The 107392-nt window shown below is 63.6% G+C and carries 124 protein-coding genes and 1 pseudogene (2 of these 125 only partly in view); 80 read left to right on the top strand and 45 right to left on the bottom strand.

All coding sequences use genetic code 11. The annotated features are described in order from the left end of the window. The 4 genes from P8R33_RS06595 to mgtE all read right to left on the bottom strand — a co-directional run. Positions 1-147 carry the 5' portion of a hypothetical protein gene (locus P8R33_RS06595; protein ID WP_278328198.1) on the bottom strand. The gene continues 96 nt to the left of window position 1, outside the view, so the window shows 147 of its 243 coding nt (coding positions 1-147); its start codon is at positions 145-147; its stop codon lies beyond the left edge, outside the window. A gap of 137 nt (positions 148-284) precedes the next feature. Then, complete coding sequence (locus P8R33_RS06600) at positions 285-419, bottom strand: Entericidin EcnA/B family protein (protein ID WP_278328199.1); 135 nt, start codon at positions 417-419, stop codon at positions 285-287. A 95-nt stretch (positions 420-514) separates the two neighbouring features. Further along, positions 515-904, bottom strand: a complete 390-nt coding sequence (locus tag P8R33_RS06605) for a DUF1489 family protein (RefSeq protein ID WP_278328200.1) — start codon at positions 902-904, stop codon at positions 515-517. Between the two features lie 30 nt (positions 905-934). Then, positions 935-2395, bottom strand: a complete 1461-nt coding sequence (gene mgtE / locus P8R33_RS06610; RefSeq protein ID WP_278328201.1) for a magnesium transporter — start codon at positions 2393-2395, stop codon at positions 935-937. Between the two features lie 94 nt (positions 2396-2489). Between mgtE and P8R33_RS06615 the strand changes: the two genes are divergently transcribed. The 3 genes from P8R33_RS06615 to miaB are packed head-to-tail and all read left to right on the top strand — an operon-like array spanning position 2490 to position 4704. Then, positions 2490-2951, top strand: a complete 462-nt coding sequence (locus tag P8R33_RS06615) for a peptidylprolyl isomerase (RefSeq protein WP_278328202.1) — start codon at positions 2490-2492, stop codon at positions 2949-2951. Beyond that, positions 2944-3312 carry a hypothetical protein gene (locus P8R33_RS06620; protein ID WP_278328203.1) on the top strand — a complete coding sequence of 123 codons (369 nt, stop codon included), beginning with the start codon at positions 2944-2946 and terminating at the stop codon, positions 3310-3312. Before P8R33_RS06615 ends, P8R33_RS06620 begins: the two co-directional genes overlap by 8 nt. Before the next feature lie 48 nt (positions 3313-3360). Beyond that, the gene (gene miaB, locus P8R33_RS06625; RefSeq protein ID WP_278328204.1) at positions 3361-4704 is read left to right on the top strand and encodes a tRNA (N6-isopentenyl adenosine(37)-C2)-methylthiotransferase MiaB; all 1344 of its coding nucleotides are present in this window, start codon (positions 3361-3363) and stop codon (positions 4702-4704) included. A gap of 15 nt (positions 4705-4719) precedes the next feature. On the opposite strand, the gene P8R33_RS06630 is transcribed toward miaB, so the two are convergent. Further along, a complete protein-coding gene (locus tag P8R33_RS06630) occupies positions 4720-5613 on the bottom strand; it encodes a hypothetical protein (RefSeq protein WP_278328205.1) in 894 nt (297 codons plus the stop codon). 198 nt (positions 5614-5811) lie between these two features. On the opposite strand from P8R33_RS06630, the gene P8R33_RS06635 reads away from it, so the two are divergent. From P8R33_RS06635 to P8R33_RS06655, 5 genes are all read left to right on the top strand, one after another. After that, a complete protein-coding gene (locus tag P8R33_RS06635; protein ID WP_278328206.1) occupies positions 5812-6855 on the top strand; it encodes a PhoH family protein in 1044 nt (347 codons plus the stop codon). Between the two features lie 64 nt (positions 6856-6919). Next, positions 6920-7348 carry a hypothetical protein gene (locus P8R33_RS06640; RefSeq protein ID WP_278328207.1) on the top strand — a complete coding sequence of 143 codons (429 nt, stop codon included), beginning with the start codon at positions 6920-6922 and terminating at the stop codon, positions 7346-7348. A gap of 203 nt (positions 7349-7551) precedes the next feature. Next, positions 7552-8040, top strand: a complete 489-nt coding sequence (ybeY, locus tag P8R33_RS06645; RefSeq protein WP_278328208.1) for an rRNA maturation RNase YbeY — start codon at positions 7552-7554, stop codon at positions 8038-8040. A gap of 21 nt (positions 8041-8061) precedes the next feature. Beyond that, complete coding sequence (locus P8R33_RS06650; protein ID WP_278328209.1) at positions 8062-8985, top strand: hemolysin family protein; 924 nt, start codon at positions 8062-8064, stop codon at positions 8983-8985. Between the two features lie 70 nt (positions 8986-9055). Beyond that, positions 9056-9940 carry a LysR substrate-binding domain-containing protein gene (locus P8R33_RS06655; protein ID WP_278328210.1) on the top strand — a complete coding sequence of 295 codons (885 nt, stop codon included), beginning with the start codon at positions 9056-9058 and terminating at the stop codon, positions 9938-9940. On the opposite strand, the gene P8R33_RS06660 is transcribed toward P8R33_RS06655, so the two are convergent. From P8R33_RS06660 to P8R33_RS06690, 7 genes are all read right to left on the bottom strand, one after another. Continuing rightward, positions 9937-10842, bottom strand: coding sequence for a lysophospholipid acyltransferase family protein (locus P8R33_RS06660; RefSeq protein WP_278328211.1), 906 nt, complete (start codon positions 10840-10842; stop codon positions 9937-9939). The two genes, P8R33_RS06655 and P8R33_RS06660, sit on opposite strands and share 4 nt — an antisense overlap. Continuing rightward, the gene (locus tag P8R33_RS06665) at positions 10814-11236 is read right to left on the bottom strand and encodes a Fur family transcriptional regulator (RefSeq protein WP_221587950.1); all 423 of its coding nucleotides are present in this window, start codon (positions 11234-11236) and stop codon (positions 10814-10816) included. Before P8R33_RS06665 ends, P8R33_RS06660 begins: the two co-directional genes overlap by 29 nt. A 73-nt stretch (positions 11237-11309) precedes the next feature. Continuing rightward, the gene (locus P8R33_RS06670) at positions 11310-11750 is read right to left on the bottom strand and encodes a Ros/MucR family transcriptional regulator (RefSeq protein WP_278328212.1); all 441 of its coding nucleotides are present in this window, start codon (positions 11748-11750) and stop codon (positions 11310-11312) included. 137 nt (positions 11751-11887) lie between these two features. Then, positions 11888-12340 carry a GNAT family N-acetyltransferase gene (locus P8R33_RS06675; RefSeq protein ID WP_278328213.1) on the bottom strand — a complete coding sequence of 151 codons (453 nt, stop codon included), beginning with the start codon at positions 12338-12340 and terminating at the stop codon, positions 11888-11890. Continuing rightward, positions 12337-12951, bottom strand: coding sequence for a tRNA (adenosine(37)-N6)-threonylcarbamoyltransferase complex dimerization subunit type 1 TsaB (tsaB, locus tag P8R33_RS06680; protein ID WP_278328214.1), 615 nt, complete (start codon positions 12949-12951; stop codon positions 12337-12339). The genes P8R33_RS06675 and tsaB overlap by 4 nt, the downstream gene beginning before the upstream one ends. 37 nt (positions 12952-12988) lie before the next feature. After that, a complete protein-coding gene (locus P8R33_RS06685; RefSeq protein WP_278328215.1) occupies positions 12989-13597 on the bottom strand; it encodes a malonic semialdehyde reductase in 609 nt (202 codons plus the stop codon). A gap of 22 nt (positions 13598-13619) precedes the next feature. Further along, positions 13620-14201, bottom strand: a complete 582-nt coding sequence (locus P8R33_RS06690; RefSeq protein ID WP_278328216.1) for a NifU family protein — start codon at positions 14199-14201, stop codon at positions 13620-13622. A gap of 97 nt (positions 14202-14298) precedes the next feature. Between P8R33_RS06690 and P8R33_RS06695 the strand changes: the two genes are divergently transcribed. From P8R33_RS06695 to P8R33_RS06740, 10 genes are all read left to right on the top strand, one after another. Further along, a complete protein-coding gene (locus tag P8R33_RS06695) occupies positions 14299-17238 on the top strand; it encodes a M16 family metallopeptidase (RefSeq protein ID WP_278328217.1) in 2940 nt (979 codons plus the stop codon). Positions 17239-17370: 132 nt separating this feature from the next. Continuing rightward, positions 17371-18744, top strand: coding sequence for a class II 3-deoxy-7-phosphoheptulonate synthase (locus P8R33_RS06700; RefSeq protein WP_278328218.1), 1374 nt, complete (start codon positions 17371-17373; stop codon positions 18742-18744). A 94-nt stretch (positions 18745-18838) separates the two neighbouring features. Next, positions 18839-19945: a GGDEF domain-containing protein gene (locus P8R33_RS06705; protein ID WP_278328219.1), complete on the top strand. Its 1107-nt coding sequence runs from the start codon at positions 18839-18841 to the stop codon at positions 19943-19945. Positions 19946-20057: 112 nt separating this feature from the next. Next, positions 20058-21308, top strand: coding sequence for an ergothioneine biosynthesis protein EgtB (gene egtB, locus P8R33_RS06710; protein ID WP_278328220.1), 1251 nt, complete (start codon positions 20058-20060; stop codon positions 21306-21308). After that, a complete protein-coding gene (egtD, locus tag P8R33_RS06715; protein ID WP_278328221.1) occupies positions 21308-22306 on the top strand; it encodes an L-histidine N(alpha)-methyltransferase in 999 nt (332 codons plus the stop codon). Before egtB ends, egtD begins: the two co-directional genes overlap by 1 nt. After that, a complete protein-coding gene (locus P8R33_RS06720) occupies positions 22306-23247 on the top strand; it encodes an NAD(P)/FAD-dependent oxidoreductase (protein WP_278328222.1) in 942 nt (313 codons plus the stop codon). Before egtD ends, P8R33_RS06720 begins: the two co-directional genes overlap by 1 nt. A gap of 45 nt (positions 23248-23292) precedes the next feature. Continuing rightward, positions 23293-23955, top strand: coding sequence for a retropepsin-like aspartic protease family protein (locus P8R33_RS06725; RefSeq protein ID WP_278328223.1), 663 nt, complete (start codon positions 23293-23295; stop codon positions 23953-23955). A 39-nt stretch (positions 23956-23994) separates the two neighbouring features. Continuing rightward, positions 23995-24741: a trehalose-phosphatase gene (otsB, locus tag P8R33_RS06730; RefSeq protein ID WP_278328224.1), complete on the top strand. Its 747-nt coding sequence runs from the start codon at positions 23995-23997 to the stop codon at positions 24739-24741. Then, positions 24738-26522: a glycoside hydrolase family 15 protein gene (locus P8R33_RS06735; RefSeq protein WP_278328225.1), complete on the top strand. Its 1785-nt coding sequence runs from the start codon at positions 24738-24740 to the stop codon at positions 26520-26522. The genes otsB and P8R33_RS06735 overlap by 4 nt, the downstream gene beginning before the upstream one ends. After that, on the top strand, positions 26504-27904 hold the full coding sequence (locus tag P8R33_RS06740) for an alpha,alpha-trehalose-phosphate synthase (UDP-forming) (protein WP_278328226.1): 1401 nt from the start codon (positions 26504-26506) through the stop codon (positions 27902-27904). Before P8R33_RS06735 ends, P8R33_RS06740 begins: the two co-directional genes overlap by 19 nt. A 9-nt stretch (positions 27905-27913) precedes the next feature. Here the strand turns inward: P8R33_RS06740 and P8R33_RS06745 are convergent, their stop codons facing one another. After that, positions 27914-28363: a response regulator gene (locus P8R33_RS06745; protein WP_278328227.1), complete on the bottom strand. Its 450-nt coding sequence runs from the start codon at positions 28361-28363 to the stop codon at positions 27914-27916. A 118-nt stretch (positions 28364-28481) separates the two neighbouring features. Between P8R33_RS06745 and P8R33_RS06750 the strand changes: the two genes are divergently transcribed. Together P8R33_RS06750 and trxB are read left to right on the top strand one after the other, a co-directional pair. After that, positions 28482-29261, top strand: a complete 780-nt coding sequence (locus tag P8R33_RS06750) for a tyrosine-protein phosphatase (protein WP_278328228.1) — start codon at positions 28482-28484, stop codon at positions 29259-29261. Between the two features lie 64 nt (positions 29262-29325). Then, on the top strand, positions 29326-30315 hold the full coding sequence (gene trxB, locus P8R33_RS06755) for a thioredoxin-disulfide reductase (protein ID WP_278328229.1): 990 nt from the start codon (positions 29326-29328) through the stop codon (positions 30313-30315). 90 nt (positions 30316-30405) lie between these two features. Here trxB and P8R33_RS06760 read toward each other — a convergent pair whose 3' ends face one another. Genes P8R33_RS06760 through P8R33_RS06770 form a run of 3 tightly spaced genes read right to left on the bottom strand, consistent with a single transcriptional unit; the run spans position 30406 to position 32315 of the window. Further along, positions 30406-30840 (bottom strand): MAPEG family protein, encoded by a 435-nt coding sequence (locus P8R33_RS06760; protein ID WP_278328231.1) that lies wholly within the window; start codon positions 30838-30840, stop codon positions 30406-30408. 10 nt (positions 30841-30850) lie between these two features. Beyond that, positions 30851-31303: an MAPEG family protein gene (locus tag P8R33_RS06765; protein WP_278328809.1), complete on the bottom strand. Its 453-nt coding sequence runs from the start codon at positions 31301-31303 to the stop codon at positions 30851-30853. Positions 31304-31352: 49 nt separating this feature from the next. Beyond that, on the bottom strand, positions 31353-32315 hold the full coding sequence (locus P8R33_RS06770) for a threonine ammonia-lyase (protein WP_278328232.1): 963 nt from the start codon (positions 32313-32315) through the stop codon (positions 31353-31355). A 64-nt stretch (positions 32316-32379) separates the two neighbouring features. Here P8R33_RS06770 and P8R33_RS06775 point away from each other — a divergent pair, with 64 nt between their 5' ends. From P8R33_RS06775 to P8R33_RS06790, 4 genes are all read left to right on the top strand, one after another. After that, positions 32380-33591 (top strand): saccharopine dehydrogenase family protein, encoded by a 1212-nt coding sequence (locus P8R33_RS06775; protein ID WP_278328233.1) that lies wholly within the window; start codon positions 32380-32382, stop codon positions 33589-33591. A gap of 6 nt (positions 33592-33597) precedes the next feature. Next, entirely contained in the window at positions 33598-34131 is a 534-nt protein-coding gene (locus P8R33_RS06780; protein WP_278328234.1) for an O-acetyl-ADP-ribose deacetylase, read from the top strand. A gap of 65 nt (positions 34132-34196) precedes the next feature. Beyond that, a complete protein-coding gene (locus P8R33_RS06785) occupies positions 34197-35081 on the top strand; it encodes a peptidyl-alpha-hydroxyglycine alpha-amidating lyase family protein (protein WP_278328235.1) in 885 nt (294 codons plus the stop codon). Next, complete coding sequence (locus tag P8R33_RS06790) at positions 35081-36259, top strand: carboxynorspermidine decarboxylase (protein ID WP_278328236.1); 1179 nt, start codon at positions 35081-35083, stop codon at positions 36257-36259. The genes P8R33_RS06785 and P8R33_RS06790 overlap by 1 nt, the downstream gene beginning before the upstream one ends. Here P8R33_RS06790 and P8R33_RS06795 read toward each other — a convergent pair whose 3' ends face one another. After that, a complete protein-coding gene (locus P8R33_RS06795; protein ID WP_278328237.1) occupies positions 36260-37216 on the bottom strand; it encodes a DUF3137 domain-containing protein in 957 nt (318 codons plus the stop codon). 67 nt (positions 37217-37283) lie between these two features. On the opposite strand from P8R33_RS06795, the gene P8R33_RS06800 reads away from it, so the two are divergent. Then, positions 37284-37859 (top strand): LemA family protein, encoded by a 576-nt coding sequence (locus P8R33_RS06800; RefSeq protein WP_278328238.1) that lies wholly within the window; start codon positions 37284-37286, stop codon positions 37857-37859. A 198-nt stretch (positions 37860-38057) separates the two neighbouring features. After that, positions 38058-39260, top strand: a complete 1203-nt coding sequence (locus tag P8R33_RS06805) for a type III PLP-dependent enzyme (protein WP_278328239.1) — start codon at positions 38058-38060, stop codon at positions 39258-39260. 4 nt (positions 39261-39264) lie between these two features. Here P8R33_RS06805 and P8R33_RS06810 read toward each other — a convergent pair whose 3' ends face one another. Next, positions 39265-40038, bottom strand: coding sequence for a hypothetical protein (locus tag P8R33_RS06810; protein ID WP_278328240.1), 774 nt, complete (start codon positions 40036-40038; stop codon positions 39265-39267). A gap of 138 nt (positions 40039-40176) precedes the next feature. Here P8R33_RS06810 and P8R33_RS06815 point away from each other — a divergent pair, with 138 nt between their 5' ends. Beyond that, positions 40177-40875: a glutathione S-transferase N-terminal domain-containing protein gene (locus P8R33_RS06815; protein ID WP_278328241.1), complete on the top strand. Its 699-nt coding sequence runs from the start codon at positions 40177-40179 to the stop codon at positions 40873-40875. After that, positions 40872-41486: a 2-hydroxychromene-2-carboxylate isomerase gene (locus P8R33_RS06820; RefSeq protein WP_278328242.1), complete on the top strand. Its 615-nt coding sequence runs from the start codon at positions 40872-40874 to the stop codon at positions 41484-41486. Before P8R33_RS06815 ends, P8R33_RS06820 begins: the two co-directional genes overlap by 4 nt. Here the strand turns inward: P8R33_RS06820 and P8R33_RS06825 are convergent. From P8R33_RS06825 to murI, 4 genes are all read right to left on the bottom strand, one after another. Further along, positions 41483-42178 carry a nitroreductase gene (locus P8R33_RS06825; RefSeq protein ID WP_278328243.1) on the bottom strand — a complete coding sequence of 232 codons (696 nt, stop codon included), beginning with the start codon at positions 42176-42178 and terminating at the stop codon, positions 41483-41485. The genes P8R33_RS06820 and P8R33_RS06825 overlap by 4 nt on opposite strands. A gap of 63 nt (positions 42179-42241) precedes the next feature. Next, positions 42242-43435 (bottom strand): cell wall hydrolase, encoded by a 1194-nt coding sequence (locus P8R33_RS06830; protein WP_278328244.1) that lies wholly within the window; start codon positions 43433-43435, stop codon positions 42242-42244. 46 nt (positions 43436-43481) lie between these two features. Continuing rightward, positions 43482-44702, bottom strand: coding sequence for a 5-aminolevulinate synthase (gene hemA / locus P8R33_RS06835; protein WP_278328810.1), 1221 nt, complete (start codon positions 44700-44702; stop codon positions 43482-43484). Positions 44703-44811: 109 nt separating this feature from the next. Further along, the gene (gene murI / locus P8R33_RS06840) at positions 44812-45606 is read right to left on the bottom strand and encodes a glutamate racemase (protein ID WP_278328811.1); all 795 of its coding nucleotides are present in this window, start codon (positions 45604-45606) and stop codon (positions 44812-44814) included. A gap of 118 nt (positions 45607-45724) precedes the next feature. On the opposite strand from murI, the gene plsY reads away from it, so the two are divergent. The 4 genes from plsY to P8R33_RS06860 all read left to right on the top strand — a co-directional run bounded on the left by plsY (position 45725) and on the right by P8R33_RS06860 (position 50747). Continuing rightward, complete coding sequence (gene plsY, locus P8R33_RS06845) at positions 45725-46330, top strand: glycerol-3-phosphate 1-O-acyltransferase PlsY (protein WP_278328245.1); 606 nt, start codon at positions 45725-45727, stop codon at positions 46328-46330. Beyond that, complete coding sequence (gene dprA / locus P8R33_RS06850) at positions 46327-47421, top strand: DNA-processing protein DprA (RefSeq protein ID WP_278328246.1); 1095 nt, start codon at positions 46327-46329, stop codon at positions 47419-47421. Before plsY ends, dprA begins: the two co-directional genes overlap by 4 nt. 561 nt (positions 47422-47982) lie before the next feature. Continuing rightward, positions 47983-50565: a type I DNA topoisomerase gene (gene topA / locus P8R33_RS06855; RefSeq protein ID WP_278328247.1), complete on the top strand. Its 2583-nt coding sequence runs from the start codon at positions 47983-47985 to the stop codon at positions 50563-50565. Continuing rightward, on the top strand, positions 50565-50747 hold the full coding sequence (locus P8R33_RS06860) for a hypothetical protein (protein WP_278322337.1): 183 nt from the start codon (positions 50565-50567) through the stop codon (positions 50745-50747). Before topA ends, P8R33_RS06860 begins: the two co-directional genes overlap by 1 nt. 102 nt (positions 50748-50849) lie before the next feature. Here P8R33_RS06860 and P8R33_RS06865 read toward each other — a convergent pair whose 3' ends face one another. The 4 genes from P8R33_RS06865 to lepB form a co-directional block, all read right to left on the bottom strand. Beyond that, entirely contained in the window at positions 50850-51026 is a 177-nt protein-coding gene (locus tag P8R33_RS06865) for a hypothetical protein (protein WP_278328248.1), read from the bottom strand. Between the two features lie 108 nt (positions 51027-51134). Continuing rightward, on the bottom strand, positions 51135-52031 hold the full coding sequence (gene era / locus P8R33_RS06870; RefSeq protein ID WP_278328249.1) for a GTPase Era: 897 nt from the start codon (positions 52029-52031) through the stop codon (positions 51135-51137). Between the two features lie 106 nt (positions 52032-52137). Then, entirely contained in the window at positions 52138-52812 is a 675-nt protein-coding gene (rnc, locus tag P8R33_RS06875) for a ribonuclease III (RefSeq protein ID WP_278328250.1), read from the bottom strand. Next, the gene (lepB, locus tag P8R33_RS06880) at positions 52809-53627 is read right to left on the bottom strand and encodes a signal peptidase I (RefSeq protein WP_278328251.1); all 819 of its coding nucleotides are present in this window, start codon (positions 53625-53627) and stop codon (positions 52809-52811) included. The genes rnc and lepB overlap by 4 nt, the downstream gene beginning before the upstream one ends. 70 nt (positions 53628-53697) lie before the next feature. Here lepB and pgi point away from each other — a divergent pair, with 70 nt between their 5' ends. The 3 genes from pgi to P8R33_RS06895 all read left to right on the top strand — a co-directional run bounded on the left by pgi (position 53698) and on the right by P8R33_RS06895 (position 56574). Further along, positions 53698-55254 (top strand): glucose-6-phosphate isomerase, encoded by a 1557-nt coding sequence (gene pgi, locus P8R33_RS06885; protein WP_278328252.1) that lies wholly within the window; start codon positions 53698-53700, stop codon positions 55252-55254. Positions 55255-55335: 81 nt separating this feature from the next. Continuing rightward, positions 55336-55527, top strand: a complete 192-nt coding sequence (locus P8R33_RS06890; RefSeq protein ID WP_278328253.1) for a hypothetical protein — start codon at positions 55336-55338, stop codon at positions 55525-55527. 63 nt (positions 55528-55590) lie between these two features. Next, entirely contained in the window at positions 55591-56574 is a 984-nt protein-coding gene (locus P8R33_RS06895) for a calcium/sodium antiporter (RefSeq protein WP_278328254.1), read from the top strand. A gap of 417 nt (positions 56575-56991) precedes the next feature. Here the strand turns inward: P8R33_RS06895 and P8R33_RS06900 are convergent, their stop codons facing one another. The 3 genes from P8R33_RS06900 to P8R33_RS06910 form a co-directional block, all read right to left on the bottom strand. Beyond that, a complete protein-coding gene (locus tag P8R33_RS06900; RefSeq protein WP_278328255.1) occupies positions 56992-57231 on the bottom strand; it encodes a DUF6894 family protein in 240 nt (79 codons plus the stop codon). Positions 57232-57294: 63 nt separating this feature from the next. Next, on the bottom strand, positions 57295-57696 hold the full coding sequence (locus P8R33_RS06905) for a Crp/Fnr family transcriptional regulator (protein ID WP_278328256.1): 402 nt from the start codon (positions 57694-57696) through the stop codon (positions 57295-57297). Between the two features lie 117 nt (positions 57697-57813). After that, complete coding sequence (locus tag P8R33_RS06910; RefSeq protein WP_278328257.1) at positions 57814-58008, bottom strand: cyclic nucleotide-binding domain-containing protein; 195 nt, start codon at positions 58006-58008, stop codon at positions 57814-57816. 306 nt (positions 58009-58314) lie between these two features. On the opposite strand from P8R33_RS06910, the gene P8R33_RS06915 reads away from it, so the two are divergent. Together P8R33_RS06915 and P8R33_RS06920 are read left to right on the top strand one after the other, a co-directional pair. Continuing rightward, entirely contained in the window at positions 58315-59694 is a 1380-nt protein-coding gene (locus P8R33_RS06915) for a DEAD/DEAH box helicase (protein WP_278328258.1), read from the top strand. A gap of 66 nt (positions 59695-59760) precedes the next feature. Further along, positions 59761-60447, top strand: a complete 687-nt coding sequence (locus P8R33_RS06920; protein ID WP_278328259.1) for a CDP-alcohol phosphatidyltransferase family protein — start codon at positions 59761-59763, stop codon at positions 60445-60447. A gap of 127 nt (positions 60448-60574) precedes the next feature. On the opposite strand, the gene P8R33_RS06925 is transcribed toward P8R33_RS06920, so the two are convergent. Beyond that, entirely contained in the window at positions 60575-61657 is a 1083-nt protein-coding gene (locus P8R33_RS06925) for a mechanosensitive ion channel family protein (protein WP_278328260.1), read from the bottom strand. Between the two features lie 178 nt (positions 61658-61835). Between P8R33_RS06925 and gorA the strand changes: the two genes are divergently transcribed. Further along, positions 61836-63200: a glutathione-disulfide reductase gene (gene gorA, locus P8R33_RS06930; protein ID WP_278328261.1), complete on the top strand. Its 1365-nt coding sequence runs from the start codon at positions 61836-61838 to the stop codon at positions 63198-63200. On the opposite strand, the gene P8R33_RS06935 is transcribed toward gorA, so the two are convergent. Beyond that, a complete protein-coding gene (locus tag P8R33_RS06935) occupies positions 63197-64306 on the bottom strand; it encodes an NAD(P)/FAD-dependent oxidoreductase (RefSeq protein ID WP_278328262.1) in 1110 nt (369 codons plus the stop codon). The two genes, gorA and P8R33_RS06935, sit on opposite strands and share 4 nt — an antisense overlap. A 151-nt stretch (positions 64307-64457) precedes the next feature. On the opposite strand from P8R33_RS06935, the gene P8R33_RS06940 reads away from it, so the two are divergent. The 5 genes from P8R33_RS06940 (at position 64458) to P8R33_RS06960 (ending at position 68318) form a co-directional block, all read left to right on the top strand. After that, positions 64458-65009, top strand: a complete 552-nt coding sequence (locus tag P8R33_RS06940) for a TspO/MBR family protein (RefSeq protein WP_278328263.1) — start codon at positions 64458-64460, stop codon at positions 65007-65009. A 204-nt stretch (positions 65010-65213) separates the two neighbouring features. Further along, positions 65214-65459, top strand: coding sequence for an accessory factor UbiK family protein (locus P8R33_RS06945; RefSeq protein WP_278328264.1), 246 nt, complete (start codon positions 65214-65216; stop codon positions 65457-65459). Between the two features lie 32 nt (positions 65460-65491). Further along, complete coding sequence (gene recO, locus P8R33_RS06950) at positions 65492-66091, top strand: DNA repair protein RecO (RefSeq protein WP_278328265.1); 600 nt, start codon at positions 65492-65494, stop codon at positions 66089-66091. Next, entirely contained in the window at positions 66088-67155 is a 1068-nt protein-coding gene (leuB, locus tag P8R33_RS06955) for a 3-isopropylmalate dehydrogenase (protein WP_278328266.1), read from the top strand. The genes recO and leuB overlap by 4 nt, the downstream gene beginning before the upstream one ends. Positions 67156-67187: 32 nt before the next feature. After that, positions 67188-68318 (top strand): glycosyltransferase family 2 protein, encoded by a 1131-nt coding sequence (locus P8R33_RS06960; RefSeq protein WP_278328267.1) that lies wholly within the window; start codon positions 67188-67190, stop codon positions 68316-68318. Between the two features lie 86 nt (positions 68319-68404). On the opposite strand, the gene P8R33_RS06965 is transcribed toward P8R33_RS06960, so the two are convergent. Together P8R33_RS06965 and P8R33_RS06970 are read right to left on the bottom strand one after the other, a co-directional pair. After that, positions 68405-69676, bottom strand: a complete 1272-nt coding sequence (locus P8R33_RS06965) for a phospholipid carrier-dependent glycosyltransferase (RefSeq protein ID WP_278328268.1) — start codon at positions 69674-69676, stop codon at positions 68405-68407. Between the two features lie 43 nt (positions 69677-69719). Beyond that, positions 69720-70106, bottom strand: coding sequence for a hypothetical protein (locus P8R33_RS06970; RefSeq protein ID WP_278328269.1), 387 nt, complete (start codon positions 70104-70106; stop codon positions 69720-69722). A gap of 90 nt (positions 70107-70196) precedes the next feature. Here P8R33_RS06970 and P8R33_RS06975 point away from each other — a divergent pair, with 90 nt between their 5' ends. Next, positions 70197-70721 (top strand): TetR/AcrR family transcriptional regulator, encoded by a 525-nt coding sequence (locus P8R33_RS06975; RefSeq protein WP_278328270.1) that lies wholly within the window; start codon positions 70197-70199, stop codon positions 70719-70721. Between the two features lie 40 nt (positions 70722-70761). Continuing rightward, complete coding sequence (metZ, locus tag P8R33_RS06980; RefSeq protein ID WP_278328271.1) at positions 70762-71967, top strand: O-succinylhomoserine sulfhydrylase; 1206 nt, start codon at positions 70762-70764, stop codon at positions 71965-71967. Here the strand turns inward: metZ and P8R33_RS06985 are convergent. The 3 genes from P8R33_RS06985 to P8R33_RS06995 form a co-directional block, all read right to left on the bottom strand. Continuing rightward, complete coding sequence (locus P8R33_RS06985; protein WP_278328272.1) at positions 71964-72380, bottom strand: DUF6628 family protein; 417 nt, start codon at positions 72378-72380, stop codon at positions 71964-71966. The two genes, metZ and P8R33_RS06985, sit on opposite strands and share 4 nt — an antisense overlap. A gap of 102 nt (positions 72381-72482) precedes the next feature. Next, the gene (locus tag P8R33_RS06990) at positions 72483-73157 is read right to left on the bottom strand and encodes a hypothetical protein (RefSeq protein WP_278328273.1); all 675 of its coding nucleotides are present in this window, start codon (positions 73155-73157) and stop codon (positions 72483-72485) included. A 98-nt stretch (positions 73158-73255) separates the two neighbouring features. Further along, positions 73256-73738 (bottom strand): MgtC/SapB family protein, encoded by a 483-nt coding sequence (locus P8R33_RS06995; protein WP_278328274.1) that lies wholly within the window; start codon positions 73736-73738, stop codon positions 73256-73258. A gap of 67 nt (positions 73739-73805) precedes the next feature. On the opposite strand from P8R33_RS06995, the gene P8R33_RS07000 reads away from it, so the two are divergent. Together P8R33_RS07000 and apaG are read left to right on the top strand one after the other, a co-directional pair. Then, positions 73806-74417 carry a 2-hydroxychromene-2-carboxylate isomerase gene (locus tag P8R33_RS07000; protein WP_278328275.1) on the top strand — a complete coding sequence of 204 codons (612 nt, stop codon included), beginning with the start codon at positions 73806-73808 and terminating at the stop codon, positions 74415-74417. Positions 74418-74717: 300 nt separating this feature from the next. Continuing rightward, complete coding sequence (apaG, locus tag P8R33_RS07005; protein ID WP_278328812.1) at positions 74718-75116, top strand: Co2+/Mg2+ efflux facilitator ApaG/CorD; 399 nt, start codon at positions 74718-74720, stop codon at positions 75114-75116. Positions 75117-75271: 155 nt separating this feature from the next. On the opposite strand, the gene P8R33_RS07010 is transcribed toward apaG, so the two are convergent. Together P8R33_RS07010 and P8R33_RS07015 are read right to left on the bottom strand one after the other, a co-directional pair. Next, the gene (locus tag P8R33_RS07010; RefSeq protein ID WP_278328276.1) at positions 75272-76750 is read right to left on the bottom strand and encodes a Ppx/GppA family phosphatase; all 1479 of its coding nucleotides are present in this window, start codon (positions 76748-76750) and stop codon (positions 75272-75274) included. Beyond that, positions 76747-78927 (bottom strand): RNA degradosome polyphosphate kinase, encoded by a 2181-nt coding sequence (locus tag P8R33_RS07015; RefSeq protein WP_278328277.1) that lies wholly within the window; start codon positions 78925-78927, stop codon positions 76747-76749. The genes P8R33_RS07010 and P8R33_RS07015 overlap by 4 nt, the downstream gene beginning before the upstream one ends. 96 nt (positions 78928-79023) lie before the next feature. Here P8R33_RS07015 and P8R33_RS07020 point away from each other — a divergent pair, with 96 nt between their 5' ends. Both P8R33_RS07020 and P8R33_RS07025 read left to right on the top strand, forming a co-directional pair. After that, positions 79024-79809, top strand: a complete 786-nt coding sequence (locus P8R33_RS07020; protein WP_278328278.1) for a LysR family transcriptional regulator — start codon at positions 79024-79026, stop codon at positions 79807-79809. A 114-nt stretch (positions 79810-79923) separates the two neighbouring features. Then, a complete protein-coding gene (locus P8R33_RS07025; protein ID WP_278328279.1) occupies positions 79924-80448 on the top strand; it encodes a GNAT family N-acetyltransferase in 525 nt (174 codons plus the stop codon). Here the strand turns inward: P8R33_RS07025 and P8R33_RS07030 are convergent. The 7 genes from P8R33_RS07030 to P8R33_RS07060 form a co-directional block, all read right to left on the bottom strand. Then, on the bottom strand, positions 80409-81068 hold the full coding sequence (locus P8R33_RS07030) for a GNAT family N-acetyltransferase (RefSeq protein WP_278328280.1): 660 nt from the start codon (positions 81066-81068) through the stop codon (positions 80409-80411). The genes P8R33_RS07025 and P8R33_RS07030 overlap by 40 nt on opposite strands. An 80-nt stretch (positions 81069-81148) precedes the next feature. Continuing rightward, the gene (locus P8R33_RS07035) at positions 81149-82072 is read right to left on the bottom strand and encodes a hypothetical protein (protein WP_278328281.1); all 924 of its coding nucleotides are present in this window, start codon (positions 82070-82072) and stop codon (positions 81149-81151) included. Beyond that, complete coding sequence (locus P8R33_RS07040; protein WP_278328282.1) at positions 82069-83448, bottom strand: glycosyltransferase family 2 protein; 1380 nt, start codon at positions 83446-83448, stop codon at positions 82069-82071. The genes P8R33_RS07035 and P8R33_RS07040 overlap by 4 nt, the downstream gene beginning before the upstream one ends. A gap of 277 nt (positions 83449-83725) precedes the next feature. Beyond that, positions 83726-83992, bottom strand: coding sequence for a hypothetical protein (locus P8R33_RS07045; RefSeq protein WP_278328283.1), 267 nt, complete (start codon positions 83990-83992; stop codon positions 83726-83728). Between the two features lie 269 nt (positions 83993-84261). Beyond that, on the bottom strand, positions 84262-84762 hold the full coding sequence (locus tag P8R33_RS07050) for a hypothetical protein (RefSeq protein WP_278328284.1): 501 nt from the start codon (positions 84760-84762) through the stop codon (positions 84262-84264). Between the two features lie 273 nt (positions 84763-85035). After that, a complete protein-coding gene (locus tag P8R33_RS07055; protein WP_278328285.1) occupies positions 85036-85314 on the bottom strand; it encodes a hypothetical protein in 279 nt (92 codons plus the stop codon). 9 nt (positions 85315-85323) lie between these two features. Then, complete coding sequence (locus P8R33_RS07060; RefSeq protein WP_278328286.1) at positions 85324-85485, bottom strand: hypothetical protein; 162 nt, start codon at positions 85483-85485, stop codon at positions 85324-85326. Positions 85486-85678: 193 nt separating this feature from the next. Between P8R33_RS07060 and P8R33_RS07065 the strand changes: the two genes are divergently transcribed. The 31 genes and pseudogenes from P8R33_RS07065 to rpsM form a co-directional block, all read left to right on the top strand. Next, on the top strand, positions 85679-87073 hold the full coding sequence (locus tag P8R33_RS07065) for a KAP family P-loop NTPase fold protein (RefSeq protein WP_278328287.1): 1395 nt from the start codon (positions 85679-85681) through the stop codon (positions 87071-87073). A gap of 374 nt (positions 87074-87447) precedes the next feature. Beyond that, positions 87448-87819, top strand: a complete 372-nt coding sequence (rpsL, locus tag P8R33_RS07070; protein ID WP_006831873.1) for a 30S ribosomal protein S12 — start codon at positions 87448-87450, stop codon at positions 87817-87819. 274 nt (positions 87820-88093) lie between these two features. Continuing rightward, positions 88094-88564, top strand: coding sequence for a 30S ribosomal protein S7 (gene rpsG / locus P8R33_RS07075; RefSeq protein ID WP_278328288.1), 471 nt, complete (start codon positions 88094-88096; stop codon positions 88562-88564). A 107-nt stretch (positions 88565-88671) separates the two neighbouring features. Beyond that, entirely contained in the window at positions 88672-90765 is a 2094-nt protein-coding gene (fusA, locus tag P8R33_RS07080) for an elongation factor G (protein ID WP_278328289.1), read from the top strand. A gap of 91 nt (positions 90766-90856) precedes the next feature. Then, entirely contained in the window at positions 90857-92032 is a 1176-nt protein-coding gene (gene tuf, locus P8R33_RS07085) for an elongation factor Tu (RefSeq protein WP_278328290.1), read from the top strand. A 323-nt stretch (positions 92033-92355) separates the two neighbouring features. Then, on the top strand, positions 92356-92667 hold the full coding sequence (rpsJ, locus tag P8R33_RS07090) for a 30S ribosomal protein S10 (RefSeq protein ID WP_061924928.1): 312 nt from the start codon (positions 92356-92358) through the stop codon (positions 92665-92667). 246 nt (positions 92668-92913) lie between these two features. Beyond that, positions 92914-93795: a 50S ribosomal protein L3 gene (gene rplC / locus P8R33_RS07095; RefSeq protein WP_278328292.1), complete on the top strand. Its 882-nt coding sequence runs from the start codon at positions 92914-92916 to the stop codon at positions 93793-93795. 3 nt (positions 93796-93798) lie between these two features. Next, positions 93799-94422 (top strand): 50S ribosomal protein L4, encoded by a 624-nt coding sequence (gene rplD, locus P8R33_RS07100; RefSeq protein ID WP_278328293.1) that lies wholly within the window; start codon positions 93799-93801, stop codon positions 94420-94422. Beyond that, complete coding sequence (locus P8R33_RS07105; RefSeq protein ID WP_278328294.1) at positions 94415-94723, top strand: 50S ribosomal protein L23; 309 nt, start codon at positions 94415-94417, stop codon at positions 94721-94723. The genes rplD and P8R33_RS07105 overlap by 8 nt, the downstream gene beginning before the upstream one ends. Before the next feature lie 14 nt (positions 94724-94737). Beyond that, a complete protein-coding gene (gene rplB / locus P8R33_RS07110) occupies positions 94738-95574 on the top strand; it encodes a 50S ribosomal protein L2 (RefSeq protein ID WP_067464765.1) in 837 nt (278 codons plus the stop codon). A gap of 6 nt (positions 95575-95580) precedes the next feature. Then, positions 95581-95856 carry a 30S ribosomal protein S19 gene (rpsS, locus tag P8R33_RS07115; RefSeq protein WP_278328295.1) on the top strand — a complete coding sequence of 92 codons (276 nt, stop codon included), beginning with the start codon at positions 95581-95583 and terminating at the stop codon, positions 95854-95856. Further along, positions 95856-96233 carry a 50S ribosomal protein L22 gene (rplV, locus tag P8R33_RS07120; RefSeq protein WP_067690121.1) on the top strand — a complete coding sequence of 126 codons (378 nt, stop codon included), beginning with the start codon at positions 95856-95858 and terminating at the stop codon, positions 96231-96233. The genes rpsS and rplV overlap by 1 nt, the downstream gene beginning before the upstream one ends. Before the next feature lies 1 nt (position 96234). Then, a complete protein-coding gene (gene rpsC, locus P8R33_RS07125) occupies positions 96235-96930 on the top strand; it encodes a 30S ribosomal protein S3 (RefSeq protein WP_278328296.1) in 696 nt (231 codons plus the stop codon). Positions 96931-96951: 21 nt separating this feature from the next. Beyond that, positions 96952-97386 (top strand): 50S ribosomal protein L16, encoded by a 435-nt coding sequence (rplP, locus tag P8R33_RS07130; protein WP_278322378.1) that lies wholly within the window; start codon positions 96952-96954, stop codon positions 97384-97386. After that, positions 97386-97595 (top strand): 50S ribosomal protein L29, encoded by a 210-nt coding sequence (rpmC, locus tag P8R33_RS07135; protein ID WP_278328297.1) that lies wholly within the window; start codon positions 97386-97388, stop codon positions 97593-97595. Before rplP ends, rpmC begins: the two co-directional genes overlap by 1 nt. Positions 97596-97605: 10 nt before the next feature. Further along, positions 97606-97896 (top strand): 30S ribosomal protein S17, encoded by a 291-nt coding sequence (rpsQ, locus tag P8R33_RS07140; protein WP_278322380.1) that lies wholly within the window; start codon positions 97606-97608, stop codon positions 97894-97896. Positions 97897-97953: 57 nt separating this feature from the next. Then, a complete protein-coding gene (rplN, locus tag P8R33_RS07145) occupies positions 97954-98322 on the top strand; it encodes a 50S ribosomal protein L14 (RefSeq protein ID WP_067464754.1) in 369 nt (122 codons plus the stop codon). Then, positions 98322-98642 (top strand): 50S ribosomal protein L24, encoded by a 321-nt coding sequence (gene rplX, locus P8R33_RS07150; protein WP_278328298.1) that lies wholly within the window; start codon positions 98322-98324, stop codon positions 98640-98642. Before rplN ends, rplX begins: the two co-directional genes overlap by 1 nt. Beyond that, entirely contained in the window at positions 98635-99213 is a 579-nt protein-coding gene (gene rplE / locus P8R33_RS07155; RefSeq protein WP_278328299.1) for a 50S ribosomal protein L5, read from the top strand. Before rplX ends, rplE begins: the two co-directional genes overlap by 8 nt. Before the next feature lie 26 nt (positions 99214-99239). Then, a complete protein-coding gene (rpsN, locus tag P8R33_RS07160; protein WP_278322383.1) occupies positions 99240-99545 on the top strand; it encodes a 30S ribosomal protein S14 in 306 nt (101 codons plus the stop codon). 11 nt (positions 99546-99556) lie between these two features. After that, entirely contained in the window at positions 99557-99952 is a 396-nt protein-coding gene (gene rpsH, locus P8R33_RS07165) for a 30S ribosomal protein S8 (protein WP_278328300.1), read from the top strand. Beyond that, positions 99952-100485 (top strand): 50S ribosomal protein L6, encoded by a 534-nt coding sequence (gene rplF, locus P8R33_RS07170; RefSeq protein WP_278328301.1) that lies wholly within the window; start codon positions 99952-99954, stop codon positions 100483-100485. Before rpsH ends, rplF begins: the two co-directional genes overlap by 1 nt. Position 100486: 1 nt before the next feature. Continuing rightward, positions 100487-100831, top strand: coding sequence for a 50S ribosomal protein L18 (gene rplR, locus P8R33_RS07175; protein ID WP_278322386.1), 345 nt, complete (start codon positions 100487-100489; stop codon positions 100829-100831). Beyond that, positions 100831-101691, top strand: coding sequence for a 30S ribosomal protein S5 (gene rpsE, locus P8R33_RS07180; RefSeq protein ID WP_278328302.1), 861 nt, complete (start codon positions 100831-100833; stop codon positions 101689-101691). Before rplR ends, rpsE begins: the two co-directional genes overlap by 1 nt. Before the next feature lie 5 nt (positions 101692-101696). Then, positions 101697-101882 (top strand): 50S ribosomal protein L30, encoded by a 186-nt coding sequence (gene rpmD / locus P8R33_RS07185; RefSeq protein WP_278328303.1) that lies wholly within the window; start codon positions 101697-101699, stop codon positions 101880-101882. 117 nt (positions 101883-101999) lie between these two features. Beyond that, entirely contained in the window at positions 102000-102524 is a 525-nt protein-coding gene (gene rplO / locus P8R33_RS07190) for a 50S ribosomal protein L15 (RefSeq protein ID WP_278328813.1), read from the top strand. Between the two features lie 102 nt (positions 102525-102626). Then, positions 102627-103991: a preprotein translocase subunit SecY gene (secY, locus tag P8R33_RS07195; protein ID WP_278328304.1), complete on the top strand. Its 1365-nt coding sequence runs from the start codon at positions 102627-102629 to the stop codon at positions 103989-103991. A gap of 33 nt (positions 103992-104024) precedes the next feature. Further along, positions 104025-104672 carry an adenylate kinase gene (locus P8R33_RS07200; protein ID WP_278328305.1) on the top strand — a complete coding sequence of 216 codons (648 nt, stop codon included), beginning with the start codon at positions 104025-104027 and terminating at the stop codon, positions 104670-104672. Positions 104673-104733: 61 nt separating this feature from the next. Next, positions 104734-105336, top strand: coding sequence for an SRPBCC family protein (locus tag P8R33_RS07205; protein WP_278328306.1), 603 nt, complete (start codon positions 104734-104736; stop codon positions 105334-105336). A 74-nt stretch (positions 105337-105410) separates the two neighbouring features. Next, a pseudogene (gene gdhA, locus P8R33_RS07210) lies at positions 105411-106775 on the top strand (NADP-specific glutamate dehydrogenase). A 290-nt stretch (positions 106776-107065) separates the two neighbouring features. Further along, positions 107066-107392, top strand: partial view of a 30S ribosomal protein S13 gene (rpsM, locus tag P8R33_RS07215; protein ID WP_278322393.1) — the 5' portion only. Its footprint extends 42 nt past the window's final position; 327 of the gene's 369 nt are visible here — the first part of the coding sequence; it begins with the start codon at positions 107066-107068; its stop codon lies beyond the right edge, outside the window.

Raw genomic sequence — 107392 nt, forward strand, 5'->3', positions numbered from 1 at the left:
GGGATCCTTGGCGCTGTTCTCTTCGCCCCGCTTGCCGACACGGCGATTGACCTCGCCGCCTGCGGAACCCTGATGGCTCGGCGTCGGGTTTTCGGTCAGTTCGTCGATATAGTCGTTGTCGGGGTGCATGGATTGACGTTCGGGCATGGGTATCTCCTTCACGGAACCAATGGTCGGGAAGGGCGGCTAGTTCCGCAAAGAAACCCGCGCGATGAAGCCCGAAACGACGATGGCGCCACCCGCGGGGGCAGCGCCATCGAATTGCATTGGCTTGTCGCCGCTGGTCAGCAGTTGCCTTCCACACCGTCGGCGCAATCGCCCACGGATTCGACGTCTTCGCCGATACCGTCGACGGTATTGCAGGCCGACAGCAGCGCGGCGGCGCCGAATGCGAAAATGGTCAGGACACGTTTTTTCATTGTCATACTCCCCTGGCGCCGGGCGAAATTGTCCGGGCGACGGGCAATCAACAACTTATCGAGCAAGCCGTTCCAACGGAGTGGCAGGCAGGGCCTTAGATCAAGCCGAGCCGTTCCAGCTTTCCGGCGAGCTTGCCGGGCAGGGCGTCGCCGATATCCTCACCCTCTTCCAGATCGCGCGGCGGTTCGCCCTTGAGATAACGCCAGCCCTGATGGGCGCGTTTGGGGCGCGGGTAGACGCGGACGAGTTCGGGCTTGAGATCGATCGACCAGCGTCCGGTTTTCGTCTCGCTGAACCCGAGGATCTCGCTGCGCGCGACGATACTGTGCTGGTGTATCCAGTAGAGCGAGCCGCCGACGCACTGCTCCCATTTGGTCGGGCGATAGCGGGTGGTCAGGTTCGGGCTGCGCCGCTGCGCGTACCAGCTTTCGATGTCGTCATAGGATTGCGCACCGAAAGCGATCTTGGTCAGGTGGAGCGGCATGGGATGGATGTAGGGGGTGCTGCCCCCGAGTCAAACCACCCCCAGCGCCACCGCCAGGCCGAGGAAGGCGAAGAAACCCATCGAGTCGGTGATCATCGTCACGAACACGCTGCTCGCCACGGCCGGGTCCTGGTCGAGCCTCTCGAAAGCGACGGGAACCAGCACACCCGCGAGCCCCGCAACCGCCACGTTGATCACCATGGCGAGTGCAATCACGATGCCAAGCAACGGCGTGAAGATCGCCGCGGTCGCCGCGCCGATCAGCACGGCGATGGTCGCGCCGTTGAGCATGGCTACGCGCATCTCGCGCCACAAGATGCGCCGCGTGTTGCTGCGGGTGAGCTGGTTGGTGGCGATGGCGCGCACCGTCACCGCCATGGTCTGCGTGCCCGCATTGCCGCCGATGCTGGCGACGATCGGCATCAGCACGGCCAGCGCCACCAGTTGCTCGATCGCTGCGCCGAACAGCGCAATGATCAGCGATGCGACCAGCGCCGTGCCAAGGTTCGCGACCAGCCAGCGCACGCGGGCGGAGTAGGCCTCGCGGATCGGCTCGTTGATGTCGCCTTCGCCCGCGCCGCTCATCAGCAGCGCGTCCTCGCCCGCTTCTTCGGAGATGATGTGAACCACGTCGTCCACCGTCATTTGGCCGACCAGTCGCCCGTCGTCGTCCACCACGGCGGCGCTGATGAGGTTGTACTTCTGGAACATCAGGCCGACCTCTTCCTGGTCGAGCAGGACGGGGATCAGCGTCTGGTCGCGCTTCATCACATCGGCCAGCGCGATGGCGCGCGGGGCGCGCAGCACCCAGCTGAGCGCACAGGTGCCGACCGGATGGTGCTTCTCGTCCACCACGAAGATTTCGTAGAATTCGTCCGGCAGCTCGCGCCCGTCGCGCAGATAATCGATCAGGTCGCCGACGGTCAGGTGTTCCGGCACCGCCACGAGGTCGCGGCTCATCAGACGGCCGGCGGTTTCCTCCGGATAGGAGAGCGCGGACTGGATCGCGATCCGGTCTTCCAGCTCGACCTCGGCCAGGATGGCGCGCTGGTCGGCCTCGTCGAGATCCTCGATCAGCTGGACCGCATCGTCGGTTTCCAGCTGGTCGACGATCTGCGCGACTGCCTCGGGCGGCAGCGCTTCCATCATGTCCTCGCGGACGTAGTCGTTGAGCTCGGCGACCACGTCCGACGTCATCAGGTCGGTGATGGCCTCGGCGAGCTGGTAGCGTTCCTCGCGCTCGAACAGCTCGAGAAGGTCGGCGATGTCGGCGGGGTGGAGCGGTTCGACAAGGTCGTAAACGCGCGCCGTGTCGCCTTCGTCCAGCGCTTCCTCGACGCTTTCGACATATTCCTTCTTGAGCGTGTTCTCCTCGTCCATCCGCTCGTCGTCGATGCGGTCGTCCGGGCGCGCCTCCTCCTCCGGCTCGCGCGCCAGCAGGAAACCGTCTTCGTCGCCAATGGACTGGGGGGCGCGGTCGCTCTCGCTCATGCGCTCGCTCTAGGCACAGGCTCTCGAAAAGCAAGCCGTGACACAGGCGCTGCGTTTGCTAGGGAGGCGCCAACCGAAATACAGGAGACGAACAATGGCCGACAAGTTGACCTTCACCCTCGACACCGGCGACGGTGAGAACAAGGACGTGGTGATCAAGCTGCGCCCCGACCTTGCGCCGAACCATGTCGAGCGCATCACCACGCTGGCAAACGAGGGCTTTTACGACGGCGTGGTCTTCCACCGCGTCATCCCCGGCTTCATGGCGCAGGGCGGCGATCCGACCGGCACCGGCATGTCGGGCAGCGACAAGCCCGACCTCAAGGCCGAATTCAACAGCGAGCCGCACACCCGCGGCACCTGCTCGATGGCCCGCACCCAAGTGCCCGACAGCGCCAACAGCCAGTTCTTCATCTGCTTCGACGACGCCGAATTCCTCGACGGCCAGTACACCGTCTGGGGCCAGGTCGAGAGCGGCATGGAACACGTCGACGCGCTGCCCAAGGGCGAGCCGCCGGCAAACCCGGGCAAGATCGTGAAGGCGACTGTTGGGTAATCTCCGCAAAGCTTTTGCATTGATGGCCAGCGCGGCTTCGGTCGTGCTGGCCTCATGCGGTGTGGGTAAGCCGAAAATTCCCGAGATAGGTGAGGGTCTTACGCAGTCAGCAATCGAAGGTCAGGAAGCGTTCGACGCTCGGATCAGGGATCGGTTCGCCGTAGGTTCGTCCGTGGATTTGATGACGTCGGAACTTCTTGAGCAGGGCTTTGAAGAAAGCACGTTTGAGAAAGAGAAGTTTCGAACACTCGATTATCGGAACGACCGATTTCCCGTCCATACGCTTTGGTCGGTCAGGTGGCGTGAGAGCGAAGGCAAAATAACGGAAATTTGGGGCGTGTTTGGCCACACCGGCCCATGATGCGTCGGATTGAAAAGTTGGATTCCAGAAGCTAAAGCGCCTCCTCCCATGAAACCGACCAATTCCCCCAAGACCTACAGGGTCAAGAGCTTCGGCTGCCAGATGAACGTCTATGACGGCGAGCGCATGGCCGAGATGCTGGGCGAGCGGGGCATCGTACCTGCGGCAGAGGGCGAGGAGGCCGACCTCGTCGTGCTCAATACCTGCCACATCCGCGAGAAGGCGGCGGAGAAGGTCTATTCGGACATCGGCCGCCTGACCAAGGCGGGGCGCGAGGCGGGCAAGGAGCCGTTGATCGCGGTCGCGGGCTGCGTTGCGCAGGCCGAGGGCGAGGAGATCATGAAGCGCTCCCCGGCGGTCAGCATGGTCGTCGGCCCGCAGGCCTATCATCGCCTGCCCGACATGCTCGACAGGGCGGTGCAGGGCAAGCGGGCGACCGACACCGACATGCCCGCCATCGCCAAGTTCGCCGCACTGCCCGAGCGCCGCCGTGTGAACCCCGCTGCCTTCCTCACCGTTCAGGAAGGCTGCGACAAGTTCTGCACCTATTGCGTGGTGCCCTATACCCGCGGCGCGGAAATCAGCCGTCCCTATGCGGACCTCGTCACCGAGGCGCGGAAGCTGGTCGATGCGGGCGCGAAGGAAATCACGCTGCTGGGCCAGAACGTCAGCGCATGGTCGGGCGAGGACGAGAAGGGCCACACAGTCGGCCTCGCGGGCCTGATCCGCGACCTCGCCAAGGTCGATGGCCTCGCCCGCATTCGCTACACCACCAGCCACCCCGCCGACATGGACGACGCCCTGATCGCCGCGCATGGCGAGATCGACAAGCTCATGCCCTTCCTCCACCTGCCGGTGCAGGCGGGCAGCGACCGAGTGCTGAAGGCCATGAACCGCAGCCACACGGCGGAAAGCTATCTCCGCCTGCTCGAGCGTTTCCGCGCCGCGCGGCCCGACCTCGCGCTATCGGGCGACTTCATCGTCGGCTTCCCCGGCGAAACCGATGCCGAGTTCGCAGAAACCCTCGCGCTGGTGGACGAGGTCCGATACGCACAGGCCTTCAGCTTCAAATACTCGCCGCGTCCCGGCACGCCCGCCGCTACGATGGACGGTCAGGTCGCGAAAGAGGTCATGGACGAGCGCCTCCAGCGCCTCCAGGCTGCGCTCAACCGCGACCAGCTGGCCTTCAACGAGTCGAGCGTCGGGCGCGCCTGCGAAGTCCTTGTCGAGCGTAAGGGCAAGCACGAGGGCCAGTGGCTCGGCAAGACCCCGTGGCTGCAAAGCGCCTGGTTCGAGGGCGATGTGGCGATCGGCGACCTCGTGCAGGTCGAACTGCTCGAAGCGGGCCCGAACTCGCTCAGCGCGAAGCTGCGCGAACGCGTCGCTGCCTGAGCTTCTGCCAGCGCGTCAATCCTTCGCGCGGATCACCTTCTTGCGGTATTCCGACCAGGCGGCGTCGTGGATCTGCTCGCCGCGCGCCGTGCGCGGCAACCGGTAAAGCGCTTGGAGATAGGCCCAGTCGAATTCGGTCATTTCCTGCGGCGCGGCATCGGCGTCGAGGAATAGCGACAGGATCGTCGGCGTCGTGTCCGGACCGTCGGACGCCATATCGTCGATCGAGGCGAAACTGCGCATGGAGGCGTAATCCGCCAGCTGCTGCAGCGTCTTGCCCGGCACCAGCGCGCGTTCCATCAGCACGACCGAGCCGATCATGTCCATGCGGATCTGCTGGGCCATTCGCGTGGCGTTGAAGGGATCGCCCGCCTTAACCTGACGCGGCGGATCGCCGACCTCGATCACGGCCAGCTGCTTGCCGTCGACCTCTCTCTCTTCGGTCGAATGCCATGCATGCGCCCCGCCGCTGCCGCGCAGGATCCGGTCGTATTCGTAATCGAGCAGCGTAGAAAACAGCCAGGGCGCGTCCTTGCGCAGCTGCTTCACTTCCTCGGGGCCGTCGTCCACGAAGGCGACCAGCGTATTCACTCGGCATCCTTCGCCGGCAATCGCGATGTCGAGCCGCCGCGCATTGGCCTCGATCCGGTCGATCAGCACGCCTGCATAGGCGGGATCCATGCCCATCACGCCGACGCAAATCTGGCCGTACTGGCGGGCCAGCGGCTTGTCGACGCGGGGGCGGCGAGTGATGGCCCGGGTCATGCCCTCGACCCGCTCCATGGCCTCCTGCTCGCGCTCGCCCGTCACGATGATGACTTCTTCGGCAGGATCCGCGTCCTGCGCCATCAGGGGGGCAGCGCTGGACAGGCAAAGAGCGATGGCGGAGCAGATCGTGAGCTTTTTCATGGCGCTATTCCAGTATTCCCACGGCAGAAAGCCAAACCGTTTTCGGCAGATGCCCCAGCCGTTCGACCAACGACTTGCGCAACTGATCAACGCACAACCGGATGACATCGATATTACTATCCACCATCCGGAGGGGGCCTCCAGCTTGCGCGCGCCATAATCGGGCCTACATTTCCGACTCGTACACGAAAGGAGCGCATGGCCCGTAAACCCGCACCGAAGGACGCCAGGTCCTTCACCCCGCCGCCCAGTCCGCAGCGCGAGGTTCGCCGCGCGCAGGTCGATATCAGCTTCGACAACCAGAGCCTGCTCGGCGCGCTGTTCGGCCAGTTCGATGCGAATCTGGTGCAGGTGGAAAACCGGCTCGGCGTGTTCATCTCGGCCCGCGGCAACCAGCTCCATATCGAAGGCCCCGAAGACAGCGTCGCCCGCGCGCGCGACGTTTTAAAGGCGATGTACGACCGGCTCGCCATCGGGCAGGAGCTCGACGGCGGCGCGATCGAGGCGCTGATCGCCATGTCGGACGAGCCCACGCTCGACGGGATCGTCGATGCCGAACCGGGCAAGGGCAAGAACGCCCCGCCGATCATGATCCGCACCCGGCGCAAGACCATCGTCCCGCGCAGCGCGATGCAGGCGACCTACATGCGCAGCCTGGTGCGCGACGACATCATCTTCGCGCTCGGTCCCGCAGGCACCGGCAAGACCTATCTCGCCGTGGCGCAGGCCGTGGCGCAGCTGATCACCGGCAGCGTGCAGCGGCTGATCCTCAGCCGTCCGGCGGTGGAGGCGGGCGAGAAGCTCGGCTTCCTGCCCGGCGACATGAAGGAAAAGGTCGATCCATACCTGCGGCCGCTCTACGATGCGCTCTACGACTGCATGCCGCCCGAACAGGTCGAGCGGCGGCTTGCTTCGGGCGAGATCGAGATCGCGCCCATCGCCTTCATGCGCGGGCGCACGCTGGCCGATGCCTTCGTGATCCTCGACGAAGCGCAGAACACCACGCGCGAGCAGATGAAGATGTTCCTCACCCGCTTCGGCCAGAACAGCCGCATGGTCATCTGCGGCGACCCGAACCAGGTCGACATCCCCGGCGGCGGCGGCATGAGCGGCCTCGCCGATGCGGTCGGCAAGCTGGAAGGCGTCGAGGGTTTCGGCACAATCCGGTTTACGGCAGCAGATGTGGTCCGCCACCCGATCGTGGGGCGGATCGTCGAGGCGTATGAGGGGCCCGGAGGGTAGGGCGGCAAATGTCCGCTAACGACTCGATTGCGGACATTGTTGCGAATAGTTAGTTTCGCGTCCCATGAGACGCTTCCCTCTAACGTATGCGTGCGTTTTGTCCGTCGCAGCGTGTTCACCTGCACCCAACAATAATGTAGCTCTTGAGACGACGGATGGGCCTCCACTTCGGTTAATTCTTGAACTCGAAGAGCGACTATCACGTGACCCCTGCCTCAAAGATATCGCGACGATGCGCAGAGAGTATCGCTATGGGATGCGAGACGGAGAAGAAAATCGGGAGCTGATCGATATCAGCGTTCAAGAGGCTGGTTGGGATGACCTACCAGGCGGGATATACGTCAAAGGGCAATCCAATTTCGGTTTTTTTGATAGCCGTTCTTACTTTGCGGCCTTTGCAACCTATCACATTGCAAATGACGATTTGGACCTGTGGGCGTGTGGTGACAATGCCGCAGGTGACCAGTCAATTCGCCATAGATCGCGATATTGATGGACGATCAGCGTCCGCTTCCCACCCAATAGCCGACGGCGCCAGCCGCCGCTTTCCTACCTTCGGATGCTCCGCTAGATGACGCAGATGGCCTACGGTTTCCCCTGCACGCTCCCATCAGTTTGCATCCCGCGAATGGAGGGCAGGTTTTTCCCCATTGGACAGTGTAACATGCGGTCCATGTCTCGGAAATCGGCGGGCTGATGGACCTTGATGTCGCACTGGATGGGTGGACGGAGGCGCTGGACTGGGAGGGCCTTGCCGAGCGTGCGGTCCAAGCTGCAGCGATGGTGGAGCCGTTGTTGGCGAGTGAGCGATTGACCGCCTCGCTGCTCTTCACCAGCGACAAGCAGGTGCACGATCTCAACCGCGAATGGCGCGGCAAGGACAAGCCGACCAATGTGCTCAGCTTCCCCATGTTGGAGCGCGACGACCTACTCGCGCTCGCGCCCGACGGCCCGCCCGAGATGCTCGGTGACATAGCGATTGCTCATGAAACCTGCGCGCGGGAAGCGGCGGAGAAGGGCGTCAGTCTCGAACATCACATCGCCCATCTGATCGTCCACGGCCTGCTCCATCTCGCGGGGCACGACCATGTCGATAGCGACGCGCAGGCAGAGGCCATGGAAACGCTCGAGATCGCCGCTCTTGCAAAAATGGGCATCGCCGACCCATATGGGGATCGCAACTGATGGGAGCGCATTGTTAGGGCCATGCCCGATTCGTCATCACCCGCCGGAGACGCGGAGAGTAGAAGCGGGCTGTGGCTCGCAATCCGGAAAATGTTCGATCCCGACGGCGGCGAGCGCAGCCTGCGCGCGCAGCTGGAAGAAGCTATCGACGAGCACGAGGACGAGAACGGCGAGGACGAGCCCGAGCATAGCGGCACGGGCGACCTCTCGCAGGTCGAGCGCCAGATGCTGCGCAACCTGCTGCACTTCTCCGAACACGATGCCGACGACGTCGCCGTGCCGCGCGGCGAGATCATCGCGATGAACGCCACCGCGAGCTGGGACGAGCTGGTGGAGACCTTTGCCGAACACGGCCATTCGCGCATGCCCGTCTATCGCGACCAGCTCGACCATGTGATCGGCATGGTCCACCTGAAAGACGTGTTCCCCTATCTCGCGCGCGGAGACGAACCGCCGGCGGACTGGACCGTGCTGATGCGCCAGCCGCTCTACGTGCCGCAGACGCGCAACGCGCTCGATGTGCTGGCCGATATGCGCGCCCAGCGGATGCACCTGGCAGTGGTGGTGGACGAGTTCTCCGGCACAGACGGGATCATCACGATCGAGGATCTGGTCGAGGAAATCGTCGGCGAGATCGAGGACGAGCACGACGACGCACCCGAGGAATGGATCGTGCCGATCGGCGCCGGGATGTGGGATTGCGACGCTCGCGCCGAGCTGGACGATGTGGCCGAGCAGGTCGATCCCGCGCTCGCCGAGGTCGAGGAATCGGTCGATACGCTGGGCGGCCTCGCCTTCGTGCTGGCGGAACAGGTGCCGCAGGTCGGCACGGTGGTCGCGCATCCGAGCGGCTGGCGGATCGAGGTCACCGATGGCGACGAGACGCATGTGAAGCGCCTTCGCCTGCACGAGCCTGCCAGCGAGGACGAGGGCGAAAGCGACTGATCGCATTGTTGCACGAATCCGCACATTCGCCCTCGACAGGCGCGCGTCCCGTCCATAGCTAGCAAGCATCATGGCAACCCGGCGACTTCCCCCCCTGCGTGCGCTCGAAGCTTTCGTGCGCACCGTCCGGCTGGGTTCCGCCCGGGCGGCGGCGGAGGAACTGGGCCTCAGCCCCTCGGCCCTGTCTCGGCGGATCGGAAACCTCGAGGAATTCGTGGGCAAGAAGCTGTTCACGCGTGCACGGCAGTCGATGCAGCTGACCGACGACGGGCATGCGTTCTACGAGGCGGTGAATCCGCAGCTGGAGGCACTTGCGCGGGCGGTGGAGAGCCAGTCCGACAATCTCTCGTTACTTCGGTTGCGCCTTGGCGTGCTGCCGCTGTTCGGCACTCAGCGCCTGTTCCCCAAGCTCGGCGAATTGCGCGCGCGCCATCCGCTGCTGCACATCGATATCGATACGGGCGCGCATCTCGAAGATCGTGTCGGCGACCTCCTCGATGCCGCCATCATCCTGTCGCGCGGGCCGGAGCGGGGCCTGCATGCCGTGCGACTGGACTACAACAAGGTCCATGCCATCTGCAGTCGCGGTTTGCAGGAGAAGCTGGGCGACAATCCCGATCAGGACAAGCTCGCAAAACAGACCTTCCTGATCCACAACGAACTGTCCGAAAGCTTCGTCGCCTGGCGGCAGGAGATCGGCATGCCCGATCTAGAGCCTGCAGCAATCGATCACTTCGATTCAGGGCAGATCATGCTGGAAGCGGCCGCGCAGGGCCTCGGCATTGCGATCATGCATGACGACCACTTGCGCCGCGCTCACGACAACCGGCTCGCCCGCCTGTTCGATGTCGATGTGGAAAGCCCCTATAGCTACTGGTTCGTGTGCAAACCGACCGCACTGGAAGAGCGTCCCGTGCGGCTGTTCCACGACTGGCTGATCGGCGCCGAACTCTAGGGCGCGTCCGCGCCGCCGTCCTTGGGGCGATAGCGCACCGCATCGACGACATGCTGGAAATCGCGCAGTGGCCTGCCGAGTGCGGCAACCAGCGCTTCCTCGATCTCCTCTCGCGCCTTGGCCGCAATCGCCTTGCGTCCGCGATGGTCCTCCGGACTGAACGGCTCGAGGTAGTTGATACGCAGGGGAAAGGTGCCCTTGCGTGCCATGACGCGCATCGCATTGTGCAATCCGCTTTCGTCGCCGACCCAGCCGATTTCCTCGGCATTTTCGCCATAGTCGAGCATCACCGGCTGGACGAGGACACCGGGCGGCGGCGGTTCCAGAACCGACAGCATAGAGGACTTGAACGGTAGCAACGACTGTCCGTCCGTCACCGTGCCCTCGGGAAAGACCGTGACCGACCAATTGTCCTGCAGCGCTTCCTTCAGCGCATTGATTTGTTCGGCCACGCCCAGGCGGTTCTCGCGCTTCACGAAGACTGTGCGATTGAGGCGGCACAGCCAGCCGATCACCGGCACCTCCGCCAGTTCCTGTTTGGCGACGAAGGCGGTGCCGCTGGCTCCCGCAGAGGCGAGGATGTCGACCCACGACAGGTGATTGGAGATGAAGAAAACGTCCCGCCGCAGCGGCGTGCCTACGATAGTGACCCGCGCTCCGATTACTCGCGCCGTGTAGCGCAGGAACAGCATGGGGAAGGGCGAACCATAGGCGAAGATGCGGTAGAGATAGTGCAGCGGCACGAACACGATCAGCAGGGCGAGGATGCCGAGCGCCCGTAACGTGAACCGCACCCAGCCGACCGCGGTCAGTGGCACCTTTTCTCCGCGCGCAGCGGCCAGCCTGCGCTCGGTATAACGTGCGAGGCGCCGCTCAGCTCTCGCGGTCGAGCCGGACGCCATAGAGTTCCAGGCGATGGTCGACGAGGCGGTAGCCGAGCTTCTCGGCGATCTGCTTCTGCAATGCCTCGATTTCGGGGTCGACGAATTCGATAACTTTACCCGTTTCCACGTCGATCAGGTGATCGTGGTGGGCTTCGGGCGCCGCTTCGTAGCGCGCGCGCCCGTCGCCGAAATCGTGGCGGTCGAGGATCCCTGCCTCTTCGAACAAACGAACGGTGCGATAGACCGTCGCGATCGAAATGCCGGAATCGATCTTGTTGGCGCGCTCGTGGAGCAGTTCGACATCGGGGTGGTCGTCGCTTTCCGACAGGACGCGCGCGATAACCCGCCGCTGTTCGGTAATGCGCAGGCCCTTGTCGGCACACAATTGCTCGAGATCGATTTTCTGGTGCATTTGCTTCCCGATTGAAAAACGCCCCGTACCCTTATCGGGCCGGGGCGTCTTCCTCAAGGCGAACCGAAGGGCTTTATGCGCTCTTCTTCTTGCGACCGCGCTTCTGGCCGGGCTTGCGGCCAAGGCCGATCTTCACCGCAAGGTCGCGGCGGGTGGCGGCATAGTCCGGCGCGACCATCGGATAATCGGCCGACAGTCCCCAACGCGCTCGATAGTCTTCCGGCGTCATGTCATGCTCGGTCGACAAGTGCCGCTTGAGCATTTTCATCTTCTTGCCGCAGTCGAGGCAGACCAGATGGTCCTTCTTTACCGAAGAACGGACCGAAACAGCGGGATCGGGAGTGGGTTCGGCGGCGGAGCCTGCGCCGTCGAGGCCGGAAAGGGCTGAATAGACATTGGAAATAAGCGTCGGCACGTCCTCGACGGCCACGCTATTGTTGCTCACGTGTGCAGCGACAATATCCGAGGTCAGCGTGATCAGCGTTTCGGTCATGTCGGTTTCGATAGTGTCCATTCGGCAAGGCTCCCTTCAGCCTGTCTTATTGATGCTACCCTCCGGTAGGCAACATTGTATAAAATCGACAAGAGAAGGTAAAGCGTCCAGTTCACAGGATTATTTTGACGCAAATATACAAGTGAATTGGCGTGTATTTACAACTTTCGACCGAAGGTGATGGCATCCAGGGTCTGGCCATCGAGAGTGCGGTAATAGGCAGGCCGCCGACCGATCGGTTCGAACCCGACTGCGCGATAGAGTTGCTCGGCCGGGTTATTGGCGCGCATTTCCAGGAATACCTGCTCCGCGCCGCCATTGCGGGCACTCTCGAAGAATTGTTCGAGTAATTGGCGGCCTAGGCCTTTGCCGCGATGGTCGGGGTGGACCGCAACGAGCAGCAATTCTTCCTCCCCCGGTGCGCGGCGGGCGAGAACGAACCCGGCGGCTTCCTCGTCTGCGCCGATGGCGTCGCCTCGGACGTTGCACAGCAAGGCATAAGTATGGGGCAGGGCGAGCGACCCCTCGACCTGCGCCCGCGTCCACGCTTCGCGCCAATGCGGGTCGAAGGCAGCATCCATGACTGCCATCAACTTGTCGATCTCGTTCATTTACTAGGAAGCTTCGCGTCCGGCCCCCGACCGTAGAGGGGCGCCAGATCGGAGGTGAGGCTGCTTTCGTGGAGCAAATATGCCGCACGGGCATCCGGTGTCAGCTCCAGCACAAGCGTATCCTTTTCCAACAACGCTGCCAGCTCCTTGGCGCGATTGCCGACCAGGACGCGGTGGCGAGCGGCCTGCGTTGCCGCGTCGGGCACAAGTGATCGAACCTCGTCCTCGGCCTGTCCATAGCCATCGTAATTCTGGACGAACCACTCGCCGTGGCCCCCGTTCATGCAGATGCTAACCGGCTCGGCGTGATCCGCACCCGCGATTGCGGCGATCAGCTCCAGCGTCGGATAGCCGAGCACCTCGGCTCCCCAGGCGATGCCGAGCGCTCGCGCCACCGCAAGTCCGATCCGCACGCCGGTAAAGCTACCCGGACCAAGCGACACGAGGATGCGATCCGCACGGCCCTTCCCGGGCAGTTCGGCGATCATCGGCACCAGCCGTTCGGCATGGCCGCGCCCCAGAACCTCGTGCCGCGCCTCGACGAGCTTTGCGTCATCGAAAAGCGCCACCGAGCAGGCTTCGGTCGCCGTTTCTATCGCGAGAATACGCATCCCCGCCGCCCTGCCTCAGGCGCGGCTGCGCTTCAAGTCAGGCGATGCGGTTGAACTTCTCGAAATCGGGACGCGGGCTGCGGCCGAAGATCGTCGTTTCGTCTCCATAGCCGATGGCGCAGACCCAATCCGCCTTGTGGCGCGGGCTGTCGGCGAAGAAAGCCTCGGTCACCTTGTCGAGGTCCACGCCCGACATCGGCCCGCAATCGAGCCCCTGCGCGCGCGCGGCGATCATCAGATAGGCACCCTGCAGCGCCGAGTTGCGCTTTGCGCCTTCGATACGGCCGTCCTCGTCGCCTTCGAACCAGCTCTTGGCATCGGTATGCGGGAACAGCCAGGGCAGTTCCTCGTGAAAGTCGATGTCGTAGCCGATGACGACGACGACCGGCGCGGTCTTGATCTTTTCCTGGTTCCCTTCGCTCGCGCATTCGGCAAGCTTGTCGCGCGATTCCTGCGACATGCACCAGACGAACCGGCCCGGCTGCATGTTTGCCGAGGTCGGGCCCATTTTCAGCAATTCGTAGATCGCCTGAATCTGCTCTTCGCTCACCGGCTTGTCGAGCCAGCCGTTATAGCTGCGCGCCTCGCGGAAAATCTGGTCGAGCGCGTCGGCGGAGAGCGTGTTGTCGTGGAATTGCTTGGTCATGAAATCCTCTTGTCTGGGCCGGTCAGGCTGCGCGGACTTCAACGACCTCCGGGACATAATGTTTCAGCAGGCCTTCGATACCGTGCTTGAGCGTGGCGGTGGAGGAGGGGCAGCCAGAGCAGGCGCCCTGCATCTGCAGATGGACAATACCGTCGCGATAGCCGCGATACTGGATGTCGCCGCCATCACCCGCAACAGCCGGGCGCACACGAGTTTCCAGCAGTTCGTTGATCTGAGCGATGATGTCGGAATCCTCGTCGCGCTCCTCGACCAGCATGCTTTCGTCTTCCGCCGGCACGCTGATGCCGCCTGCGCTACCGGGCATGAACAGCGGCGCTTCTGACACGAAATGGTCGAGCAGGATGGCGACGACCTGCGGCTTCAGGTCGGTCCAGCTGACGCCGGGTGCTGCGGTGACAGTGATGAAATCGCCGCCGAAGAACACGTTGGTCACATCGCCCAGATCGAAGATCGCTTGGGCCAGCGGGCTTGCCTCCGCTGCTTCTGGCGTGGCGAATTCGCGGGTGCCGGATCTCATCACCGTCTTGCCGGGCAGGAACTTGAGGCTGGAGGGATTGGGCGTGGTTTCGGTTTCGATGAACATGGCAGCTATTTAGGGATAGCGGGAACCGGCCACAAGCGAAGAAGCTTTTTGCCGATGTTCACTGTCCCTTCAGACCAAGGCTCCCTATATCCCCGCCATGGCTATTCTTCCGCGCGCCGTCCGGCGTCTCGCGCTTGTCCTCCCCCTTGCCCTGCTGGCACCGCAGCTTGCGGTTGCGCAGGACCCGGCCCCGCCGACACCGCAATATCTGACGGAAGAGGGCGAGACCCCGTGGATTTACGAGGGCAGCGACGTTCCGCGTGATGAGGAATGGACCTTCGGCGAACTGCCCAATGGCCTGCGCTATGCCGTGCGCAATAATGGTGTCCCGCCCGACCAGGTTTCGATCCGCGTGCGCATCGATGCCGGGTCGCTGCATGAGGAAGATAGCGAGCAGGGCTATGCCCACTTGCTCGAGCATCTTCTGTTCCGCGAAAGCCAATATCTCGGCCCGGCGATGGCGATCCCGACCTGGCAGCGGCTCGGTGCCACCTTCGGCAGCGATACCAATGCCGAAACCAGCCCCACGCACACGGTCTACAAGCTCGACTTGCCAAATGTGGACGAGGCCAAGCTGGCCGAGAGCATGAAAATTCTCTCCGGCATGGTTCGTGCGCCGGTGCTGAGCGATGCCAATGTGCAGGCCGAAGTGCCCATCGTGCTCGCCGAGAAGCGCGAGCGGGGCGGCCCGCAGCAGCGTGCTGCCGAGCAGACACGCGAGACGCTGTTCGCTGGCCAGAAGCTTGCCAATCGCCTGCCGATCGGAACCGAAGCGACGTTGAACGGCGCGACCGGCGCTTCGGTCGGCGCGTTTTACGAGCGTTGGTATCGCCCCGAGAACACCGTGATCGTCGCGGTCGGCGATCTCGATCCGATGCAACTTGCCGCCGAAGTCGAGAAATGGTTCGGCGACTGGCAGGGCGAGGGCGCGGCGACTCCCGCCCCCGATTTCGGCGATCCCGTCGCACCTCCCGGAGCCGATCCCGCCAATCCGGTGGGCGAAGTCGCAGGCATCGTCGCGCCGGGTCTGCAGCGTAGCTTCACCTATGCCGTGATGCGTCCGTGGCGTCCGGTGAACGATACGATCGTCTATAACGAAGGGCTGCTGCGCGACAGCCTGGCACAGGCGCTGATCAATCGGCGGCTCGAAGCGCGGGCGCGTGCGGGCGGCAGCTATCTTTACGCGCAGGTCGCGCAGGACGATGTCAGCCGCTCCACCGATGCGACCTTCGTATCCTTCGCGCCGCTTTCCGAGGATTGGGAAGCGGCGCTCGCCGACGTGCGCGGCGTGATCGCCGATGCGCTGGCCAATCCGCCGACGCAGGAAGAGATCGACCGCGAGCTGGCGGAATTCGAATCCATCTTCGCAAGCTCGGTCGAGCAGCGCCGCGTAATGGCGGGTGCGCGGCTGGCAGACGATATCGTCAATGCGGTCGATATCCGTGAAACCGTCGCCGCACCGGAGACGGTGCTGACAGTATTCAACTCGATGCGCGAGAAGGTCACACCGGAGCAGATGCTCGAACAGACCCGCAAGCTGTTCGCCGGCCCGGTCATTCGCGCGGCCTATGTAACGCCGGAAACGGGCGAGGCGAGCGATGCGGAAATCCGCACCGCCATGCTGGCTCCGGTCGAGGCGGCTTCGGACGCGCGGATTGCGGCGCAGGATATTTCCTTCGCGGACCTGCCTGCCATCGGCGAACCGGGCACGATCGCCCAGCAGGGTCCGCTCGGCGTGCTCGATATCGAGCGGGTCGACTTCGCCAATGGTGTGAAGGCCATTTTGTGGGCCAATGATGCAGAACCGGGCCGTGTCGCGGTCAAGGTGCGCTTCGGCGGCGGCTGGCGCGCGATTGCCGAGGACGAGGCCGCCTACGCAATGCTTGGCCGCATGGCGCTGGTCGGATCGGGCGTTGGCGAGCTGGGACAGGAAGAACTCGACCGGATTTCCACCGGACGCCGCATGGGCTTCGATTTCGACATCACCGACGGGGCCTTCACCCTGTTCGCGCAGACCCGTAAGCAGGATCTGGCCGACCAGCTCTATATCTTCGCGGCCAAATTCGCGATGCCGCGCTGGGACCCGAACCCGGTCGAGCGCGCCAAGGCTGCGGCGCGGCTAGCCTATGAAAGCTATGCCGCCAATCCGGCGGGCGTGATCAATCGCGACCTCGAATACCTCCTGCGCGACAAGGACGGCCGCTTCGAAGTGGCCGACCCCGCCGCGATCGCCGCGACGACGCCGGAAGGTTTCCGAGAAGTCTGGGAACCGCTGCTCAAAAACGGCCCGATCGAGGTGTTGGTATTTGGCGATTTCGACAAGGCCGAGGGGATCGCAGCATTGACGCGGACCTTCGGTGCGCTCGACCAGCGCGGGGAGCTTTCGCCCGACGTCGCCAACGAAGGCTTCGGCTTCCCCGAACCTGGCGAGACCGTGGTGCGGTACCATAACGGCGATGCCAACCAGGCCGCTGCCGTCATTGCCTGGCCGAGCGGCGCGGGCGTCGACGGCCTGCCTGAATCGCGCCAGCTCGAAATCCTGACGCAGGTGTTCAACAATCGCTTAATGGACGCGATGCGCGAGCGGGCGGGGGCGAGCTATGCGCCGGTGATCAACAGCCAGTGGCCGACGGATGTCGAAAGCGGGGGGCGGATCACCGCCTTTGCCCAGCTGCGGCCCGAGGACGTGCCCGCCTTCTTCGCCGCCGCGGACACAATCGGCCAGGATCTCGCGACTACGCCGCCCAGCGCGGACGAGCTCCAGCGCGTAACCGAGCCGTTGCTGCAATATGTAAACCGCGTGTCGACCGGGAACCTGTTCTGGCTGTTCCAGCTGGAAGGATCGACGCAGGACCCGGCCCGCATCGGCCTGTTGCGCTCGCTGCTGAACGACCTCACGCAGACGACGCCGGAGCGGATGCAGGCGCTGGCGCAGAAGTATTTCGGCGACAAGCGCGGTTGGCGCATGGCGGTGATCCCCGAGGGACAGGAATTGGCGACGCGCGTTACGAGCGCGCCCGCCGAGGCTGGCCGCTAGGCGGATCCCTCTCCGGTCACAGCAATCGGGTTTTTGGACTGGCCAAGCAAAAGCTGCTTGCGGCATGAAGCCCGTTCGTCTGCGATAAGCGGATAGAACTGGCGCGATTCCGCGCCGCAACTGGAATTATGAATGACGACGAACTGGGCACCGGATAGCTGGAAGAGCTTCGAGGCACGGCATCTGCCCGAATATCTCGACGCCGCGGCGCTCGATGCGGCGACAACGGCGCTCGAAACGCATCCCCCGCTCGTCTTCGCGGGCGAGGCGCGGGCGCTCAAGGCCGATCTCGCCGAGGTGGCCGAGGGCAAGGCCTTCCTGTTGCAGGGCGGCGACTGCGCCGAAAGCTTCGCCGAATTCCACCCGAACAATATCCGCGACACCTTCCGCGTACTGCTGCAGATGGCGGTCGTCATGACCTTCGCCAGCAAGAAGCCGGTGGTGAAGGTGGGGCGGATGGCGGGCCAGTTCGCCAAGCCGCGCAGTTCGAACACCGAAACGCAGGACGGCATTACCCTGCCGAGCTATTTCGGCGACAATATCAACGGCATCGATTTCGACGAAGCCAGCCGGACCAACGATCCCCAGCGCATGGTGCGCGCCTATTCGCAGGCTGCCGCCACACTCAATCTGCTGCGCGCCTTCGCCGGCGGCGGCTATGCGAACCTGCGTCAGGTTCACCAGTGGACGCTCGAATTCATGGGCCGCAGCCCCTGGGCGGACAAGTTCAAAGACGTCGCCGACCGCATCGGCGAGGCGCTCGATTTCATGGAAGCCTGCGGGATCACGCCCGAGACGCTGCCGCAATTGCGCGGCACTAGCTTCTACACCAGCCACGAAGCGCTGCTGCTCCCCTATGAGCAGGCGTTGACCCGCCGCGACAGCCTGACCGGCGACTGGTACGATACCAGTGCGCATATGGTCTGGATCGGCGACCGCACCCGCTTCCGCGATAGCGCGCACATCGAATTCGCGCGCGGAATCGGCAATCCGCTGGGCATGAAATGCGGGCCGAGCCTGGAAACGGACGATCTGCTGCATCTGCTCGACACGCTCAATCCGGCGCGCGAGCCGGGCCGTATCACGCTGATCAGCCGCTTCGGCCACGACAAGGTCGAAGACGGCCTGCCACGCCTCGTGCGCGCGGTGAAGTCGGAAGGCCATCCGGTCGTGTGGAGCTGCGATCCGATGCACGGCAATGTCGTGAAATCGGAAAGCGGCTACAAGACGCGGCCTTTCGACCGCATCCTTACCGAGGTGAAGGGCTTCTTCGCCGTCCACCGCGCCGAAGGGACGCATCCGGGCGGCATCCATGTCGAGATGACCGGTCAGGACGTGACCGAATGCGTTGGCGGCGCGGTCGCCATCACCGACGAGGCGCTCAAAGATCGCTATCACACGCATTGCGATCCCCGCCTAAATGCGGCGCAATCGCTGGAGCTGGCCTTCCTGATTGCCGAAATGCTCAACGAGGAGCACGCCGTCCGCCGCGCCGACGCCGCCTGAGCGGCTGCGTTAGGCATTATCCCCTAACTGCGGTTTGCGCCGCATTTCCCGACGCTCGCCTACTCCCGGCGCTGCGAAAGGAGATCGTGCGCCGATGCCGACGAGCCGGGTCGATACTGCATTAATGGCGACGGTTTGGCTGCTGGTCTGTGCTGCCTCCGTAACGATGGTGGCGGCGGGTGATGCCGGTGCCCCATTGTGGTCGATGCTCACAGCGCTCGTAGTGCTTGGCGCATTGATCCACCGGCACGCCAAGCGCAATTCCGCCTCAGCGCTCTGCCCACCACGTCCCCAGCAACCCCTGAACACCAGCCTGGCAGACGAACTCGCCGGCATCGGGCGGTGGAGCTTCGACCCTGCCACCGAGCGCCATCGCTGGTCGCGCGAATTCTGCCGCATTGCCGGACTGCCTCCGATGACCGCGCCCGATGCGGCCTGTCTCCAGTCGCTCATGCCGCAGGGACTTCAGCAGATGCAGGCGACGCTCGCCGGCCATGCGAAGGACCGCGAGACCTATGCCGTGGAGTTCGAAATCGAGAACCCGCAACTAGGCACCCGGCTGCTGCGCGCCCAAGCGCGCAATATGTTCTCGCCCCAGGGGGTGTGCGAACAGGTGCTGATGGTCGTGCGCGATGTGACCGAAGAATATTCGCAGGTTGCCCGCATCGAACAGGAGCGCGCCACTGCCGTGCGCGAGGCGGATGAGGCGCGGCAATTGGCCAATACCGACGCGCTGACAGGGCTCGCCAATCGCCGCAGCGCTATGCAGGCGCTGGACCGCGAGATCATGTGCGCACGGCAGAGCGGCGATCCGCTGGCGCTGCTCGTATTCGATGTTGACCACTTCAAGGCCGTCAACGACACCCACGGGCATACCCAAGGCGATCTGGTACTGGCGGAGATCGGCTCGATCATCCGGCGGCAGAAGCGCGACGGTCAATTCGCCGCGCGCGTCGGGGGCGAGGAGTTTCTGATGATCTTGCCAGGCGCCAATGGCCGCGCCGCGTCCGCTGCGGCCGAAAGGCTGCGACTGGCAATCGATCATGGCACGCGAATGGCGGACGCGCCGTCCGTCACCGTAAGTGTCGGGCACGCGGCTTTGGGGCCGGGCGATACCAGCCTGACCCTGTTCGCCCGCGCGGACGAAGCGCTCTACGCAGCGAAGCGCGGAGGCCGGAATCAGGTGAGATTGGCCGCATGACGTCGGATCAGCGCGGCACTGCCAACCTAAGTCTTTAAACTGCCAACGGATTGCGCCATGTATGGCGCTGGTCGTCGCATTCTGACGTCCGTCGCAATCAGGGGGCGCACCAATGTCACGCCCAAATCCAGTACCCGCCCAGGCCGATGCGCGGCTCGCCGCGCGCTTCGCCTCCGTGCGCGCGCTAACCGAAGCGCTTGCCGCACCGCTGTCCGAAGCGGACGCTACGCTGCAGTCGATGGAAGATGCCTCGCCGGCGAAATGGCATCTCGCCCATGTGACGTGGTTCTGGGAAACCTTCCTCTTGCGCGACCACCTCGATGGCTACAGGCTCTATGACGAGCGCTGGCCCTTCGTCTTCAACTCCTATTACGAGGCCGAGGGCGAGCGGATTGCGCGGTTTTCCCGCGGCATGCTGTCGCGCCCGACCGTCGCCGACATCCTCGACTGGCGCGCCCATGTCGATGCCGCGATGGAACCGCTGTTCGAGCGCGAGGAGCTCGCACCACTGATCGAGCTTGGCCTGTCGCACGAACAACAGCATCAGGAACTGCTGCTCACCGACATCAAGCATGCGCTGTTCCAGAACCCGCTCGGCCCGGCAATGTGGGACGAGAAAGCCGCTGCCGCGCAAGCACAGGTTGACGACTGGCATTCGCACCCTGGCGGGATCGCGCGGATCGGCCATCAGGAAGCAGGCTTCGCGTTCGACAACGAAGGCCCTGCGCACCGCGTATTGCTGGAACCCTTCGCGCTCTCTTCGCGATTGGTGACCAATGGCGAATGGGCCGAGTTCATCGCCGACGGCGGTTATGAGACCGCCTCGCTATGGCTGTCGGACGGCTGGGCATGGGTGAATGACAACAAGGTTCGCGCGCCGCTTTACTGGCACGAGGACGAGCACTTTACCCATAGCGGCTGGCAACGGCGCGATCCCGAGGCACCAGTCACGCACTTCTCCTATTTCGAGGCGGATGCCTTTGCCAGCTGGGCGGGCCATCGCCTGCCGACCGAGTTCGAATGGGAAGCCATCGCACGCGGGCAGGAGGGCGAAGCCGCAGCGCACGATCCGAACGGTGGCAACCAGCTGGTCGAGGCTGCGCCCCCGCTGCCGGTTGGGGGCGACAGCCTGTTCGGCGATTGCTGGCAGTTTACCCGCTCCGCCTATCTGCCCTATCCGCGGTTCCAGCCGGCCGAGGGTGCGGTGGGCGAATACAATGGCAAGTTCATGAGCGGGCAGTTCGTCCTCAAGGGCGCCAGCTGCGCCACGGCACGCGGCCATTCGCGCGCCTCCTATCGCAATTTCTTCTACCCGCACCAGCGCTGGCAGTTCACCGGCGTGCGGTTGGCAAAGGATATCTGATGAAAGCCGATACCGGTATCGCCATCGTCGATCGCGATGAGACGGGCGTCGACAAGGCCTTCCGTGCCGATGTGCTGAAAGGCCTCGCCCAGCGCCAGAAGGCGATCCCCGCGCGCTGGTTCTACGACGAGCGCGGATCGCAGCTGTTCGAGGACATTACCAAACAGCCGGAATATTATCCGACGCGCGCGGAGACCGAAATCTTGCGCGACCGTGGCAGCGAATTTGCCGAGCTTGTCGGACCCGATCGCGCGGTGGTCGAATTCGGCTCCGGCAGCTCGGTCAAGACGCCGTTGTTGCTGGAGGCGGTCGCACCCGGGGCATACGTCCCGCTCGATATATCCGGTGAGTTCCTGCGCCAGTCGGCGGCTGCGCTGTCGGAGAAGTTTCCCGGCCTCCCGGTCCATCCGGTGGAAGCCGATTTCATGCGCAAGGTCGAACTGCCCGACGAGGTCGATCATCTGAGGAAGCTTGGCTTCTTCCCCGGCTCGACGATCGGCAACATGGTGCCGCGCACCGCGGTCGACCTGCTGCGGTCGATGCGTGCCACCATGGGCGCGGACGAGGGGCAACTGCCGATGCTGCTGATCGGCATGGATCTGGTAAAGGATCGCGAGGTGCTGGAGGCCGCCTATGCCGACGAAGAAGGCGTCACGGCCAAGTTCAACTGCAATCTGTTGCACCGCATCAATCACGAACTTGGCGGGACGATCGCAACGGAGAAGTTCGAGCATCGAGCGATCTGGAACGACGATTTCGCGCGGATCGAAATGCATCTTCTCGCTACCGAGCCGGTCGATTTCGAGGTTTCCGGCAAGCGTTTCTCGATGGCGAAAGGCGATACGATCCACACTGAGAACAGCCACAAGTTCACCCGGCGCAGCGCCAATACTCTGTTGCTGGCAGGCGGGTGGACGCCGCAGAAGCGCTGGACAGACGCAGAGGAGCGGTTCTCGGTGATCCTCGCCCAAGCGACAGAACAGCGCGACGCGCCATAATGCCGCGTTCAATCGCGATTGTCGGCGCGGGCATGGCCGGGCTGGCCTGCGCTACGCAGCTCGCACGCGACGGACGGCGGGTGACCCTGTTCGACAAGGGGCGTGGGCCGGGCGGGCGTATGGCGACGCGCCGTGCCGAAATCGGCGGCGAAACGGTTCGTTTCGATCACGGCGCGCAATATTTCACCGCGCGCGATACGGGATTTCAGGAACAGGTGGCGCTGTGGGAGCGCGAGAGCGTGGTCGCACGGTGGCCGGCGGCGGGTGAAGATGCTTGGGTGGGGACACCGGCTATGAACGCGCCAATCAAGGCCCTGGCCGAGCCGCTCGAGGTTCAGTGGGCCGCTCGCGTTACCGACATCGTCAAAAGCGAGCAGGGCTGGCGCTTGAATGTCGATGACGAGATTCACGAGTTCGAAAGCGTCGTCTTCGGCATCCCTGCAGAGCAGGCGGCAGAGCTTCTCGCCGATATTCATGCGGAGTTTGCCGACCGGGCACGGCGCACACAGTCCCGCCCGTGCTGGGCCTTGATGGCACAGTTCCCCGAACGGCTGGAGTGCGGCGACGTCCTGCGGGGCGGGGAGGGCGACACGGTCTCCTGGGCTGCGCGCAACGGAGCCAAGCCGGGCCACGACGGATCGGAAAGCTGGGTCGTCCATGGCTCGCCCGACTGGTCCCTCGCGCATCTGGAGGAAGAGGCCGAGAACGTTGCAGGCCAGCTTCTCGACGCGTTTCTTCATCAAGCTGAGGTCATGCCGCAGGCACCGCTGCACATGGCCGCACACCGCTGGCGGTTTGCCATGGCGGAACCGATCGATGGGCCGGATGCACTATGGGATGCGGAGGCCCGGATCGGCGTCGCAGGCGACTGGTTGATCGCTCCGCGTGTCGAAGCCGCGTGGCTTTCGGGAACCCGGCTGGCGCGCGCTATTCTCCGCTAGCCTTCCGTTCATTGGAAAGCAGGCTCAACGCTCTATATTGGCTGTATGGACCTCGCTTCCACCTTCTCCGCCATCGCCGATGCCTTGCGCGCCATTCCGCGCTCCGAGCTGCTTCTTGCCGCAGTCGCCGCAATGGTGCTCGGCTGGATTGGGGCGATGGTTGCCCGCAGATCGGCACTAGGCGGTGTCATTCGCACGGTGAGTTCGCTGGCGCTTGGCGTGATCCTGCTGACCGTCGTGCTACAATTGTCGCGCTTCGACCCGCGGTTCGATGTGGCGGTTCCGCAGATCGGTTTGCCCGAACAGGTCGTCAGCGGCGGCGAAACCCGCATCCCCCTCTCGCCCGATGGCCATTACTGGGTTCGTGCGAGCGTGAACGGTGTCGAGGGCAATTTCATGATCGACACCGGCGCCACGCTGACCGCGATCTCCGCGCCGCTGGCCGAGAAGGCCGGGCTGGAACCGCGCCGGGGCGGTATTCCCATCCTGCTCGGCACGGCGAACGGCACGGTGCAGGCGCATGTGACGACCATCGACAGCCTCGAACTCGGCAATATTCGCGCCAGCGGCACCGATGCCGCAGTTGCCGAAAGCTTCGGCGACTTCAACGTGATCGGGATGAATGTGCTCGCCCGGCTGGACGAATGGCGGGTGAAGGACGGTACGCTCATCCTCGTGCCGAAAGCGCAAGACGCTATCTCCGAGTAGGGGCTTTACCTTGGGCCGCGAGCCGCTAGACCCCCGCCGATGGTCAGCCCCGACACGCTCCCACCGCCGCCACCCCTGGCCAAGCTCATAAGAGAGGTGCCGCTGGCCCTGTTCCTCGATTTCGACGGCACGCTGGTGGAAATCGCGCCCAGCCCGGGCGATATCGACGTTCCCGATGGACTTGCCGACCGCCTACGTGGCTTGCGAGATCGGCTGGACGGCAGGCTCGCCTTGGTCAGCGGCCGCGCCCTCGATGATCTCGAAACGCACCTTGGTCCATGCGAGTTGTGCCGCGCGGGATCGCACGGCGCGTCGCGCCTCCTGCATGACGGCTCGCGCCTGGGCGAAGCGCCGGAGGGGCTGCCCGACGATGCTGTTGCCGAACTGCGCGCCTATGCCGAAAAGCACGATCTCTATTACGAGACGAAGTCCCACGGTGGCGCGCTGCATTTCCGCAAGTCACCCGAGAAACGCGAAGCAACGCTCGCCTTCGCGCGCGACTTTGCCGAAGGGCGCGAGCTGTGCGTCACCAGCGGCAAGGGCGTCGCCGAGATCGTCCGCCAGGGCGCGACGAAAGAGGCGGCAGTCGAGGCCTTCATGGCTATCGAACCCTTCACCGGAGCCACTCCGGTATTCGTCGGCGACGACGTGACCGACGAGGATGGCTTTGCCGGTGCAATCGAATTCGGCGGCTTCGGGGTGGCGGTGGGCGAGCGCATCAGCGAGAAGGCACGCTATCGCCTCGAAAGCGTTACCGCAGTGCGCAATTGGCTGGAGCTGGAATGACCGCAAATCTCGAACTCGCCCCGATTGGCAATTGCCAGGTCAGCGCGCTGGTCGACGAGGAAGGCGGTTTCGTCTGGGGCTGCGTTCCGCGGGTCGACGGCGATCCGGTGTTCTGCTCCCTCCTCAACGGCGACGCAAAAGACCGCGGCACCTGGCGCTTCGAGCTCGAGGGGCAGGTCAGCGCCAGCCAGCATTACGAACGCAACAGCGCGATCTTAATAACCCGGCTGGAGGCGGAAGACGGCAGCGCAGTCGAGATCAGCGATTTTGCTCCGCGCTATGAGAGGTCCGGACGGAAATATCGCCCCGTTGCTTTTACGCGCATCGTACGCCCGGTGGCAGGTGCGCCGCGGCTCAAGGTCGTGCTCGCCCCCATGAAGAATTACGGTGAGGACCTCGCCGCGACCACTAACGGCACCAATCACATCCGTTACCTCGTCGGGCCGCAGGCGCTCCGCCTGTCCACCGATGCGCCAATTGGCTACATCCTGGAAGGACGCCATTACCGCGTCGAGAGCGACCAGCACTTCTTCCTCGGCCCGGACGAGCCCTTCGTCGGTAACATCCGCAGCGAAGTGCGGCGGATGGAAGCCAATACGGCGAAATACTGGCAGCATTGGGTGCGGGGCCTGCACATCCCGCTCGAATGGCAGGAAGAGACGATCCGCGCGGCGATCTCGCTCAAGCTGTGCCAGCACGAGGAAACCGGCGCGATCGTGGCCGCGCTGACGACATCGATCCCCGAAGCGGCCAACAGCCAGCGTAACTGGGACTATCGCTACTGCTGGATCCGCGACAGCTATTACACGGTGCAGGCGCTCAACCGCCTGGGCGCGCTCGACGTGCTGGAGAAATATCTCGCCTACCTGCGCAATATCGTCGACCAGGCCCGCGGCGGGCAGATTCAGCCGCTCTACTCGGTTATGGGCGCGGAAGAACTCGACGAGTTCGAGGCCGAGCATCTCGCCGGCTATCGCGGCATGGGGCCGGTGCGCGTGGGCAATGCGGCCTACAAGCAGGTGCAATACGACTGCTACGGCCAGATCGTCATGCCGACCGCGCAGGCATTCTTCGACCAGCGCCTGCTGCGGATGGCCGACGAGACCGATTTCGCGCATCTCGAGGAAGTCGGCGAGGCGGCCTGGGCGAAGCACGACAAGCCTGATGCTGGGCTGTGGGAATTCCGCACAAGGCAGGAAGTGCACACTTATTCCGCCGTGATGTGCTGGGCCGCCTGCGACCGACTGGCCAATGTCGCGGCCACTCTGGGCAAGGGTGACCGGGTCGTCTTCTGGAAACAGCGCGCAGAGAAGATCCGCGCGACGATCGAAGAGAAAGCCTGGCGCGAGGATGGCGAGCATTACGGCGCCAGCTTCGAGAACGGCTATCTCGATGCGAGCCTCCTGCAGATGGTCGAGCTGCGCTTCCTCAAGCCCGACGACGAGCGCTTCATCAAGACCTTCGCCGCCATCGAGCGGGACTTGCGCCGCGGCGATCATATGCTTCGCTACGCTGCGGAAGACGATTTCGGCGCGCCCGAGACGGCCTTCAATGTCTGCACCTTCTGGCTGATCGAAGCATTGGGGCTGGTCGGGCGCCGTGAGGAAGCGCGCGAGATCTTCGAGAGCATGCTCAGCCATACCACTCATTCGGGCTTGCTGAGCGAGGATCTCGACTATGACACGGGCGAGCTGTGGGGGAACTTCCCCCAGACCTACTCGCTGGTAGGTATCATCAATTGCGCCGGCCTGCTGAGCAAACCGTGGAGCGAAGTCCGCTGACCGATAACCCCCGCCTCGTCGTCATTTCCAACCGCGTTGCCGTGCCGAAGGCGCGGGGCGCAGCGGGAGCGCAAGGGGGGCTCGCCGGTGCGCTGCACGCGGCGCTGAAGGACCGAGAGGGGCTGTGGTTTGGGTGGTCCGGAGAGGAAAGCGAGAGCGGGCGAACCGGCAATATCGACACGCAAACCAACGACGGTGTCACGACGGCGACCATTGATCTGTCGCAACGCGATATCGAGGAGTATTACAACGGCTACGCCAATTCCACGCTCTGGCCGCTGTTCCACGATCGGCTGGATCTGGCAAAATTCGAGCGTGAGACAGCCAAGGGCTACGAGCGCGTCAACGAACGCTTCGCTGAACTCGCCGCTCCGCTGATCGAAGACGACGATGTCGTCTGGGTGCACGACTATCACCTGATCCCGCTCGGCGAACGCCTGCGGTCGCGCGGGCTGAAGAACCGGATCGGTTTCTTCCTCCACATTCCCTGGCCCGCCACGCGCCTGTTCGTTTCGCTGCCGTATCACGAGCGGCTGGTGCGCACGATGCTGCATTACGATCTCGTCGGCTTCCAGACCAGAGAGTGGCTCGATAGCTTCCTGCACTACTGCCGCACCGAACTTGGCGCTCAGGTGGACGAGGAAAATGGCAGCGTCACGCTGGACGGGCGCACGACGCTGGCGCGCGCCTATCCCATCGGGATCGACTGGGACCATTTCAGCAAGCTGGGCGAGACCGGCGAAGCGCGCAATGCTCAGCAGCGGATGATGGCCTCGACCCGGCGGCGTATCTCCATGATTGGCGTCGACCGGCTTGACTATTCCAAGGGCATTCCCGAGCGGATCGACGGGATCGGGCGGTTCTTCGACCGCGAGCCGGAGCGCATCCGCGATCTCGTGTTCGTCCAGATCGCTCCGCCGAGCCGCGAGGACGTGCAGAGCTATCAGGAAATCCGCGAGACGCTGGAGCAGAAATGCGGCCAGATCAACGGCGCACGCAGCGAGGTGGACATGGTGCCCATCCGCTACGTCAACCGCGGTTATAGCCACGAAGAACTGTTCGGCTTTTTCCGCGCCTCGAAGATCGGCCTCGTCACGCCCTTGCGCGACGGCATGAACCTCGTAGCCAAGGAATATGTCGCAGCGCAGGACCCGGAGGATCCCGGCGTGTTGATCCTGTCGAGTTTTGCGGGGGCGGCGCTGCAATTGCAGGATGCAGTCCTCGTGAACCCCCACAGCCCCGACGATATCGCCCATGCGATCCGCAAGGCGCTCGACATGCCGCTGGACGAGCGCAAAGCGCGCTACGAGAAAATGGTAGCAAGTGTACGCGACGACAACGTGCAGGCGTGGACTGCCGACTTCCTGCGCGACCTGGGCTGAACCGCTCGTCTAGACCAGGCGGCGAGCAGGACCCGGGGCCTGCGATTGATAGCCCGGCGCCTCGCCCAGTGCCAGATGGCTGGGCCTTCCCTCTCGCGAGGCAAGCACCAGTTCCACCGTGCGGACCAGGAACTTGCCGATGAACGGCTTGCGGATATAGCCCTGCGCCCCGCCGTAGAGTGCGGCCTGTTCGTCATAAGCCCCGTGGATCGCGGTGAACATGATCACCGGCAGATCGTAATGCTTTTCCGACTGGCGAATCTCGCGCAGCACCTGCTTGCCGGTAAGGCCAGGCATGTCCTGGTCGAGCAACAAGACATCGGGCCGGCGCCAGCGCAGCAGGTCGAGCAGCTTGGTCCCGTCAGTCACCCAACCGCAGGCGTGGCCCGCCTTGATCAGAATGTCGGCGGCCATCTCCGCGATCAATTCGTCGTCGTCGGCAATCAGAATATGCGCCAAGTTTCCGGCTCCTCGCATAGGGTTCGTGCCGAAAACCTAGGTTGCGCGTGTGCGGATAACCTATCCGCAGAACTACGTATGATTGCGCAGTGCGGGCAGGGCTGCCACCACGGCGCACATGATTCGCGATCCCTTCCTTTCGACCACCGGCATTCACAATTTTCGCGACTTCGGCGGGTGGGAAACCGGTGACGGCGGGCGGGTGAAGACCGGCCTGCTTTGGCGCTCCGGCCAGCATGTCGGCGCCAGCGATGCCGACCTCGCCGCGATGGATGCGCTAGGCATCCGCACGGTGGTCGACCTGCGCGGGGAGAGCGAGCGCGAGCGCAATCCGTGTCGCCGTAGCGACGCGTTCGACGCAGACGTGCTGGCCTATGACGGCGAGACGACCTCCAGCCCGCCGCACATGGACATCGATGAAAACACGACGACCGAGGATTTCGCGCGCCAACGGATGCTCGCAGTCTACACCCGCATGCCGCGAAATCCGGCGATGATCGAGATGTTCGGCCGCTATTTCCGCGCTCTGGACGAGCGCGAGGGCGCAAGTCTCGTCCATTGTTTCGCCGGCAAGGATCGCACCGGCGTCGCAGCCATGCTCGTGCTGCACGTGCTCGGCGTGGACCGCGAAAAGCAGATGGCTGAGTTCCTGCGCACCAATGATGCGCCGACGCTGGCAGTGCTGCGCGACCAGTCCGTACCGGGGATCGAGGAACGGCTCGGCCGCAAGCTGGACGAGGGCGCGGTCGTGGCGCTGCTCGGCGTGCGCGAGGAATATCTCGAACGCTGGTGGAGCGAGATCGAGACCGAATACGGCTCGCTCGATGCCTTCCTCGACGGACATTTAGGTGTGGACGAGGCCATGCGCGAACGGCTGATCGCGCGCTTCGTGGCGTGACTCTTCGCGCCTGCATCCCATATAGCGGGCGAACACGAATTCCAGACTGACGGACGACACCACCATGGCTACCCATCGCACCAAGATGCTCATCATCGGCTCCGGCCCGGCGGGCTATTCCGCCGCCATCTACGCCGCGCGCGCGATGATGGAGCCGATCGTGGTGCAGGGCCTCCAGCCGGGCGGCCAGCTGACCATCACCACCGATGTCGAGAACTATCCCGGTTTTGCCGACGTCATCCAGGGCCCCTGGCTGATGGAGCAGATGCAGAAGCAGGCCGAGCACGTCGGCACGCGGATGATGTGGGACACGATCGTCGATGTCGATGTGGCCGGGGGTTCGCCGTTCACTGCTAAAGGCGACAGCGGTGACGAATATATCGCCGACGTGCTGGTAATTTGCACCGGCGCGCAGGCCAAGTGGCTGGGCGTACCGGGCGAGCAGGAACTGGGTGGCAAGGGCGTCTCGGCCTGCGCCACCTGCGACGGCTTCTTCTATCGCGGCAAGAAGGTCGCGGTGATCGGCGGCGGCAATACCGCGGTCGAGGAAGCGCTGTACCTCACCAACCATTCCGACGACGTGACGCTGATCCACCGCCGCGACGAATTGCGGGCGGAGAAGATCCTGCAGGAGCGGCTGCTCAACCATCCGAAGATCTCGGTGCTGTGGAACAAAACGGTCGACAGCTTTGCAGCCGGTCCGACTGGCGCGCTGGGTCATCTCAATCTCAAGGACACGCAGACCGGCGAGACGAGCGAGTTCGCAACCGATGGCGCTTTCGTCGCGATCGGCCACGCGCCCGCGACCGAGCTGTTCAAGGGCAAGCTGCCGATGGACGATGGCGGCTATCTGCTGACCGAGCCGGGTTCGCCCAAGACCGACGTGCCCGGCGTGTTCGCGGCGGGCGACGTGACCGACCATGTCTATCGCCAGGCGGTGACGGCGGCGGGCATGGGCTGCATGGCCGCCCTCGACGCCGAGCGCTTCCTCGCCAATCTCGAGATCGACGCGGACGGTCACGCCCACGTGGCCGAGAAGGAAGCCGCTGAGTAGGTGTCGTCCCAGCGAAAGCTGGGATCGCTCTCCCTCACGCGCAACATTGACTGAAACCGATCCCAGCTTTCGCTGGGAAGACGGTCGCAACTACATGTGAATGTCGAACGCGAAGATCGCCGCGTGGAAGATCAGCGCGATCAGCACGAGGCTCGCCAGCGCGTAGAGCACGAAGCGCACCATCACCACATTGGCGGTCGCCTGCACCAGCGAATGCAGGATGCGCAAGCCGACATAGATCCACGCCAGCAACGCATTCATCCCGTCGCCCCAGCCGGCAATCGCGAGGATGATGCAGGTCGCGTAGAACACCGTCGGCTGTTCATGCAGATGGTTGTGATTGTGCGCCTTCCACTGGACCTCTGCCGGCAGCTTCTCGTCCAGTACACCGGTCTTGCGCGCATCGTTCGGCTCGATATTCGCCTTCGACATCGCCGGTATGCGCACGATGTACATCCACAGCCACATGACCATGGTCCAGGCGAGCAGGACGACGACGGGCTGGAGTATTTCGGATCGGATCATGGCTCTCTCCTCATCCCGTTACGATCGACGGGTCGTGGAACAGGGTGGCAAGCACCGCGCGGACGGCCAGCACGGTCAGGGCGAGCGTGGACAGCAGGAAAATCAGGAAGCGGACCTTCACGACATTGACGGTCGCCTGGTAGACCGAGTGGATGATCCGCAGCACGACATAAATCCATGCCAGCACCACGTCGATCGCACCTGCACCCATCACCGCCAGGATCACGACCGCCGCATAGAAGATTGTCGGCTGCTCCATCAGATGCGCATAATTATGCGCTTTCCAATTGACCTTGTCGGGGATCACACCTTCGAGGTTCTGACCCCGCCCGCCAGGCTTTGCGTTGTCCAGTACCCCACCGGCATTTTTCATGGCGGGGAAGCGCGTCAACGCCATCCAGTAAAGCATGATCAGCGACCACACCACCAAGACGGCGGCCGGTGCGAGCATTTGTGCCTGCATCATGGTTTCTCCCTGTTTCGCGCAGGACTGCTGCGGGAGCGGCGCAAAGTCAAACCCCGGTGAGGGTCCGGGCAAAGCTTTCCGCATCGGTGTTACCGCCGGTCAGCATAATCACCGTATGGGCGTCCACCGGCACCTTGCCTGCGAGTGCCGCTGCCAGCGCTGCAGCGCCGCCCGGTTCGACCACCAGCCGCAGTTTCGCAAAGGCGAAGCGCTGAGCCTCGCGCACCTCTTCGTCGGTCACCGTGACGCCCGGCTCCGCGCGGCCCTGCAACACGCCGAGATTAATGGCTTTGGTCGCATCCGGCTGGAGCGCGTCGCAGATGGTGGCGGGTGGATCGTCGCCGACGCGCACGATCTCGCCGGCTTCGAGGGACCGGCCGACCATGTCCCAACCCTGCGGCTCGACTACATGGATCGCCGCCGTGGGGCAGGCGAGGGCGAGACCGGCGGCGAGGCCCCCACCTCCGCAGCATACGATGAAGCGCGAGGGACTCTCGCCCAACTGCGCCGCAGCTTCATGCCCCGCACTACCCTGTCCCTCGATCACCCAGGGATCGCCGAAGGCGTGGACCAGCACCGATCCGCGCTCCTCGATCAGCTTAGCCGCCACCTCGTCGCGATCTTCGCCGGGGCGATCGTAGAGCACGATTTCCGCTTCAAGAGCTCGGGTCGCTTCCAGCTTCACCTGCGGGGCATTACGCGGCATCACGATGGTCGCCGCGATGCCCAGTTTCCGCGCCGCCCATGCAACGCCTTGCGCATGATTGCCGGAGGAGACTGCCACGACCCCGCGCGTCCGCTCCTCCTCGGTAAGATTGACCAGCCGCCACCATGCGCCCCTGATCTTGAACGCGCCGACCGGTTGCAGCACCTCTGCCTTGACCCGGCACTGCACTTCGCCGATCTCGACCGGCAGCAGCGGTGTCATCGGCAGGCCGATCTCTTGCAAACTTTGCAGGGCCGAAAACGTGCCCTCGGCGGTCGGTGCGCGCATATCGTCTCGGATCATTTGGCGCGCTTAGCGCATTTCGTTACAGGGCGCGCAAGAATCGAATTCAGCCAAGAGGTTTTCCATGTCGACAGTTCTGGTCATCGGCGCAGGCGGCGTCAGCAGCGTGTGCGTCCACAAGATGGCGATGAACAAGGATATCTTCACCGATATCCATCTCGCCAGCCGCACCAAGAGCAAGTGCGACAGCATCGCCGCAAGCGTGAAGGAGCGCACCGGTGTCGATATCTCGACCTACGAGATCGACGCGGAAGAAGTGCCTGCGATGGTCAACCTCATCAAGAAGGTCGGGCCCAGCCTCGTGGTGAACCTTGCGCTGCCCTATCAGGACCTGCCGATCATGGATGCCTGCCTCGAGGCGGGCGTGAGCTATCTCGACACGGCCAACTACGAACCCAAGGACGAGGCGAAGTTCGAATATCACTGGCAGTGGGCCTATCACGACCGTTTCAAGGAGGCGGGGCTGATGGCGCTGCTCGGTTCCGGTTTCGACCCGGGCGTGACCAGCGTGTTCACCATGTGGCTGAAGAAGCACAAGCTGAAGACCATCCGCCAGCTCGATATCCTCGATTGCAATGGCGGCGACCACGGCCAGGCCTTCGCCACCAACTTCAATCCCGAGATCAACATCCGCGAAGTGACCGCGCCCGCCCGCCACTGGGAAAACGGCGAATTCGTCGAGACACCGGCGATGGGCAAAAAGGTCGAATTCGACTTCGAGGGCGTCGGCCCCAAGAACATGTACATGATGTATCACGAGGAGCTGGAAAGCCTCGCGAAGTTCAATCCGGAGCTGGAGCGTGCGCGCTTCTGGATGACCTTCGGCGACGAGTACATCAAGCACCTGACCGTGCTGCAGAATGTCGGCATGACGCGCATCGACCCGGTGCGTTACCAGGGCAAGGACATCATCCCGCTGCAATTCCTCGCCGCGGTGCTGCCCAAGCCCGAAACGCTGGGCGAGACGACCAAGGGCAATACGAACATCGGCGTGATCGCCACCGGCGAGGCACTGGACGGGTCGGGCGAGAAGACGATCTACATCAACAATATCTGTAGCCACGAGGCCGCTTACGAGGAAACCGGCAACCAGGCGGTTTCCTATACAACCGGCGTGCCGGCGATGATCGGCAGCGCGATGATGGTCACCGGAAAGTGGTCGGGAGACGGCGTGTTCAACATGGAACAGATGGACCCCGATCCCTTCATGGACATGCTCAACGAGCACGGCCTGCCGTGGCAGGTGCAGGAGCTGGACGGGCCGGTTGAGTTTTAGCCTGAGATGAGCGCATCGCCGACAATTCTGAAGGTAGTGAAGGGCAACATCGTTTCGATGCGTTTCGATGCGATCGTAAACGCCGCCAATAGCTCGCTTCTCGGCGGCGGCGGCGTTGATGGTGCTATCCATCGCGCAGCTGGCAAAGAATTGGTTCACGAGTGTCGTCTGCTCGGCGGTTGCAAGACCGGAGAGGCGAAAATCACAGGCGGTTACGATCTGCCGGCAGAATGGATTATCCACACCGTCGGGCCCGTTTGGCGCGGCGGTGGCAACGGTGAGGCCGAACTACTTGCGTCATGTTATCGCAATTCGTTGAAACGCGCTGCGGAGAAGGGAGCGAGAACAGTCGGCATTCCCGCTATTTCGACTGGGATATACGGCTTCCCGTTGGCACGGGCGGCAGATGTCGCCGTTGCCGCATGCAAGGACTATCTCGCCAAGAAGGTCGATGCGTTCGATGAAATCGCATTCGTTTGCTTCGATGATAACGCGGAGGCCGCTTTCACTTCGGCCTTGGCAAACCAATGCGGCAGCTAAAACCTCTCCTGCCTTTCATTGCCACCATCGCGGTTGCGTCCTGCAGTTCGCCTGCGACGGAAGAAGTGCCCCGCGCAACTATCGACGCAAGCTGGCCGCGCATCCCTGACGATGCCGTCTTCGGGCAGGTCAGCGCGGTTGAGGCGGATAGTCACGGGCATATCTTCGTCCTGCACCGGGCCGGTCGCGAGTGGGAGGAGCCCTTTCCCGCCGAGCCCATTGCCGAGCCGACGGTCTTCATGTTTTCACCCAGCGGCGTGCTGCTCGGCCAATGGGGCGCGGGCGAGTTCGTCATGCCGCATGGCCTCTCGGTCGATGCGGGCGACAATGTCTGGATCACCGATGTCGCGCGCGAGCAGGTCGTCCAGTTCGATCACGAAGGCAACCAGCGAATGGTCCTCGGCGAGCGTGGCGTGTCGGGGCAGGACGAGAGCCATTTCGGCCGTCCAGCCGACATCGCCTTCATCGGCAATCGCGTGCTCGTCGCCGATGGCTATGTGAACACGCGGGTGGCGGAGTTCGACCGCAGCGGCGCATTCCTGAGCGAGTTCGGAAATTTCCGCCTCGCGCATGGCATCGCGGTGGACGAGGACCGTATCTATGTCGCCGACCGAGAGAATGGGCGCATCCAGGTGTTCGACCACGCCGGAAAACTGCTCGACAGCCGCGACACGCCGACCGGCGGGCGGCCCTATGGCGTCGCGACGCTGGGCGGGGGCTGGCTCGTCACGGTCGAGGGCAGGGACCGGGCGGACAATTTCGGGGCGATCGTGCGCGTCTATACGCCCGAGGGTCAGCTCGAGCGTTCGCTCGATGTCGCGCTCGATGGGCGCAACGCAAGCCTCGGCCACGATATCGCCATCGGCCGCGACGGCATGGCCTATGTCACCGACGTCTATGGCGATCGCGTTGTTCGCTTCGAACTCTCGCCCGAACAGGAACCTGAATAATGGAAACGAAAGCCGGCGATCCCGGAGCCTTCCGCAATTTCGACCTTAACCGCGTCGACAGCCCTGCCTTCGTGGTGGATGCGGCGAAGCTGCGCGCCAATTGCCAGGTTCTGGCCGAGATCCGCGATGCGGCTGACATCAAAGTCCTCGCTGCGCTTAAGGCCTTCAGCATGTGGGCGACTGCGCCCATTGTCGGCGAATATCTCGACGGCGTGTGCACGTCGGGCTTGTGGGAAGCGCGGCTGGCGAGCGAATTCTACGACGGCGAGATCGCCACCTATTCTGCGGCCTACAAACCGGAGGAGCTGGAAGAGGTCTGCCGCCTGTCCGATCACGTTATCTTCAATTCGCCGGGCCAGATGGAGCGCGCGGCGCTGATCCTCGAGGCTGCACGGGCGGCAGGGCAGGATTTCGACGTTGGCCTGCGGATCAATCCGATGCACCCGACGGGCGAGGTTCCGCGCTACGATCCCTCCAGCCCCGGCAGCCGCCTCGGCTTTCCGATCGACCAGTTGACGCCGGAGATCATGGAAGGTGTGGAGGGCATCCACTTCCACAACCTCTGCGAGCAGGATTTCGAGCCGCTCCACGCGACATGGGACAAGGTGTTCGACGCGATCGAGCCGTGGTTCGGCCAGCTCAAGTGGATCAACATGGGCGGCGGTCATCACATCACCCGCGCCGATTACCAGCGCGAGGAGCTGGTCGAGTTCCTGCGCGATGCGAAGGACGATACCGGCGCGGAGATCTACCTGGAACCGGGCGAGGCGGTAGCGCTCGATGCGGGCATCCTCGTCGGCACCATCCTCGACACCGGCTTCAACGGCGTGCCGCTCGCGGTCGCCGACATTTCGGCGACGTGCCACATGCCCGACGTGATCGAAGCGCCTTATCGCCCCGCCATGCTGGGCGAAGCGCCCGACCGCGAGGTGCCCGAAGTACGCATCGGCGGCCCGTCCTGCCTCGCCGGCGACGTGATCGGCGACTATCGCATTCCCGGCGGCGCGGAGGTGGGCAAGCGGTTCGCCTTCCTCGACCAGGCGCATTATTCGATGGTGAAGACCAATACCTTCAACGGTGTGCAGCTCCCGAGCATCTGGCTATGGGACAGCGAGACCGACCAGCTCGAGCTCATCCGCGAGTTCGGTTACGAGAGCTTCCGCGACCGGCTGAGCTGATCAGCCGTAGCGCTCTGCCGGGCGGATGCGGTTCATCGTCAGCGCGAGGTCCGCGATCCCGGCGAATTGCCGGATCGTCTGCGCCACCATCGCGCGGTCGGCCTGAGGGTTCAGCGAGCCGCTCTCGAACAGATTGCCGCCCTCCAGCGCCAGCACCATGTTGCCGCCAGTGAATATAACCGCGCTGCCCTTGCCCTGAAAGAGCCGCTCGAGGTTGAGCAGCCGCTCGATATATTCGGGGTTGATCAGCCAGCGCGCCTCGGTCTGATCGGTGGTGTAAACATCGAACCGGTCTTCGAATTCCGGGCTGACCATGTCCGCGAGCTGCAGCACCTGCCCGTCCAGCTTGACGCTGTCCTTGGCCCCGCCGAACAGCTTCCTGAACTGCCCGTCCTTCGCCAGCAGCGTGGTTCCGTGGAACGGGCGCTCGAACGACACGGACACGATCGCGCCGCGAAAAACGGTGACCCAGCGGCGGTTCTTGCCCGATCCGCGCCGCTCCTGCAGGTGCGCTTCGTGCAGGGTGAAGTCGTGCCCCGCCGTCTCGCCTTCCCATAAATCCTCGAAATCGCGTTTCTGGTGCTTGGGGAGCAGCCGGTATTCGCGGGCGATCTCGAAGGCATCGGAGGCCTCGCAATCGTGGCAATAGGTGAGACCGAGCGCGCCCGCGATCGCCTCGTTGATGCCGGTCTTGACCTGCTTCTTGGCCTTCTGCTTGGGAATTTGCGACCACGCCCATGCGCCAGCGAAGGCGAGGCCCGCCAACCACAGCTTCGGCGTGAATTCGATCGGTACGAGGATGAAGAAAAACGCGGCTAGCGGCAGCAGCACCATGCCCGCCTTCCACACCCGGTCCCACGATTGCGCGACCGCATCGGCGCGGACCTGCGCCTGGCCTTCCAGCCACGCGCCTAGCTCGCCCGCCATCAGCCGGTCCGCATCGGGATACTCGATCACGCCCTACTTCCCCCGCCAACCTCTTCGGTCTAACATAGGGGACGAAACGTAAAAGGGGGGTTTTACCGTGTTCGAAGTCGCCAGCGCATTCTGGACGTCCGTCGCCCTGTTTTTGGGTGCGGGCCTCGTGATCCTGCTGATCGTGATCTACAACAAGCTTGTCGCCCAGCGGCAGAACGTGAAGCAGGGCGTCGCCGATATCGATGCGCAACTGCGCCAGCGGCACGATCTCATCCCCAATCTGGTCGAGACGGTAAAGGGCTATGCCGGGCACGAGCGCGAGACGCTCGATGCGGTGATTTCCGCGCGCAACCAGGCCGCCAACGGCCCGATCACTTCCAGCGACGAACAGGGCCTGCGCGTCGCGCTCGACCGCCTGCTGGCGTTGAGCGAGAACTACCCCGACCTCAAGGCATCCGCCAATTTCCAGGAATTGCAGCGCGAGCTTAGTCACGTCGAGGACAAGCTGGCCGCCGCCCGCCGCGCGCTGAACGCCGCCGTCTCACGCTACAACACCGTGCGCGAGAGCTTCCCGGCGGTGCTGTTCGCCGGCCTGCTGGGCTTCAAGGAGGCGGATTTCCACCGTCTCGACGACAGCGAGAAGGGTACGGTGGACCAAGTGCCGTCGATCAGCTTCCAGTAGCGCCTTTTCGCGAACCACCCGTCGCAACACAGGCCCGCCGCATCCCGCGGCGGGCTTGCACATTTTCGCCGTGTATTCACTTGCGTTTCATGACCCACGAACTATACGCCGCGCTCCCGCTGCCCCAAGGACCCTTCCTAACCGCAAGGCAGCTTGTCGTTTCATGGTCCGCGAGGACCGTTTAGGGGGTCCCTTGAGTTGCAGCATTTTCCCGACGCCCAGGCTGTAGTCCGCGCTCTTCGCCCCGAAGAGCCGGTCATCCTCAACCGCCCGCACGCCGCGGCGCGCGCTGCCCGTTTTTTCGTCGAGAAATTTCCGGGCAAGTCGCTTTATGCGGTAAAGGCCAATCCCTCGCCCGAGCTCCTGCAGATCCTGTGGGACAATGGCGTGACGCATTACGACGTCGCCTCCATTGCGGAAGTGCGCCTGGTGCGTGCGACGCTACCGCAAGCGACGCTGTGCTTCATGCATCCGGTCAAATCGCCCGGCGCGATCCGCGAGGCCTATCACAGCCATGGCGTGAAGACGTTCAGCCTCGATAGCGTCGAGGAGCTGGAGAAGATCGTCGACGCCTGCCGCGACCAAGATGGCAATGCCGCAACCGACCTGCGCCTCTGCATCCGCCTGCGCGTCTCCAGCGAGCATGCCGCGCTGAGCCTTGCCGCCAAGTTCGGCTGCGACCTCACCGAAGCGCCCACGCTGCTGCAGCAGACCCGCCAGCATTGCGACTGGCTGGGCGTGTGCTTCCACGTCGGCAGCCAGGCGATGAGCCCCTTCGCCTATGTCCAGGCGATCGACCGCGTGCGTGCAGCCATTGCCGAAGCCTCGGTCGTGATCGACATGATCGACGTCGGCGGCGGCTTTCCCAGCGTTTATCCCGGCATGGAGCCGCCACCGCTGGAAGATTACTTCAAGATCATCCACCAGCACTTCTACGCTCTGCCGATCGCCTATAACGCGGAACTATGGTGCGAGCCGGGCCGTGCACTTTGCGCTGAATATTCCAGTCTGGTGGTGAAGGTCGAGAAGCGCCGCGGCGAGGAACTCTACATCAACGACGGTGCGTACGGCGCGCTGTTCGATGCCGCGCATGTGGACTGGAAATTCCCCGTCCGCGCGCTGGAGGATGATCTCATCAAGCCGGAGATGGACTTCGCCTTCTACGGCCCGACATGCGACGATGCCGATTACATGCCCGGCCCATTCGCCCTGCCGGAAGACATCCAGGCAGGCGACTACATCGAGATCGGTATGCTCGGCGCATATGGCGCGGCAATGAAGACCGATTTCAACGGTTTCGGCGCGGCAGAGCGGATCATCGTGCAGGACGAGCCGATGGCCAGCCTTTACGACGGCAGCCGCACCCGGCCCGAAGCGGACAATGTGGTCAGCTTGCGCTGAGTGATCAGCCGTGCTCGGCCCGATGGCGGTCGAGCACGGGTTTTACGCGGCCAAGTGCCTCGCCGATCAGCGTCGGGAATTCTTCCTCGCCGAGTTCACGCACGGCGTTGTGGGCGGCGGCCACGCGGCGCGCGTCGGCCCAGTCGATGCCGAGCTCGATCGCCCATTCCCTGAATTCGTCGGCTGCACCGGCCTTCGAGCTAAGCGCCTTGTCCAGCGTCGGGTGGAAGCTCAATCGCCCGGTCATCGGCAAGACCGAAAGCGGGAAGCCCTTGTCGAGATAGACCAGCGTATCGTCCACATGGATCGTCCCGCTCGCGCGGTGCAGGGCGAGGATGGAGGAGAAATGCACTTCCTCGTCCTCGCAGACCAGCGGCATGCCCTTCGGCTGCGAGAAAGCGAAGGTATCGCCGAACTTCTCGGCCAGCGCCGGTTCTTCGCAGCGGGTCGCGTGCCAGGGCAGATCGGGCAGTTTCTCGTGATGGCGCGCGGTGCCGTAAAGTGTCGCATCCGGATAGGTGCGGTGCATCCATTCGCAATGCAGCGTGTGGAAGGGGTGCAAATTGATGATCGCATCGAGCTTGCGCCCCTCGTCGGTCAGCGCATCGACCTGCTGGCGGACCGGCGCGGGCAGGGTGTAGCTGTCGAGGAACACGAAGCGACCGTTTTCCCGCCGCACCAGCGAGCACTGCGTGCCGATATCGAGCAGGCCGCCGACCCGCACCTCGCCGGTTATGCGCCAGAAGCCATCGGCAAGTCGGGTCATCGTCTCGGGCATCGCAATTCCTTCGTTGGGGGTTGCTGACCCTACGCCCCCCGCGCCCGATATATCCCTGGTTATCGCGAGGTTTTGGAATTCCGCTTGCGTCCTCTCCAACCCCTGCCGACAATACAGGCGAGAGAGGAGGGGCCGCCGATGATCGAGTTCTTCACCGCGCCAGCACCCAACGGGTGGAAGGTCGCCATCATGCTCGAAGAATGCGACCTTGAGTATGAGCCGCGCTGGGTGAACCTGGCTGCGGGCGACCAGCACACGGAGGACTACCTCGCGATCAATCCCAATGGCCGGATCCCTGCAATCACCGATCATGCGCCGGAGGACGGCGGCGATCCGGTGACGATCTTCGAATCTGGTGCGGTGCTGTTGTATCTTGCGGAAAAGTCGGGCCGCTTCCTGCCCGATGATCTGCGCGGCCGGTCCCGTGTGCGACAATGGCTGTTCTGGCAGGTAGGGCATCTTGGCCCGACGCTGGGCCAGCACGGCCACTTCCACCTCTATGCCGAGGAGAAGCTGCCTTACGCCATCGAGCGTTTCCACCGCGAGACGCTGCGCGTGTATGGCGTTATGGACCGCCAGCTCGCCGGTAACGAGCACATAGCGGGACAGGATTACACCATCGCCGACATGGCCTGCTTCCCCTGGGTGCGGACTTGGAAGGCGCAAGGAATCCCGCTGACAGACTTCGCCCATGTGAAGCGCTGGTACGATGCGCTCAAGCAGCGCGAGGGGCTGCGGCGCGGTGTCGCGCTCGGCAGCGACATGGCGCGGCGCGGGGAGATGAGCGAGGAAGAGCGCAAGAACCTGTTCGGCACCGACAAGGCGAGGGTGCAATGAGCGTCCCGGTCGAATTCTTCTTCGATCTGTCGAGCCCGTGGACGCGGCTCGCCTTCGCGAATATTCGCCCGGCGCTGGACGGTCTGGATTATACTATCCGCTGGCGGCCCTTCCTGGTGGGCGGGGTGTTCAATGCGGTGAACCCGACGGTCTATGAGAGTCGCAAGCCGGAAAATGCGGCGAAGCTGGCCCGCAGCTTCGAATGGCTGAAGCAATGGGCGCAGCTGGCCGGTGTAGGTATGAACTTTCCGACCGAGCATCATCCGCTAAAATCGGTCCACGCCATGCGGTTCTGCTGCGCGCTCGAAGACGACCAGCAGGCGCTGGAGCGTTTCGCCCATGCCGCGTTCGAGGCCTATTTCACCGAGGGCCGCAATCTCGACGATCCGGCGGTGCTGGTGGACGTGGCGGATGCCTGCGGCTTCGGTGGATCTGCTTTAAAGGAGCAAGCCACTAGCCAACCGGTAAAGGATCAGCTGCGCACCAATACCGAAAAAGCGATCGAGCGCGGCGCCTTCGGTTCGCCCACGCTGTTCGTCGGTAGCGAGCACATGTATTTCGGGAACGACCAACTGCCGCTGGTGCGGCAGAAGGTTGCCGAGCTGGCCTAGTCGTCGAACCCGACAAAACGCGCGGCTTCGTCCACCTCGCGGCGGGTTATCTTGACCGGATTGGCGGGGAAGTCTTCGTCCGGCCAGCCCATCGCGACGGCCTTCATGATCACCTGGTCGTCCGGGATGTTCGCATGTTCGCGCACAACCGGGCTTTGCATGATGCCTTGCGAATTGATGACGCAGCCGAGCCCGCGCGACCATGCCGCATTGACCAGTGCCGTCGTCACCGCGCCGCAATCGAACGGCGTGTCGTCGCTGCCGGAGAGTTCCTTGTCGTAGGTAACGATCACGCAGACCGGCGCGTCGAACTGGCGGAAGCCGCGCAGCACCCAGTCCTGCCGCGCGTCCTTGTCGTCGCGCTCGATCCCCATGGCCTCGAACAGCTGGACCGCGCAGCCGATCTGCCGCTCGCGGTGGACGCCGGCGAAGGGTTCGCCCCGGCGGAATTCGCGGCTGTCGGGCTCGCCGGCGAGAATGCGCTCGGTATTGCCCTTGCGGATCCGGTCGAGCGGCTCGCCGGTGATGACGTGGAAATTATAGGGCTGGGTGTTCATCGAGGACGGCGAGCGCATGGCCAGCGCCAGCACTTCCTCGATCAGGTCGCGCGGCACCCGCTTGTCCAGATAGCCGCGGATGGAGCGGCGGCCGTTGACCACCTCGTCGAATGTCATGTCCGGATTGCCGCTCATTACTCTCTCCCGAATGCGTTTCGAAAGCGGACTTAGCGTGCAAAGCGTGCAGGTCAAAATACCCTACGGCCGCGCCTGCGGCAGGCAGGTGCCGATGGCCGGATCGGGGAATAGGCGGCAGTCGAAATAGACGATCGGGTCGCGACCCTGGCGGGCGGGCAGGTAGCTGAAGCGCAGGGTGCTGCGCGCGGCGAAGGGGAGGGGCAGTTCACCCGGCATGTCCGAAGCGCTGCTCCAGCCATAGACCTGGCAGTATCGATTGCCGGGGCACAACGCGCGCGCCTTGTCGACGAGTGCTTGCGGCGAATCGCCGCCGGAGACGAGAACGAAGTGGACGCCGGGATCGGGCGATCCGGGATTGGCAGTCGTAGAGGGCGAGGGGGCCGCGCTACTGCTGTCACTCGCGCCGTCAGCGGTAATGGTGCGGATCGCGACGCCTTCGTCCACCAGTTGCGGGAGGAGGTCGGCAGGCCGCTCGACAGCCTGCGCCCGGCTGCGCAGCGCCAGCGGGTCCGGCTCGCCCCCGGCATAGCGGGCCGAAAAGCCGCGCTGCGTTCCCCATGCGCCCTTCCAGCGCAGGAAGATATGCGGCCCGACCACGGCGACCTTGTCGAGCGAAGGCGACCAATAGGGGTAAACGTAGTCGGCATGGTAATGCGTCGCCGTGCCGACCGCCTGGTGGACATAGCCGCCGAGCGCTTCCTCCGCGCGGGCGCGGGCATTGCGCCACGCCTCATCGGAATAGCGCCGCGCGAGCGAGCCGTCGCAGGTAAAGGTGAACTGGCAACCGGTGGGCCGCTGGGATCCTTCGAACACCACGCCGCAGACCGTATTCGCAAAGGCCGGATGGCGCGTGCGGTTGAGCACCACTTGCATCACCGCGCGCTGGTCCGCATCGCCGCCACCCGCTTCCGCCATCGCTGCCAGCGCCAGGCAATCGCGGGCGCGCGTGCGGTCGGCATTATCGCCGCGGAAGACGAAAGGCGCGATGGGCGAAAGCGCGTCGGAGTCGACCGGCACGGCGGCGTTCCGAGCCTGCGCGTCGTCTGCAGCGAGTTCGGATGTCAGCACCGTGTCCTCGGCAGACGCCGGCAGGTCGGGCATCACGAGCGGCTGCTCTGTTGCGTCCACCTGCCTCTGCTCGGGCGCGGGATGAGACTGAAAGATCGCGAGCAGCAGCAGCGGCAGCAGCACGAGCGCCGCCAGCGCAACGTATGGCCCGATACCGTCGGTCTTGTCGGATTGTTCTGCGACCATCACCGGCAATGTAGGAATGCGCGCGAACGCAAAACAGGTGCGGGCGTCAGGCCGCCTGCTTGAGCTCGAGCTCCAAGCGGCCCCAGATTTCGACCAGCGCATCGACCAGCTCGTCCATCATCGCGGGCGTATGGGCCGGGCCGGGGGTGAAGCGCAGGCGCTCGGTCCCGCGCGGCACGGTGGGGAAGTTGATCGGCTGCACGTAGACGCCGTATTCGGCCAGCAGGATATCGCTGATCTTCTTGGCTCGCACCGGGTCGCCGACCATCAGCGGCACAATGTGGGTGACGCTGTCCATCACCGGCAGGCCCGCATCGCGCATCTTCTGCTTGAGCGTGGCCGCAGCGGCCTGCTGGCCGTCTCGCTCTTCGCTGCTTGCCTTGAGATGGCGGACGGCGGCCAGCACGCCTGCGACCAGCACGGGGCTGAGCGAGGTCGTGAAGATGAAACCGGGTGCGTAAGAGCGAATGCAATCGATGATGCGCGTGTCGGCTGCGATGTAGCCGCCCATCACGCCGAACGCCTTGCCCAGCGTGCCTTCGATGATGTCGATGCGGTGGGCCGCCTCGTCACGCTCGGTGATGCCGCCGCCGCGCTTGCCGTACATTCCGACGGCGTGGACCTCGTCCACATAGGTCAGCGCATTGTACTTTTCGGCAAGGTCGCAGATCGCGTGGATCGGGGCGACGTCGCCATCCATCGAATAGACGCTTTCGAAGGCGATCAGCTTGGGTGTCGCCTCGTCCTCTGCGGCGAGCAGTTCTTCCAGATGCTCGAGATCGTTGTGACGAAAGACGCGCTTCTCGCAGCCCGAATTGCGGATGCCCGCGATCATGCTGGCGTGGTTGAGCTCGTCGGAAAAGATCACGCAGCCCGGCAACAATTTGGCGAGCGTCGAGAGCGTGGCGTCGTTCGAGACATAGCCGCTGGTAAACAGCAGCGCGCCGTCCTTGCCGTGAAGGTCGGCCAGCTCATGCTCCAGCCGGATGTGATAGTGCGTGTTGCCGCCGATGTTTCGCGTACCGCCCGACCCAGCGCCGACGTCGTGCAACGCCTCTTCCATCGCCTCGATCACCTTGGGGTGCTGACCCATGGCGAGGTAATCGTTCGAACACCACACGGTGACCGGCTTCGGCCCATTATGGCTGGCAAAGCAGCGCGCATTGGGGAAGGCCCCTTTGTTGCGCAGGATGTCAATGAACACGCGATAGCGGCCCTCCGTGTGGAGGCGGTCTATGGCTTCGTCGAAGATCTGGTCGTAGTTCACGCGGGAACCGTCCCGTATCGGCGCCGCGCGTTCGCGGCCAAGTTCGGGCGCGACATAGGGCGAATGGCGGCGCAATTCCACCGCGATCTTTGCGAATCGTTCGCAAGGTTCAGAGGTGAACGAGGCCCTTGAGGCCGTGCGCGGCAAAGGCTTCGGTCAGCTCCTCGAAATCGTCCATCGGTCCGGTGGTGACCGCGAAATCGGGCACCTCGCGTTCCATCTCCTGCCCTTGGACGAGGCGCGCGATCTGGCGGGCGATGCCCTTTGCGCCGTCGATGAAGGTCACGTGCTTGCCGAAGGCCTCGCGCAATTCAGGTTCCAGCAGGGGAAAGTGGGTGCAGGCGAGGACCACGGTATCGAGGTCCTCGCCTCCCGGTTGGAGGACCAGCCCCGATGCGGCCTTGGTCACTTCGTCGACGCAAATCTCCTCGCCGCGCAGCTTGGCCTCGCCCAAGGCGACCAGCCCGCTCGCGCCGTAGCGCAGCAGCGTCTTGCCCTGCGCGAATTCGCGTTCGAGGTCGTCGACATAACCTTGGCGGACGGTCGAATCGGTGCCGAGCAGGCCGATGGTTCCGGTCTTGGTAATCTCAGCGGCAGGCTTGATCGCAGGGACCGTGCCGACGATCGGCGTCTCCAGCACCTCGCGCACCATGCCCAGCGCAATCGTGCTGGCGGTGTTGCAGGCGATGCAGATCAGCCGGGGGTGCCAGCGTTCCGCCATGCGCCCGAGCAGTCCGGCGACGCGAGCGGCGACCTCGGCCTCGGTCTTGGTGCCATAGGGCAAGCCGGCCATGTCAGCGGCGTAGATAACCGGAGCATCGGGCAGCAGTTCGCGCAGCTCGGCCAGCACGGTCAGCCCGCCCACGCCGGAATCGAACAGCAGGATGGGGGCAGAGGGCGACAATTTATCCAAATCCGTTCATCCTGAGCTTGTCGAAGGTTCGCCCTTCACCTTAAACGCGGGGGGTAGAAGAAAATGCAGCCCTTCGACAAGCTTGGGGCGAACGGTTAGGGGACATCGCATGGATTTCGGAAGCGGTTTCACCATCACCACGCTCTATGCCGCGCTGCTCGGCTACGTCTTCGGCTCGATCCCCTTCGGCCTGATCCTCGCGAAGCTGGCGGGCAAGGGCGATATCCGCCAGCAGGGCAGTGGCAATATCGGCGCGACCAATGTGCTGCGGACAGGCAGCAAGGGGCTGGCGGCGGCGACCCTGCTGCTGGATCTTTTGAAGGGATTCGTGCCGGTGTTCCTTGCCGGCATGTGGTTCTGGCAGGACATGGGCTGGGCGGCGCTGTTCGCCGTGCTCGGCCATTGCTTCCCAGTCTGGCTGGGCTTCAAGGGCGGCAAGGGCGTGGCGACCAATGCGGGCGTCGCCTTCGGCCTGATGTGGCCGTTGGGCGCGATCTACGCAGCGACCTGGGTCGGCCTGCTGGCCATCACGCGGATCAGCTCGCTCGCCGGGATGGCCGCTGTGGTGGTGACCGCGATTGCCGCGTGGTTCATGGACGTGCGCACCTTTGCCATCGTGATGACGCTGATTGCCGTGCTGGTGCTCTGGCTCCACCGCGAGAACATCAAGCGGCTTATGGCCGGGATCGAACCGAAAGTCGGCTCCAAGGGGTGAGCGCGCCGCTTTCGCAAGACGAGGCTTTCGCCCGCATCCGGCTGCTGCGCTCGCCCAATATCGGGCCGGTCAGCTATGCGCAGTTGCTTGCGCGTTTCGGCTCGGCGGCCGAGGCGTTAGAGGCGCTGCCCGAGCTGGGCAAGAAGGGCGGTCGGCAATATCGCGCCGCGCCTGTCGACAAGATCGAGCGCGAGGTGGACGGCGTGCGCAAGGCAGGCGCCCGATACCTCTTTCACGACCAGCCGGACTATCCCGCGCTGCTGGCGCAGATCGACGGTGCGCCGCCGATCCTGACGTGGCGCGGGGACATTACGCTGGCGGGCAAGCCCTGCGTGGCGATGGTCGGCGCGCGCAACGCCAGCGCTGCGGCGGTGAAGCTGGCGCGCGAGTTTGCGCAGGGGTTGGCGGAGGCGGGCTTCACGGTCGTCTCCGGTCTGGCGCGCGGAATCGACGGCGCGGCGCATGAAGGCGCCTTCCCGCGCACCATCGGCGTGATCGCCAGCGGGATCGACATCGCCTACCCGCCGCAGCACGCCGAGCTGCAGGAGCGGATCGCGAGCGAGGCGCTGCTGATCGCCGAACAGCCGCCGGGCACCGAACCGCGCGGCAGCCACTTTCCCAGCCGCAACCGCATCATCGCCGGGCTGGCGGGCGGCACGCTGGTGGTGGAGGCGGCGGTCAAGTCCGGCAGCCTCATCACCGCGCGGCTGGCAGGCGAGGCGGGGCGCGAAGTCATGGCTATCCCCGGCAGCCCCCTCGAAGCACGCAGCCACGGCTGCAACCACCTCATCCGCGAAGGCGCGGTGCTGGTGCAATCGCCCGAGGATGTGGTCGAGCTGCTGAGCACCTTCGACGGAAACCCGCGCAGCACCTTCCGCGAACCGGTCGAGCAGTTCGATTTCGAGCCGTCCGAACTCGCCGAGGCCGAACCGGCGGACATCGCCTCGCTGCTGACCACCGCGCCGATCGCCATCGACGAACTGATCCGTCAGTCAGGGACAAGCGCGGCGGCGGTGCAATTGGCGCTGTTGGAGCTGGAGATTGCCGGGCGACTGGAGCGGCATGCTGCAGGGCGGGTGAGTTTGGCATGAAGTGTCGAGGGATCTTTCTGGCCTACATGTGCTGTTCGATTTCAGCTTGCGGTGTGTCCGCACGAGAACGGGCTGCTGATCGACCGGAGGCAGTTTTTCGGGAGAGCGGGCTCGCTGTCAATTCGGCAGGCGAATATTCCCAGTACTTCGCCAAGCTGGAAAGTGGCAGTGTCATGGGTGTTTTCGTGATTCACTTACCCAGTGACCACGAACGGCGCGAACTGGTCCGCACAGCATGCGAGAGAGATCGCATGGCCGAATATCCCTGTGACCAACAGGACTACGGGGTCGCCGATGCGGGAAAAAGGAAATGGGTTCCGTCCAAACTTGATCTTCCTGCAATGGCTGGAGGCGGATGTATGCTTGTCCGGATTGAATTCGATGCTCAACTCAATGAGATTTCGAATCCAAGATGCAACGGTCCCCACTGATACTCCTGCAAAAAGTCGATGTTGGCGATTTGAGTCTTTCGCAGATTAATCCAGCTTGACGCCCCCGAAACCCGAACCCCATTTTCGCGCGTATACGCATACGCACACGTAAGGGACGTCCCAAACCACAATGCAACTCGTCATCGTAGAATCGCCGGCCAAGGCGAAAACCATCGAGAAATACCTCGGCAAGGACTTCAAGGTCCTAGCTTCTTACGGCCATGTCCGCGACCTGCCGCCCAAGGATGGCAGCGTGCGGCCGGACGAAGGCTTCGAGATGGACTGGGAGCTTTATCGCGACAAGCAGAAGCGCTTCAAGGAGATCAGCGATGCGGCGAAGGGCGCGGACCGGCTGGTTCTGGCCACCGACCCCGACCGCGAGGGCGAGGCGATCAGCTGGCATGTCCGCGAACTGCTGGCCAAGCGCAAGACGCTGCCCAAGGAAGTCGACCGCGTCACCTTCAACGCGATCACCAAGCAGGCCGTTACCGATGCGATGAAGGCACCGCGCGAGCTCGACCAGCCGCTGATCGACGCCTATCTCGCCCGCCGCGCGCTGGACTATCTCTACGGCTTCACGCTGTCGCCAGTGCTGTGGCGCCGCCTTCCGGGTGCGAAGAGCGCGGGCCGCGTGCAGTCGGTCGCCCTGCGCCTGATCGTCGACCGGGAGATCGAGATCGAGCATTTCCGGCCCGACGAATACTGGTCTGTCATCGCCAAGCTGCAGCAGGACGGCAGCGAATTCGACGCCCGGCTGGTGAAGTTCGACGGCAAGAAGCTCGAAAAGCTGACACTCGGCGACGAAGGCAGCGCCATGGCTGCGAAAAAAGCGGTCGAGGGCGCTAACTTCACGGTCGAGGAGGTCGAGACCAAGCCGTTCAAGCGCAATCCTTCCCCGCCGTTCACCACCTCCACCCTGCAGCAGGAAGCCGCGCGCAAGCTGGGCTTTTCGGCCAGCCACACCATGCGGCTCGCCCAATCGCTCTACGAGGCCGGCGCGATCACCTATATGCGAACCGACGGCGTGAGCATGGACGGAAGCGCGATCGCCGCCTGCCGAAAAGCGGTGGCCGATCGCTATGGCGGTCACGCGCTCCCCGACAGCCCGCGGATGTACAAAACGAAGGCCAAGAATGCGCAGGAAGCGCACGAGGCGATCCGGCCGACCGAATTCAACCGCGACCGCGCCGGTTCTGGCGACGAGGGCAAGCTCTACGACCTCATCTACAAGCGCGCGATGGCGAGCCAGATGGCCGCTGCCCAGCTCGAACGCACCAGCGTGACCCTGCGCGATCCGACCGGCCGGCACGAGCTGCGCGCGACCGGGCAGGTGGTGAAATATCCCGGCTTCCTCGCCGTCTACCAGGAAGGCCGCGACGATGCGGGCGACGATGACGAGGACGGCCTCCTGCCGGCTATCTCCAAGGGCGACAGCCCGCTGAAAAAGGGCGTCGAGGCGAACCAGCACTTCACCCAGCCGCCGCCGCGCTTCTCCGAGGCGAGCCTGGTCAAGCGGCTGGAGGAGCTCGGCATCGGGCGCCCCTCCACTTATGCCAGCACCATCCAGACCCTGCGCGACCGCAACTACGTCCGCATGGAGAAGAATCGCTTCTTCGCCGAGGAATCCGGCCGTTTGCTTACCGCCTTCCTCGAGCGGTTCTTCGAGCAGTATGTCGCATTCGATTACACCGCGGGCCTCGAGGACGAGCTCGACACGGTCAGCGACGGGCGCGAGGACTGGAAAAAATTGCTCGAAGCCTTCTGGCGCGACTTCAAGCCCAAGACCGAAGAGGTGATGGAGAAGAAGCCCTCGGAAGTGACCGAGGTGCTCGACGGCTTTCTGGCCGATTACCTCTTTCCCGAACGCGCCGACGGAAAAGACCCGCGGCATTGCCCGCTGTGTGAGACCGAGGGCCGTGAGGGCGGCAGGCTCGCCTTGCGCGGTGGCCGCTACGGCGCTTTCGTCGCCTGTGCCAATTATCCCGAGTGCAAATATACCCGCCAGTTCGCCAAGCCCGGCGGTGCCGATGCCGATGACGGTGCGGACGATGGCGTGATGGGCGAGCATCCCGAAACCGGCCTGCCGATCGAGCGCAAGAGCGGGCGCTTCGGCCCCTACGTCCAGATGGGCGAGGGCAAGGAGGCGCAGCGCGCGAGCATCCCCAAGGACCTCGACGATTTCGATCTAGAATGGGCGATCAAGCTGCTCGGCCTGCCGCGCATCGTCGGCGAACATCCGGAGACCGGCAAGGAAATCGAAGCCGCCATCGGGCGTTACGGGCCGTACCTGCGGCACGATGGGAAATATGCGAAGTTGCAATCGACCCGCGATGTCTTCGAAACGGGCATGAACGCGGCGGTCACGCTGCTCGCCGAAGCGGCTAACCGCAAGGGCGGCGGGCGCGGCAAGGCGGAGCCGATCAAGACGCTGGGCGAACACCCGACCAGCGGGGCCGAGATGAAGGTCATGCCGGGTCGCTACGGCCCCTATGTCACCGACGGCACGACCAATGCGACGATCCCCAAGGACATGAAGCCCGAGGACCTGACCGAGGCGCAGGCCATCGAACTGATCGACGCCCGTGCGGCGAAGGGGCCGGCGAAAAAGAAGAAGGCTCCGGCAAAGAAGAAGGCTGCTGCGAAGAAAAAGGCCCCGGCCAAGAAAAAGGCCGCTCCGAAGAAAAAGCCTGCCGCGAAGAAGGCGGCCGACTGATGGGCAAGGAGCATTTCGAGCGCCACAAGCAGCCCTGGACCGGCGAGGAGGCGGGCCAGCTTCGCACGCTTGCCGCCAAGGGTCAGGGCCTCAAGCAGATCGCCAAGGCGCTGGGCCGCAGCGAGGAATCCACCAAGGATTTCGCCAAGAAGAACAAGATAAAGGTGGCGAAGAAGCGCTAGCCCGCGACCGCCCATCAATGTGTAGCTGCAAGAACAGGGGCAGCGTCGGATGAACCGGCGCCGCCCCCTTTTTTACGTATCGGCTAATCAGAAGCCGGTCGACTAGTGATCGTAGCCAGATTCCATGTCCGGTGCGCCGTTCGGATAGAAGCTGTTCCCCACCCATTCGCCGCCGGGATAGCGTTCCATCAGATAGTCGTACCAGCTTTGGCCCGGAGCAGGATTGCCGCCGGCCACTGCAAGGGTTTCGGCGTCACTCATATCCTTGATGAACGTCATTGCATGCCTCCATGTGAGTAGGGAGGCACAGCTTGCCGGGCGAACGCGATGAGCGCGATGGGTCAGGCGGGCTAGTACGGATGGGCTAAGTGCGGTCGACGGAAGCCGTCAGCTCTTCCACTCCAGCCCCATTTCCTCGAACATTTCCTTGTCCTCGCTCCAGCGTTCGTCGGTCTTGACATGCAGGAACAGGTGGACCTTCTGGCCGAGTAGTTCGGAGAGCTCCTTGCGCGCTGCTTCGCCGATGGACTTGATGCGGCTGCCGCCCTTGCCGAGCACGATGGCGCGCTGGTTGTCGCGCATCACCACGATCTGCTGGTGGATCTCGACGCTGCCGTCCTTGCGCTGGAGGTATTTCTCCGGCCGCACCGCGCTGTCGTAAGGCAGTTCCTCGTGCAGCTGCTGGTAGAGCTGCTCGCGCGTGATTTCGGTGGCGAGCAGGCGTTCGGAGGCATCGCTCACCTGGTCTTCGGGATACATCCACGGGCCTTCGGGCATCAGGTCCGCCAGCGCCTGTTTCATTTCCGGCACGCCGTCGCCGGTGAGGGCGGAAACGAAATAGATCTCCGCGAAGTCGACCTTCTCGCCCAGCTCCTGCGCCAGCGCGAGCAACGGCTCTTTCTTGGCGACATCGACCTTGTTGAGAACCAGGATCTTGCGCTCCGGACGGCTGGCGACCTGTTCCAGCAGCGGCTCCAGCTCGTGGCGGCGCTGCTTGACCGGATCGACCAGTAGCAGCACCGCATCGGCCGCTTCCGCGCCTTCCCACGCGGCGCTGACCATCGCGCGGTCGAGCCGGCGCTTCGGCGCGAAGATGCCGGGCGTGTCGACGAGGATCACTTGCGTCTTGCCGTGCAGCGCGATGCCCATCATCCGCGCGCGGGTGGTCTGTGCCTTGGCGCTGGTGATAGCGACCTTCTGGCCGACCAGCTGGTTGACCAGCGTGCTCTTGCCCGCATTGGGCGCGCCGAGGACGGCGACGACGCCGCATTTCGTGTCGGTCATTGTTTTTCCCCACGGCGCGTGGCCTTCGACAGGCTCAGGCTGAACGGATTTAAAAATTGGAGCGAGACCCGCTCATCCTGAGCTTGTCGAAGGACAGTCGCACACGTCATCCGAACTGCTCCATGAATGCCTGTGCGGCGGCCTTTTCGGCTTCGCCCTTGCTGGTCGCGCTGCCTTGCGCCTCGCCGACCTTGTGTACACTGACGCGGACGGTGAACCGCTGCGCGTGGTCGGGGCCGGAGCGCTCGACGATCTCGTATTGCGGCGGCGCGCGGCGATTGCCCGCGGCCCATTCCTGCAGCGCGCTCTTGGGATGCTTGGCCTTGCCCGCACCGCTTTCCAGCGCCGGGCGGAACAGCTGGTGGACGAGCTCTTTCGATGCCTCGAACCCGTTGTCGAGGAATTGCGCGCCGAGCAGGCTTTCGACTACATCGCCGAGGATGTTGTCGCTGTCGCGTCCGCCATCGGCGCGCGCCTGCTTGGAAATGCGGATATGGTCCGCCAGCCCGATGCCGCGCGCGACCTGTGCGCACATCTCGCGGCTGACGATCGCGTTGAGGCGCTGGGCGAGCTTGCCCTCCGGTGCCTCGCTCTGGGCGAACAGCCAGTCGGCGATGGACAGGCCGAGCACGCGGTCGCCGAGGAATTCGAGTCGCTCGTAATCGCGTGTTTCGCCCATGCTGCCATGCGTCAGCGCGGCGACCCAGCGGGCCTCGTCCTTCACGGTGAAGCCGTTCGTGGCGAGGAAGTCGCGGGTCTCGGGTTCAAGTGTCTGGGTCATATGTCGCTCCCGATCCGGTCCCAGCGGGCGGCGGTGAACCAGGTCCACGGCAGCAGCCATTCCGCGCTGCCGTCCGTCGACCACAGCACCATGCTGGCGCGCGCCACCAGCAGGCGCTGATCGACGAGGCCCACGCCGCCGCCGGCCTGCGCGGGAAAGCGGCTGTCCTGCGAATTGTCGCGATTGTCGCCCATCACGAACAGCTGGCCTTCGGGCACCACCACCGGATCGAAATCGTCCTTGGGCCAGGGGCCGAGGTCGATCACCGGATAGCTCTTGCCGTTCGGCAGTGTCTCGAGGAACTGCGTGTAGCGGCATGCAGGACCATCGGGCGTCTGCACTTCTTCGGCACGCATGTTGCACTGCGTGTTGAGGCTCATCGGCAGCAAGATCGGAGGTGCTGCCTGCTGCGGCACCGGTTCGCCATTGAGGAACACGGTCCCGCCGCGCATCGCCACCGTATCGCCCGGCAGGCCGATCACGCGCTTGACGTAATCGAAGCGGTCGACCGGATGCTTGAACACCACAACATCGCCGCGCTCCGGCACATTGCCGAATATTCGCTCGTCGGGCCCAGGCAGGCCGAGCGGCAGCGAATTCTCGTTATAGCCGTAGGGCCACTTGGCCGCGATCAGATAGTCGCCGGTGCGCAGGCTGGGCAGCATGCTTTCGCTGGGGATCGTGAAGAAGCTGAAGGCCAGCGTGCGGAACAGCAGCACGGCCAGCACCAGCTTGGCGCAGAACCACAGGAAGCTGGCCCAGCTTTCCTGTTTCGGCTCGTCGGCGGAACTTGCTTCGGCGCTCTTCGCTGTCATGCGGGGTTCTCAATCATCGCCCAGTCCCCTAGTCGCAGCCCTCGCAACCATCAAAGGATTTTCGCCCGCCATGCCGACCGCTGCCGAACTCTGGGACACTCTCGAAAACCTGCCGCGCCCGACCCTGGGCGAGCTGTTCAGCGCGAGCCGCGACGGCGGCGAGGGGGTGGACGAGCCGGGCGGGGACGAGCGTGTCGCGATGCTTTCGGGCCGGATCGAGCTGGAGGAGGGCGGCATCCTGTTCGACTGGTCGAAAACGCATCTCGACCGCGCGGTGATCGCTGCTTTCGAAGAGCTGGCCGAGGCGATGGACTTCGCGGGCATGCGGGCGAAGCTGTTCGGCGGCGAGGTGGTCAATCCGACCGAGGGTCGGGCGGCCGACCACGCGACCCTGCGCGGAACCGGCGACGAGGCGAAGGTCGAGGAAGCCGCCGCGCTGATCGACCGCATGGGCATGCTGGTCGAGGCGATCCATCAGGGCGCGCTGGGAGAGATCGAGCACCTGATCCACATCGGTATCGGCGGCAGCGCGCTGGGCCCGGCGCTGGGCGTCGACGCACTCTCTCGCGACCTCAGCTATTGCGACGTTCACGTCGTCTCCAACATCGACGGCGTGGCGCTGGAGGCCGCTTTTGCGAAATGCGATCCCGCCAAAACGCTGATAGCGGTGGCCAGCAAGACCTTTACGACCATCGAGACCATGACCAATGCGGAAAGCGCGCTGAAATGGCTGCGCGAGAACGGCGTGTCGGACCCCTCGGGCAGCGTCATCGCGCTGACGGCCAATCCCCAAGGGGCTGTCGAATGGGGCGTGGACGAGACGCGTATCCTGCCGTTCCAGGAAAGCGTCGGCGGGCGTTATTCGATCTGGTCCTCCATCGGCTTTCCCATCGCCATGGCCGTCGGGATGGACGATTTCCGAGCGATGCTGGCAGGGGCCAAGGCGGTGGACGAGCATTTCCGCGACACCGACGGCGTAACCAATCTCGTGCTGCGCGCGGCTTTCGCCGATCTCTATTACACTCGCGTGCGCGGCTGCCAGACGCGGGCGGTCTTCGCCTATGACGAGCGGCTCGGCCTGTTCCCCGACTACCTCCAGCAGCTGGAGATGGAATCGAACGGCAAGCGTGTGACCGCCGACATGAAGCCCGTCGACGGGCCGACCGCGCCGATCACCTGGGGCGGGGTGGGAACCGATGCGCAGCACGCGGTCTTCCAACTGCTCCACCAGGGCACGCATCTGATCCCGGTGGACTTCATCGCCAGCATCGCGCCGGGCGACGATCTCGACCCGGCGCATCACCGCATCCTGCTGATGAATTGCTTCGCGCAAGGCGCGGCGCTGATGGCAGGGAAGAAGGGCCTGGATCCGGCGCGCAACTATCCCGGCGACCGTCCCTCGGCGACGATCCTGTGCGACGACCTCGACGCGGCGGCACTGGGCGCGCTGATCGCGTTTCACGAACACCGCACCTTCGCTAATGCCGTGCTGATGGGAATCAACCCGTTCGACCAGTTCGGCGTGGAACTGGGCAAGCAGATGGCCAAGGCGATCGAGCAAGGCGGCGAGAGCTTCGATGCAAGCACCGAAGCATTGCTTAGTATCGCCGGATTGCAGCAGGCTTAGAGTGGCCTTAACATTTGAAATATTTGACTTAATTAAACGTATTGAGCTATCCGGCGCCCATTGCTGTGAGGGGAATGACGCTTGGCACTGGCCGACCGGGAATTGATGCTGCAGGAGTTCCGAAAGGCTTACGACCGGCTGGAAGCAGTCCGGAAGGCAGCGAAGGAAACTAGCGACGCGCGCGCCTTGTCGCATGCCGAGCATAATTTTCATGCGGTCGCGGAAAGTCTCGCGCGCCTCCTCACCCGTGCGGAGAAGCGCGCCAACGATTAGGCTGGCATGGCGATTGAAGTGCGTGCTGGAAAGTGCGCGGCGCTTGGCCTAAGCGCCGGCTCTATGACGACGACTATCCTGCTCTTGCTCGCGGGTTTAGCCTTGCTTCTGCTGGGCGGCGAACTGCTGGTTCGCGGTGCTTCGCGACTTGCCGAAAGGTTCGGACTCTCGCCGATGCTGGTCGGTCTGGTGATCGTAGGACTGGGAACCTCGACGCCCGAACTCGCGGCCAGCGTGCAGGCATCGCTCGCCGGATCGCCGGGTATCGCGATCGGCAATATCGTCGGATCGAACCTCGCCAACATCCTGCTGATCCTCGGCACCGCAGCGCTGATTGCGCCGATTGCCGTGGGTGCAAACGCCTTGTGGCGGGACGGCATGGTGGGGGTCGGCGGCGTGCTTCTGCTTTTGCTCGCCGGTTCTACCACCGGTCTCTCGCAACTGGCCGGTGGCGCATTCCTGCTGATCCTCGCGGCCTATCTCGCTCTCGCTTACCGGCAGGAGACGGCAAGCGCCGGCGCTTCGGCGGCAGGACAGCGCACCGCGGCTGCCGAGCATGCCGATCCGGGACTCCATCCCGAGGGTAGCGGCACGGCCGGCATCGCTGTGCCGATCCTGCTGTTCGTGGTCGGCACCGCCATCATCGTTGCCGGCGGTTACATCCTCGTCGATGCCGCCATCGACATGGCCGCGCGGCTGGGCGTCTCGGACGAAGTCATCGGCCTGACCGTGGTCGCTGCCGGCACATCGGCTCCCGAACTCGCCACCAGCGCCATCGCCGCCTTCCGCAAGGAGAGCGACATCGCGCTCGGCAACGTGCTGGGCTCCAACATCTACAACATCTTCTTCATCGGCGGCGTGACCGGCCTCGTCGCCCCCGGCCCGATACCCGGCGGGATCATGACGGTGGACCTCTGGGTGCTGCTCGCCGCATCGATCGTCGCCATTATTTTCGCCTACACTGGCGGTCGGCTCGGTCGGCGCGAGGGCGGACTGCTGGTTGTGGGCTATGTTGCCTTCCTCGCTGTCACGGCCGGTCTGGTCTGAGGGATACCTTCTCGCGATCCACGCTCAGCATGCGAAAAATTTTCGCATCGCTAATGCATGTTATCGCGCACGTGCATCTCTTAAGATATTAAGTTGCGGCAGCCGACCGTAGGACGAACGATCTTACTGTCCCAAACAGCGACAAATTGTCGACCCATCTGTTCGTCCACCCGCTTTTGCGGGGCGTCGGTTGCGTTCTTTTTCGGGAGGGGCCCATGCCGAGATACGTGTTGCACTACAGGGAAAATCGACACCAGGTCGAACACAAGATTGAATTCCAATCTGTCTGCCCGGCGAGCGTGCTGGATGTCGTCGCTCGCAAGAAGCAAGGGCTGGACGCCGATCTTTACGAAGACGGTCGGCCTCTATGCCATCTGACCAATCTCGGTCCGGAAGAGGTGTGGCTGGTGAGCCGGTTCAACGGTGATCGACGAGCTCGATGTGTACGGTGAAGAGGATGGTCCCATCCTCGTCCCGCGCATCGACAGCCAGTCCCTTGCTATCAAGGATCGATGGCTCGTTCTTCAGGATCTCGCCCGCAAATTCGACAGCTGCGACCTGTGCCGCGCGCTGGCTATCGAGTTCCGTGCCAAGCCGGTCGAACTCGCTCGAATGGTCGTGCAAGTCGAAAAAGTAGCGCGGCATCGAGCTGTCCATAATAGTTCCTTCTGTTAAACGCTCGAAGATAGATAAGTATTCCGTATTTCCGTGCTGGTTCGATCAACGGCGTTCCAGATGGAGATAGTCGCTGTTGAATTCAGCGATATCCTTTAGCTTGTCGATGTCGCAAATTTTCAGACGCCGCTGTTCGAATTCGATCAGACCCTCGCTGCGCATGCGCTGAAGGGTTCGATTGACGTGGACCGGTGTAAGTCCGATCGTATCGCCCAACTGGTTTTGCGTTAGCGGCAGGTGGAATTCGTCGCCGTCTGCAAGCCCGACGATTGTCATGCGTAGCCATAGTTCGCAGAAGATGTGCGCCATGCGTTCGTAAGCGAAGCGCTGACCCAGATTTGTCAGCCACTGGCGCAGGATCGATTCGTCCACGAGGCTCGACCACCACAAACCTCTCGCGATGCGCGGGCTCGAATTGAAGGCCTCGAGAATCTGATCTTTGGACACCGCTGCACATTTGAGGTCGCTGAGAGCACCGATTCCGTGATCCATCCGCTTAAGGACGAAGACGAAGGGATCGCAAATGTCGCCCGGCAGGAGATAGCCGGTAATCTGCCGCTTGCCTTAGGGCAGCAGCTTGTAACGAAAAGCCCACCCTTCCAGCTGAATGAAGACCTGTTTCGGTGGAGCAGATTCCTCGATCAGATCGTCCCCGGCACTCAGCGTGCGAACATCGGAGCACAGCTCGGTAAGGATCGCGCGATCGTCTCCATCCAGATCGGTGAAGCAGCTAAGTCGTCTTTCGAGCGGAGTGCTCATTCTCGGTCTTCCCCCCGGATCATGCGCCTTGTTGGTCAAACGCCTGTCCAATTCGATCGGTCAGGCGCAATAACAAAAGTTACAGGGCATCGCATTATGCGCGCATTAGATTGACTTTTTGCACTGCAGCATCCACATGGCGGCCATCGAAGCGCGCTAGCCAGCGTGAAGCGGCGATAGGAGAGACATCCATCGCCCCGGCCGCGCCTCGGTCCAGTTTCCAAGACTTCCCTTTTCACGCGGGTGGTTCCAACCCCCGCGCCGCGCGACCCTTGCGTCTGCGCGCCGCATATTTTGCGAGTATTCATGACCAAATTCACCGACCTCGGGCTGTCGCAGCCCGTACTCCAGGCCCTCGACATGAAGGGCTACGACACGCCGACGCCGATCCAGGCGCAGGCCATCCCGCCGGTCCTCGAAGGTCGCGACCTGATGGGCATTGCCCAGACCGGCACCGGCAAAACCGCGGCTTTCATGCTGCCGAGCATCGACAATCTGCGCGAGGCGGACAACCAGACGCCGTTCAAGTCCTGCCGCATGCTGGTGCTCGCGCCAACGCGCGAACTCGCCGGACAGATCGCCCAGAGCGCCAAGGATTACGGCGCGATGGCGGGCCTCAAGGTCCAGTCGATCGTCGGCGGCACCTCGGTCAACAAGGACCGCAACAAGCTGCATCGCGGCACCGACATCCTCGTCGCTACGCCCGGCCGCCTGCTCGACCTCATCGACCAGAAGGCCTTCACCCTCGACAAGGTCGAGATCCTCGTCCTCGACGAGGCGGACCAGATGCTGGACCTCGGCTTCATCCACGCGCTGCGCCGCATCAGCCAGCTGGTGCCCGAAGACCGGCAGACGCTGTTCTTCAGTGCCACCATGCCCAAGCAGATCCAGGAGCTGGTCGGCAAATATTGCCGCAATCCGGTCAAGGTCAGCGTGACGCCCGAAAGCACCACGGCAGAACGGATCGACCAGTATCTCTTCATGGTCCAGCAGGATGAGAAGCAGACGTTGCTCGAGATGATCCTGAAGGAACGCCACGAGGTGCCCGGCAAGTTCGAGCGTGTGTTGATCTTCGCCCGCACCAAGCATGGCTGCGACCGTATCGTGAAGAAGCTCGGCCAGGCGGGCGTCCCGGCCAATGCCATCCACGGCAACAAGAGCCAGCCGCAGCGCGAACGCGCGCTCGACGAGTTCAAGCGCGCCAAGACGCCGATCCTCGTCGCGACCGATGTCGCGGCCCGCGGGATCGACATTCCCGGCGTCAGCCACGTGCTGAATTACGAGCTGCCCAACGTGCCCGAGCAATACGTCCACCGTATCGGCCGTACCGCGCGTGCAGGCCGCGATGGCGTGGCGATCGCCTTCTGCGCCGAGGACGAGCGCGATTATCTCAAGGATATCCGCAAGAAGACCGATGCGGAGTTCGAGCGCTTGCCGCTACCGGACAATTTCCGCGCCGTGGTGGAAGGCGTCGGCCCGACCAAGCGCGAACAGAAACCGCGTCTTGCCAAACCCAAGGTGCGCCCTGCGGGCGGCGCGGCGAAGAAGCCCAAGCCGAAGCAGAAGCACACCGCGCGCAAAGGCAAGCCCGACGGCGCAGGGCAGGGCCGTCCGCAGGGCGGGAAGCCCGGTGGCGGCCGCAACCGGAACCGCAATCGCAACCGCTCGCGTGCGGCGCAGGGCTGACCGACTGGACACTCGTGCCCGCCACGCGCAAATATCCTTAGATCTACGGCAGGCTGGAGCTGACTGATGGAATCGGGTTTCAAACCGAAGATAACTCCGATCGACCGCATCCAGGAAAACCTCGTCGCTCGCGTCGAGCGCAAGGCTCTCAACTGGCTATGCGCGCGGCTGCCGCGGCGGGTTTCGCCCGACATGCTGACCGCTCTGGGCATGGTCGGAGCGGTTCTGGTATTCGTGGGGTATCTTGGAAGCAATGCGGACCGCGACTGGCTCTGGCTCGCAGTGGCCGGATATGTGGTTCACTGGTTCGGAGATTCGCTCGACGGCAGTCTGGCGCGTTACCGGAAGATCGAACGCCCGCGATATGGCTATTTCCTCGATCATAGCTGCGATGGATTGGCGACGACGCTGCTGGTCGTCGGCATCGGACTAAGCCCCTACGTCGAACTCGAGGTCGCGCTCATCGCCCTGGCCGGATATCTGCTGATGTCCATTCATGCCTTCCTGTCGGTTCGCGTTCTCGGCGAGCTGCGGCTGTCCTACATGAATGCCGGACCCACCGAGCTGCGCCTTGTCCTCATCGCGCTGACCCTGGCGATGTATTATGCAGGGCCCGAGGCGCCGATCCTCTGGCAGCTCAACGGTTTCGACCTGTTTGTCGGAGCGGTAGGCTGCCTGTTGGTGGCGCTGTTCGTCATCCAGACGGTACAGGTCGCAAGGCGACTGGCGGTGGAAGAACCGCCGCGAAATTGACGCTGCCTCTCGGTCTGTCGAAACGAAATGGCCGTCTATCCCAATTTCCGGCGTGGCTGCCTTTAGCGAGAGACCGGCGCAGAGATAACATCATCCCGCGCCGCCGCCGGAGCCGCATTGGCACGGGTCAATTGGGAACGGCTTCCATCTCCGGAGAGGCTATGCGCAGCCGCGCGAAGGCTTCGGGCATCGTTTCGGCCAGCCAGTCGAGCATGCCTTCGCGAATGTCACAGCGCAAATCGAACAGCGCGGAGGAATCCTTGGCGCTCATCAACAGACGGACCTCGATCGCATCCCGCATTGTCTCGGTGACCTGCGCCACCTGAACGCGTCCGTCCCAAAGGGCGTTCGCGTTGATCTGCCGTTCGAATTCGGCCCGGATCGGCGCAATCTTCGTCGCGGGGTCGAGGTAGAGCATCACCGAGCCGAGCAGCTGAGCGGTCTTCTTCGTCCAGTTCTGAAATGCGTCTTCGAGAAAACGCATGGTTGGCACGATCAGTCGCCGTTCGTCCCAGATTTTCACCACGACATAGGTGGTGCGGATGTCCTCGATCCGGCCCCACTCGCCCTCGATGATGACGACGTCGTCGATATTGATCGGCTCGGTCAGTGCCATCTGCGCCCCGGCGATCAATGACTTGAGCGCGGGTTGCGCCGCCGCCCCAACCGCAAGACCCGCCAGCCCCGCCGATGCGACAAGCGTTACGCCGATATCGCGGACGCCGGGGATCGAAAGCAGCATCAACCCCACGGTCACGAAGACGATGATGAAAGTGACGATCCGGCTGAGCATGGTCAGCCGTGTGCGCCGTCGCCGGGCGGCAAGATTGTCTGCCACGGTGATGTCGGCGCGCAGTTTCATCGCCTCCACCAGTGCGTGCAGGGTTGCCAGTGCGATCCAGCCGATCAGTGCAGGCATTATGAAGCCAGCAAGTTTTTGCCAAATCGCTTCGAAAGCGGGAATCTCGCGCGCGGTTATAACCAGGGCTAGCGCAATCAACGCTACCCGCGTCGGCATCGCCAGCCGTCTGACAAGCATATTGTCGGATTCGCTGTTCGACGATCTGGCGAAGCGGCGCAGCAGGCGGAAGGCCAGCCAGTGGACGGCAAGCGCCACCGCGGTCGCCGCAGCGGCGAAAGCGAGGTAGTTCCACGGATAGGGCAGGAACTCGGCTCCACCGTCGATAATTTCGGCAATCGGTTGCTTCATGCTGTCTCCCGATGTGTTGCGGGTTCGGGCAGCATCCCCTCCCAGAGACTATCGTTGCAATGGATCGCACAGGCTTGCGGTTCCCCTGCGCAGCGGCACGGAACGGATCGGGTAAGGCCCTTGTGCTGTTCACCCGAAAGCCCCAATTGCACCGGCGAACAGAGATTGGAGACAGATTTTGGCGACAGAACCCGGCGGCGAATACGATTTCGACCTCTTTACTATCGGTGCGGGTTCGGGCGGGGTGCGCGCATCGCGCGTGTCCGCCGCACACGGAGCGAAGGTGGCGATCGCGGAGGAGCACCGGGTCGGTGGCACCTGCGTTATTCGCGGGTGCGTGCCCAAGAAGATGCTCGTCTACGGCGCGCATTTCGCCGAGGATCTGGAAGATTGCCAGCGCTTCGGCTGGGAAATCGGCGAGCGCAAGTTCGACTGGAAGACCTTGCGCGACAATGTCCTCGACGACGTGACGCGGATCGAGGGTGCCTATACCGACACGCTCGAGAACCATGACGTCTCCATCTTCAAGGAACGTGCCGAAATCACCGGCCCGCACGAGATCACGCTGGCGAGCGGCAAGACCGTCACCGCGAAATACATCCTGATCGCCACCGGCGCGCGCCCGCGCATGCCCGAATGCCAGGGGGCGGAGCATGCCATCAGCTCCAACGAGGCTTTCCACCTCGACGCGCTCCCGGAAAAGATCATCATCGCGGGTGGCGGCTACATCGCCAACGAGTTCGCCGGTATCTTCAACGAGTTCGGCTGCGATGTGCACATCGTCAATCGCGGCGACCGCCTGCTGCGCAGTTACGACGAGGCTGTGCGCGACCGGCTGCTGCAGATCAGCACGATGAAGGGGATCAAGTTCCGCTTCAACACGACTTTCGAATACATCAAGCCATGCGACGAGGGCGGATACTTCGTGAAGATGTCCGATTGCGACGAGGAGAAGGCCGACCTCGTCATGTTCGCCGTGGGGCGGATTCCGAACACGGAAGGACTCGGCCTCGACACGGCGGGCGTGGAGCTGGGCGATGGCGGCGAGGTCAAGGTCGACCGCTTCAGCAAGACCAATGTCGATCACATTTATGCCGTCGGCGACGTGACCGACCGCGTGCAGCTGACCCCGGTTGCCATCCGCGAGGGCCAGGCCTTCGCCGACACCGTTTTTGGCGGGCACGATCCGGTCGCGGTCGACCACAGCTGTATCCCCAGCGCCGTCTTCAGCCACCCGCCGATCGCGGCGGTCGGAATGACCGAAGGCGAGGCGAAGAATGCGCTTGGCAGCGTGAAGGTCTATCTCTCCGATTTCCGGCCGATGAAGAATGTTCTGGCGGGCCGCAACGAGCGCAGCCTGATGAAGATGGTCTGCGACGGCGATAGCGGCAAGATCGTCGGCATCCACATGATCGCTCCCGAAGCGCCGGAAATGATGCAAGCCGCCGCGATCGCGGTGAAGGCGGGTCTTACGAAGGCCGATTTCGATGCGACCACCGCGATCCACCCGACCATGGCGGAAGAGCTGGTGTTGATGCGCTAGGCGAAGCGACCCGGCGATAGCTGTTCCGGCGTCACGCCAACAGTCTGCAATTCCTCCGGCCATTTCGCGCCGGTCGCCAGTGCTTCGGCGGCGAGCGCCATTGCAGGCGAGGTCTGCAAGCCGAAGCCGCCTTGTCCGGCCAGCCAGAAGAAGCCCGGAGCTTGCGGATCGAAGCCGCAGACCGGCAACCGGTCGGGCGTGAAGGTCCTGAGGCCGGCCCACTTGCTCGCGAGGCGAGGGATGGCGAGCGTCGTCGCCTGCTCGACGCGCCAAGCGGCAAGGGCGATATCCTCCTCTTCTGGCTGCGCATCGCACGGGTCCGACGGATGCTCGTCCATCGGGCAGGCCAGCAGGCGGCCGCGCCCTTCCGGCTCGATGTAGAAGCTGGGACCGACCGTCTTGGTGAAGGGCCATGCCGAGACGTCCATGCCATCGGGCACATCGAAGGTAATGACCGTGCGCCGCAGCGGCACGAGGCCGAGAGGAGCGATGCCCGCCAGCCGCGCGATTGCGTCGGCCCAGGCCCCGGCGGCGTTGACCACGACCTTCGCTGAGTAGCTGTTGACCGACGTATCGACGATCCAAGCCGCGCCGTCGTGACGCAGCGACGTTACCGGCGATTGTGTCGCGATCTCGCCTCCTGCCGCGAGCAAGGCGTGCCTGTGCCCTTCGAGCAGCGCGTGGGCATCGAGTTTGCGACCGGCTTCGTCCAGCAGCGCGCCGATGATCCCGTTCTTGCCTTCGCGGAGCACAGGCACGAGCGAGCGCGCCTCGTCCGAGGATAGCCGCCGCAAGTCCGGCTGCCATTCGCGATAGCCGGCCTCGACGCGGTCGAGATCGCTCTCCTGCCCCTCCAAGGCGATGAACAGCGCGGGGTGCCTGCGCGCTCCCGGTTCCTCGAGCAGCGGCAGGCTCGCTGCGGTGAGCGCGCGCACCAGCGGGGCATCCATGTCGAAATGCGCGAAGGCGGCACTGCGGCCCGAGGAGTGTACGCCGGGAGAACCCTCCGCCTCGCAAACTACTACGCGGCCATGCTGCGCCAGCCGCGCGGCAGCGGAGAGGCCTGCGATGCCCGCTCCGATCACGAGGAAGTCGACCGTCTGCATGATCTGCGCACGATAGGCCGCTATAGCGGTGTCGCATAGCGCCAGCCTAGCCCAATCGCACCGGATCGGGACGAAGCGGCGCCGCGCATTGCGCCTGCGGGCATGGCTCGCCACAACCTGCTCAACGATTCGCCGATTTCGGGGAGATTGCATGAACACGCTGGCTTCGCGCGGACAATTGCGCGCGAGTTTCATTCGCTGGGCGCTCTTTACCGTGCCGCTGGTTTTCCTGCTGGGCTTCCTTAGCGGCATGGTCGGCAGCCCGGATTCGGCCTGGTTCCAGTCGCTTGAAAAGCCTGCGATCTATCCCGAGCCCAAGTGGTTCGGCATCGTCTGGTCGGTGCTCTATGTGATGATCGGCCTTGCCGTCGCCATGGTCGCCTCGGCCTGGGGCGCGCGGGGCCGCACGGCAGCCTTGTGGATGTTCGCTGCGCATTTCGTGCTCAATCTTGCGTGGACGCCGGTGTTTTTCGGGGCCCAGCAGATCACGGGGGCACTGGTGGTCATCGCATTGATGGCGGTCACGCTGGTGGCAGTGATCGGTCTGTTCTGGAAAGTCCGCAAAGCGGCAGGACTGCTGCTGCTGCCCTATCTGGCCTGGGTGTTGTTTGCCGGGGTGCTCAACTTCCAGTTCCTGCAGCTGAACCCCGATGGTGGAGCCGCCGCGAAAGACAGCGGCGCGGTCGAGCGGGTGAGAATTTAGTCTTTTTTTTGCGTGCGTGCCGGACAACCGTCCGGCCCTTGCGGCGGTACCAGCCCACACCCCCACCCGGCCACCCACGGCACGGTATTTTATGGGTGGCCGGGGGGGGGTGTGGGCTGGTGCCGCAAGCCTTCGACGGATGTCGAGGGCGCACCCAACAAAGAACTCTAGACAAACTCGTGCCCACCAACCATCTGCATCCCCATGCAATCCAAGAACCCCCTCGTCGCCGATTTCGTCAAACTCGCCAACTCGGCGGCCGGTACCTTGGCCGGCATGGGCCGCGAAGCGCGCGATGCGGCGCGGGAGCGGGCGAAGGAAACCTTCGGCGGGATGGATTTCGTCAGCCGCGAGGAATTCGATGCGGTCAAGATGATGGCCAGCAAGGCCCGCGAAGAAGCGGAAGACCTGAAAGCCCGCGTGGCGGCTCTGGAAGCCAAGGCGAAGTGATCGTCGCCCCTGCCATCAGGTAGGGGACGGGAATGCACCTTACAGCCCCTGCCATACTGCTTGCCGCGCGTCCGCATGGCGAGACTGCGGTGATCGCACGCATGCTGACCGAGCAGAGCGGCGTGGTCGCGGCCTATGTCGCGGGTGGTCGCGGGCGGCTGCTGCGGCCGGTGGTGATCCCGGGCAACATCGTGCAGGCGGAAATCCGCGCGAAGTCGGACAATCAGCTTCCCTTCGCCCGGATCGAGCTGATGACGAGCCGCGGGCCGTGGCTGTCGGAGCCGCTCCCCGCCGCCGCGATCGCATGGATTACGGCGCTGACCGCCGCCGTGCTGCCGGAGCGCAATGCCTATCCCACGCTCTACACGGCGCTCGGCGCATTGCTGGATGCCATCTGTTCTTCCGATGCCGCGCGGCAGTGGGTGGAGGCGCTGGCGGTCTACGAGGCGCTGCTGCTGCGCGAACTGGGCTATGGCGGACAGCGGCCTGCGATAGCCGACCTTGGGCAGGCCTTGGAAATTCTCGACCGCCAGGAGCCGCTGATCGCGCGCTACCTGCTTGCCGACACCCGCGCCGACGTTCTAGCCGCAAGACAGCTCCTGAGGCAGCGGCTGGCACGGATGGTGGAATGAAGATCGCGATATTTTCCGGCGACGGGATCGGACCCGAAGTGACGGCACAGGCGCGCCGCGTTCTCGATGCGCTCGACCTGCCGGGGCTGACCCTGTTCGAAGGCGATGTCGGCGCGGTCGCCTATCGCCGCCATGGCCACCCGCTTCCCGAAGAGACGCTGGAGATGGCGCGCGCAGCCGACGCCGTGCTGTTCGGCGCGGTCGGCGATTTTTCTTGCGACGACCTGCCGCGCGAGCTGCGCCCCGAACAGGCGATCCTCGGCCTGCGCAGCGAGCTCGGCCTGTTCGCCAACCTGCGCCCGGCGGCGGGCTTTCCGGGCCTCGAGCACTTGTCCTCGCTCAAGCCCGATGTCGCCCGCAGCATCGACCTGCTGGTTGTGCGCGAATTGAATGGCGACGTCTATTTTGGCGACAAGGGCGAGCGCGACAGCACCGGTGGGCGCGAGGGCTGGGACGCCATGTCCTATAACGAGGCCGAGGTGCGCCGCATCGCGCATGTCGCGTTTCGTGCGGCCATGGGGCGGGGCAAGCGCCTGACCAGCGTCGACAAGGCCAATGTCCTCGAAACCAGCCGCATCTGGCGCGAGACGGTAATCGAGGTGGCGGAGGACTATCCCGAGGTCGAGCTCGATCACATGTATGTCGACAATGCCGCCATGCAGCTGGTGAAATCGCCCGACCAGTTCGACACGATCGTCACCGGCAATCTGTTCGGCGACATCCTGTCCGATCAGGCCAGTGCTTGCGTCGGCTCCATCGGTCTGCTCGCCAGCGCCAGCCTCGGGGAGCGGCAGACGGAGTACGGGACCTTCGGCCTCTACGAACCGATCCACGGGAGCGCGCCCGATATCGCCGGGCAGGGCAAGGCCAATCCTGTGGCGGCCGTCCTCAGCCTCGCCATGCTGCTGCGCCACTCGCTGGGCCGCGAGGAAGATGCCGTGCGGGTCGAGCGCGCGGTTGAGGGCATCCTTGCAGACGGCGTCTTCGGCGGCGACCTCGGCGGCAGCGCTTCGACCTCGGAGATCGGAGACGCCATTGTTAGGAAGCTGCTAACCATATCTTGAGGAATGGCGGATATTCGCGTCATGCAATGGATATGAACCCGCAAACGCAGCCCGTCGTGGCCGGCCGGACCGGACCGCTGGACCTCGCCATCATCCTGCCGACGCTCAACGAGCGCGACAATCTTGCCCCGCTGGTCGAGCGGATCGAAGGGGCGCTGGGCGCAACCGGCTGGGAAGTCCTGATCGTGGACGACAATTCTGCCGACGGCACCAGCGACGAAGCTCGCCGCCTGTCGCTGACCGACAGCCGCGTCCGCGTGATCCAGCGCATCGGCCGGCGCGGGCTCTCGAGCGCAGCCATCGAAGGCTTCTGCGCCACCGCTGCGCCCTATGTCGCAGTCATGGACGCCGACCACCAGCACGATCCCAAGCTGCTCGTGGACATGCTCGCCGCAGTAAAATCGGGCGAGGCCGAAGTCGCCGTCGCCAGCCGCTTCGCCGAGGGCGCGAGCATGGAGGAATGGGGGCGTCCCGACCGCGAGAAGCTGTCGAGCGTCGCCAATTTCCTCGCTCGTAAGCTGACCGGCGTCGAGCTTTCGGACCCGATGAGCGGCTTTTTCCTGCTGCCCGCCGACACCGCGCGGAAGCTGGTACCCAATCTTTCAGGAATCGGGTTCAAGATCCTGCTCGACCTGCTCGCCACTTCGGACACACCGCTCAAGGTGAAGGATTTTCCGATGAACTTCTCCGCCCGCCGCTCCGGCGAATCCAAGCTCGATCGCGCGATCGCGCTCGATTTCCTCGCCGGGCTTTACGACAAGAGCTTCGGCCGCGTGATCCCGACCCGCTTCGCGCTGTTCGGTACGGTCGGCGTGCTGGGCATCGGCGTGCACATGGCGATCCTCTACGCCTTCCTGCTGGTCGCAGGCACCGATTTCAGCTGGAGCCAGGCGGTCGCAACCTTCGGGGCGATGACCTTCAACTTCTGGCTCAATAATTTCCTCACCTATCGCGACCGGCGCCTGAAATCGGCGGACAAGGTGTTCTGGGGCTGGCTCAGCTTCATCGCCGCCTGCTCCATCGGTGCCTTCGCCAATGTCGCCGTGGCCACGACCCTGCACGACCGCGGCCTGCACGAAGTGCTCGCCGCACTGGTCGGCATCGGCATCGGCTCGGTATGGAACTACGCCCTCTCAAGCCGCTTCGTGTGGGGTAGGTATTAAGTTTTATGGTGTGCGCTATCGTCATCCGTTGATAGCTTGCTGAACAGCAAGGTCAGGACTGATGTCCTGACCGCACCCCTCAAAAATTACCTCCACGCCTCGATCCAGGTCCAAACGGCGAAGCTGTCCGGACCCGCCAGCGGCTCGGCGCTGAGGATCGAGTAGAACCACGCGAACACCAGTAGGCTGCCCACGATCGGGGCGAGGGCGGTCTTGCGCCAGCCGTTGCGCCATAGCGCGTCGCAGGCGAGCGCCAGTGCGGCCAGCAGCGGGAAGCTCGGCAGCGAATAGTGGTAGTAGAACTGGATCGGCTTGGCCGCGACGATCCAGAAGCCGAGGCTGACCGCATACAGGATCACCACGCCCAGCGCGGCCCAGTTGCGGCTCAGCAAGCCGTGGAACAGGCACCACGCCAGCCCGGCAAGGCCGAGATACATCGTCAGCGGATTGCCGATCAGCATGATCCCGCGCTGCACGCCGTTTACCGGCTCGTAGAGATACCAGATCGAGCGCGCGTTCAGCACCCAATCCTGCCAGGTCGACTGGTAGGGATGCGATTTCAGCACCTGCGTCTGCAGGTCGAGCATGAACCGGTGGTGGAACACCAGCCCCTCGGTGATCGGGTTCACGGCAAAGCGATAGGCCGGGAGGAAGGTCGCGGCATAGACCAGCAGCGGGACCCCGCCGAGCCAAAGCGCCGCTTCCACCAGCGTGATGCCAGGCACGGGTGCGCCGCGGCGGCTCAGCAGCAGGCGGCGGCGGCCAGCGAGCGTGCGGGCGATCAGAAAGGTCAGCCCCGGAAGGGTAGCAACCACCAGCGCGTTCCACTTCGATCCCATAGCGAGGCCAAGCGCCACGCCGGTCAGCGCCAGCCGCCAGCGGCCCTGCTCGGGCTGGCGGATCGCGGCGGCGAACTGCCATGCGGCCACGCTCAGGAAGGCGAGGTAGAAGATGTCGAGCATGGCGATGCGGGCATGCACGAACAGGTGGAAGCCGGTCGCCAGCAGCACGCCATAGGTCAGCGTCGCGAAGCGGCTGCACGTGGCGAACCACAAGGCACGCATGTTGGCGAACAGCGCGAGCGCGCCGAACAGCGTCGGCAGCAAGCGCCAGCCCCAAGGATTGTCGCCGAACAACGCGATGCCGAGCGCGATCAGCTCCTTGCCGACCAGCGGATGCTCGCGATTGGTGAACTCGCCCAACATAAGCAGCTCGCGCGCGGCGGGCAGGTAATGGACCTCGTCGAAATAGGCGTGCTGGACGACCGTCAGGAACGGCAGCGTCGCCAGCCAGAATGTCAGCGCCAGCGCGACGCACCAGCGCAGGGGATCGACGGGTTGCTCGGGCGCGCGGCTCATCGCGCGATGGCTTAGGCAGAGGCCCGCGCCCCGACAAGCGCGTTCACGAAGTTGTGCGCGACTCCAGCCAGAACAGGCGCGCGACCATCGCAAGGAGGCCGATACTGGCAGTCGCGGCGACAAACAGGATCCACAGCGGGACCTTCATGCCCTGCGCTCTCGCACGCGGCAAGACCAGGAAGACGGCCACGCCCATTGCGAAAAGCAGGTCCCACCAGACCTGCACACCCCACAGATTGCTCGTGTGGTTGAGCCAGACGGGCATCACGCCCTCGGTCGCAATCGTGACGGCCGTGTAGGCACCGAAGGCGGCCGAGAGCATGGCTGCCAGAATCGGGCTGCCAGTTTTATCGCGGCTTGCGAGCATGTAGCCGAGCGCGGCGAGGATGGCGACAAGTCCCCCGATAAAAAGAGCAATATACGGCGTCATGACGGCAGGCTCCCGAGTCGAATGTAGCGAGTGCTACACTTGTAGCGCTTTGTAGCACTCGCTACAAGCGTCGCCATGCCGCCTGCCCGGATGTCTCGCGAAACACTGCTGCCGCCGCTCGCCGCCTACGTAATGCAGCATGGGCTCGCCGATGCCTCGCTCCGCCCGCTGGCGAAGGCGGCGGGCACCAGCGATCGGATGCTGCTCTACCACTTTGGCAACAAGGACGCTCTGGTCGCCGCTCTCCTCGAATATCTGGCCGGCATGTTCGCCGATGCGCTCGATACCGCCTTTCCGCTGCAGCGTGCACCATCGCGTCGTGCCTGTGCGAAGACGGTGTATGACATTACCGGCAGGCCTGAATTCGCGCCTTTTCTTCGCGTCTGGTGGGACATCGTCGCCGGGTGCTCGAACAACAATGCAGCCTATTTCGACGCGGCAGGAGGAATCATGGACGTATTGCTCGACTGGGTGGTCGACCATCTGCCGGAAGGCGACCCCGACCCCCAGGCGGGTGCGCGCGCAGTGATGACCGTGATCGAGGGGGCGCAAATGCTGCGGTCTGTCGGGCGCCCCGATGTCGGCGAAGCGGGGCTTGCCGCGCTGGAAGGCTGACCCGCTTGCCGCTTCGCGCGCCTATGCTATCGCGCGGCCCATGAAGAAAACCACCGGCACCGACCGCTCGATCACCAGCAAATGGCGTCCCGCGACGCAGGCCGTGCGCGGCGGCACCTGGCGCAGCGAACATGGCGAGACCAGCGAGGCGCTGTTCCTCACCAGCGGCTACACCTACGACGACGCGCAGACCCCCGCCGATCGCTTCGCGGGCGAAATACAGGGCATGACCTATTCGCGCCTCCAGAACCCGACCGTCGCCATGCTGGAAGAGCGCATCGCGCTGATGGAGGGGGCAGAGGCCTGCCGTGCGCAGGCGAGCGGAATGGCGGCGATGACCACCGCGCTGCTGTGCCAGCTATCGGCGGGCGATCACGTGGTGGGTGCGCGTGCGGCTTTCGGCTCGTGCCGCTGGCTGCTCGATCATCTGCTGCCACGCTTCGGCATCGAGACCAGCGTGATCGACAGCGCTGACGACGATGCCTGGGAAGCGGCGATCAAGCCGAACACCAAGGCCTTCTTCTTCGAGACACCTGCGAACCCGACGCTCGACGTGGTCGACCTCGCCCATGTCTGCGGCGTGGCGAAGGCGCATGGCATCACTACCGTGGTCGATAATGCTTTCGCCACCAGTGCGCTGCAGAAACCGATGGATTTTGGCGCGGACGTGGTAGCCTATAGTGCGACCAAGCTGATGGACGGGCAGGGCAGGGTGCTCGCCGGCGCGGTCTGTGGATCGCAGGAATGGATCGACGAGGTGTTGCTGCCGTTCCAGCGCAACACCGGCCCCAATTGCGCGCCGTTCAATGCCTGGGTCGTGCTGAAGGGCCTGGAGACCCTCGACCTGCGCGCCCGCCGCCAGAGCGAGAATGCCGTTGCGCTGGGTGCTTTCATCGAGCCGCGCGTGCCGAAGATGCTCCACCCCGGCTTACCGAGCCATCCGCGCCACGATCTGGCGATGAAACAGATGGTCGCGACCGGCCCGATCTTCGCCTTCGACGTCGGCGATCGCACTACGGCCTTCGCCGTGCTCGACGCGCTCGAGCTGGTCGATATCTCCAACAATATCGGCGATGCGCGCAGCCTGATGTGCCATCCGGCCAGCACGACCCACGCCAATATGGGCGAGGAGGGCCGCGCCACAATGGGGGTTACCGAGGGGCTGCTGCGGATCAATGTCGGGCTGGAGGATGTCGAGGATCTCAAAGAGGACCTCGACCGCGCGCTATCCGCTGCAGGGCTCTAGCCGCCCCGCCAGCCCTTGCGCGCGGCCAGCTCGCCCAGTTCCTCTCCGAGCGCTTGCGCTGCCGAGCGAGCGCGGTGGCAGGGCGCATCGTCGGTCAGCGCAGCATAGGTGGCTAGGTCGGCATTGCGCAGGAGATCGATCATCAGCGCCTCGTCGCGTGTCATGCCCGTGGCGCAACAGGGCGCGAGCGTGAGTGTCCGGCGCGAGGACCGTGCAAGCTCGACGACGAAGCACCTTGTCAGAACCAGCAAACGGCGAAATCCGCTTCCCGCTACGTCCAGCGCCAGCATTGCCGCACGCGAGTCGTCGGGGCCTGCTATGGCCATGCGCCTGACGAGAACCAGCGCCAGCGACAATTCGCGCCGGGCAGGCAGGGGCAGGTCGAGCGCGGGCGCGGTGGATCGGTGGGTCATCGCAAATTCCTCCTTCGACCGCGATCATATGCTACTGCAAATCATTCGCAAGTCAGAAAGTGGGAAGTGCGGGGGATTTCCTGCCTGCGCTCTAGTGGCTGCTCACTCCATGGGCGCGGGCATCATGTCCAACGACGTCATGCTCCCCTCGAAGAACTCCATCAACACAGGCAGCCGGTAGGCACGGCGCAAGACATCGCACTGCGAAAGCGCGTCATCAACCACGCCTTCCTTTTTCGAGTTGCCGATCATCAAATAGACCGCCCAGGAGCGCGACGGTGAGCCGCCCTCTCCCGGCAGTGTAGGCAGCAGTTGCCGTGCGGTCGGCCCTCCATGTTCGCGGCGCGCCATGAATTCGCCATGCGAGAGCGGCGCATCGTAGCGCACCACCACCGGCACATCCTTCGCCCGGTCGCGGAGCGGCGGTGGGCGGATCGAGCCGGAACCGGTGACCACGATCTCGTATATGAGAGGCGGAGGAGCGTCCGTCAGCGCAGCCCCCGGACGCGGCGCGAAATCATAGCCGACACCGGCATAGGCGAGGCGACCTGTCAGGTTCTCCCGCGCCCAGCGGGCAAGCCAGAGACTGTCGGAGCGGACCTCGCGTAGGCGCGTCCGTACCTCCGGTTCACCTGTCCAAGCGGGTCGCTCCATCTCACGGGCAAGGCACGGCTCCCCGGGCACTTCGGCAAAGGCAGACATTTCGAGCATGCGCTGAAGATCGGGAGGGTAATCGGGAGTTTCGGTTGTGGCGCTGACCTGTGGTGCGCTCGGCATAGAGCTTTGCGCCCGCCGGTCGACCGGCGGAGTCTCAGTCGGCGCGCAAGCCGCCATCAGGCTCACGCAAGCTGCACCCAGACCGAGAGGCCCTCACGTCATTCCTCGTCAGCCCCCTTGGTCGATCCAGGATCCCAGCGTTCGGTGAACGGGCTACTGACGACCAACAACAAGAACACGATAATGGAAACGATCGCGCCCAGCCACAATTCGCCCATGCCGCAAACGAGGCCGATCGCACCGGCGCACCAGATCGATGCGGCAGAGCCTGCGCCCTGCACGTAATTCCCTTCGCGGAACATCGCGCCTGCCCCGATGAAACCGATGCCGGTGATGACGCCCTCGATGACGCGCGTCGGGTCGATCTGCGCCTGGCTGTCGTTGCTCGACTGCAGCAGTTCGATGGAACCGATTAGCAGTCCGCAGGCCGCCACCGAGATGATGACGAAGGGTCGGAAGTCGATGGGCTTCTTGTGAAAGAACCGCTCCAGCCCGACGATCAGGGGAAACAAGGTCGCTGCGCCCAACCGCCAGGCAACATCGAACCAGCTGAGCGAGGAGGGGTGCAACATATCCGTCATAAACAGGGCAACGTTGCGCGGTGCTTTCGTTTCCGCCTAAGTCCCGGTGCGAAAGGCAGGAAACCGCATGACCCGCACCATCGAATACATCCTCGATCTCGCCGCGCCAAACGGGTATCTCGCGTGGTATCCGCTCAAGGCCATCGCAGAGCGGACCGGGGTGGATCTGGTAGTAACGCCAGTTTTCCTCGGCGGGATGCACAAGCTGACCGGCAATGCTCCGCCGATGTTCCGAGATAAGGACGTGAAGGGCAAGGTTCCCTATGCCGCGCTTGAATTCCAGCGTTTCCTCGACCGGCACGGGATGAGCGAGTTTCGTATGCATCCTGCGCTGCCGTTCAATTCGATCCTGCTCCAGCGCATCCTCGTCGCCGCGCGGGACGAAGAAGAGCGGGGGGCGCTGGTGGAGGCGTTCCAGCCTGCCGTGTGGGAGCGCAATATAGACTGCGGGGACGTGGAGGCGGTCCGCGCGGTGCTGGAAGGAGGGGGATTCGAAGCGGGCCGCCTGCTTGCCGCGACGCAGGAGGCCGAGGTCAAGCAGAGGCTGATCGACAACACGAGCCACGCCGTCGAACGCGGCGCCTTCGGCATACCGACCGTCTTCGTCGGCGAGGAAATGTGGTTCGGGAAGGAACGCCTCGGGCAGATCGAGGACTATCTGTCGGGCGGAAAGCCCTGACCTAGAGCGCGAGCAGCGCCGCGCTGGCGAGAGTCAGTGGTGCCAACCATACCGTCGCGAGCCCGCTCTGTTCGCGCACGAGGCGCTGGATGAATGCGAATACCATCGAAACTGTCCCGTTGCTTCGGTCGTCCGACCCCTCGGACTGCCGTAACGTAAGCATGCGGAACTTAGCGCTCCCTCTCACAATGCGGTAAATCGAAATTAACCTTTCGTGCAAACCCCGCATGGAGGATAACTGCCGCTTTTCCGCGGCCGAAGGGTTGCACAGCGCCACCTGCGCCTTACGTTGGGGATGTGATCAAGGAGCTTTTCCAGCATGCCGCCACGACCGACGGGATTACCGTCCGGGTCGCGGTGAACTTCCTGCCCGAGCAGTCCCAGCCCGAAGCGGGCAAGTGGTTCTGGGTCTATCACATCCGCATCGAGAACGGCTCGCACGAGCGCGTCCAGCTGATGACCCGCCACTGGCGCATTACCGATGGGCGCGGCATGGTCGCACATGTCGATGGCGAGGGCGTGGTCGGCGAACAGCCGGTGCTGCATCCGGGCGAGAGCCACGATTACGTCAGCGGCTGCCCGCTGGAAACGCCGCACGGGTCGATGGAAGGCTTCTACACCTTCCACGCCGAAGACGGCTCGCCGCTGGAAATCCGCATCCCGTTCTTCCCGCTCGCGGCGCCTGCGACGGCGGATTGATTCCCAAATCGTCATCCCAGCGAAGGCTGGGATCGTTGTCGTTCAGGCAAAACGGTTCAAGAGAATTCCCGATCCTAATCGGCGTCTTTAAAACGTGGGAGCTTGCCGCGAGCGATCTCAGCTTTTGCTAGGATGACGGGCCGCCGAGGCGGCAATCAAATCCCCTCCACCCGCGCTTGCAGCCCCAGCCAATTGGCCAGCCGCTCCAGCTCCGTTTCTACCGGCCCTGCCGCCAGTGCCGCGCGTTCCGGATCGAGCTGCAAGACCAGCGTCCCGTTCTCGCGCCGTAGCGCGCTGTGCGACAGGCTTTCGCGCGTGCCTGCGCCGAGCCTTTGCGCCAGCCGCAGGCCGAGCCCCCAGGTCATGCCCTCGCGCAGGTCGTCGTCGCTGGCGAGATCGCGCAGGCGGTCGGGCAATTCGGTGCGCCCGAGCGATCCGACCAGCGCAGCGCAGATCATCGCGCGGCCGCGTGGGCTGAGGTCGATCCAGCGTTTGTCGAGCGACCATTCGATCGCGTTTTTCAGCCGCAGATTCGGCTCCACCCGGCGCAGCGAGGCGGCAAGCTGCGCGGCGGCGATCCGCTTGCGTTCATCACCGGGCTGGGATCTTTCGACCAGGTCGGCAGTCCAGGCCGAGACCAGCGTGGCGTCGATCACATGGCTATCGCGCGCGGCGGCGAAGGCGCCCACTCCGGCCAGCAGAGGGTCGCGTGCCTGCTGCGCTGCATCGAGCCTTGCGTAGAGCAGCCCTTCGCGAATGCCCCAGCTCGAGAACACGAGCTCTTCCGGTTCGAACTCCACCAGCAGCGGGCGAAGCAGGGCAGCCGCATCGGGCAGATACTCCGACCGCATGCTGGAGATGCCGCTGATGTTCGACAGCTTCTCCGGTTTCGCCTCGACCAGCTCGGCCGCCATGCGATCGGCATCTTCGACCGACAGGACGAAGCCGTGCGGATCATCGAGCGGGTAGTCGAGCTCGCGCATGGCGTAGGCCGCCAGCGCGCGCCAGGTGCCGCCGATCATGTACATCGGGCCGGAGTGGTCCGCAGCCCAATCGACGTCGTTGATCGAGCTCCGCACGCGATCTTCGAACCCGCCCGCTGCTCGAAACGCGGGAAGGCGCAGGGTGCCGAAAGGCAGGGAGATGGCATCGTGGCACGCGTTCTGCCCGATCGAGACCAGTTCGAGGCTGCCCCCGCCAAGATCGGCGACCACGCCATGCGAGCCGGGAAAGGCACCCAATGCGCCATGCGCGGAAATGCGCGCTTCCTCCTCGCCGCTCAGCAGGCGCGGTTCCAGCCCCAGATCCGACACGGCTGCCAGAAATTCCGGCCCGTTTTCAGCATCGCGCGGAGCCGCCGTTGCAACGGTCTGAACGTCCTCGATGCCGAGATCGCGAATGATCAGAGCGTAGCGGGCCAGTGCGGCAAGCGCCTCGTCCTGCGCCTCTGGCGGAATGCGTCCGGTTTCCGACAGGTCGCGCCCGAGCCGCGCGGCGACCTTTTCGTTCCAGACCGTTTCGGGCGCGCGCTTGCTGCCTTCGTAGATGACCAGCCGCACGGTGTTCGATCCGATGTCGATCACGGCGCGCGGCGGTTTCAGCAGGCGCGCGGCAGCCCCGCGCTTGCGGTTCACGTGTGCTCGCCCTTCAGGGTGAGGCGCGGGACGTCATGGGCCTTCAGCGCATTGCCGCGGCCCGACAGGGATGGGTTCTCCATGAAATATTCGTGGCAGTTGAAGCCTTCGTCGCCAACCCGCATCCGCTCGTATTGCCCGTCTGCGCCCAAGCGCCAGCTGCGCTCGGTATCGAGAATATTGGCCAGCATCACCTGATCGACCAGCTGGTCGTGCACGGTCTTGTTGGTGACCGGCACCATCACTTCGACGCGGTGCTCCAGATTGCGGCTCATCGCATCGGCGCTGGTGATCCAGACGTCGGCTTTCTTGCTCGGCAGGTCCGCGCCATTGGCAAAGGCCCACATGCGGCTGTGTTCGAGGAAGCGGCCAATGATCGATTTGACGCTGATATTGTCGGACAGGCCGGGGACCCCTGCGCGCAGGCTGCAGATCCCGCGCACCACAAGCACGATCTCCACGCCTGCCGCGCTCGCTTCGTAGAGCTTGTCGATCACGCCCTGATTGGTGATCGAATTCATCTTGGCCCAGATGCCCGCCGGCTTGCCCTTGGCGGCATTGGCGATTTCGCGATCGATCAGTTCGTAGAGCTTGTCCTGCAAGCCGATCGGCGAGATGGCCAGTTTTTCCAGATCGGTCGGCTCGATATAGCCGGTGACGAAGTTGAACATCTTCGCCGCATCGCGCCCCAGGGCAGGGTCGGCGGTGAAATAGCTGAAATCGGTATAGATGCGTGCGTTGACCGGGTGGTAATTGCCGGTGCCGAAATGGCAGTAGGTGGCATAACCTTCCTCGTCGCGGCGCACGACCAGGCTGACCTTGGCGTGGGTCTTCCATTCGGTGAAGCCGTAGATCACCTGCACGCCGGCGCGCTCCAGCTCGGTCGCCCACTGGAGATTGCGCTCCTCGTCGAAGCGGGCCTTCAGCTCGACTACGGCGGTCACCGCCTTGCCGTTTTCCGCTGCCTCGATCAGCGCGGCGATCACCGGCGACTGGTCCCCTGCACGATAGAGCGTCTGCTTGATCGAAACGACCGCCGGATCGCGCGCCGCCTGGCGCAGGAAATCGACCACCACTTCGAAACTTTCATAGGGGTGGTGGATGACGATGTCCTTCTCGCGAATGGCTGAAAAGCAATCGCCGTCATGCGCCAGGATGCGCTCGGGATAGCGGGGGCTGAAGGGCGTGAATTTGAGATCGGGGCGCGGTTCGCTGCACACGGCGGCAAGATCGGCCAGGCCCAGCATGCCGCTGGTCTTGACCGTCATCTCTTCGTCGACTTCGAATTGCTCGCGCAGCAGCGCTTCGGCCACCTCGTCGCATTCGTCGTCCAGCTCCAGCAGCACCACATTGCCACGGCGGCGGCGCTGAATGGCAGTACGGAAGAAGCGGACGAGGTCTTCCGCCTCTTCCTCCACCTCGATGTCGCTGTCGCGCAGTACGCGGAACAGCCCGTCGCCAAGGATCTTGAAGCCGGGAAACAGCAGCTCCGCAAATTCCACCACCAGCTGCTCGATGGAGACGTAGATCGCCTTCTCGCCCGGGACGCGCACGAAGCGCGGCGCGGCGGTGGGGATGAGGACCATCTCCATCAGATCCGCCTTGCGCTTGCCGCGCTTCAGCCGGAAAATCACGCCCGCCCCGAAATTGGCGACGAAGGGGAAGGGGTGGCTCGGGTCGATCGCCTGCGGCGTGATCAGCGGCAGGATGTCGCTTTCGAAATAGTCGCGCAGCCAGCCCTTTTGCCCCTTGTCGAGATCCTCGAAGGTCGCGATCCAGATACCTTCTATGGCAAGCAGGCGGCGCAGATCGTCCAGCACGCGCTGCTGGCGCACGACCAGCGCCCCCATCTGCTCGCGGATCGCCTCCAGCTGCTGCTGCGGATCGCGGCCGTCGATGCCCAGCGTCTCCAGCCCTCGGCTCGCTTGCCCTTCCAGCCCGGCGACGCGGATCATGACGAATTCGTCGAGATTGCTGGCGCTGATCGAGAGAAAGCGCAGCCGTTCGAGGTGCGGGAACGCCTCGTTCTCCGCTTCGGCCAGCACCCGGCGGTTGAAGCTCAGCCAGGATAGCTCGCGATTGACGTAGCGCGTCTCCGGCGTGTCGAACCGCGCAGGCGCTTCGGGCGCGGGATCGGGCGAAACGTCGTCGTTCATGGCGAGCGGGGTCTTCGGCATTCCCACTGTGTGCCGCATGTTGCAGCCCTGTGACAAGCTTCTCGCGAACCGCAGCGACTTGTGCGGCAGCGCAGCATTGCCTAAGTCGCCTGCCTGATGAAGCGCACGCACCTGCCCCTGAACGCCTTGCGCGTATACGATGCCGCCGCGCGGCACCTCTCGTTCACCCGCGCTGCGGACGAGTTGGCGGTGACGCCCGCCGCCGTCGGCCAGCAGATCCGCGCGCTGGAGGATCACCTCGGCACGGTGCTGTTCCGGCGTACCAGCAAGGGGCTGGAGCTGACACAGGAAGGCGCGGCCGGGCTCGATGCCTTGCGCGAAGGCTTCCTCAAGTTCGAGGAAAGCGTGTCTGCCATGCAGGCAGGGCAGGCGAACGACAGCTACACCATCGCCGTGCCGCGCGAATTCTATGCGCAATGGCTCGCCCCGCGGCTGGCGAAGTACACGGCCGAGAACCCCGATATCAGCTTCACTTTCGTGCCCGACGAGAATGCCGATTTCACCGAAGTCAATCTCGACTTCGCGATCCGGCTGGTGGACGGGCCGGGCGATCTGCAGGGCGTCGAACTTGCCGCCGCACGCCGCGTGACGGTGGCCGCGCCCGGTGCGCCCGATCGCTGGATCGACTGGGGCCTGCCGCTGCAGGACGGTCAGCCGGCGCATGTCACTGTCAGCAATGCCGGACAGGCGCTGTCCTCCGCGATGGCGGGGATGGGCCGGGCGATCCTGCCCGAACTGCTGGCCAAGGACGCGATCGAGGCCGGGCGGCTGGAGCTGCTCGACGGGCCGGAGCCTGGCACGCGCGCCTACTGGCTGGTCGCCCCGACGCCGCAATGGCGCACGAAGAAGGTCAAGGCGCTGGTCGCTTTCCTAACATCCTAGTTTTGCGCAGCCGCATTCGCGGCTGCGTCCTCGCTAGACGTGCAGCAGGCTGCACCCGCTGCGGGCGCGTGGTCACGCTTGCCTCGGCTGGTGCCTCGGTTATCCCCGCGCACCATGACCGACTCCACATTTCACACCGACCGCTTTACCCTGCGCCCCCTCCGCGCAGGCGACGAGCAGGCGCTGTTCCCCACGCTGGGCGACGAGGCGCAGTGCCTCTATCTCTCACGTCCAGCCTTCGCCTCGGCGGAGGAGCTGTGGGGCTGGCTCGCCGAACCCGATTGGCCGGGGCGCACCTGGATCGCGGAGGATGGCGAGGGCCGGGTGGCGGGCCGCTTCGTCGCCGTGCCAGCTCACGAGGAGGGCGTGCTGGAGATCGGCTACATCACCTGCATTGACCGGCAGGGCGAGGGCGTCGCGCGCGAATGCACCGCCGCGCTGGTCGACCACCTGCTGGACACCGGCGCCCGCAAGCTCATCGCCGAGGTGGATGTCGAGAACACCCCCTCGATCCGCCTGCTCGAACGGCTCGGCTTCACCCGCGAGGCGCTGTTTCGCGAGCACGAGACCACGCACAATGGCCTGTGCGACGTCGCGGTCTACGGTCGGCTTGCTTCCGATTCCAGACGGTCGAAGTAAGCGAAGACGTCCGCCAGCCCCGGCGGGTCCGTTTCCCCCCGCAGCTTGGCGAGCGCCGGCGCGACCTCCAGCCGATACTCCGTCTCCGGCCCCTGGCTCCCCACACGCTCCGCCCCCAGCTTGCGGATGAAGCCGCGCGCCGCGTCGTTTTCCGCCAGCACATGCGCGCTGAACGCATCGACCGCCTCGTCCGCCGCATCCAGCAGCAGCGTCGCCGTCAGCAACCGCCCGAGGCCGAGCCCGTGGTAAGCGTCCACCACGCCGACCGAGAACTCCATCACCCGGTCCGCCGCATCGGGCCGCATCGCATGGACCACCGCCATCGCTGGCTCCTCCGGGTCCGACAGGTCGATCGCCCCCCAGGCGAGGTGGAGCGTGCCGTCGGCATCCAGCAGCCGCTCGATCACCCAGTCGGGCGGGCTCGTCGCGCCGGAGAAGAAGCGCAAATAGCGCGAGCGCGGGCTCATCCGCGCGATCCCGGCGCGCAGCCGCGCCTCGTCGGCCGGCGTCACCGTGCGGATGCAGATGCGCCGCCCGTCCTCCAGCCGCGTCTGGATGGAAGCATCGCCGCACGCGCCGCTCCAGCGGGTTTTCGTTCCGGGTGTATTGGCATGGTCCATGGTGCGCACTTTTCAGTTTGTGCAGGCACTATACTCCGAGCCGGCGGGCGTGGCGAGGCTATCGCCGTGAGCGCTTGCGGTCAGAACCGTCGCATCACGCCGATCCTGCCTTGAATATAGTCGTAGCCGGACCCGATCGTTGCCGTGTTGGAAGGCGTATCGGTGTAGGTCACGTCGCCGAACGCGGTCCAGTTCTGGGCATTTCGCGGGCTGTGGAAACGGAGGTGGGCAAAGTTCGATTGGCGCCAATCCGTATTGGCATCGCGCTGCGCCCCGATGCCCCCGGCCCCGACGAGTTCCCAGCCGCCGACGAAGCGGCGCAGTTGCACCACGGGCAGGGCCTGCGCGTACCAGCGCGGTGAATAGTAATCGAACTCGCCCGGATCGCTGTCGCGGAAGTAACGCCCCCGCAGTTGCAAGCTCAGGCCCCATTCGGGTTTGACCACGTGCACGTAGTTCGCCCGCGCATGAAGGCGAAGGTTGTCACCGGTGAACTCCTGCACGCCGCCCAACACCGTGACGATGTTTCGCTCGTTCAACGGCAAGTCGATCGCCGCGCCGATGAAGGTGGAATAGATATCCTCGTCCAGCCCGCGCTGCGTTTCGACCACGTCGCGCTCGATGAAGACTTCCTTGCGAAATGCGGAATTGTCGTGGGCGGACGCGGAGCCGATGATCGTATGGCCGTCGGTGCCGGCCAGTATCGCAATGTCCCAATCGCCGCTGGTAGTCGCGAAGCGTCCGAACACGCGCTCGCGCTCGCGCGTGCCCGTGCCGGAAGGATCGTACCACGCTTTCTCGACGCGGACGCCGATCCGGTCGTTCTCGCCTGCATTGCGCAGGTCGAAGTCGATTGCGGTGCGCAGGATGTCGGTGTCGTCGCTGTCGCTGGAGGTGAAGACCTCGGCCCCGACCGCGGGGCCCGGCTCGATTTCCTGTGCCGCAAGCGCAGCAGGCATCGCCGTCGCCAGCGTGATTGCCGCGATTGCGCTCTTGTATCTCAATTCCACTGTTTGCGGCCTCCGAATAGTTCGGCGAAATAGCCCCACACCGAAACCGGTTGCATCAGCAGCGGATAGATGAAGGCATAGAGGAGAAAGCCGGGCAGGCTTTTCTCCATTTCGATGTCGTTGCGCTTCAGCATCCGGGTCTGGATGCGATAGATGACGATGTTCCAAAGCGCCGCCAATGGCAGCACGAGCAGGGTTATCGGACCCGCCAGCCAGTAAATTCCGAGAAATGCCAGGATCAGTCCGGGGATGAAGGCAAAGGTGAAGGTCAGGTCGATGCTGACGAACAGCAGGTTCCACCAGATGAACATGGTGCGCAACTTGCGCATCTTCAGAAGCGGTTTGTGGATCGCCAGCGCCTCGATCATGCCGCGGGCCCAGCGTTTGCGCTGTTTGGCCAGTCCCTTGAATGTCTCGGGCGCGTGGGTCCAGGCCACGGCGTCTTCCGCGTGGCCGGTTTTATAGCCCTTGCGGAGCAGCGACCACGTCAGCACGATATCCTCGCCCACTGTGTCCGGCCAGCCGCCTGCCTCTATCAGCGCGTCCTTGTGATAGATCGAGAACGCGCCCTGTGCGACCAGCGTGCCGTTATACATGCCCTGCATGCGCTTTACGGCGGCGATGCCGTGGAAATAATCCCACTGCTGTGCCCGGGTGACCCAGCTTTCGTCGTGGTTCGCGACCAGCACCGAGCCGGCGACCGCCTTGGTTTCGGGCGGGCTGGCATGGAGGTGTTCGACCAGCGAGACCAGGCATCCCTTCTCCAGTAGCGTGTCGGCGTCGATGGTGACGATGAGGTCGTGCGAAGCGAGCTCCAGGCCGTGATTGAGGACGCGCGCCTTGCCCCGGTTCTTTCGCTCGCTCACCAGTTGCAGTTCCATGCGCGGGTGGCCTCCGAACAGCGCCTCCTGTGCGTGCACCGCATCGGCCGTCCCGTCGGTCGAGCCGTCGTCCAGCACCATGATCTGCAGCTTGCCGGGATACTCCAACTCCGACAGGCTCCGCAATGTCTCGCCGATCAGCGCCTCTTCGTTATAGGCGGCGATCAGGATGCTGAGCGAGGGCCAGTGCGCGGACGTGCGGCGCAACGGATCGGGGCGGAACACCAGGCTGAACAGCAGGAAGGCGTTCATGAACCCCGGCACATAGGCGACGAAGGCCAGCACGAACAGCGCGACGATCGGATGGCTCAGATTGCCCAGGTCGCTCAGCCAGGGCAGCGACAGCCAGATGTTGAACACCACCCATGCCATGGCCAATGCGATCGAAACGGTGAAGCGCAGGGCCGACTTGCGGTCGCGCCGGTCCCAGTATTTGCGGCTGAGCGCTGCGCTTCCGCCGGCAGGGGAGGGGGCGGCGATTTCGGTCATGTAGTCTAGGCCCGTCTTTTCCCTGATGCGATCCGGTTCGTTGTCGTAGCTTGCAGCGCGAACAAAAGTTCCAGCAAATTCAGTGGACTATGGTTAACGGCTGGATAACCCTGATCCCGAACGCTTCGCTAAACCCGCACTGTCATGGTGATCCCGAAGCCAAGGGGATTTTCCATGTACGACACGCTTGCCAATCGCCTTATCGACGGGGCGCTCGCTCTGGTCGTGCTCGGCGGGAATGCGGCTGCTGCGCTGATTGGTTTTTGAGCCAGCGGCATCACTCGCCATCCCGTGCCGCCGCGCGGCCCTCGCGCCCGATCCGGTCGGCAGCGGCATGTGCCTTGTCCCCGACCTTCTCGACCACGTTTTTCAGGTCCGGCGGTTCGGCCAGCCGGTGTTCGCGGGTTGCGTCTTCCAGCGTCGACCAGGCCCCCCAGACCAGCAGCAGCGCCCCGGCCGCAGCCACCCCGGCGAGGGCGAAAACGCCGCCGGCGCGCGTCTTGCCGTAGTTGTAGTCGGCCTCGCCTGACTGCACATCGTTCATAGTGGACCCTTGTTCTTCGCGGTTGGCCGCGCCCTGGTTCGTTGTGGTAGGGAAGAAACCCGCTGATCACCCTGTTGGATGCAGACAGGTGGTGCACTTTATCGCTGCAGTGCACCATCTCGTCGGCCGTTAACCATAGTCGTTAACCTTTGCACTGCTTCCGCGATGCTGGCGCTACGTCGCCCGGCCGAGTGAAGCTTGCGCGCAGCTCGAATGCGCTCCCGCCAGGTCGCACCCGCGCCAGAGCGTCTCGATCGGCGGCGAGAGCGTCAGACCAGCCCTTCCTCCGCCAGCACCTCGTCGCGGATGTTTTCGTAGAGCGGGTGGCCGGGGACGATGCGCCGCATGTCCTCGCGATACTGGCCGCGATAGGCGAGGATAAAGCACAATAGCGAATTGGCCCGCGGGTTGGATAACCCCTCGGCCAGCGCCCGCTCCGTCGCGCAGTCCTCCAGCCGCCACACGCCGTATTCGACTGCCTCGTCCCACGCCGCCGCGAACCCCTCGGCCCCGGGCAGTTTCCGCAGCTTGTAGAGCGCCTCCATGCTCTTCCCGATGGAGCGCGCCGCCTGCACGACGATCCCGGTCGCCGCCAGCGTGGCGACGAAGCGCCGCTGGAGATCGGGCGTGATCGAATTGCGGCGCGGCCGCTTGTGGAGATAGGGGGTGAAGGCGAGGAGCGGATCGTCCTCCTCCGGCAGGTCGGAGGTGTAGGCGACGGCGGAGGTCGCCTGGCGAGGCGTGGCGCGGGTGGGGGTGGGGGATGTCATCGTGCTCTCCGTCATTGCGAGGAGCCGCAGGCGACGCGGCAATCCAGCTTCCGACCTTGCAGAAAGTCGCGAGGGCAGGAGATGGATTGCTTCGCTACGCTCGCAAAGACGAGTAGGAAAACGGTTTCTATCTGGCGAAATCACCGAGCCGCAGGCGAGGCAAGGGCGACCGCCCGCCCGAGCTTATACGAGGAAGCCAAGGAGCGCGGATGCGCTCCGCCCGGCGTTTGAGGGCGAGAACAAAAAAACCAAAGTAGGAAAACGCTTTCGCCCCTACGCACCGCCCCCCTTGAGCCACGCCAGCGCGCCCGCTTCCATCCCCTTGAACTTGGGCCAGCCGTCGGGATCGTCCGCCAGCGGCGCGCAGGCGAGGGCGGTGCCATCGGGCAATTGCCACTTGATCCGATGATAGAGTTTGGAGCGGGTGAGGTCGGAACGCACCAGCCAGAGGCCCTCGGCCAGCGGATGCGCGTCGCCATGCATGTCGAGCGGCTCCGCCGGCTCGGCTCCGGGTTCGTACCAGATCAGGTAGAGCGATGTGTCGTCGGCCACGCCGCCGTCCTAGCTCAACAATCCGAATATTAGTGCCAGCAGCACGAAGCCGACCAGCCCGGCAATGAAGATGCCCCGGTTGCGGCGCTTGGTCAGAATAATCTCCGCCCCGCGCGCTTTGTCGGCGTCATAGTGGATGGGTTCGTCGTTTCGGTCCGGTGGTGTCGGCATGGCGTCCTCCTTGTGGAAACAACGGTTGAGGGGCGCGGGATGGTTCCAGGCGAGTCATGTATATCGTTCTCGGCATGTCCTTTGCTTACCGCAGAACTCACTTTTGACGTTTTCTCACGAAATTGTGGAACGCCGCTCTTGATAGAAGGATGGAAAAGATGAAGTAAGGCTCAGATTCATTTTGGAGCTGTAGATGTCAGTTTGGGATAGAGATCTCTTCGCGCGGAGGAAGTTGGCTGAGAATATAATAAAATATGCCAACACGGTTAGTTCTGCTGGTGTTTTGGATGAAGAACGATCTCTCGTCCTCTCAGTGGATGCGGAATATGGAATCGGAAAGACCTTTTTTTTGAAAGGTCTTGAAGAGATAATTTCTGAAGATCATCCAGTTGCCTATATAGATGCATGGTCCGACGACCTCTTTGATGAACCATTAACAGCACTTGCGTCGGTACTTCGCCAAGCTGTCGAGCCGCTAATTCGGGCTGACGATAGTTTGAAGAGTAAGTGGGCCAAATATGCCCAAGCTGCGGGCAAAGTGTTGAAGTTAAGCTCTAAAGGTTTAGCAGTACGCGGAGCGCAGTTACTTGTAACTAAAGAGGCTGTTGATGGTATAAGCTCTGCTTTTTCAATTAGTTCAAAAGGTGATACCGAGATTTTGGACAAAGAGGTGGAGGGTGCGGTTGAAGATATAAAATCTGACATTGAGCGGCAGTTAAAGGCGATTGGAAAAAACGACCTTATGACTGAAAGGATTGAGGAGTTTGAGGCTGGAGTTAAAGCCGTCGCTGACATGAGAAGTTCACTAAAGGCGCTAGTGAATGCTCTGGATGGCACCCAAAGAAAACCGCCTGTTTTTATAATTGTAGACGAACTAGATCGATGTAGGCCAAGCTATTCGGTAAAGATACTTGAGGAAATAAAACACCTTTTTGCGGTGCCAGAAGTTATTTTTATTCTTGGACTAAATTCTGACCAATTGTCCAAATCAATTTCCGGAATATATGGGGAGAAATTTGCGGGGCGAGCGTATCTCGATCGCTTTATTGACCGAAAAATTTCCTTGCCGTTTCCGGACTTGGAGGCTCTCTGTCGTTCGCTATTAGAAAAAATAGATCCGAATAAGAGAATAAGAATGCCGTCTATCTCGGTGGAGGGAAAGGTAATACAGAATAAAGAGAGATACTTTGCCGAGTTGCTTCAGTTTTACAATATCGGGCCTAGAGGTACGTTCAAGTTTTTCGACAGACTTCAGACCTCTATCGCCGTTCTTGGAAGTTTTGAATTGGATTACCTATATTTATCGGAGTGTATTGCTTTAGAGATCGCGGGGCGGGTGGGTGATAGTGGCCGCCCTTGGAGCGTCGGGTTCCGAGACTTTGGGCAGTTTGAGTGGGTAGAGGGTGACGCGGTTTGGAGTCGCATGAGAACTATATTTAGTATGCATCCTACGGAGGCTAGCAAAAGCCTTACAGGAAACACACCTTTCGAAGACTATCTTTCTTTCGGGGTGCATACGGGAAATGTGCGTCCTGCCTTCGAATACCCCCTGGTTCTTCAAGAGGTTGCAGATCTGGGTGGCGAGTGAACTCTCGCCCTCCCTTGACCCCACCCCCCATTCCCCCTAAGTGCGCGGCCATCCGGTGTTGGATTCGTCCACCGTCGGTCAGATAGAGCTGAACATTGCCGGTCATGTCCCGGGGCCTGGTGCGTCATGCACTCGGGCTCTTTTCTATTGCGGCGGGGGTATCCCTCTCGCCGGTGGGCAGCCGTCAAAGTAACCCGGTGGCCGTGGGGCCGGTGGGTGGAGTGTTTCAGGCTCGTGCGGTTTCGCGTGTTCGCGCGTCGGTGACTGTCCTTCGACAGGCTCAGGACGAGCGGGATCAGCGCAAGGTCGCCAGCCAGAACACATCATCCAAACCCCTAGTCGTCACCTTCATACGGTGAAGAGAAAGACCTCATATGCCGACGATCAACCAGCTGGTCCGCAAGGGCCGCGTTCCGCAGAAGGCCAAGTCCAAGGTCCCTGCGATGGAGCAGAACCCGCAGAAGCGCGGCGTTTGCACACGCGTCTATACGACGACTCCGAAGAAGCCGAACTCGGCTCTGCGTAAAGTTGCCAAGGTCCGCCTGACCAACCAGCGCGAAGTCATCTCCTACATCCCGGGCGAAGGCCACAACCTGCAGGAGCACAGCGTCGTGCTGATCCGCGGCGGCCGTGTGCGCGACCTTCCCGGCGTGCGCTATCACGTGCTGCGCGGCGTGCTCGACACGCAGGGCGTGAAGGACCGCAAGCAGTCGCGCTCGAAGTACGGCGCGAAGCGTCCGAAGTAAGTAGGAGTCTTTGTAGGGTGCGGTCATCACATCCGTGATGACCTCTGTGCCAGCCCGTCTCCCCCTCCCGACCACCCATGAGATTGTCCGATAGGATGGTCGGGAGAGGGAGCCGGGCCGACACAGACCCGAAGAGGCAAGTTTCAACGCGGGGACAGTCCTCTCCTCCGCCCGGACACCATACGAAGGTAGTCTCTGGGTGGCCGGGTGGGGGAGAGGGCTGGCACCGCAAGCCCCGACGGATGTCGGGGCGCACTCCGAAGGAGTTTTAAACATGTCACGTCGTCGTCGTCCCGAGAAGCGGGAGATCCTGCCTGATCCGAAGTTCGGTGATCAGGTCCTGTCGAAGTTCATGAACAACCTCATGCTCGACGGTAAGAAGGCCGTTGCCGAAGGTATCGTGTATACCGCGCTCGACACGGTCGAAGCCAAGGCCAAGGCCAATCCGGTCGAGCTGTTCCATGCAGCGCTCGACAACATCAAGCCGCAGGTCGAAGTGCGCAGCCGCCGTGTCGGCGGTGCGACCTACCAGGTGCCGGTCGAGGTGCGCCCCGAGCGTGCCCAGGCCCTCGCGATCCGCTGGCTGATCACGGCTGCGCGCGGCCGTCCGGAGACCACCATGGCCGCACGCCTGTCGGGCGAGCTGATGGATGCGTCGAACAACCGCGGCAACGCCGTCAAGAAGCGCGAAGACACGCACCGCATGGCGGACGCGAACCGCGCCTTCTCGCACTACCGCTGGTAAGGCGGGGCATGTTTGAGGCCGGGGGCATGTTCCCGGTCTCGAAACTGTCGCACTAATCCCTACATGGGGGTCGAGTTAGCTCACCCCCGACTTACGAGGAATTCCACATGGCCCGCGAATATCCGCTGGAGCGGTACCGCAATATCGGCATCATGGCCCACATCGATGCCGGCAAGACCACCACGACCGAACGCATCCTCTACTACACCGGCAAGTCCTACAAGATCGGCGAAGTCCACGACGGCGCCGCGACCATGGACTGGATGGAGCAGGAGCAGGAGCGCGGCATCACCATCACGTCCGCGGCGACCACGACCTTCTGGTCGGCCGAAGACGGCGAAGGCCCGAAGCACCGCATCAACATCATCGACACCCCCGGCCACGTCGACTTCACCATCGAAGTCGAACGCAGCCTGCGCGTCCTCGACGGCGCCGTCGCGGTGTTCGACGGAGTTGCCGGTGTAGAACCGCAATCCGAAACCGTCTGGCGCCAGGCCGACAAGTACGGCGTCCCCCGGATGTGCTTCGTGAATAAATTGGACCGCACCGGCGCCGACTTCTACTACTGCGTGCAGTCGATCATCGATCGCCTCGGCGCGAACCCGCTGGTCCTCTATCTCCCGATCGGCGCGGAAAGCGACCTTCAGGGCGTGGTCGACCTCGTCAATATGCGCGGCATCGTGTGGCAGGCCGAAGACCTCGGCGCGAAGTTCGACTATGTCGACATCCCCGCCGACCTCGCCGACAAGGCTGCGGAATATCGCGAAAAGCTGGTCGAGACTGCCGTGGAGCAGGACGACGACGTCATGGAACAGTACCTCGAGGGCAACGAGCCCGATGCGGCGACGCTCAAGCGCCTGATCCGCAAGGGTACCATGAACCGCGATTTCGTGCCCGTGCTGTGCGGCTCGGCGTTCAAGAACAAGGGCGTGCAGCCCCTGCTCGACGCCGTGGTTGACTACATGCCGAGCCCGCTCGACGTTCCGGCCATCAAGGGCGTGCTGCCCGAAAGCGACGAGGAAGCGACCCGTCCGTCTTCGGACGATGCGCCGTTCGCCGCGCTGGCGTTCAAGATCATGAACGACCCGTTCGTCGGCTCGCTCACCTTCACCCGCATCTATTCGGGCCAGCTGTCGAAGGGCAGCGTCCTGAACTCGGTGAAGGAGAAGAAGGAAAAGATCGGCCGCATGCTGCTGATGCACTCGAACAACCGCGAGGACATCGATGAGGCCTTCGCCGGCGACATCGTCGCGATTGCAGGTCTGAAGGAAACGACGACCGGCGATACGCTGTGCGATGCCTCGAAGCCGATCATTCTCGAGCGCATGGAATTCCCCGAGCCGGTCATCGAACTGTCCGTGGAACCCAAGACCAAGGCCGACCAGGAAAAGATGGGCGTCGCCCTCAACCGCCTGGCCGCCGAGGATCCGAGCTTCCGTGTCACCACCGACCACGAAAGCGGTCAGACGATCATCAAGGGCATGGGCGAGCTTCACCTCGACATCCTCGTCGATCGCATGAAGCGCGAATTCAAGGTCGAAGCCAATGTCGGCGCACCGCAGGTCGCTTATCGCGAATACCTCGGCAAGCCGGTGGACGTGGACTACACCCACAAGAAGCAGTCGGGTGGTTCGGGCCAGTTCGGCCGCGTCAAGGTCAAGGTCACCCCGGGTGAGCGCGGCCAGGGCTTTGTGTTCGAAGACGAGATCAAGGGCGGTAACATTCCGAAGGAATATATCCCGGCCATCGAGAAGGGCTTCCGCGAACAGGCCGAAAGCGGCCACCTCGTCGGCTTCCCGATCATCGACTTCACGGTGAACCTGTACGACGGTGCGTACCATGACGTCGACTCGAGCGCGATCGCGTTCGAAATCGCCGGTCGCGGTGCGATGCGCGAAGTGGCCGACCGGGCCGGCATCAAGCTGCTCGAGCCGATCATGAAGGTCGAGGTCGTGACTCCCGAGGATTACCTCGGCGATGTCATCGGCGACCTGAACTCGCGTCGTGGCCAGATCCAGGGCACCGACAGCCGCGGCAACGCCCAGGCGGTCGAAGCCAACGTGCCGCTCGCGAACATGTTCGGTTACGTGAACGAGCTGCGTTCGTTCACCCAGGGCCGCGCACAGTACTCGATGCAGTTCAGCCACTACGACGAAGTTCCGGCGAACGTGGCTCAGGAAGTCAAGGAGAAGCTTGCCTAAGGCAGCATCTCCGTCTAGGGGCGGCGCCTGATTCCGCGGGCGCCGTTTCCAACCCGCAGAAATTCACTTTCAGATTAGAGGTTATTGGAAAATGGCGAAGGAAAAGTTCGAGCGTAATAAGCCGCACGTTAACGTCGGCACCATCGGTCACGTCGACCACGGCAAGACCACGCTGACCGCGGCGATCACCAAGGTCATGGGTTCGGCCGTCGATTTCGCAAACATCGACAAGGCGCCCGAAGAGCGTGAGCGCGGCATCACCATCTCGACCGCACACGTCGAGTACGAAACCGACAACCGCCACTATGCGCACGTCGACTGCCCGGGTCACGCCGACTACGTGAAGAACATGATCACCGGTGCCGCCCAGATGGACGGCGCAATCCTGGTCGTGAACGCAGCCGACGGCCCGATGCCGCAGACCCGCGAGCACATCCTGCTCGCTCGTCAGGTCGGCGTTCCGCAGCTGGTCGTTTACATGAACAAGGTCGACCAGGTCGACGACGAGGAAATCCTCGAGCTCGTCGAACTGGAAGTCCGTGAACTGCTCAGCTCGTACGACTTCGACGGCGACAACATTCCGATCATCAAGGGTTCGGCTCTCGCCGCTCTCGAAGGTCGCGACGAGGAAATCGGCGAAAACAGCATCAAGGAACTGATGGCTGCCGTCGACGAATACATCCCGACTCCGGATCGTCCGGTCGACAAGCCCTTCCTGATGCCGATCGAAGACGTGTTCTCGATCTCGGGTCGCGGTACGGTTGTCACCGGCCGTGTCGAAACCGGCGTCGTGAATGTTGGCGACGAAGTCGAAATCGTCGGCATCAAGGACACCAGCAAAACGACCGTCACCGGCGTCGAAATGTTCCGCAAGCTGCTCGATCGCGGTGAAGCCGGCGACAACATCGGTGCACTGATCCGCGGCGTCGGCCGTGAAGACGTCGAGCGTGGCCAGGTCCTGGCGAAGCCCGGTTCGGTTACGCCGCACACCGAGTTCAGCGCTGAAGTCTACGTCCTGTCGAAGGACGAAGGCGGCCGTCACACGCCGTTCTTCGCGAACTATCGTCCGCAGTTCTACTTCCGCACCACCGACGTCACCGGCGAAGTGATCCTTCCCGAAGGCACGGAAATGGTGATGCCGGGCGACAACGTGACCATCTCGGTCAAGCTGATCGCTCCGATCGCCATGGACGAAGGTTTGCGCTTCGCTATCCGCGAAGGCGGCCGCACCGTCGGCTCGGGCGTGGTTGCTTCGATCCAGAAGTAAGTCGCAAACGACAAAGCAGGGCCTGTCCTTCCTTCGGGGAGGGCGGGCCCTTCGCTATTTATGAGGGCGAATGGCGGAATGTGATGCACGTTTCGTCGTCTCCCGGAACCGCGCAGCGAAATGCACGGATTTCGGGGGTTGTCAGATCGGGGTCTCCCCCGTATATGCGCGCCCACAGGCAGGGATTCGTCTCCGCCAACCCAATTCAGAAAGGCCGCCCGCTGCGGGAAACCGGGCATAGCGGGGCCGGCCTTTGTTTTTTGAGGGTTGCCCAAATTTTCGGATGAAGGCGGCCCTTTGGCTCTTTCGCATCGGTGTAGGTAATGGAAGCTCAGAATATCCGCATTCGCCTCAAGGCGTTCGACCATCGCGTTCTCGACCAGGCAACTGGCGAAATCGCAGAAACCGCACGTCGTACGGGTGCCCTTATTCGTGGTCCCATTCCCATGCCGACGCGCATCGAGAAGTTCACCGTGAACCGCGGCCCGCACATCGACAAGAAGTCGCGCGAGCAGTTCGAGGTGCGCACCTACAAGCGGCTGCTCGACATCGTGCAGCCCAACGCCCAGACCGTCGACGCGCTGATGAAGCTCGACCTCGCGGCTGGCGTCAATGTCGAGATCAAGCTCGCTTAACTCGGCTACGTCCCCGGCAGGACGTTAAATCGACCGGAAGTTCAGGGGCGCTCGATAGCCCCGCCCGATCTTCGGATCTGGCAAGACATCGGGATACCGCCGGATTTTATCCGGGTCTGCGTCCCCCGTCTCGCTCTCCAGGGCTTCGGCCACGGATGGCACTCAGCCCGGACGGGGCGACGCATCATGAAACGGGCTGGCAAGCACGCGGGATGGGCCCGTGTGCCTCTGTGTTAGGAGTTTACGATGCGCACAGGCGTTATCGCAAAGAAAGTCGGGATGACCCGCCTCTTCCAAGAGGACGGTCGGCACGTGCCGGTCACCGTTCTCGCGCTGGAAGATTGCCAGGTGACTGCCCACCGCACTGCCGATCGCGATGGCTATTTCGCGGTCCAGGTCGGTTCGGGTGAAGCCAAGCAGAAGAACGTCAACAAGCCGCAGCGCGAAGCCTTTGCCAAGGCAGAGGTTCCGCTCAAGATGAAGGTTGCCGAATTCCGCGTCGACACCGAGGAAGGTCTGCTTCCGGTCGGTGCCCGCATTTCGGCAGAGCACTTCATCGCCGGCCAGAAGGTCGACATCACCGGCCACACTCAGGGTAAGGGCTTTGCCGGCGCCATGAAGCGTTGGGGCTTCGGCGGTTTGCGCGCCACCCACGGTGTCTCGATCTCGCACCGTTCGCACGGTTCGACGGGTAACCGCCAGGATCCGGGCCGCGTGTTCAAGGGCAAGAAGATGGCCGGCCATATGGGCGACCGTCAGCGTACCCAGCAGAACCTCGAAATCGTCCGCACCGACGCCGATCGCGGCCTGCTCTTCGTCAAGGGCTCGGTCCCGGGCGCGAAGAACGGCTGGCTGCTCGTCAAGGATGCGGTGAAGGTCAAGCATGACGAACTGCCGTTCCCGGGTGTGATGTATCGCAACCGTGAAGAGTTCGAGCACGACGAAGCCGCTCCCGGTCTGGTCGAAAGCGCGGCCGAATCCGAAGTCGGCACCGAAGTTTCGCCCGAGCAGCAGGAAAAGCTGATGCAGCAGCAGGATGCTGGTGCGGATGCCGAAACCGGCGCAGCCGAAGACAACAGCACCACGCCGAGCGTCGACAAGGACGCCGGCGAGAACAAGGAGGGCTGATCCGTGAAGGTGAAGGTCCAAAAAATCGACGGCAAGGCGTCGGGCGACATCGAGCTCAACGACGACGTGTTCGGGGTCGAGCCGCGTGCCGACATCCTGCACCGCGTCGTGACGTGGCAGCTCGAGAACCGCCGCGGCACCGCCCGCCCGACGCGCGAGCGTTCGGACGTTGCCCGCACCGGCAAGAAGTGGGGTCGCCAGAAGGGCGGCGGCACGGCTCGCCACGGCGATCGCGGCGCTCCGATCTTCATCGGCGGCGGCAAGGCTCACGGTGCGCGCAAGCGTGACTTCGAGCAGTCGCTGAACAAGAAGATCCGTGCACTCGGCCTCAAGATGGCCCTGTCGAGCAAGGCGAAGGACGGTCTGATCGTTGTCGACAGCCTCGAGCTCGAGGACGCCAAGACCAAGGCGCTCAAGGGTCACTTCGACAAGAATGGCTGGGGCGGCAAGGTCCTCGTCATCGACGGCGAAAGCGTGAACGACGGCTTCAAGAAGGCCGCTGGCAACCTGCCGGGCGTCAATGTCCTGCCGGCCATGGGCGCGAACGTCTACGACATCCTGAAGCACGACACGCTCGTCCTCACCAAGGACGCGGTCGAGAAGCTGGAGGGCCGTTTCAATGGCTAAGAAGCAGGAAGTAGCCGCACGTCACTACGACGTCGTGCTCGCACCGCACATCACCGAAAAGTCGACGCTGGCTTCCGAGCACAATGCCGTCGTCTTCAAGGTAGCGAACGATGCCACCAAGCCGCAGATCAAGGAAGCCGTCGAGGCGATCTTCGATGTCAGCGTCACCGGCGTCAACACGATCAACGTGAAGGGCAAGACCAAGCGCTGGAAGGGCAAGCCCTACAAGCGCAACGACCTGAAGAAGGCCGTGGTCACCCTGAAGGACGGCGATTCCATCGACGTCACCAGCGGTATCTGAGGGGCTAGGGAACAATGGCACTCAAGAACTACAAACCCACGAGCCCGGGCCGTCGCGGCCTGATCCTCGTCGACAAGTCGGGCCTCTACAAGGGCAAGCCGGTCAAGTCGCTCGTCGAAGGCAAGCGCAAGACCGGTGGTCGCAACAACAAGGGCCACGTCACTTCGCGCGGCATGGCCGGCGGCCACAAGCAGAAGTACCGCTACGTCGACTTCAAGCGTCGCAAGTGGGACGTCGAAGGCACGGTCGAGCGGCTCGAGTACGACCCGAACCGCACGGCATTCATCGCGCTCGTCAAGTATGACGATGGCGAGTTGGCCTATATTCTCGCTCCGCAGCGTCTGGCTGTCGGCGACAAGGTGATCGCGGCCGAGAAGGCCGACACTAAGCCCGGCAACGCCATGCTGCTCGGCCAGATGCCGGTTGGCACGATCTGCCACAACGTGGAAATGAAGCCGGGCAAGGGCGGCCAGATCGCCCGCGCTGCAGGCTCCTACGTCCAGCTGGTCGGTCGTGACCGCGGCATGGTCATCGTCCGTCTCAACAGCGGCGAGCAGCGTTACCTGCGCGCCGACTGCATGGGCACTGTCGGTGCCGTGTCGAACCCGGACAACCAGAACCAGAACCTGGGCAAGGCCGGTCGTCGTCGCTGGATGGGCATCAAGCCGCTGACGCGCGGTGTCGCCAAGAACCCGGTCGACCACCCGCACGGCGGTGGTGAAGGCCGCACCAGCGGTGGTCGTCACCCGGTCACTCCGTGGGGCAAGCCGACCAAGGGCGCCCGTACCCGCAAGAACAAGCAGACGGACAAGATGATCATCCGTTCGCGGCACGCGAAGAAGAAGAGGTAATCGGACATGGCACGTTCCGTCTGGAAAGGTCCGTTCGTCGAACTCAGCCTTCTGAAGAAGGCTCAGGAAGCTCAGGATGTAAGCAATGCGAAGCCGATCAAGACCTGGTCGCGTCGCTCCACCATCCTGCCCGACTTCGTCGGCCTGACGTTCAACGTCTACAACGGTCACAAGTTCATCCCGGTCTCCGTCTCGGAAGAGATGGTCGGCCACAAGCTCGGCGAATTCGCGCCGACCCGGACCTTCCCGGGTCACGCCGCCGACAAGAAGGGTAAGCGCTGATGAGCAAGCAGAAAGCTCCGCGCCGCGTCGCCGATAACGAGGCCCTGGCTGTGGGTACCACGATCCGTGGTTCGGCCCAGAAGCTCAACCTCGTTGCCGAACTGATCCGCGGCAAGAAGGCCGAAGAGGCCCTCAACATCCTCGCCTTCTCCAAGAAGGCCATGGCGAAGGATGCCACGAAGGTGCTCGCTTCGGCGATCGCCAATGCGGAAAACAACCACAACCTCGATGTCGACGCTCTGGTCGTTGCCGAGGCTTCGGTGGGCAAGTCGATCACCATGAAGCGCTTCCATACGCGCGGTCGTGGCAAGTCGACGCGCATCCTGAAGCCGTTCAGCCGCCTGCGCATCGTCGTCCGCGAGCAGGAAGAGGCGTAAGATGGGCCAGAAGAGCAATCCGATCGGTCTGCGCCTGCAGATCAACCGCACCTGGGACAGCCGCTGGTACGCCGAAGGGCGCGACTATGCCAAGCTGCTCAGCGAGGACATCGAAATCCGCAAGTTCATCCTCGAGAACGCTGCCCAGGCCGCGATCTCGAAGGTGGTCATCGAGCGTCCGGCCAAGCTGTGCCGCATCTCGATCTACGCGGCCCGCCCCGGTGTGATCATCGGCAAGAAGGGCGCGGACATCGAAAAGCTGCGCACCAAGCTGTCGCAGATGACCGAAAGCGAAGTGAAGCTGAACATCGTTGAGATCCGCAAGCCGGAAATCGACGCCAAGCTCGTCGCCCAGGGCATCGCCGACCAGCTGATTCGCCGCGTCGCCTTCCGCCGCGCCATGAAGCGCGCCGTGCAGTCGGCTCTCCGCCTCGGCGCGGAAGGCATCAAGATCGTCTGCGGCGGTCGTCTCGGCGGCGCTGAGATCGCCCGTGTCGAATGGTATCGCGAAGGTCGCGTTCCGCTGCACACGTTGCGCGCCAACGTTGACTATGCGGAAGCCGAAGCGCTCACCGCCTACGGGATCATCGGCATCAAGTGCTGGATCTTCAAGGGCGAGATTCTGGCGCACGACCCGACCGCTCAGGACCGCCTGATGATGGAAGCCCAGACCTCTGGCGTCCGTCCGGCGCGCTGATTGCAGGATTAGGAAAGAACCATGCTGCAACCGAAGAAAACCAAGTACCGCAAGGCGTTCAAGGGCAAGATCCATGGCAACGCCAAGGGCGGCACCACGCTGAACTTCGGGTCCTATGGCCTGAAGGCGCTGGAACCCGAGCGGATTACCGCTCGTCAGATCGAAGCGGCTCGCCGCGCGATCACGCGCCACATCAAGCGTCAGGGCCGTCTCTGGATCCGCGTCTTCCCGGATGTGCCGGTATCGAAGAAGCCTGCCGAAGTCCGTCAGGGTAAAGGCAAGGGTTCGGTCGAATACTGGGCCGCTCGCGTGAAGCCGGGCCGCATCCTGTTCGAACTGGACGGCGTTGCCGGCCCGCTGGCCGCCGAAGCGTTCAGCCGTGCGGCGATGAAGCTGCCGATCAAGACCAAGGTCGTTGCCCGCCTGGGCGATGAATCTCACCTGGGAGGCGAATGATGGCCAAGACCGAAGACCTGCGCCAGAAGTCGGACGACCAGCTGTCCGAAGAGCTGACGAACCTGAAGCGCGAGCAGTTCAACCTGCGCTTCCAGGCTGCGACCAACCAGCTCGAAGCCCCGGCGCGTATCCGCGAAGTCCGTCGCACGATCGCCAAGATCAAGACGCTGCAGAACGAGCGTACGCGCTCGGCTGAAGCGAAGGCGTAAGGAGTAGACCATGCCCAAGCGTATTCTGATCGGGACCGTCACCTCCGACAAGACCGACAAGACCGTGACCGTGCTCGTCGAGCGCAAGGTGAAGCACCCGCTCTACGGGAAGATCATCCGCCGCTCGAAGAAGTACCATGCCCACGACGAGAACAACGAGTACACGCTCGGTGATGTCGTGCGCATCGAAGAAACCAAGCCGATCTCGAAGACCAAGACCTGGATGGTCAAGGACCGCGTGACGGCCGGTGGCACCCAGGCTGTCGAGGCCGACCTCGAAGTCGAAGCCGCCAGCAACTGACGTATTAGGAACTGCCGGGCAGCTGTCCCGGCAAGCCAGTGAGAAGGAACCGGATCGATGATCCAGATGCAATCCAATCTCGACGTCGCGGACAACAGCGGCGCCAAGCGCGTCCAGTGCATCAAGGTACTGGGCGGCTCGAAGCGCCGCACTGCGTCCGTGGGCGACGTGATCGTGGTTTCCGTGAAGGAAGCTCAGCCGCGCACCAAGGTGAAGAAGGGCGATGTCCATCGCGCCGTCATCGTGCGTACTAAGAAGGACGTGCGCCGCCCCGACGGCAGCGTGATCCGCTTCGACAGCAATGCCGCAGTGCTCGTGAACAAGAGCGAAGAGCCGATCGGCACCCGTATCTTCGGCCCAGTGGTCCGCGAACTGCGCGGCCGCGGCTTCATGAAGATCATCAGCCTAGCTCCGGAGGTGCTGTAATGGCTTCCGCAAAGATCAAGAAGGGTGACAGCGTCGTCGTCCTGTCCGGCAAGGACAAGGGCAAGACCGGCACCGTCGCGAAGGTCATGCCGAAGGAAGGCAAGATCGTCGTCGAGGGCGTCAACGTGGCAGCGCGTCACCGCAAGCCGGCGCAGCAGAACCCGCAGGGCGGTATCGATCGCTTCGAAGCGCCGATGCCGATCAGCAAGGTTGCTGTTGCAGACCCGAAGGATGGCAAGCCCACCCGCGTCCGTTTCGAAGAGAAGGACGGCAAGAAGGTGCGTATTGCCGTGAAGAGTGGGGAGACCATCGATGGCTGATTACACCCCCCGCATGAAGCAGAAGTTCGAAGACCAGATCGTCAAGGCGATGACCGAGAAGTTCGGTTACAAGAATCGCCTCGAAGTTCCGAAGCTCGAAAAGATCACGCTCAACATGGGTGTGGGCGAGGCGAGCCAGGACAAGAAGAAGGTCCAGACTGCTGCCGAAGAAATGGCGCTGATTGCCGGCCAGAAGCCCGTCATCACCAAGGCGAAGAAGTCGATCGCGCAGTTCAAGCTGCGTGAAGGCATGCCGATCGGTGCAAAGGTTACCCTGCGCCGCGATCGCATGTACGAATTTCTCGACCGCCTGGTCACTGTCGCAATGCCGCGCATCCGCGACTTCCGTGGCCTCAACCCGAAGTCGTTCGACGGCCGTGGCAACTACGCCATGGGCCTGAAGGAACAGATCGTCTTCCCCGAAATCTCCTACGACAAGATCGAGAAGGTCCGGGGTATGGACATCATCGTAACCACGACGGCGAAGACCGACGACGAAGCTCGCGAGCTTCTGAAGCTGTTCGGTTTCCCGTTCCCGGCTGAAAAGTCGGAAGAGAAGGAGGCGGCGTGAGCCGCTAGAAGAGGAACTTAAGTCCAATGGCGAAACTGAGTTCGATCAACAAGAACGAGCGTCGCAAGAAGCTCGTCAAGCAGTATGCGGACAAGTACGCGAAGCTGAAGGCTATCGCGGACGACGAAAGCCTCGACGAGACCGAGCGCCTGATGGCGCGGCTCAAGATGGCGGAGATCCCGCGCAACGCGAACCCGACCCGGGTGCGCAACCGCTGCTCCACCACCGGCCGCCCGCGCGGCTACTACCGCAAGTTCGGCCTGAACCGCATCGAACTGCGTGACCTTGGCAACAAGGGCCTGATTCCGGGCCTGACCAAGTCGAGCTGGTGAGGTAAAGACAGATGGCTATGACCGATCCCCTGGGTGACATGCTCACCCGCATCCGCAACGGCCAGCGCGCGAAGAAGGACAGCGTCCTGTCGCCCGCCAGCAAGCTGCGTGCAAACGTTCTCGAAGTGCTCCAGCGCGAAGGCTACATCCGTGGCTACAGCGACGACGCTTCGGGCAAGCACCCGCAACTGCGGATCGAACTGAAGTATTTCGAGGGCGAACCTGCGATCAAGCATGTCGCTCGCGTCTCCAAGCCTGGCCGCCGCGTCTATTCGGGTTCCAAGGACCTGCCGACGATCCGCAACGGCCTCGGCATCACCATCGTCTCGACGCCGAAGGGCGTGCTTTCCGATGCGGAAGCTCGCGCAGACAACGTCGGCGGCGAAGTGCTGGCGGAGGTGTTCTGATGAGCCGCATCGGCAAGAAGCCGGTAGCGATCCCGAGCGGGGTCACTGCCAATATCGAAGGCGATACGCTGAGCGTGAAGGGCCCCAAGGGCACTCTCACCATGGGCATGTCCGACCTGGTCGAGTACAAGCTGGAAGACGGTGAGATCGCCGTAAAGCCGGCCAACGACACCAAGGCGGCCCGCAGCCACTGGGGCATGCAGCGCACGCTCGTGTCGAACCTGGTGGAAGGCGTGACCGAAGGCTTTTCCAAGACTCTCGAGATTTCGGGCGTCGGCTATCGTGCGCAGGCGCAGGGCAAGAAGCTCAAGCTTCAGCTCGGCTATTCGCACGACGTCGATCTCGACGTTCCCGAAGGTCTCGAAGTGAAGACCCCGGACCAGACCACCGTGGAGATTTCCGGTATCGACAAGCAGGCCGTGGGCCAGTTTGCCGCCGAAATCCGCCGCTGGCGCAAGCCCGAGCCTTACAAGGGCAAGGGCATCAAGTACCGCGGCGAGTACATCTTCCGCAAGGAAGGGAAGAAGAAGTAAGATGGCAAAGCTCTCTCTCTTTGAACGCCGCCGCCGCCGCGTGCGCACTGCGCTCCGCAGCGTGTCGGGTGGCAAGCCGCGCCTTTCGGTCCACCGCACCGGCAAGCACATCTACGCGCAGGTGATCGACGATGCGGCGGGCAAGACGCTCGCTGCCGCCTCGACGCTCGGCGTGAAGGGCTCGGGCGCGAATGTCGATGCCGCCAAGCAGGTCGGTAGCGACATCGCCGCCGCTGCCAAGAAGGCCGGTGTCACCAACGTCGTGTTCGATCGCGGCGGGTTCCTTTTCCACGGCCGCGTCAAGGCGCTGGCCGACGCCGCCCGCGAAGGCGGGCTGGAGTTCTGATGATGGCTGACGAAAACAAGACCCCCGAAACCGAAGCGACGCCCGAACAGGCCCCCGGCGTACCCGAAACGCCCGAAGTCGCGAAGGCCAAGGCCGATTCCGGCGTCGTCGAAGCGGAAGCGCAGAACGCGGTGACCAACGAGGAACCGGCTGTTGCCGACACGCCGTCGGAAGCTGCTGCCAACCAGAGCCCCGCACAGGGCGCCGAAGGCCAGCCGCGCGAACGTCAGGGCCGTGGCGGTCGCGACAATCGCGGCGGCAACGATCGTGGCCGTGGCCGCGGTGGCCGCGACAATCGTCGTGGCGGACGCCGCGAGGAAGAAGACGACGGCATCATCGAAAAGCTGGTTCACATCAACCGCGTCTCGAAGACGGTCAAGGGCGGTAAGCGCTTCGGCTTCGCTGCGCTCGTGGTCGTCGGCGACGGCCAGGGCCGTGTCGGCTTCGGCAAGGGCAAGGCCCGCGAAGTGCCCGAGGCGATCAGCAAGGCGACAGCCGCTGCGCGCAAGCACATGATCCGCGTCGCGCTGAAGGAAGGCCGCACGCTGCACCACGACGGCAAGGGCCGTTTCGGTGCCGGCAAGGTGACCGTCCGTACCGCACCTCCGGGTACCGGCATCATTGCCGGTGGTCCGATGCGTGCCGTGTTCGAGAGCCTCGGTGTGGCCGACGTGGTGACCAAGTCTGTCGGCACGTCGAACCCCTACAATATGATCCGCGCCACGTTCGACGCACTGCAGGACCAGACTTCGCCGAAGTCGGTCGCCCAGCGTCGCGGCAAGAAGGTCGCCGACCTTCTCGGCCGGGGTGGTGCATCGGAGGCCGAGGCTGAAGCCGACGCCGCCGCTATTGCGGAGTAAGATCGATGGCGAAGAACAACACCATCACGCTGAAGCAGGTCGGTTCGCCCCTGCGTCGGCCGGAAGTACAGCGCAAGATCCTGATCGGTCTCGGGCTGAACAAGATGCACAAGACGGTCACCCGGCAGGACACCCCCGAGGTGCGCGGCGCGATCGCCAAGATCCCGCATCTGGTCGAGATCGTCGAGTAATTCTCCCGGCGATACAATTTGACGGGGGCGGCCTGCTGCGATAGCGGGCCGCTTCCATTTTATCAGCGCGAACCCCGGTATGGGGCCTGGAAAGCGAAAGCGAGTGCACACATGACTATCAAGCTGAACGAAATCCGCGACAATCCCGGCGCACGCAAGGACCGCATCCGTGTCGGTCGCGGCATCGGCTCGGGCAAGGGCAAGACCGGCGGCCGTGGCCAGAAGGGCCAGAAGAGCCGTTCGGGCGTCGCCATCAAGGGCTTCGAAGGCGGCCAGATGCCGTTGCACATGCGCCTGCCGAAGCGCGGCTTCAACAATCCGTTCGGCAACGATTATGCCGAAGTGAACCTGGGCATGGTCCAGAAGTTCATCGATGCGAAGAAGCTCGACGCCAAGAAGGACATTGATCACGCAGCGCTCAAGGCCGCGGGCCTCGCACGCGGTGGCAAGGACGGTGTTCGCCTGCTCGGCAAGGGCGAGCTGAAAGCCAAGGCCAAGTTCGTCGTCGCCGGTGCCTCGAAGGGCGCGATCGAAGCGGTCGAGAAGGCCGGCGGTTCGGTCGAAGTGATCGCCAAGGCCCAGCCCGAAGCCGAAAAGAAGGCTGCGCGCACCGAAGCCAACAAGGCCAAGAAGGCCAAGTGATCGGATAAATCGGGGGCGGGGTTCGACAATCCCGCCCCCGCTCCCTATTTGTCCGGTCAGCGCCGGGACGGGCCGGCGACAAGCTAGGATCGAAATCGACCAATGGCATCACGCGCCGACAATCTCGCGAGCAATCTCAGCCTCGCCAATTTTTCGAAAGCCACCGAGCTGAAGAACCGCATCTGGTTCACCATCGGTGCGCTTATCGTCTTCCGTTTCCTCAGCTTCGTTCCGCTGCCGGGCATCAACGCCCGCGCGCTGAACCAGCTTGCCGATGTCGCCCAGGGCGGCATTCTCGACATGTTCAACATGTTCACCGGCGGCAGCCTCGAGCGCATGAGCCTCATCGCGCTCGGCGTGATGCCGTACATCACCGCCTCGATCGTGGTGCAATTGGCCGCAGCGCTCCACCCGGCACTTGCCGCGCTGAAGAAAGAGGGCACGGTCGGTCGGCAGAAGCTCAACCAGTACACCCGTTACGGCACTGTGTTCCTGTGCACGATCCAGGGCTGGTTCTTGGCTGCGGGTCTCGAAAGTTTCGGCGCTTCTAACGGCATCGCTGCGGTCGTCGATCCGGGCTACATGTTCCGCATCGGCGCCGTCATCAGCCTCGTCGGCGGGACCATGTTCCTGCTGTGGCTGGGCGAGCAAATCACCAGTCGCGGCATCGGCAACGGCGTGTCGCTGATCATCATGGCGGGCATCGTCGCCCAGTTCCCGACCTTCGTTTCGAACATGGGCTCGGGCTATTCCGAAGGCTCGATCTCGACCGGGATCGTGGTCGGCTTCATCCTCATGGTGATCGTGCTCATCCTCGGCATCTGTTTCTTCGAGCGTGCCCAGCGGCGCCTGCTGATCCAGTATCCCAAGCGCGCGACGCAGCGCGGCATGATGCAGGCCGATCGTTCGCACCTGCCGCTCAAGCTCAACACCGCAGGCGTGATCCCCCCGATCTTCGCCAGCTCGTTATTGCTGCTGCCGCTTACGATCACGCAGTTCGCGGGCAATTCGGTCGACACGGATTCCGCCACTGGCGGCGCGCTGCAGAGCGTCCTGCAATACCTCCAGCACGGCCAGCCGCTCTACATGACGCTGTACGGCCTCGGCATCATCTTCTTCTGCTTCTTCTACACCGCAATCGTCTTCAATCCGGAAGAGACTTCGGAAAACCTGAAGAAGAACGGCGGCTTCATTCCGGGCATCCGTCCGGGCAAGCGGACCGAGGAATATCTCGATTATGTCCTCACCCGCATTACCGTGATCGGCGCGATTTACCTCACGGTCGTCTGTGTCGTGCCGGAGTACATGATCGCGCAGACGGGCGTCCCACTGTTCCTCGGCGGTACCAGCCTGCTCATCGTCGTGAACGTGACGGTGGACACGATCAGCCAGATCCAGTCGCACCTGCTGGCGCACCAGTATGGCGACCTCATCAAGAAGGCCAAGTTGAAGGGCCGCATGCGGTAAGGCATAGCGCGGGCGACAGGGAACTTTCTGACTATGGACATCATTCTCCTCGGCCCTCCGGGCGCAGGCAAGGGCACGCAGGCCCACCGGCTCGAAGAGCATCATGGCATGCGCCAGCTTTCGACCGGCGACATGCTGCGCGGTGCGGTGAAGGCGGGCACGCCCGTCGGCATCAAGGCCAAGGAGATCATGGACCGCGGCGACCTGGTGTCAGACGAGATCGTCAGTGAATTGATCGACGCCGAGCTTACCGCCATGGGGCCGGAAACCGGCGCCATCTTTGATGGCTATCCGCGCACAGAGGCACAGGCCAAGATGCTCGACGATATCCTAGCCAAGCACGGCCGCAAGCTCGACCATGTGATCGAGCTGGAAGTGAACGAAGACGAGCTGGTCAAGCGCATCACCGGCCGCTTCACCTGCGCCGAATGCGGCGAGGGCTATCACGACAGCTTCAAGCAGCCCGAGACGCCAGGTAAATGCGACAAGTGCGGTTCGACCGAATTCAAGCGGCGCCCGGATGACAACGAAGAAACCGTGCGCAACCGCATGGGCATCTATCGCAAGGAAACGGCTCCGATCCTGCCGGGTTACGAAGCCCGCGGGATCGTCAGCCGCGTCGACGGGATGGCTTCGATCGGCGAAGTCACCCACGCGCTCGACGCGATCCTCACTCCCTGATCCGATCCGCTCTTTCCATTCCGCTGCGCTTTTCATAAGCATGGCGCGGAGGGAGAGGGAAATGATCCGACACAGTCTGGCAATCGCGGCACTGGCGATCAGCGCGCCTCTGTCCGCGGAGGTCGTTGAAACCAGCGAAGATGGTTTCGTCACGCGCGACACGGCCAGTGTCGCCGCTAGTCCCATGGAAACCTGGCTTGCTCTGACCCGCCCCGGCCAGTGGTGGAACGACGAGCACACCTGGTCTGCCGATGCGGCCAATCTGACTCTGGAGCCGCAAGCCGGCGGATGCTTCTGCGAACGCGTGCCCGGCGAGGATCGCGACGACGGCTTCTCGCTCGACGGCAGCGTGCAGCATGCGACCGTGGTCCAGGCATACCCCTTGCGCGTTCTCCGCATGCGCGGCGGATTGGGGCCGCTGCAGGGGGAGCCCGCCACCGGCATACTCACAATTACGCTCAAGGAAATCGACGGCGGCACGCGCGTGTTGTGGGAATATAACGTCGGTGGTCCGATGCGGTACGAAATCCCGCAGATATCGCAGGCGGTGGACGGCGTCATGAGCCAGCAGCTCGCCGGCTTGCGCAACCATCTCGGTGCGCTGGAGGCCGACGAAACCGCCGCGGCCGAAACTGCGACCACCGAAACGCCGGATGACGAATAAGTCCGGCACTCCCGCTGCCTGCCTCCGTTGATAGCGAAACGCCCGCAGTCGGGTAAGCAACGAAGCAGGACCCCATGGCATCGAAGAACCACCAGGCCGTCGATCTCGACACGTTCATCGAAGGCCTCGAAAAGCGCAACCAAGGGCAGACCGAATTCAACCAGGCCGTTCGCGAAGTGGCGCAAGATGTCTTCCCCTTCGTGCGGGATCGGCCCGAATATCAGGAAGCGCAGATCCTGCGCCGTATCGCCGAGCCCGACCGCATCGTCAGCTTCCGCGTCTGCTGGGAAGACGACGACCACAACATCCGCGTCGAGCGCGGCTGGCGCGTGCAGAACAACAACGCGATCGGGCCGTACAAGGGCGGGTTGCGATTTCACGAAAGCGTGAACGAGAGCATACTCAAGTTCCTCGCCTTCGAGCAGACATTCAAGAACTCGCTCACCGGCCTGCCGCTGGGCGGAGGGAAGGGCGGATCGAACTTCAATCCCAAGGGCAAGAGCGATGCGGAGATCATGCGCTTTTGCCAGAGCTTCATGACCGAACTCTATCGCCACATCGGCCCCGACACCGACGTTCCGGCGGGCGATATCGGCGTCGGCAGCCGCGAGATCGGGTATCTCTTCGGTCAATACAAACGCATCACCGGCCGCTGGGAAGGGGTGCTGACCGGCAAGGGCACTGCCTATGGCGGCTCGATCATGCGCCCGGAGGCGACCGGTTATGGTGCGGTCTATTTCTTGCGCGACATGCTGCGCGAGGCGGACGAGGATATCGAGGGCAAGAGCGCCGTGATCTCCGGCGCGGGGAATGTCGCGCTGCATGCGGCGGAAAAGCTTTGCGAACTGGGCGGCAAGGTGCTGACCCTGTCGGACAGTGACGGCTTCGTGCACGATCCCGACGGCATCGACGCGGACAAGATCGCTTGGGTCAAGGAACTCAAGAACGAGCGCCGCGGGCGGATCAGCGAGTATGTCGAGGAATATTCCGGCGCGACCTACCACGAGGGCAAGGCACCATGGAGCGTCGATTGCGATATCGCCATGCCCTGCGCGACCCAGAACGAACTCGATGAAAGCGATGCGAAAGCGTTGGCGGACAATGATGTCATGGCGGTGTGCGAAGGCGCCAACATGCCGACGACCATGGAGGGCATGAAGGTCTTCCAGGACGCGGAAATCCTCTAAGCTCCGGGCAAGGCCGCCAACGCGGGCGGCGTCGCGGTATCGGGCCTCGAGATGAGCCAGAATTCCGAACGCGTCAGCTGGAACCGCGAGAAGCTGGACGACATGCTGACCGAGCTGATGGAAGACATCCACGGCAAGTGCGTCGAACGCGGTCGTTCGGGCGACAGCGGCCATGTAAATTATGTGAAGGGCGCGAATATCGCCGGGTTCGAAAAGGTCGCCGACGCGATGCTTGCCTTCGGGGTCGTCTAACCGCTTTTGACGAGCGGCGAGCGCTTGTGTATGCAGCCCTTGATCGAACGCGCGGACCGCCCATATCGGCGGTCTCGCTGCTTTGCGCGCCCAAGGCTGTTGACCTCGCGGTCGAATCCCCCTAAGCGCGCCTTTCATTCGACAGTTGCGGTGAGTCCGGCAGGCGGCAGCCTATTGCACGCCATCCGGGCTTTTTGCGTTAGCATGCCGCGAGCTGGTCGGTGAATTTGAGCGATGAGATAGGGGTGTCGGCCCGATCCGGCAGTCCCCTGTGGAGCATGGAGAAGTAAGTGGCTCGTATTGCCGGGGTAAACATCCCCACCAACAAGCGCGTGATTATCGCGCTCACCTATATTCACGGTATCGGCCGTACCACGGCCGTCGAGATCGCCGACAAGCTCGGCATCGATCACAAGACTCGCGTGCAGGACCTGACCGACGAGGAAGTCCTGCGCATTCGCGAGACGATCGATGAAGATCACATGGTCGAAGGCGACCTTCGTCGCGACACCGCGATGAACATCAAGCGCCTGATGGACCTGCGTTCCTACCGCGGCCTTCGTCACCGTGCCGGCCTGCCCGTACGCGGCCAGCGCACTCACACCAACGCCCGCACC

The sequence above is a fragment of the Qipengyuania flavescens genome (genome assembly GCF_029688735.1).
In the GTDB taxonomy this organism is placed as follows: domain Bacteria; phylum Pseudomonadota; class Alphaproteobacteria; order Sphingomonadales; family Sphingomonadaceae; genus Qipengyuania.

What these genes read in the sequence shown, in the direction of transcription:
- P8R33_RS06600 (WP_278328199.1), bottom strand. Translation starts at nt 419, where the DNA reads ATGAAAAAACGTGTCCTGACCATTTTCGCATTCGGCGCCGCCGCGCTG.
- P8R33_RS06605 (WP_278328200.1), bottom strand. Translation starts at nt 904, where the DNA reads ATGCCGCTCCACCTGACCAAGATCGCTTTCGGTGCGCAATCCTATGAC.
- mgtE (WP_278328201.1), bottom strand. Translation starts at nt 2,395, where the DNA reads ATGAGCGAGAGCGACCGCGCCCCCCAGTCCATTGGCGACGAAGACGGT.
- P8R33_RS06615 (WP_278328202.1), top strand. Translation starts at nt 2,490, where the DNA reads ATGGCCGACAAGTTGACCTTCACCCTCGACACCGGCGACGGTGAGAAC.
- miaB (WP_278328204.1), top strand. Translation starts at nt 3,361, where the DNA reads ATGAAACCGACCAATTCCCCCAAGACCTACAGGGTCAAGAGCTTCGGC.
- P8R33_RS06630 (WP_278328205.1), bottom strand. Translation starts at nt 5,613, where the DNA reads ATGAAAAAGCTCACGATCTGCTCCGCCATCGCTCTTTGCCTGTCCAGC.
- P8R33_RS06635 (WP_278328206.1), top strand. Translation starts at nt 5,812, where the DNA reads ATGGCCCGTAAACCCGCACCGAAGGACGCCAGGTCCTTCACCCCGCCG.
- P8R33_RS06640 (WP_278328207.1), top strand. Translation starts at nt 6,920, where the DNA reads ATGAGACGCTTCCCTCTAACGTATGCGTGCGTTTTGTCCGTCGCAGCG.
- ybeY (WP_278328208.1), top strand. Translation starts at nt 7,552, where the DNA reads ATGGACCTTGATGTCGCACTGGATGGGTGGACGGAGGCGCTGGACTGG.
- P8R33_RS06650 (WP_278328209.1), top strand. Translation starts at nt 8,062, where the DNA reads ATGCCCGATTCGTCATCACCCGCCGGAGACGCGGAGAGTAGAAGCGGG.
- P8R33_RS06655 (WP_278328210.1), top strand. Translation starts at nt 9,056, where the DNA reads ATGGCAACCCGGCGACTTCCCCCCCTGCGTGCGCTCGAAGCTTTCGTG.
- P8R33_RS06660 (WP_278328211.1), bottom strand. Translation starts at nt 10,842, where the DNA reads ATGGCGTCCGGCTCGACCGCGAGAGCTGAGCGGCGCCTCGCACGTTAT.
- P8R33_RS06665 (WP_221587950.1), bottom strand. Translation starts at nt 11,236, where the DNA reads ATGCACCAGAAAATCGATCTCGAGCAATTGTGTGCCGACAAGGGCCTG.
- P8R33_RS06670 (WP_278328212.1), bottom strand. Translation starts at nt 11,750, where the DNA reads ATGGACACTATCGAAACCGACATGACCGAAACGCTGATCACGCTGACC.
- P8R33_RS06675 (WP_278328213.1), bottom strand. Translation starts at nt 12,340, where the DNA reads ATGAACGAGATCGACAAGTTGATGGCAGTCATGGATGCTGCCTTCGAC.
- tsaB (WP_278328214.1), bottom strand. Translation starts at nt 12,951, where the DNA reads ATGCGTATTCTCGCGATAGAAACGGCGACCGAAGCCTGCTCGGTGGCG.
- P8R33_RS06685 (WP_278328215.1), bottom strand. Translation starts at nt 13,597, where the DNA reads ATGACCAAGCAATTCCACGACAACACGCTCTCCGCCGACGCGCTCGAC.
- P8R33_RS06690 (WP_278328216.1), bottom strand. Translation starts at nt 14,201, where the DNA reads ATGTTCATCGAAACCGAAACCACGCCCAATCCCTCCAGCCTCAAGTTC.
- P8R33_RS06695 (WP_278328217.1), top strand. Translation starts at nt 14,299, where the DNA reads ATGGCTATTCTTCCGCGCGCCGTCCGGCGTCTCGCGCTTGTCCTCCCC.
- P8R33_RS06700 (WP_278328218.1), top strand. Translation starts at nt 17,371, where the DNA reads ATGACGACGAACTGGGCACCGGATAGCTGGAAGAGCTTCGAGGCACGG.
- P8R33_RS06705 (WP_278328219.1), top strand. Translation starts at nt 18,839, where the DNA reads ATGCCGACGAGCCGGGTCGATACTGCATTAATGGCGACGGTTTGGCTG.
- egtB (WP_278328220.1), top strand. Translation starts at nt 20,058, where the DNA reads ATGTCACGCCCAAATCCAGTACCCGCCCAGGCCGATGCGCGGCTCGCC.
- egtD (WP_278328221.1), top strand. Translation starts at nt 21,308, where the DNA reads ATGAAAGCCGATACCGGTATCGCCATCGTCGATCGCGATGAGACGGGC.
- P8R33_RS06720 (WP_278328222.1), top strand. Translation starts at nt 22,306, where the DNA reads ATGCCGCGTTCAATCGCGATTGTCGGCGCGGGCATGGCCGGGCTGGCC.
- P8R33_RS06725 (WP_278328223.1), top strand. Translation starts at nt 23,293, where the DNA reads ATGGACCTCGCTTCCACCTTCTCCGCCATCGCCGATGCCTTGCGCGCC.
- otsB (WP_278328224.1), top strand. Translation starts at nt 23,995, where the DNA reads ATGGTCAGCCCCGACACGCTCCCACCGCCGCCACCCCTGGCCAAGCTC.
- P8R33_RS06735 (WP_278328225.1), top strand. Translation starts at nt 24,738, where the DNA reads ATGACCGCAAATCTCGAACTCGCCCCGATTGGCAATTGCCAGGTCAGC.
- P8R33_RS06750 (WP_278328228.1), top strand. Translation starts at nt 28,482, where the DNA reads ATGATTCGCGATCCCTTCCTTTCGACCACCGGCATTCACAATTTTCGC.
- trxB (WP_278328229.1), top strand. Translation starts at nt 29,326, where the DNA reads ATGGCTACCCATCGCACCAAGATGCTCATCATCGGCTCCGGCCCGGCG.
- P8R33_RS06760 (WP_278328231.1), bottom strand. Translation starts at nt 30,840, where the DNA reads ATGATCCGATCCGAAATACTCCAGCCCGTCGTCGTCCTGCTCGCCTGG.
- P8R33_RS06765 (WP_278328809.1), bottom strand. Translation starts at nt 31,303, where the DNA reads ATGCAGGCACAAATGCTCGCACCGGCCGCCGTCTTGGTGGTGTGGTCG.
- P8R33_RS06770 (WP_278328232.1), bottom strand. Translation starts at nt 32,315, where the DNA reads ATGATCCGAGACGATATGCGCGCACCGACCGCCGAGGGCACGTTTTCG.
- P8R33_RS06775 (WP_278328233.1), top strand. Translation starts at nt 32,380, where the DNA reads ATGTCGACAGTTCTGGTCATCGGCGCAGGCGGCGTCAGCAGCGTGTGC.
- P8R33_RS06780 (WP_278328234.1), top strand. Translation starts at nt 33,598, where the DNA reads ATGAGCGCATCGCCGACAATTCTGAAGGTAGTGAAGGGCAACATCGTT.
- P8R33_RS06790 (WP_278328236.1), top strand. Translation starts at nt 35,081, where the DNA reads ATGGAAACGAAAGCCGGCGATCCCGGAGCCTTCCGCAATTTCGACCTT.
- P8R33_RS06810 (WP_278328240.1), bottom strand. Translation starts at nt 40,038, where the DNA reads ATGCCCGAGACGATGACCCGACTTGCCGATGGCTTCTGGCGCATAACC.
- P8R33_RS06815 (WP_278328241.1), top strand. Translation starts at nt 40,177, where the DNA reads ATGATCGAGTTCTTCACCGCGCCAGCACCCAACGGGTGGAAGGTCGCC.
- P8R33_RS06820 (WP_278328242.1), top strand. Translation starts at nt 40,872, where the DNA reads ATGAGCGTCCCGGTCGAATTCTTCTTCGATCTGTCGAGCCCGTGGACG.
- P8R33_RS06825 (WP_278328243.1), bottom strand. Translation starts at nt 42,178, where the DNA reads ATGAGCGGCAATCCGGACATGACATTCGACGAGGTGGTCAACGGCCGC.
- P8R33_RS06830 (WP_278328244.1), bottom strand. Translation starts at nt 43,435, where the DNA reads ATGGTCGCAGAACAATCCGACAAGACCGACGGTATCGGGCCATACGTT.
- plsY (WP_278328245.1), top strand. Translation starts at nt 45,725, where the DNA reads ATGGATTTCGGAAGCGGTTTCACCATCACCACGCTCTATGCCGCGCTG.
- topA (WP_278328247.1), top strand. Translation starts at nt 47,983, where the DNA reads ATGCAACTCGTCATCGTAGAATCGCCGGCCAAGGCGAAAACCATCGAG.
- P8R33_RS06860 (WP_278322337.1), top strand. Translation starts at nt 50,565, where the DNA reads ATGGGCAAGGAGCATTTCGAGCGCCACAAGCAGCCCTGGACCGGCGAG.
- P8R33_RS06865 (WP_278328248.1), bottom strand. Translation starts at nt 51,026, where the DNA reads ATGACGTTCATCAAGGATATGAGTGACGCCGAAACCCTTGCAGTGGCC.
- era (WP_278328249.1), bottom strand. Translation starts at nt 52,031, where the DNA reads ATGACCGACACGAAATGCGGCGTCGTCGCCGTCCTCGGCGCGCCCAAT.
- rnc (WP_278328250.1), bottom strand. Translation starts at nt 52,812, where the DNA reads ATGACCCAGACACTTGAACCCGAGACCCGCGACTTCCTCGCCACGAAC.
- lepB (WP_278328251.1), bottom strand. Translation starts at nt 53,627, where the DNA reads ATGACAGCGAAGAGCGCCGAAGCAAGTTCCGCCGACGAGCCGAAACAG.
- pgi (WP_278328252.1), top strand. Translation starts at nt 53,698, where the DNA reads ATGCCGACCGCTGCCGAACTCTGGGACACTCTCGAAAACCTGCCGCGC.
- P8R33_RS06895 (WP_278328254.1), top strand. Translation starts at nt 55,591, where the DNA reads ATGACGACGACTATCCTGCTCTTGCTCGCGGGTTTAGCCTTGCTTCTG.
- P8R33_RS06900 (WP_278328255.1), bottom strand. Translation starts at nt 57,231, where the DNA reads ATGGACAGCTCGATGCCGCGCTACTTTTTCGACTTGCACGACCATTCG.
- P8R33_RS06910 (WP_278328257.1), bottom strand. Translation starts at nt 58,008, where the DNA reads ATGAGCACTCCGCTCGAAAGACGACTTAGCTGCTTCACCGATCTGGAT.
- P8R33_RS06915 (WP_278328258.1), top strand. Translation starts at nt 58,315, where the DNA reads ATGACCAAATTCACCGACCTCGGGCTGTCGCAGCCCGTACTCCAGGCC.
- P8R33_RS06920 (WP_278328259.1), top strand. Translation starts at nt 59,761, where the DNA reads ATGGAATCGGGTTTCAAACCGAAGATAACTCCGATCGACCGCATCCAG.
- P8R33_RS06925 (WP_278328260.1), bottom strand. Translation starts at nt 61,657, where the DNA reads ATGAAGCAACCGATTGCCGAAATTATCGACGGTGGAGCCGAGTTCCTG.
- P8R33_RS06935 (WP_278328262.1), bottom strand. Translation starts at nt 64,306, where the DNA reads ATGCAGACGGTCGACTTCCTCGTGATCGGAGCGGGCATCGCAGGCCTC.
- P8R33_RS06940 (WP_278328263.1), top strand. Translation starts at nt 64,458, where the DNA reads ATGAACACGCTGGCTTCGCGCGGACAATTGCGCGCGAGTTTCATTCGC.
- P8R33_RS06945 (WP_278328264.1), top strand. Translation starts at nt 65,214, where the DNA reads ATGCAATCCAAGAACCCCCTCGTCGCCGATTTCGTCAAACTCGCCAAC.
- recO (WP_278328265.1), top strand. Translation starts at nt 65,492, where the DNA reads ATGCACCTTACAGCCCCTGCCATACTGCTTGCCGCGCGTCCGCATGGC.
- leuB (WP_278328266.1), top strand. Translation starts at nt 66,088, where the DNA reads ATGAAGATCGCGATATTTTCCGGCGACGGGATCGGACCCGAAGTGACG.
- P8R33_RS06960 (WP_278328267.1), top strand. Translation starts at nt 67,188, where the DNA reads ATGAACCCGCAAACGCAGCCCGTCGTGGCCGGCCGGACCGGACCGCTG.
- P8R33_RS06965 (WP_278328268.1), bottom strand. Translation starts at nt 69,676, where the DNA reads ATGAGCCGCGCGCCCGAGCAACCCGTCGATCCCCTGCGCTGGTGCGTC.
- P8R33_RS06970 (WP_278328269.1), bottom strand. Translation starts at nt 70,106, where the DNA reads ATGACGCCGTATATTGCTCTTTTTATCGGGGGACTTGTCGCCATCCTC.
- P8R33_RS06975 (WP_278328270.1), top strand. Translation starts at nt 70,197, where the DNA reads ATGTCTCGCGAAACACTGCTGCCGCCGCTCGCCGCCTACGTAATGCAG.
- metZ (WP_278328271.1), top strand. Translation starts at nt 70,762, where the DNA reads ATGAAGAAAACCACCGGCACCGACCGCTCGATCACCAGCAAATGGCGT.
- P8R33_RS06985 (WP_278328272.1), bottom strand. Translation starts at nt 72,380, where the DNA reads ATGACCCACCGATCCACCGCGCCCGCGCTCGACCTGCCCCTGCCTGCC.
- P8R33_RS06990 (WP_278328273.1), bottom strand. Translation starts at nt 73,157, where the DNA reads ATGCCGAGCGCACCACAGGTCAGCGCCACAACCGAAACTCCCGATTAC.
- P8R33_RS06995 (WP_278328274.1), bottom strand. Translation starts at nt 73,738, where the DNA reads ATGACGGATATGTTGCACCCCTCCTCGCTCAGCTGGTTCGATGTTGCC.
- P8R33_RS07000 (WP_278328275.1), top strand. Translation starts at nt 73,806, where the DNA reads ATGACCCGCACCATCGAATACATCCTCGATCTCGCCGCGCCAAACGGG.
- P8R33_RS07015 (WP_278328277.1), bottom strand. Translation starts at nt 78,927, where the DNA reads ATGCCGAAGACCCCGCTCGCCATGAACGACGACGTTTCGCCCGATCCC.
- P8R33_RS07020 (WP_278328278.1), top strand. Translation starts at nt 79,024, where the DNA reads ATGAAGCGCACGCACCTGCCCCTGAACGCCTTGCGCGTATACGATGCC.
- P8R33_RS07025 (WP_278328279.1), top strand. Translation starts at nt 79,924, where the DNA reads ATGACCGACTCCACATTTCACACCGACCGCTTTACCCTGCGCCCCCTC.
- P8R33_RS07030 (WP_278328280.1), bottom strand. Translation starts at nt 81,068, where the DNA reads ATGGACCATGCCAATACACCCGGAACGAAAACCCGCTGGAGCGGCGCG.
- P8R33_RS07040 (WP_278328282.1), bottom strand. Translation starts at nt 83,448, where the DNA reads ATGACCGAAATCGCCGCCCCCTCCCCTGCCGGCGGAAGCGCAGCGCTC.
- P8R33_RS07045 (WP_278328283.1), bottom strand. Translation starts at nt 83,992, where the DNA reads ATGAACGATGTGCAGTCAGGCGAGGCCGACTACAACTACGGCAAGACG.
- P8R33_RS07050 (WP_278328284.1), bottom strand. Translation starts at nt 84,762, where the DNA reads ATGACATCCCCCACCCCCACCCGCGCCACGCCTCGCCAGGCGACCTCC.
- P8R33_RS07060 (WP_278328286.1), bottom strand. Translation starts at nt 85,485, where the DNA reads ATGCCGACACCACCGGACCGAAACGACGAACCCATCCACTATGACGCC.
- P8R33_RS07065 (WP_278328287.1), top strand. Translation starts at nt 85,679, where the DNA reads ATGTCAGTTTGGGATAGAGATCTCTTCGCGCGGAGGAAGTTGGCTGAG.
- rpsL (WP_006831873.1), top strand. Translation starts at nt 87,448, where the DNA reads ATGCCGACGATCAACCAGCTGGTCCGCAAGGGCCGCGTTCCGCAGAAG.
- rpsG (WP_278328288.1), top strand. Translation starts at nt 88,094, where the DNA reads ATGTCACGTCGTCGTCGTCCCGAGAAGCGGGAGATCCTGCCTGATCCG.
- fusA (WP_278328289.1), top strand. Translation starts at nt 88,672, where the DNA reads ATGGCCCGCGAATATCCGCTGGAGCGGTACCGCAATATCGGCATCATG.
- tuf (WP_278328290.1), top strand. Translation starts at nt 90,857, where the DNA reads ATGGCGAAGGAAAAGTTCGAGCGTAATAAGCCGCACGTTAACGTCGGC.
- rpsJ (WP_061924928.1), top strand. Translation starts at nt 92,356, where the DNA reads ATGGAAGCTCAGAATATCCGCATTCGCCTCAAGGCGTTCGACCATCGC.
- rplC (WP_278328292.1), top strand. Translation starts at nt 92,914, where the DNA reads ATGCGCACAGGCGTTATCGCAAAGAAAGTCGGGATGACCCGCCTCTTC.
- P8R33_RS07105 (WP_278328294.1), top strand. Translation starts at nt 94,415, where the DNA reads ATGGCTAAGAAGCAGGAAGTAGCCGCACGTCACTACGACGTCGTGCTC.
- rplB (WP_067464765.1), top strand. Translation starts at nt 94,738, where the DNA reads ATGGCACTCAAGAACTACAAACCCACGAGCCCGGGCCGTCGCGGCCTG.
- rpsS (WP_278328295.1), top strand. Translation starts at nt 95,581, where the DNA reads ATGGCACGTTCCGTCTGGAAAGGTCCGTTCGTCGAACTCAGCCTTCTG.
- rplV (WP_067690121.1), top strand. Translation starts at nt 95,856, where the DNA reads ATGAGCAAGCAGAAAGCTCCGCGCCGCGTCGCCGATAACGAGGCCCTG.
- rpsC (WP_278328296.1), top strand. Translation starts at nt 96,235, where the DNA reads ATGGGCCAGAAGAGCAATCCGATCGGTCTGCGCCTGCAGATCAACCGC.
- rplP (WP_278322378.1), top strand. Translation starts at nt 96,952, where the DNA reads ATGCTGCAACCGAAGAAAACCAAGTACCGCAAGGCGTTCAAGGGCAAG.
- rpmC (WP_278328297.1), top strand. Translation starts at nt 97,386, where the DNA reads ATGGCCAAGACCGAAGACCTGCGCCAGAAGTCGGACGACCAGCTGTCC.
- rpsQ (WP_278322380.1), top strand. Translation starts at nt 97,606, where the DNA reads ATGCCCAAGCGTATTCTGATCGGGACCGTCACCTCCGACAAGACCGAC.
- rplN (WP_067464754.1), top strand. Translation starts at nt 97,954, where the DNA reads ATGATCCAGATGCAATCCAATCTCGACGTCGCGGACAACAGCGGCGCC.
- rplX (WP_278328298.1), top strand. Translation starts at nt 98,322, where the DNA reads ATGGCTTCCGCAAAGATCAAGAAGGGTGACAGCGTCGTCGTCCTGTCC.
- rplE (WP_278328299.1), top strand. Translation starts at nt 98,635, where the DNA reads ATGGCTGATTACACCCCCCGCATGAAGCAGAAGTTCGAAGACCAGATC.
- rpsN (WP_278322383.1), top strand. Translation starts at nt 99,240, where the DNA reads ATGGCGAAACTGAGTTCGATCAACAAGAACGAGCGTCGCAAGAAGCTC.
- rpsH (WP_278328300.1), top strand. Translation starts at nt 99,557, where the DNA reads ATGGCTATGACCGATCCCCTGGGTGACATGCTCACCCGCATCCGCAAC.
- rplF (WP_278328301.1), top strand. Translation starts at nt 99,952, where the DNA reads ATGAGCCGCATCGGCAAGAAGCCGGTAGCGATCCCGAGCGGGGTCACT.
- rplR (WP_278322386.1), top strand. Translation starts at nt 100,487, where the DNA reads ATGGCAAAGCTCTCTCTCTTTGAACGCCGCCGCCGCCGCGTGCGCACT.
- rpsE (WP_278328302.1), top strand. Translation starts at nt 100,831, where the DNA reads ATGATGGCTGACGAAAACAAGACCCCCGAAACCGAAGCGACGCCCGAA.
- rpmD (WP_278328303.1), top strand. Translation starts at nt 101,697, where the DNA reads ATGGCGAAGAACAACACCATCACGCTGAAGCAGGTCGGTTCGCCCCTG.
- secY (WP_278328304.1), top strand. Translation starts at nt 102,627, where the DNA reads ATGGCATCACGCGCCGACAATCTCGCGAGCAATCTCAGCCTCGCCAAT.
- P8R33_RS07200 (WP_278328305.1), top strand. Translation starts at nt 104,025, where the DNA reads ATGGACATCATTCTCCTCGGCCCTCCGGGCGCAGGCAAGGGCACGCAG.
- P8R33_RS07205 (WP_278328306.1), top strand. Translation starts at nt 104,734, where the DNA reads ATGATCCGACACAGTCTGGCAATCGCGGCACTGGCGATCAGCGCGCCT.